Annotated in this window: 79 protein-coding genes and 1 riboswitch (2 of these 80 running past the window's edge); of the genes, 45 read left to right on the top strand and 34 right to left on the bottom strand. The window is 53.1% G+C overall.

Annotated features, from left to right (window positions below):
• The 5 genes from serA to KK062_RS04745 form a co-directional block, all read right to left on the bottom strand.
• Positions 1-1,183, bottom strand: the 5' portion of a protein-coding gene (gene serA / locus KK062_RS04725) for a phosphoglycerate dehydrogenase (RefSeq protein WP_254083098.1). The gene continues 710 nt to the left of window position 1, outside the view; 1,183 of the gene's 1,893 nt are visible here — the first part of the coding sequence; its start codon is at positions 1,181-1,183; its stop codon lies beyond the left edge, outside the window.
• A gap of 98 nt (positions 1,184-1,281) precedes the next feature.
• Positions 1,282-1,719: an arsenic resistance N-acetyltransferase ArsN2 gene (arsN2, locus tag KK062_RS04730; protein WP_254083099.1), complete on the bottom strand. Its 438-nt coding sequence runs from the start codon at positions 1,717-1,719 to the stop codon at positions 1,282-1,284.
• Between the two features lie 17 nt (positions 1,720-1,736).
• The gene (locus KK062_RS04735) at positions 1,737-2,096 is read right to left on the bottom strand and encodes an ArsR/SmtB family transcription factor (protein ID WP_254083100.1); all 360 of its coding nucleotides are present in this window, start codon (positions 2,094-2,096) and stop codon (positions 1,737-1,739) included.
• 341 nt (positions 2,097-2,437) lie between these two features.
• Positions 2,438-3,394 (bottom strand): transketolase family protein, encoded by a 957-nt coding sequence (locus tag KK062_RS04740; RefSeq protein ID WP_254083101.1) that lies wholly within the window; start codon positions 3,392-3,394, stop codon positions 2,438-2,440.
• A 139-nt stretch (positions 3,395-3,533) separates the two neighbouring features.
• Positions 3,534-4,949 (bottom strand): vWA domain-containing protein, encoded by a 1,416-nt coding sequence (locus KK062_RS04745; RefSeq protein WP_254083102.1) that lies wholly within the window; start codon positions 4,947-4,949, stop codon positions 3,534-3,536.
• Between the two features lie 87 nt (positions 4,950-5,036).
• Between KK062_RS04745 and KK062_RS04750 the strand changes: the two genes are divergently transcribed.
• On the top strand, positions 5,037-5,474 hold the full coding sequence (locus KK062_RS04750) for a CBS domain-containing protein (RefSeq protein WP_254083103.1): 438 nt from the start codon (positions 5,037-5,039) through the stop codon (positions 5,472-5,474).
• Positions 5,475-5,481: 7 nt separating this feature from the next.
• On the opposite strand, the gene KK062_RS04755 is transcribed toward KK062_RS04750, so the two are convergent.
• Genes KK062_RS04755 through KK062_RS04770 form a run of 4 tightly spaced genes read right to left on the bottom strand, consistent with a single transcriptional unit; the run spans position 5,482 to position 8,625 of the window.
• The gene (locus KK062_RS04755) at positions 5,482-6,006 is read right to left on the bottom strand and encodes a hypothetical protein (protein WP_254083104.1); all 525 of its coding nucleotides are present in this window, start codon (positions 6,004-6,006) and stop codon (positions 5,482-5,484) included.
• A gap of 7 nt (positions 6,007-6,013) precedes the next feature.
• Complete coding sequence (locus KK062_RS04760; protein ID WP_254083105.1) at positions 6,014-6,379, bottom strand: tellurite resistance TerB family protein; 366 nt, start codon at positions 6,377-6,379, stop codon at positions 6,014-6,016.
• A 52-nt stretch (positions 6,380-6,431) separates the two neighbouring features.
• On the bottom strand, positions 6,432-7,352 hold the full coding sequence (locus tag KK062_RS04765; protein WP_254083106.1) for a hypothetical protein: 921 nt from the start codon (positions 7,350-7,352) through the stop codon (positions 6,432-6,434).
• Positions 7,353-7,404: 52 nt separating this feature from the next.
• Complete coding sequence (locus tag KK062_RS04770; protein ID WP_254083107.1) at positions 7,405-8,625, bottom strand: acyl-CoA dehydrogenase family protein; 1,221 nt, start codon at positions 8,623-8,625, stop codon at positions 7,405-7,407.
• 74 nt (positions 8,626-8,699) lie between these two features.
• Here KK062_RS04770 and KK062_RS04775 point away from each other — a divergent pair, with 74 nt between their 5' ends.
• The 6 genes from KK062_RS04775 to KK062_RS04800 all read left to right on the top strand — a co-directional run bounded on the left by KK062_RS04775 (position 8,700) and on the right by KK062_RS04800 (position 15,550).
• A complete protein-coding gene (locus KK062_RS04775) occupies positions 8,700-9,662 on the top strand; it encodes a tryptophan 2,3-dioxygenase family protein (protein ID WP_254083108.1) in 963 nt (320 codons plus the stop codon).
• A 178-nt stretch (positions 9,663-9,840) separates the two neighbouring features.
• On the top strand, positions 9,841-10,338 hold the full coding sequence (locus KK062_RS04780; protein WP_254083109.1) for a DcrB/PsbP domain-containing protein: 498 nt from the start codon (positions 9,841-9,843) through the stop codon (positions 10,336-10,338).
• Positions 10,338-10,868, top strand: a complete 531-nt coding sequence (locus tag KK062_RS04785; RefSeq protein WP_254083110.1) for an STM3941 family protein — start codon at positions 10,338-10,340, stop codon at positions 10,866-10,868. The genes KK062_RS04780 and KK062_RS04785 overlap by 1 nt, the downstream gene beginning before the upstream one ends.
• Complete coding sequence (locus tag KK062_RS04790) at positions 10,865-11,674, top strand: toxin-antitoxin system YwqK family antitoxin (protein ID WP_254083111.1); 810 nt, start codon at positions 10,865-10,867, stop codon at positions 11,672-11,674. Before KK062_RS04785 ends, KK062_RS04790 begins: the two co-directional genes overlap by 4 nt.
• Positions 11,675-11,956: 282 nt before the next feature.
• Positions 11,957-13,744, top strand: coding sequence for a toxin-antitoxin system YwqK family antitoxin (locus KK062_RS04795; protein WP_254083112.1), 1,788 nt, complete (start codon positions 11,957-11,959; stop codon positions 13,742-13,744).
• 237 nt (positions 13,745-13,981) lie between these two features.
• Complete coding sequence (locus tag KK062_RS04800) at positions 13,982-15,550, top strand: NAD(P)/FAD-dependent oxidoreductase (RefSeq protein ID WP_254083113.1); 1,569 nt, start codon at positions 13,982-13,984, stop codon at positions 15,548-15,550.
• Positions 15,551-15,667: 117 nt separating this feature from the next.
• Here the strand turns inward: KK062_RS04800 and KK062_RS04805 are convergent, their stop codons facing one another.
• Positions 15,668-17,584, bottom strand: a complete 1,917-nt coding sequence (locus tag KK062_RS04805; RefSeq protein ID WP_254083114.1) for a M61 family metallopeptidase — start codon at positions 17,582-17,584, stop codon at positions 15,668-15,670.
• 64 nt (positions 17,585-17,648) lie between these two features.
• Between KK062_RS04805 and KK062_RS04810 the strand changes: the two genes are divergently transcribed.
• The 3 genes from KK062_RS04810 (at position 17,649) to ppk1 (ending at position 22,391) form a co-directional block, all read left to right on the top strand.
• Positions 17,649-18,038, top strand: a complete 390-nt coding sequence (locus KK062_RS04810) for a CoA-binding protein (RefSeq protein ID WP_254083115.1) — start codon at positions 17,649-17,651, stop codon at positions 18,036-18,038.
• 173 nt (positions 18,039-18,211) lie between these two features.
• Positions 18,212-20,170, top strand: a complete 1,959-nt coding sequence (gene gyrB, locus KK062_RS04815) for a DNA topoisomerase (ATP-hydrolyzing) subunit B (protein WP_254083116.1) — start codon at positions 18,212-18,214, stop codon at positions 20,168-20,170.
• 85 nt (positions 20,171-20,255) lie between these two features.
• Positions 20,256-22,391, top strand: a complete 2,136-nt coding sequence (ppk1, locus tag KK062_RS04820; RefSeq protein WP_254083117.1) for a polyphosphate kinase 1 — start codon at positions 20,256-20,258, stop codon at positions 22,389-22,391.
• Positions 22,392-22,460: 69 nt separating this feature from the next.
• Here ppk1 and KK062_RS04825 read toward each other — a convergent pair whose 3' ends face one another.
• The 4 genes from KK062_RS04825 to KK062_RS04840 all read right to left on the bottom strand — a co-directional run bounded on the left by KK062_RS04825 (position 22,461) and on the right by KK062_RS04840 (position 34,967).
• Positions 22,461-23,402 (bottom strand): PorP/SprF family type IX secretion system membrane protein, encoded by a 942-nt coding sequence (locus KK062_RS04825; protein WP_254083118.1) that lies wholly within the window; start codon positions 23,400-23,402, stop codon positions 22,461-22,463.
• Positions 23,403-23,413: 11 nt separating this feature from the next.
• Entirely contained in the window at positions 23,414-30,034 is a 6,621-nt protein-coding gene (locus tag KK062_RS04830) for a T9SS type B sorting domain-containing protein (protein ID WP_254083119.1), read from the bottom strand.
• A 275-nt stretch (positions 30,035-30,309) separates the two neighbouring features.
• Positions 30,310-33,633 carry an FG-GAP-like repeat-containing protein gene (locus KK062_RS04835; protein ID WP_254083120.1) on the bottom strand — a complete coding sequence of 1,108 codons (3,324 nt, stop codon included), beginning with the start codon at positions 33,631-33,633 and terminating at the stop codon, positions 30,310-30,312.
• Between the two features lie 20 nt (positions 33,634-33,653).
• A complete protein-coding gene (locus KK062_RS04840) occupies positions 33,654-34,967 on the bottom strand; it encodes a PorP/SprF family type IX secretion system membrane protein (RefSeq protein ID WP_262899148.1) in 1,314 nt (437 codons plus the stop codon).
• A 234-nt stretch (positions 34,968-35,201) separates the two neighbouring features.
• Between KK062_RS04840 and KK062_RS04845 the strand changes: the two genes are divergently transcribed.
• Positions 35,202-36,008: an outer membrane beta-barrel protein gene (locus KK062_RS04845; RefSeq protein ID WP_254083122.1), complete on the top strand. Its 807-nt coding sequence runs from the start codon at positions 35,202-35,204 to the stop codon at positions 36,006-36,008.
• On the opposite strand, the gene KK062_RS04850 is transcribed toward KK062_RS04845, so the two are convergent.
• On the bottom strand, positions 36,009-36,899 hold the full coding sequence (locus tag KK062_RS04850; protein WP_254083123.1) for a Ppx/GppA phosphatase family protein: 891 nt from the start codon (positions 36,897-36,899) through the stop codon (positions 36,009-36,011).
• Between the two features lie 59 nt (positions 36,900-36,958).
• Positions 36,959-37,090, top strand: a riboswitch (SAM riboswitch).
• A gap of 57 nt (positions 37,091-37,147) precedes the next feature.
• On the opposite strand from KK062_RS04850, the gene KK062_RS04855 reads away from it, so the two are divergent.
• From KK062_RS04855 to treY, 10 genes are all read left to right on the top strand, one after another.
• Entirely contained in the window at positions 37,148-38,152 is a 1,005-nt protein-coding gene (locus KK062_RS04855; protein WP_254083124.1) for a homocysteine S-methyltransferase family protein, read from the top strand.
• A 71-nt stretch (positions 38,153-38,223) separates the two neighbouring features.
• Positions 38,224-40,899, top strand: a complete 2,676-nt coding sequence (metH, locus tag KK062_RS04860; RefSeq protein ID WP_254083125.1) for a methionine synthase — start codon at positions 38,224-38,226, stop codon at positions 40,897-40,899.
• A gap of 50 nt (positions 40,900-40,949) precedes the next feature.
• Complete coding sequence (gene metF / locus KK062_RS04865) at positions 40,950-41,906, top strand: methylenetetrahydrofolate reductase [NAD(P)H] (protein WP_254083126.1); 957 nt, start codon at positions 40,950-40,952, stop codon at positions 41,904-41,906.
• Between the two features lie 41 nt (positions 41,907-41,947).
• Entirely contained in the window at positions 41,948-43,393 is a 1,446-nt protein-coding gene (locus tag KK062_RS04870) for a tetratricopeptide repeat protein (RefSeq protein WP_254083127.1), read from the top strand.
• 166 nt (positions 43,394-43,559) lie between these two features.
• Positions 43,560-45,962 carry an ABC transporter permease gene (locus KK062_RS04875; protein WP_254083128.1) on the top strand — a complete coding sequence of 801 codons (2,403 nt, stop codon included), beginning with the start codon at positions 43,560-43,562 and terminating at the stop codon, positions 45,960-45,962.
• Positions 45,963-46,075: 113 nt separating this feature from the next.
• Positions 46,076-46,444 carry a nuclear transport factor 2 family protein gene (locus KK062_RS04880; RefSeq protein ID WP_254083129.1) on the top strand — a complete coding sequence of 123 codons (369 nt, stop codon included), beginning with the start codon at positions 46,076-46,078 and terminating at the stop codon, positions 46,442-46,444.
• A gap of 386 nt (positions 46,445-46,830) precedes the next feature.
• Entirely contained in the window at positions 46,831-48,129 is a 1,299-nt protein-coding gene (locus KK062_RS04885) for a glycoside hydrolase family 57 protein (RefSeq protein ID WP_254083130.1), read from the top strand.
• Positions 48,119-50,299 (top strand): glycogen debranching protein GlgX, encoded by a 2,181-nt coding sequence (gene glgX / locus KK062_RS04890; protein WP_254083131.1) that lies wholly within the window; start codon positions 48,119-48,121, stop codon positions 50,297-50,299. The genes KK062_RS04885 and glgX overlap by 11 nt, the downstream gene beginning before the upstream one ends.
• Positions 50,274-52,103, top strand: coding sequence for a malto-oligosyltrehalose trehalohydrolase (treZ, locus tag KK062_RS04895; protein WP_254083132.1), 1,830 nt, complete (start codon positions 50,274-50,276; stop codon positions 52,101-52,103). The genes glgX and treZ overlap by 26 nt, the downstream gene beginning before the upstream one ends.
• A gap of 5 nt (positions 52,104-52,108) precedes the next feature.
• Complete coding sequence (gene treY, locus KK062_RS04900) at positions 52,109-56,290, top strand: malto-oligosyltrehalose synthase (protein WP_254083133.1); 4,182 nt, start codon at positions 52,109-52,111, stop codon at positions 56,288-56,290.
• Positions 56,291-56,302: 12 nt separating this feature from the next.
• Here the strand turns inward: treY and KK062_RS04905 are convergent, their stop codons facing one another.
• Genes KK062_RS04905 through KK062_RS04915 form a run of 3 tightly spaced genes read right to left on the bottom strand, consistent with a single transcriptional unit; the run spans position 56,303 to position 59,225 of the window.
• A complete protein-coding gene (locus tag KK062_RS04905; protein WP_254083134.1) occupies positions 56,303-56,884 on the bottom strand; it encodes a DUF4142 domain-containing protein in 582 nt (193 codons plus the stop codon).
• Between the two features lie 52 nt (positions 56,885-56,936).
• Positions 56,937-57,644, bottom strand: coding sequence for an endonuclease (locus KK062_RS04910; protein ID WP_254083135.1), 708 nt, complete (start codon positions 57,642-57,644; stop codon positions 56,937-56,939).
• Positions 57,645-57,686: 42 nt separating this feature from the next.
• On the bottom strand, positions 57,687-59,225 hold the full coding sequence (locus KK062_RS04915) for an FAD-dependent oxidoreductase (protein WP_254083136.1): 1,539 nt from the start codon (positions 59,223-59,225) through the stop codon (positions 57,687-57,689).
• A 152-nt stretch (positions 59,226-59,377) separates the two neighbouring features.
• Here KK062_RS04915 and KK062_RS04920 point away from each other — a divergent pair, with 152 nt between their 5' ends.
• Positions 59,378-60,214 (top strand): Cof-type HAD-IIB family hydrolase, encoded by an 837-nt coding sequence (locus KK062_RS04920; protein WP_254083137.1) that lies wholly within the window; start codon positions 59,378-59,380, stop codon positions 60,212-60,214.
• Positions 60,215-60,216: 2 nt separating this feature from the next.
• Here the strand turns inward: KK062_RS04920 and KK062_RS04925 are convergent, their stop codons facing one another.
• Together KK062_RS04925 and KK062_RS04930 are read right to left on the bottom strand one after the other, a co-directional pair.
• Complete coding sequence (locus KK062_RS04925; protein WP_254083138.1) at positions 60,217-60,627, bottom strand: response regulator; 411 nt, start codon at positions 60,625-60,627, stop codon at positions 60,217-60,219.
• Positions 60,628-60,677: 50 nt separating this feature from the next.
• Positions 60,678-61,772, bottom strand: a complete 1,095-nt coding sequence (locus KK062_RS04930; protein ID WP_254083139.1) for a family 20 glycosylhydrolase — start codon at positions 61,770-61,772, stop codon at positions 60,678-60,680.
• Between the two features lie 70 nt (positions 61,773-61,842).
• On the opposite strand from KK062_RS04930, the gene KK062_RS04935 reads away from it, so the two are divergent.
• From KK062_RS04935 to KK062_RS04975, 9 genes are all read left to right on the top strand, one after another.
• Complete coding sequence (locus KK062_RS04935; protein WP_254083140.1) at positions 61,843-62,295, top strand: GreA/GreB family elongation factor; 453 nt, start codon at positions 61,843-61,845, stop codon at positions 62,293-62,295.
• Positions 62,296-62,558: 263 nt separating this feature from the next.
• A complete protein-coding gene (locus tag KK062_RS04940; RefSeq protein WP_254083141.1) occupies positions 62,559-63,386 on the top strand; it encodes a serine O-acetyltransferase in 828 nt (275 codons plus the stop codon).
• Positions 63,387-63,403: 17 nt separating this feature from the next.
• The gene (gene cysM / locus KK062_RS04945; RefSeq protein ID WP_254083142.1) at positions 63,404-64,282 is read left to right on the top strand and encodes a cysteine synthase CysM; all 879 of its coding nucleotides are present in this window, start codon (positions 63,404-63,406) and stop codon (positions 64,280-64,282) included.
• 37 nt (positions 64,283-64,319) lie between these two features.
• Positions 64,320-64,973 carry an SGNH/GDSL hydrolase family protein gene (locus KK062_RS04950; protein ID WP_254083143.1) on the top strand — a complete coding sequence of 218 codons (654 nt, stop codon included), beginning with the start codon at positions 64,320-64,322 and terminating at the stop codon, positions 64,971-64,973.
• Positions 64,974-65,072: 99 nt separating this feature from the next.
• Positions 65,073-65,609 carry a Dps family protein gene (locus KK062_RS04955; protein WP_254083144.1) on the top strand — a complete coding sequence of 179 codons (537 nt, stop codon included), beginning with the start codon at positions 65,073-65,075 and terminating at the stop codon, positions 65,607-65,609.
• 79 nt (positions 65,610-65,688) lie between these two features.
• On the top strand, positions 65,689-68,037 hold the full coding sequence (locus tag KK062_RS04960; RefSeq protein WP_254083145.1) for a penicillin-binding protein 1A: 2,349 nt from the start codon (positions 65,689-65,691) through the stop codon (positions 68,035-68,037).
• 34 nt (positions 68,038-68,071) lie between these two features.
• Entirely contained in the window at positions 68,072-69,898 is a 1,827-nt protein-coding gene (locus tag KK062_RS04965; protein ID WP_254083146.1) for an ATP-dependent DNA helicase, read from the top strand.
• A 258-nt stretch (positions 69,899-70,156) separates the two neighbouring features.
• Positions 70,157-70,489: a PadR family transcriptional regulator gene (locus tag KK062_RS04970; protein WP_254083147.1), complete on the top strand. Its 333-nt coding sequence runs from the start codon at positions 70,157-70,159 to the stop codon at positions 70,487-70,489.
• A 2-nt stretch (positions 70,490-70,491) separates the two neighbouring features.
• Positions 70,492-73,125 (top strand): ABC transporter permease, encoded by a 2,634-nt coding sequence (locus KK062_RS04975; RefSeq protein ID WP_254083148.1) that lies wholly within the window; start codon positions 70,492-70,494, stop codon positions 73,123-73,125.
• A gap of 59 nt (positions 73,126-73,184) precedes the next feature.
• Here the strand turns inward: KK062_RS04975 and KK062_RS04980 are convergent, their stop codons facing one another.
• From KK062_RS04980 to KK062_RS05000, 5 genes are read right to left on the bottom strand one after another with little or no spacing between them, the layout of a single operon-like run.
• The gene (locus KK062_RS04980; RefSeq protein WP_254083149.1) at positions 73,185-74,540 is read right to left on the bottom strand and encodes a Calx-beta domain-containing protein; all 1,356 of its coding nucleotides are present in this window, start codon (positions 74,538-74,540) and stop codon (positions 73,185-73,187) included.
• 52 nt (positions 74,541-74,592) lie between these two features.
• Positions 74,593-75,960 (bottom strand): DUF4302 domain-containing protein, encoded by a 1,368-nt coding sequence (locus tag KK062_RS04985; RefSeq protein ID WP_254083150.1) that lies wholly within the window; start codon positions 75,958-75,960, stop codon positions 74,593-74,595.
• A 33-nt stretch (positions 75,961-75,993) separates the two neighbouring features.
• Positions 75,994-76,860: a substrate import-associated zinc metallohydrolase lipoprotein gene (locus KK062_RS04990; RefSeq protein ID WP_254083151.1), complete on the bottom strand. Its 867-nt coding sequence runs from the start codon at positions 76,858-76,860 to the stop codon at positions 75,994-75,996.
• A 33-nt stretch (positions 76,861-76,893) separates the two neighbouring features.
• A complete protein-coding gene (locus KK062_RS04995) occupies positions 76,894-78,354 on the bottom strand; it encodes a RagB/SusD family nutrient uptake outer membrane protein (RefSeq protein ID WP_254083152.1) in 1,461 nt (486 codons plus the stop codon).
• A gap of 18 nt (positions 78,355-78,372) precedes the next feature.
• Positions 78,373-81,693, bottom strand: coding sequence for a SusC/RagA family TonB-linked outer membrane protein (locus KK062_RS05000; protein WP_254083153.1), 3,321 nt, complete (start codon positions 81,691-81,693; stop codon positions 78,373-78,375).
• A gap of 658 nt (positions 81,694-82,351) precedes the next feature.
• Between KK062_RS05000 and KK062_RS05005 the strand changes: the two genes are divergently transcribed.
• Both KK062_RS05005 and KK062_RS05010 read left to right on the top strand, forming a co-directional pair.
• Entirely contained in the window at positions 82,352-86,053 is a 3,702-nt protein-coding gene (locus KK062_RS05005; RefSeq protein ID WP_254083154.1) for a PKD domain-containing protein, read from the top strand.
• A 34-nt stretch (positions 86,054-86,087) separates the two neighbouring features.
• Positions 86,088-87,101, top strand: a complete 1,014-nt coding sequence (locus KK062_RS05010) for a PorP/SprF family type IX secretion system membrane protein (protein WP_254083155.1) — start codon at positions 86,088-86,090, stop codon at positions 87,099-87,101.
• Positions 87,102-87,109: 8 nt separating this feature from the next.
• Here KK062_RS05010 and KK062_RS05015 read toward each other — a convergent pair whose 3' ends face one another.
• Positions 87,110-87,562, bottom strand: a complete 453-nt coding sequence (locus KK062_RS05015) for a DUF1569 domain-containing protein (RefSeq protein ID WP_254083156.1) — start codon at positions 87,560-87,562, stop codon at positions 87,110-87,112.
• Between the two features lie 26 nt (positions 87,563-87,588).
• Positions 87,589-88,830, bottom strand: a complete 1,242-nt coding sequence (locus tag KK062_RS05020) for an MFS transporter (RefSeq protein ID WP_254083157.1) — start codon at positions 88,828-88,830, stop codon at positions 87,589-87,591.
• A gap of 113 nt (positions 88,831-88,943) precedes the next feature.
• On the opposite strand from KK062_RS05020, the gene KK062_RS05025 reads away from it, so the two are divergent.
• On the top strand, positions 88,944-89,693 hold the full coding sequence (locus KK062_RS05025) for a DeoR/GlpR family DNA-binding transcription regulator (RefSeq protein WP_254083158.1): 750 nt from the start codon (positions 88,944-88,946) through the stop codon (positions 89,691-89,693).
• A 3-nt stretch (positions 89,694-89,696) separates the two neighbouring features.
• Here the strand turns inward: KK062_RS05025 and KK062_RS05030 are convergent, their stop codons facing one another.
• A complete protein-coding gene (locus KK062_RS05030; RefSeq protein WP_254083159.1) occupies positions 89,697-89,840 on the bottom strand; it encodes a hypothetical protein in 144 nt (47 codons plus the stop codon).
• A gap of 119 nt (positions 89,841-89,959) precedes the next feature.
• Between KK062_RS05030 and KK062_RS05035 the strand changes: the two genes are divergently transcribed.
• Positions 89,960-91,426 (top strand): CCA tRNA nucleotidyltransferase, encoded by a 1,467-nt coding sequence (locus KK062_RS05035; RefSeq protein WP_254083160.1) that lies wholly within the window; start codon positions 89,960-89,962, stop codon positions 91,424-91,426.
• A gap of 48 nt (positions 91,427-91,474) precedes the next feature.
• Here KK062_RS05035 and KK062_RS05040 read toward each other — a convergent pair whose 3' ends face one another.
• Complete coding sequence (locus tag KK062_RS05040) at positions 91,475-91,879, bottom strand: response regulator (protein ID WP_254083161.1); 405 nt, start codon at positions 91,877-91,879, stop codon at positions 91,475-91,477.
• Positions 91,869-94,907: a PAS domain-containing sensor histidine kinase gene (locus KK062_RS05045; protein ID WP_254083162.1), complete on the bottom strand. Its 3,039-nt coding sequence runs from the start codon at positions 94,905-94,907 to the stop codon at positions 91,869-91,871. The genes KK062_RS05040 and KK062_RS05045 overlap by 11 nt, the downstream gene beginning before the upstream one ends.
• 203 nt (positions 94,908-95,110) lie before the next feature.
• On the opposite strand from KK062_RS05045, the gene mscL reads away from it, so the two are divergent.
• Positions 95,111-95,503, top strand: a complete 393-nt coding sequence (mscL, locus tag KK062_RS05050) for a large-conductance mechanosensitive channel protein MscL (protein ID WP_254083163.1) — start codon at positions 95,111-95,113, stop codon at positions 95,501-95,503.
• Between the two features lie 192 nt (positions 95,504-95,695).
• Here the strand turns inward: mscL and KK062_RS05055 are convergent, their stop codons facing one another.
• Positions 95,696-98,389: a CHAT domain-containing tetratricopeptide repeat protein gene (locus KK062_RS05055; RefSeq protein ID WP_254083164.1), complete on the bottom strand. Its 2,694-nt coding sequence runs from the start codon at positions 98,387-98,389 to the stop codon at positions 95,696-95,698.
• A 3-nt stretch (positions 98,390-98,392) separates the two neighbouring features.
• Entirely contained in the window at positions 98,393-99,334 is a 942-nt protein-coding gene (locus KK062_RS05060) for a hypothetical protein (protein ID WP_254083165.1), read from the bottom strand.
• A gap of 89 nt (positions 99,335-99,423) precedes the next feature.
• Here KK062_RS05060 and KK062_RS05065 point away from each other — a divergent pair, with 89 nt between their 5' ends.
• The 9 genes from KK062_RS05065 (at position 99,424) to KK062_RS05105 (ending at position 113,875) form a co-directional block, all read left to right on the top strand.
• Positions 99,424-100,116: a response regulator transcription factor gene (locus KK062_RS05065; protein WP_254083166.1), complete on the top strand. Its 693-nt coding sequence runs from the start codon at positions 99,424-99,426 to the stop codon at positions 100,114-100,116.
• On the top strand, positions 100,106-101,464 hold the full coding sequence (locus KK062_RS05070) for a HAMP domain-containing sensor histidine kinase (protein WP_254083167.1): 1,359 nt from the start codon (positions 100,106-100,108) through the stop codon (positions 101,462-101,464). Before KK062_RS05065 ends, KK062_RS05070 begins: the two co-directional genes overlap by 11 nt.
• Before the next feature lie 362 nt (positions 101,465-101,826).
• Complete coding sequence (locus KK062_RS05075) at positions 101,827-104,007, top strand: peptidase domain-containing ABC transporter (protein ID WP_254083168.1); 2,181 nt, start codon at positions 101,827-101,829, stop codon at positions 104,005-104,007.
• Between the two features lie 7 nt (positions 104,008-104,014).
• Entirely contained in the window at positions 104,015-105,307 is a 1,293-nt protein-coding gene (locus tag KK062_RS05080; protein ID WP_254083169.1) for an HlyD family secretion protein, read from the top strand.
• A gap of 10 nt (positions 105,308-105,317) precedes the next feature.
• The gene (locus KK062_RS05085) at positions 105,318-106,769 is read left to right on the top strand and encodes a TolC family protein (protein ID WP_254083170.1); all 1,452 of its coding nucleotides are present in this window, start codon (positions 105,318-105,320) and stop codon (positions 106,767-106,769) included.
• A 123-nt stretch (positions 106,770-106,892) separates the two neighbouring features.
• Positions 106,893-108,146 carry a TolC family protein gene (locus tag KK062_RS05090; RefSeq protein ID WP_254083171.1) on the top strand — a complete coding sequence of 418 codons (1,254 nt, stop codon included), beginning with the start codon at positions 106,893-106,895 and terminating at the stop codon, positions 108,144-108,146.
• A complete protein-coding gene (locus KK062_RS05095) occupies positions 108,103-109,230 on the top strand; it encodes an efflux RND transporter periplasmic adaptor subunit (RefSeq protein WP_254083172.1) in 1,128 nt (375 codons plus the stop codon). Before KK062_RS05090 ends, KK062_RS05095 begins: the two co-directional genes overlap by 44 nt.
• Before the next feature lie 9 nt (positions 109,231-109,239).
• Positions 109,240-112,335, top strand: a complete 3,096-nt coding sequence (locus KK062_RS05100; RefSeq protein ID WP_254083173.1) for an efflux RND transporter permease subunit — start codon at positions 109,240-109,242, stop codon at positions 112,333-112,335.
• A gap of 247 nt (positions 112,336-112,582) precedes the next feature.
• The gene (locus tag KK062_RS05105) at positions 112,583-113,875 is read left to right on the top strand and encodes a M20/M25/M40 family metallo-hydrolase (RefSeq protein WP_254083174.1); all 1,293 of its coding nucleotides are present in this window, start codon (positions 112,583-112,585) and stop codon (positions 113,873-113,875) included.
• 118 nt (positions 113,876-113,993) lie between these two features.
• On the opposite strand, the gene KK062_RS05110 is transcribed toward KK062_RS05105, so the two are convergent.
• Complete coding sequence (locus KK062_RS05110; protein ID WP_254083175.1) at positions 113,994-114,833, bottom strand: cyanophycinase; 840 nt, start codon at positions 114,831-114,833, stop codon at positions 113,994-113,996.
• Positions 114,834-114,895: 62 nt separating this feature from the next.
• A protein-coding gene (locus KK062_RS05115) for a PKD domain-containing protein (RefSeq protein WP_254083176.1) crosses the window boundary here: on the bottom strand, positions 114,896-115,343 show its end. 683 nt of this gene lie beyond the right edge of the window; only the last 448 of its 1,131 coding nucleotides appear in the window; its start codon lies off the right edge, out of view — the gene reads right to left on this strand; the stop codon is at positions 114,896-114,898.

Genomic DNA, 115,343 nt, shown 5'->3' on the forward strand with positions numbered 1-115,343 from the left:
CCAGCGATTCGGCAATGACCGACAGCTGTGTGCCGATGTTGCCGTAACCGATCATGCCGAGCTTTTTGCCACGCACTTCAAAGCTACCTTTAGCGGATTTGTCCCATACACCCTGGTGCATCTTTGTCGACTTGTCCACGATGCCACGCATAAGCATGATCATCTCGGCCACGGCCAACTCTACCACAGAGCGGGTGTTGCTGAAGGGCGCGTTGAAGACAGCTATGCCGCGGCGTGTCGCCTCTTTGAGGTCGATTTGGTTGGTGCCGATACAGAATGCACCAATCGTCATCAAACGGTTGGCGTGTTCAAGTACCTTCGCCGTAACCATCGTCTTGGAACGGATCCCGAGTACCGATACATCTTTGATCTTTTCGATCAGCTCATCTTCCGTCATGGCGGCGTGGTAGGTTTCCACGTTAAAGCCTTCGGCACGCAGCAGCTCGACGGCTACCGGGTGCACGTTCTCCAACAACAAGATGTTGATGCGGTTCTTCGGGTAGGATATCGCGGTATTCAATTTGTTCAGATAAAGGAATTCGTCCAGGCTCGGCGTAACATGGTCTGCCTTGCTTTTTACGTTTTCGCGGGCTACGTTTTCAGTAAATGCGAAGAACTTGTTGGCAAGTCCGGCTTGTTTGATCTCGTAGTCCGTATAACCATCACCGATAACGTAAATATCGCCTTCGAGGTTCAGTTTCTGCAGCTGGGTAACCTTGCCGCCATTGGCGGATAGCGGGTTCTCGGTGTCGAAGCCAATCACCTTACCATCGCTGTCAAAGCGAAACTCGTTGGCCAGGATGTTCTCCGGCTTGATGCCAAACTCGGTGACAATCGGCTCGATGAATTCGCGGAAACCGTTTGAAATGATGTAAATATTGTCGGCGTAGTTCTGAAAGAACTCTTTGTTGCGCTTAAACGATTCAGACACGCTGCCTTTCAACCGTGTAATCAATGCAGGCAGGTGGTGCTGGCTGGGCGCCAGCAAGTACAGTCGTTGCTCCAATGACTCGCGAAACGATATCGAACCATCCATACCCTGGTTGGTAATGGCGACAATCTTGTTCTTGCGATCTTCGCGTTCAGGATGATCTTGCAGCGAGATGTCGGCCAATACATCGAATGCTTCTACTTTTGTAAAGGTGCTATCAAAGTCGATGACAAAATACTTGTTCAGCTTCATGGGTAGGAAATGAAGCGCAAATGTAATTTATCCTGTACGATGTACGATGTGATGGACGCTATTTTAATTGTCCTAACGGTTGTCCGTTGGTGCCGTGCTTATAGCGCCAAATGCATGACCACTGCCGAAGGACCACACACATGCGAGAACTCCGACGATGCCTTGATAGCGTCAGGCACTGCTTCACGCGCGACGTCCGTAAAGCCTTTCTTCAGAAAGAAACCCCGTGCGCGCTCGGTGAGTAAATATATACCTTTCAGTCCGCGACCACGCGCTTCGGCTAACAGATATTCGGTAATGTTTGTGCCAACGGCCTGCCCACGTATACCGAGCTTCACGGACAGGGAGCGAAGCAGTGCGTACGTGTCATATACTTCGAGCGCGCCCGTGCCGACGAGTTGGTCGCCTTCATAGTAGCCCACGAGTAGATCGCGTGTATAGTCGAGATCGTCGGCGGGCAAACCCGAGGCACGCAGCAACGTGCGAAAAGATTCAAAACGTTCTACAGTGTCGATGAGTCGATAGGTCAGTTCCATGCGGCTAATGTAAGGGATCAATCCGGCGAATGCATAACAACGGCAGAAGTTTCGTGCGTTTCCATCGGCGTACAATGCAGGAAGAGGTTGCCCAACGCCATGCGTGCGCGGTTCCAGATCTTTTCGTCAATCGAGTAGTGTACGCTGGGGCCATCGTTATGGCCTTTGATCAACCCCGCTTGCCGCAGGGCCTTCAGGTGCTGCGAAATCGTGGCTTGCGACAGGGGCAGACCGTCGACGATATCGCCGCACAGGCAACGCCGGCGTTGCGCCAGGAACTGTAAAATGGCAATGCGGGCCGGATGCCCAAGTGCATGCGCATATTCGGCCAGATGTAGCTGCGCCGGCGTAAAACCGTCGATTTTACTTGCCCCCATAGATTTCGGTTAGATCGTAATAATACGATTTATCTGGCGTTTCGTCAACCCCCCATTTTTGAGGTCTCCAGGTATTGCCGGGGGAAAAGGCTACCGGAAGAGCGGGCAACCTGGTCAGGGAGAGTGCCTGAAAAAGGTGGTCATTAACGTAAGCTTACAGGAAATGACATGGCATTGATATAGTCCATAAAGGGCTATGTCGATGCTATTACAATGCTATTACATATCTATATCAATACTATTATATATCCGCTTAAGCCTGCTGATTCGGGCCCTAAAAAGCCGAAAGGCTGCCTGAATGGGCAGCCTTTCGTGTAATCTTATTCGTAATTTGCGAGTGTCTACTTCTTCTTACGTTGAATCGCCTTTTCCGCTGCGGCGACGATGTTTTTGGGAGTCAACCCGTATTTCTCCAGCAGCTGCGTAGGCGTGCCACTCTCTCCAAAAGAGTCATTTACAGCGACCATTTCGATCGGCAGCGGGTTGTGACGTGCCAATACCTGGGCTACGGCGTCGCCCAGACCACCGTTGATCTGGTGCTCTTCGGCGGTTACCACGCAGCCGGTCTTGCTCGCAGAGGTCAGGATGGCTTCCACGTCCAGCGGTTTGATGGTGTGGATGTTGATCAGCTCCACGCTGATGCCCTTCTCCGCCAGGATGGCTTCGGCCTCAACGGCTTGCCATACCATGTGGCCGCAAGCAAAGATCGTTACGTCTTTGCCGTCCAGCATCTTGTCGGCTTTGCCGATGGTGAAGGGGCGGTCGGCAGTAAAGATCGGCCAGTTGGGACGGCCAAAGCGCAGGTAGGCGGGGCCATGATGTGAGCCCAACGCGATCGTAGCGGCCTTGGTTTGGGCAAAGTCGCAGGGTACGATCACCGTCATGCCCGGCAGCATCTTCATCATGCCGATATCTTCCAGGATCTGGTGCGTGGCACCGTCTTCACCCAGGGTGAGGCCGGCGTGTGACGCGCAGATCTTAACGTTTTTATCTGAATAAGCAACCGACTGGCGGATTTGGTCATACACACGGCCGGTCGAGAAGTTTGCAAAAGTACCGGTAAACGGGATCTTGTCGCCAATGGCCATGCCCGCCGCCATGCCGATCATGTTTGCTTCGGCAATACCAATCTGGAAAAAGCGTTCGGGGAATTCCTTCTTGAAGGCATCCATCTTTAACGATCCGGTCAGGTCGGCGCAAAGCGCTACCACGTTCGGATTCTGTTTGCCCAGTTCGTGCAGCCCGACGCCAAAGCCCGAGCGTGTGTCTTTCTTTTCAGTGAAGGTGAATTTGGTCATGGAGATAGTAGCGTTGTTTCGTCTGTCCCGTCTACCGACAGGCAGGCCCGCACGGTTGGCACCGGCAAAGCGTTGCGAAAGTCGTAAATAAATTTCGTATCTGCCAGTGCCCCGGCTGCACTATTTGCCGCGGCCCCGGTCAATTAAAGACGTTCACCGTGGCCGTCTCGCCCGCTTTCAGGGTGAGGGTGCGCGACCCGGTAAATTTGCTTCCGCCGGCATTCTTCACGCGAAATACGATCTTGTATTTGCCCGGTAGCAGCGTCAGCGGGAAGCGAGGCCGCCGGTTGTCCAGGTCGCAGACCCATTCCTGGGTGCCGTCGGCCAGGATTTCATATAAGCTGCCAAAGCCGGTGGCAATGGTGTTGAGGTTGAGAATGCCCGGCGCCGGCAGATAGACGTTTTGGATTTTGCCGCCCTGTATATCCACGCTAAACTTGCGTCGGGGTAGCGTCAGCGTTTCCACTTCATACGCACCCGCCAGGTAGCGGATATTCTCGGTACTGCGTTGGACGTTTAGCACCTCTGTTTTTCCTTTCTGTCGTACAATGGCCTCCAGGTTGCTGTCGGTGCGTCCTTCCTGCTGAATGACCAGGTTGCCCTGGGGCACATCGATGCGTACGATGTTATGCTTCCCGTTCTCGAGCGTTACGTTGCGCTTGATGGTAGGCGGCAACGTATAGACTATCAGGTCGTAATCTACCACCGGATCTACCTGCACCGAGTCCGGGCGCCCCTGGGCATCGCGGTAGTGCACAAAGTCGTACAGGCCCAATCCTGTCAGCGTGTTGACAAAGCTTACGTTTACATTCGTTTCCGTCGGTTGCCGCTTGGCGTCCAGGAGCTCTACGCTTACCGTGGTACGGGCAAATGTCGACTCGATGGCTTTGTTCAGCTCGCGGTAAAACTCCTGGGGTGTTTCGGCGCTGATATACCGGCCGGCGCAGTCCAGCGTCTTTTCGGCCCGCAGGCCCAACCCGATGATATAGGGTTTTAGAAATATCCCCGATTTCTGCAATGCGCGCGAGGTGGCGCACACATCGCCCCCGCAAGACTCAATGCCGTCGGTAATGAGGATCACAATATTGCGATAACCCACACTGTTGCCCGGAAAGTCTTTGGCTGCTTGTTCCAACGAGTAGGTAATGGGGGTAACGCCTTTGGGTTTGATCTCGTCGATCTTGGCCATGATCTGCGCATGGTTCCTGGGCTTGAAGGGTACCTCCAGCTTGGTGTCCTTGCAGTTGTTGACCTCTTTCATGAACTGGTGCCCGTACACACGCAGCGCCAATTCCAGTTTGTCGTTTTGTTTCAGGGAGTCGACCACCTTGGTGAGAATGTTGCGCGCAATGCTCATCTTGGTCTGGTTGCGCCCCCAGGGCTCCAGCATGCTGCCCGAGCCATCAAACAGAAACAGGATGCGCGTCTTTTCAGGTAGTTTTTGTTGCAGCTTCGTTTGCGCCACGGAAACCGACCATCCCATCATCCCCGCTACCAAACACACCAGCCATTTGACTCGTAACGCCCTGCTCATGATATCCCTGAAATTGGTCATGGACGCAAGGTCGTGTGGATTTCCCGAAATCACATTGTTTCCAGGCACGAAAATGATTAACTTCTCCTCAAGACAACGCAAACTGGTATGGGAAAAGTCAGAAACATTCTGCAGGCGAAAGGGAACCAGGTTTTCTCAGTCGAGCCTACAACGACGGTCTACAAGGCCATCGAGCTTATGTCAGAAAAGAACATCGGCGGGTTGCTCATCACCGACGCTGATGGAAAGATGCTGGGCATCTTCACGGAACGCGACTACGCCCGGCGCGTGATCTTACAGGGACGCTCCTCCAAAGACACCGACATCGGCGAGATCATGACGGCGGATCCGGTAACGGTGTCGCCAGACAACAGCATCGAAGATTGTATGAAGCTGATGACCGATCGTTTTGTTCGCCACTTGCCGGTGCTCGACAACGGCTGCCTCTGCGGCATGATCTCCATCGGCGACGTCGTACGCTTTATCATAGACGAGCAGCGCGGCATCATCGAAGAGCTGGAAGTTTACATCACCGGCCACCGGTAAAGAAAAGTCAGGCACTAAATTCCACCCGGTGCAATACGTTACGCGTTGCACGGCTGATCAGCAATGTATGCCGTATTGGTCCGCGCACGCACTCATATACTTCAAACGCTGTTATGTCGGCTTCCCAAAAGAACGCTCCCGCTGCCAGCTCGGTGGCATGCAGCGGCTGCGCGAGCATGGTCAATGCACGAGGGTCAATGCGCCGGCAGACAGTATCGGCTACCGCCACATGCTTTGAAAAAGCAGTATGTACCACGGCGCGCAATACGGCGTCAGGGTCAGCGACATAAGCAAAGTAGTGCGCCTCCTGCCCCGAGAGATACTTCACATTCAATCCTTCTACTTTCTCCAGTCGCAGCGCTTGTAAAAACGCCGGTGACAAGGTGTCTTGCAACGATGCGTGCAGCACAATCGGGCCAACGGCCTCGTCCACAGCGGCTGCAACGTCGGGCGTCTGCTGACGTTTGTCACATGCTGCTGATAAGAAGAGCAACAGCAGGGGTATAACGGCAAGAAGTCCTCGTCGGGTCATGCAAATGTTATTTCGATAGTGCAATCAGCTGCGTAAGCGCCTCTAAGGCTTTGGTTTCCGCCGGCGCTACCTGGCCGTCGGCGCGAATGATCTCCTGCATGGTGGTCAGGATCGCTTCGTGGTCGGCGCCATGGCCGGGGCCGAATTGGCGGACCGAAGTCTCCAATAGCTCGGGCAGCCGGGCTTTATCCATGGCGTTGTATTCGCGAATGGTGGTATAAAGTTTCTTCTCCAGGTCCGTGCCGGCGGGGTAGAGGGACGCCATCTTGCTTTTGATCGCGGCGATCTCGGCCGGGTCGTATTGGTTGTCGGCTTGCGACAAGTGCACGTAGAGGAAAACGATAAAGTCGGGAAAGGAAGAGAGTTTTGCCATGATGAAGATATGGAGAAAGGTTCTGTTTGATGTTTCTTTAGTGAATACGATTTTATTGTACTCGGAAAATGGTCGTCTCGATAACATTGCTCACGTGCAATGCGCGGTCTTTCAGCGAAATGCGTAGCTTCAGGTTTTTACCGGTGAAAAGATCCCGAAAGCCGGAGCTTGCCATGGCGTAGGTAATTTCACCTTCGTTCTGTGAGATGATGTTAACGTCAAAGACTAAATCCCTGTGGTGGCCAGGCGTGAACGAAGAGAGGAGCGGGAGCCGGGTGTCAAAGCCTTGTGCGCAGGTCTTGGTCGGCAGGTCCCGCGAGAAGTCGAATTCGGTAAACGCGCCGTCATTTCCTTCTACCAAAAAATCGATATATAGGTTCAGCGCATTTTCATTTCGTTCGGAGTAGAAAGTGTTATCCGTCGAATGAAGTAAATAGAATTTCTCACCCTCCATCGTGAGTGAATCGGTAATGACGTGCGAGTCGTCCAGGATGCTCTTGTCTTTGGCTGCTACGAGAATGCCTCCAGCCCGGTAGTGCAGGCATGAGTACGGGTATAGCAATGGCGGAAGGTTGTTGAACGCCGGCTTTTCGCGCGTCTCGATTGTTGCGAGCTTTCCGGTGGCCGCGCCGGGCGTTACCATGACAAAGGGCATGATGGTCAAATCGTAGGGCACATCGACTCGCCTGCCAGGTATCGATGTTAGCGTATTTTCATTTTCGAGGAAGAAGTTATAGGACTGGTAGGGAACATCCTGGTCTTCTATGGTCAGGCCGATATCCCCGTCGCCATCCCGGTACCGAAAGGTTACGGCAATGGTATCGATCGACGATGACGCGCTGGCGCTGCGCGTAAACTTTGTCGATACAAAATCAAGTTGCGGCTCGATGGCATACTGTACATCGTTGTTACCGTCATCACTATCACAGCCGGCCAACAGGGCCAGCATTCCCACATAAATAATACGTCTCACGTTCTAAGAGCAAAAAGGATCCACTATAATTTTTTACAAACTGCTGCCAGGGTTATACAAATGCGGGTATGCCGGTGATCTCGTTTCCTAAAATCAACAGGTGTATATCGTGCGTACCTTCATAGGTCACGACCGACTCCAGGTTCATCATATGACGCATCAGCGGATATTCGCCGGTGATACCCATGCCACCGTGAATCTGCCGGGCTTCCCGGGCGATTTCCAGCGCTACGTGTACATTGTTACGTTTTGCGAGCGAGATCTGTGGCGTCGTAGCTTTTCCTTCGTTCATCAAATTTCCCAAACGCCAGTTGAGCAGTTGGGCTTTGGTAATTTCGGTCAGCATCTCCGACAGTTTTTTCTGTACCAGCTGGAACGACGCAATAGGCTTGCCGAACTGAATGCGCTCCACGGCATACCGCCGGGCAGATTCATAACAATCCATCGCTGCGCCGATCGCTCCCCAGGCAATGCCATAGCGGGCCGAGTCGAGGCACATCATGGGTGCACCCAATCCGCTCTTCCCCGGCAGCAGGTTTTCTTTTGGCACTTTTACGTTGTCAAACACAAGCTCGCCTGTGGCGCTCGCGCGCAACGACCACTTGCCATGTGTTTCGGGTGTGGTAAAACCTTCCATGCCACGTTCTACGATCAGGCCGTGGATGCGGCCGGTTTCGTTCTTTGCCCAGACCACCGCCACGTCTGCGCGGGGGGAGTTGGAGATCCACATCTTGGCGCCGTTCAACAGGTAATGGTCGCCCATATCTTTGAAGTTGGTGACCATACCGGAAGGGTTGGAACCGTGGTCGGGTTCTGTTAAACCAAAGCATCCCAGCCACTCGCCGGAGGCCAGCTTGGGAAGGTATTTTTTACGTTGTGCTTCGCTGCCGAATTTGTAAATGGGATACATGACCAGCGAGCCTTGTACGGATGCCGTCGAGCGCATGCCCGAGTCGCCGCGCTCGATCTCCTGCATGATAAGTCCATAGGAAATATAGTCTAATCCACCGCAACCATACTCTTGCGGAAGGGTAGGCCCGAAGGCGCCGATCTCACCAAACTTTTTAACGATTTCGTACGGGAAGTGCGCGCGTTGCGCCCAGTCTTCGATATAGGGCGAGATCTCACGTTTCACAAAGTCGCGGATCGAGCTGCGAATGAGCTTATGCTCTTCGGTAAAAAGATCGTCCAGCTGGTAAAAGTCGGGGTGCTCGAAGGTATCCTGTTTCAGGGATTTCTTGCCAAGGCCAGGGGTCGCGGTTTGTGCAGACATAATTTGAAATGGGATTAGGACATAATAACTTGCGCACCAATTTACGCAACTAATTTACATTCCGATACGCCCCTATGACGGATAATACACCCGTAGACCCCGTGCTGTTAGAGCAGCTCAAAAAACTGCAAGCCAAGTACAATGCCATGGGCCAGGACCTGTCGTCGTACCTGGATGGCCTGTTGTACGCCGACTACCTCACATACTGGGACTACATCCACCTGGATACGCTGCTGAGCCTGCAAAACCCCAAAACGCAGTTCCCGGATGAAAAGATCTTCATTCTCTATCACCAGATCACAGAGCTGTATTTCAAGCTGATTTTACACGAGCTGGAACAGATCACCGCAAACCCGCAACCCGGCGAAGCATTCTTTATCGATCGCCTGGATCGCGTCATCCGCTATTTCCGTCACCTGGAGAATTCCTTCGACGTGATGGTGCAGGGTATGGAAAAAGAGCAATTCCTCAAATTCCGGATGGCGCTGCTCCCGGCCAGTGGTTTCCAATCGGCGCAGTATCGCATGATCGAGCTGTATTCCACCGACATGATCAACCTGGTGAGCCTGAACGACCGGCCAGGTCTGCAAGGAGCACCGATCCCGGCATTGCTTGAAAAGCTATATTGGCGTAGCGGTGCGACAGAGCTTGCTTCCGGTACAAAAACGCTCACACTGCGGCAATTCGAGCAGAAGTATACCACTGAATTCCAGGAAGCAGGCGAGCGCCTGAAATCAACCAACCTTCTGCAGCTGTACCAGACGCATTTCTCCGCATCACCACAACGCGAAGCCATTGTAGCACGCCTGCGCGAATTTGATACACTGGCGAACGTGCTCTGGCCATTGGCGCACATGCGTTCAGCGGGTCATTACCTGCACAAATCTCCCGAGGACATCAAGGCCACCGGCGGCACCAACTGGCAGAAATATTTACCCCCCCGTTTTCAAAAAATCTCATTCTTCCCGGCGCTTTGGTCCGAACAAGAGTTGCAAGAGTGGGGCAAGGCAGCGTTTATGGAAACAGCTGCGAAATAGTATACCTGGTTCAAGTCTTCCGACCGAAGGGAGGCGACTTGGACCTCCCCTGATGCCAGTCTTCAGACTGGCGAGGAACCTCAACAGAGTCACAATCCCATGTAAGATTAACCCTTACAACGATTTTTTCCTTGCACCGTAACCCGGTACATTTGATAAGCGTCAACCTTATTCTGTTATGATAAATTTGTTTGTAAGCTTTCTCTTAGCCTTCACCCCACAAACCAAATTCCTAACCTACACCAACTCGCTGAACAAATTTAACGTGCGCTACCCAGAGCGTTGGCAGAACCAGGCCGGCTTAAACGCCGTAGCCTTCCTCAGTCCAAAGGAGAGCGAGCAGGACGCTTTCCAGGAGAATGTAAACCTCATGCTGCAAGACCTGGCGCAACAACCGATGAGCCTCGATCAATACACTGAGCTCACCCGCCAGCAAGTCACCCAGTTCGCGGGTACTGACGCGATCGTATCCCTGAAGGATGCCACTATCGGCGGACAGCCCTGCAAGGAATTTATCTTCACCATGGCCTACAACGGCCGTGATCTGAAGCTGAAACAATACTGGTTTATTAAAGGCCAAACCGCCTACCTGTTTACCTATACCGCAGAGACGACACAGTATGCCAGCTATGAAAATGTAGCGACTGACCTGATGAAAAGCTTCTCTTTCTTTTAATGGAAATCAAACTTTATAAGTCTCACTGGAAGGCGCTCATACTGCTGGTGCCGTGCCTGATATTTATAGCCATCGGTATATGGATGCTGCAGGATCCTGAAGCCTCGCGTTTTGGCGCATGGGGTTGTATTTGTTTCTTCGGATTGGGCATACCCGTCTCGTTGTTTAACATGTTCGACCGCCGTCCGCAGATCATTCTCAATGAGATCGACATCTTCGACCGCACGGCGTATACAGACTTCATTAACTGGGAAGTTATTCAGGATGCCTACCTGTTGAACATCAACCAGCAGAAGTTTATTTGCCTCATCGTTGATAAGCAATACGAGCCTTCGCGTAAGAAGGGACGTTTTAGGCGGGCCGCTGCCGGACTCAACAAGAGCGTTGGAGCACAGGAATTGAACATTCATCTGGGCGCTGTGTCTGTAGACGAAGTGAAGCTGGGTCAATTCATTTTGGAAATGGCACGACTGGCGCCGGACGCACGGAAAGAACGTGTACAGAGGGGGTTGCTGACGGCGAAGTCATGAGGACAATTACCATCAACGCGTTAAGTAGAGGATTATTTTTGACGAATATGGTTGTTTATTTCATGATTTTGTTGGCGCTTTTCTCATGTCAAAATGAGGGTGAAGTTAAAATTGAAAGATATTCAAATGGGAATTTAAAGTATGAGATTTTTTACCTAAGTGATAGTGTTAAGCACGGGCTTGCAAAGACTTACTATTATGAAGGCGTGATTAAAGAAGAAATAGAATTTACCAATGGAAAGCGTGAAGGAAAATACATAAACTACCATAAAAATGGTAGCATAAAAGGCGAGGCTGAATATAGTAATGATAAGGTTGAAGGATATTCATATTACTATAATGAGCAAGGAGCGTTGATGACAAAGAGTTTTTGGTACAATGGTAAGAAATTCGGGCCTACTTCTTTTTATAGGGAAAATGGCTTGATTCGAAAATTTGTAATTTGTGATTTTGATGAAAAAATCATCTATATCATTAATTGGAATGAAGATGGGAAAAAGATAAAAGAAGAGGGACTTGTTTTTGGTCCGACTATTTATAAACAGAATAGCACTAATGGAGATTCCATATGTTTGGTGATAGCCGTTTCTCAACCTCCAGGTTATAAATCGATAATTCGAGTAAAAGAGTTACGTGAAGACAAAGTCATAAAGGAATCTGCGATAAAGGTTGTGAATTCATTGGCAACATATTGCGTTCCTCGAGGTGGCAATATTGGATATTCAATTAAATTCTTGGGTGAGATTAGGGAGATAGAAACGGATTATCTGGTAATGCAGGATAGCATTATGCAAAGGATGGATTAAATTGAATAGTCAGAACTTAGTGTTGCAGAGGATGCAGAAGAAATACTTATCCGGGTATTGACGTAGCAGCACTGTAGATCTAGTTACGTTCGTAGCGACCAATGGCTTTCCCCGCGAGATCGGCCTGCTATGAGGTGTCGGGAAGTGGCTTCCAATAGGAACACCACGATGGTGAATATGTTTGTTTCTCCCATCCAATCCTTCGCCATTAGCAGTTGTATCAATGGCCCCTTTTATGCCATTTCCCAATAAACCGTATCTTTGGAACTGGTTTATTCCAGAATGCCCTCAAAATCTCCCTTTTGGCTGATAATCATTGTCTTAACCGGCGCCTTTGGCGTCGCGTCCGGCCAGGGCTTCACCCGCAAAACCTACCACGATCCCGAAAAGAAAAAGATCAAGGAAGTCTATCAGGTTAAGGATACGGTCCGCAACGTGGCCCACGGCCGCTACACGTCCTACTTTGTAAACGGTGGAGTCGAGTCCAAAGGCCAATTCGAAAACAACGAGACGACCGGTGTCTGGGAGTTCTTCTACGAAACCGGCAAGCTCAAAATGCGCGGCATCCTCTTCAAAAGTGCTAACTACGGCATGTGGGAGTACTTCTACGAAGGCAGCGGCCAGAAGAGCATGGAAGGCATCATCAACGGCAAGAACCGCGAGGGCGAGTGGAAGTCCTATTACGAGAACGGGCACGTGAAGGAAGTGGGCGGATATAAAGAAAATCGCCACGTAGGCCTCTGGAAAAGCTACTTCGAAGACGGCGCCTTAAAAGGGGAGATCGTCTATACGGATGACGCCGGCTACTACACAGAATATTACCACTCGGGCAAGCCTCAGAGCGAGGGGACGCGCACGGGCACGCGCAACACCGGTCACTGGAAGTTTTACCGCGAAGATGGATCCCTGGAGAGCGAAGGCGACTACGTCAGCGGCAAGAAACACGGTCCCTGGAAGCGTTACTTCTCCAATAAGGTGGTCTCCGCAAAAGGCAATTATGCCAACGACGAGCCTGTCGGGCCGTGGGAGTATTTTTACGAGAGTGGTGGCCTGCAATCGTCCGGTGAATACGTGGCGGGTAAAAAGGACGGGTACTGGAAGACGCTGAACAGCAACGGAACGCTTAAGAGCGAAGTGGCTTTCACCAAAGGCTCGGGCGAGTACCGCGAATATCACCCCAATGGCTCGCTAAAAGTAAAGGGGCCCATCCGCGACGGCAAGCGCCAGAGCAAATGGGAGTTCTTCCTGCCCGATGGCACCCGCGAAGGGGAGTGCGACTACAACTACGACAAGGGAACATTCTACGGTTATTACCCCACCGGCGAGCTGCAAACCAAAGGCACACTGGAAGGTGAGCTCAAGACCGGCACGTGGGAGATCTACGAAAAAGACGGCAAGCTCTCCGGCTATTATAAACCCTTCTACGACGACCGCAAGCTAGGGAAGGAGATCGTCGCGCTGGCAACCACCAGCAGCGCGCGCAAGGGCCGCAGCAGGTCTCAAGGCTTTACATACTTGCGTGAAAAAGGAAACGAATTTCACGGCGTGATCATGAGCACGAACCCCGTGTGGACGGCCGTAGGCCGCATTCCGCTCGGCGTCGAATTCTACGTAGCGGAGCGCCTCGGCCACGAGTTCGAGTTCCTGGGCATCCGCGATCCATTTTTTATGGCGGACGCGGAGATCACGCCCGGCAAGCTCTTCGAGCGCGGCTATAGCATTAGCATCAAACAGAAGTTTTACAACGGCATGAAAGTGGGCATGTGGTACTTCGGCCACGAGATCCGTTTCACGAACCTCGGCCATTTTGTAAACGACCCCACGAACAGATTCACCTTCAATGCCGTTGAGCAACGCATCGAGTGGGGGCCTATGTTGGGCTACCGCATCATGCGGCGCAACAATGCCAGCGGCTTCACCGTCGATACCTTTGCTTCCTTCGACATCGGTTACCGCGGCTTTGATATTGACCCCATGTTTGCCTCGTATTTCGAGCCCCTCGACCGCAACAAGTTCTCCAGGACCTTCCACATCGGCCTCAACTTCGGCAACGTATTTTCCTATCGCTAACAGCCCGATGCCTGTCAAAAGGTCACAAAGTCGGAGGCCGCGCGGAATACTGCAGGATAAGCCGTACTAAAGCCGTACGTAAGCCCTACTAAAGTCCAGTCAAAGCCGTATCAGCTCAAATAGCAAAACCTCGTTTTTCGCGTGTTTTGAATGGAGCACGCAGAAACGCCCATGTCACAATGTCAGTGAAAACGTTATCTTTGCCTCCGGATTGAAGGATAAAAACCTTCCGACGACATGAAGACAGCAGAAGTAGTCCTGACGCCCGAAGAGGCGTTTGAGGAAGAGCAATTTACCACCCACCTCTACCAAAAGCTGGGCTTGAAGAACGACGGCAGCGTCTACGTCCGTCCCACCAAACGCTCCATCGATGCACGTTCCCGCCAGGTAGTGGTGCGCATTCAGTGCGAGATCCTTTCGCCTGCAGAAGCCACCCCGGAAGCACCCCGCGTGGAATACCCTAACGTCACGAATGCACCACGCGTTGTTATCGTGGGCAGTGGCCCCGCCGGATTGTTTGCCGCGCTGCGATTGATCGAGCTGGGCATCAAGCCCATCGTACTGGAACGCGGCGCCGACGTACAGGCCCGCCGTCGCGACCTTGCAGCGATCAACAAAGATCACATCGTCAACCCCGAGTCCAACTATTGCTTTGGTGAAGGTGGCGCCGGCACCTACTCGGATGGCAAACTATATACCCGCTCTAAAAAGCGCGGCGATGTAAACCGCATCCTGGAGATAATGGTAGCCCATGGCGCCAAAGAAGATATTCTGTTCGATGCGCACCCGCACATCGGCACCAACAAGTTGCCGCGCCTGGTGGCAGCGCTGCGCGAAAGCATTCTGCAAGCGGGCGGTGAAGTACACTTCAACACCACGGTTACAGATCTGTTGATAACAAACAGCAGCATCCACGGTGTAAAGACACACCACGGCGATGCCATCGAAGGTGAGGCCGTCATTCTGGCTACCGGCCACTCCGCGCGCGACATCTTCCGGCTGCTGCACGAAAAGCAAGTACTGATTGAAGAGAAGCCGTTCGCATTCGGTGTGCGGGTAGAACATTCGCAAGAGCTGATCGACCGCATCCAATACCATTGTCCGACAGACCGCGGGCCATACCTCCCGGCATCGTCGTATGCGCTGGTGCACCAGGCCAGCGTGGGTGGGAAGGAGACAGGTGTCTTTTCATTCTGCATGTGTCCGGGTGGCTTTATCGTGCCCGCGGCCACGGCGCCGGGCGAGGTCGTGGTGAACGGCATGAGCCCCTCGCGCCGCGATTCTAAGTATGCCAATTCAGGGATCGTCGTCGCCGTCGACAGTGAAGACTTCAAGGCATACCGCCAGTACGGACCACTCGCAGGCATGTACTTCCAGGCGGCCATCGAGCAGCAGGCTTGCCGTATGGCGGGCAACACGCAGACGGCGCCCGCGCAACGCCTGGTAGACTTTGTCGACAAACGTGTATCGACGTCTTTGCTGGAGTCCTCTTACCAGCCCGGTCTGGCTGCCGTAGCCATGCAGGAAGTCCTGCCGTCGCGTATAACACAAGCGTTGCAGCAAGGGTTTAAAAACTTCGGCAGCAAGATGAAAGGATACTTCACCAACGACGCCCAGATTGTGGGCGTGGAAAGCCGTACCTCGTCGCCCGTGAAGATCCCCCGTGATAAAGAGACGCTTGAGCACCCGCAGATTCAAAACCTGTTCCCTTGTGGCGAAGGTGCAGGGTATGCGGGGGGGATCGTCTCGGCGGCTATGGATGGTGAGCGTTGTGCGGAGGAGGCGGTGCGGCGCATTAAAAAATAGGCAGCCTACGGGCCGCCTATTTTATGCCAGTCTGAAGACTGACATCAGGATAGGCACAAGTCTCCGCCCGGGACGGGCTAAGACTTGCGCCAGCAATCATTCGCAGAATTCAGAAAGCTATTTCTTCAGCCAGGCGTTCCGTAACGCAATTTGTTCGGGTGTAGCGTCCGGATCGAACGCCAGCAGATGTTTCTGCGAGACCTTCACCTTTCGCATGGGCGCCGAAAGCTCGACTGGCTGTTGCGCGCCCGAGGCATCTTTCCGCAATACCGTAAACGCCATGGTCTTCAACGTAGGGAGCGCGTCGCGCTGGTGTTGCAGGAACGCGCCCAGCTCGGGACCCAGGTCCGGCAGGGTTTCTCCGTTGATCTTCTGCAGTACGTCGCCGTTCTGAAAGCCCAGCGCTACGCCCATCTCGTTCATGTTGGCCGTCGTGGAAATCTCCAGCATAGGCTTGCCGTTCACCTGCGTAATGCCGATGTTGTTTTGGCTCAGGCCCATGGAATAATCCTCTACCTGTATTTCATCTTTATAGAGCACGCCCGCCGTGCCCAGCACTTCTGCCAGCGGCAGCGGCGCTGTGCCTTTTACATGCTTGGCAAAGAACTCGCCGATCTCCGGATAGGTCATCGCCGTGATCTCATCGAACAGTACGTCGTCGCGGAAGGATTTTTCCTTGCCATATTTCTTGGACAGTTCCATCAACAGATCGGGCAGACCAGACTTACCACCCGACAGCTTCCGAAGCTTCAGGTCCAGGCACAGGCCGATCAGCGCGCCTTTCATATAGACGTTGCCGTATTGATCGTGGTATTTATCCAGTGTAAAGCGGCTGATGTCGGTAAAGGGTACGTCGTTGGCGAACTGATCCGCCGTGACCATCTTCTCGCGTACTACGTCCAGGTATTCTTCCGGCGTGATCAACCCATAGCGTACCTGCACGCTGCCGGCAAAGTATTCCGTTACGCCTTCGTACATCCACAGATGCTGCGACATCTTGGGGTCGTTAAAATCGAAGTGGCCGATCTCCTCGGAGTGGATGGTCAGCGGGGTAACGATGTGGAAGAACTCATGCGCGGCAAAGTCGCGCAGCTGTTGGTTCATTTCCTCTATGGTCTGCTCGGGCATGTAATAGAACGACGAGTATGAGTGCTCCAATGCGCCGTAGCTCGTGACCGGCTGGTCGGTGAAATAGAAAATGAAGGCATATTTATTCACCGGCAGTTTGCCACCCAGGAATTCCTTCTGGGCCATCAGCACCTCGCGAATGCTGGCGGCAATCTGCTTGGCCGTCACGCGGTTGTTAGGCGAGTAGGAGCCGATCAATACTTCCGTGTTGGAGACTTTGATCACCGCCGTGTCGGGCTTGGCATACATCAGGGGCGAATCGATCAGCTCGTCATAGTTAGTCGCCTGAAAGGTGTCTACACGCTTGGCTTTATCTGCGGTGCCGGCTTCTTTGCGCACGGTGCTCACGGGCTTTCCCGTTTGCAGGGGGATGAGGCCGGACGATCCGTAAAAGGCCTCGGGGCGAATGACCGAGAACTGGAAGGGAGTATCTTTCACCCCGTCCAGGTATCCAAAAAAGCCGCTGGTGTTGAGTACGAAGTTTTTGCCGTCTTCAATGTTGGTACCGGCGGGCTGAAAGATGTCCGGGCCGGGCAGTTGTGTGTCGTAGCTGTCTTCCACCCAGTAGCTGATCTTGGCCAGCTTTTTTGCGCCTTTGATCTTCCAGGCATTGTCGTTCAGCTTCTCCGTTACGAGCTTGTTGCCTTTCTTATCGGCGGCCGTAAAGTCGGACACAAAACGTCCGTAGTCTTCGATGGAGTATGTACCCGGCACCATCTTGGGCAGGTAGAAAGTTATTTCGTTCTGGCTGGTAGGAGGGGGTAGAAGCTCTACATATAGCTTGTCGTTGACGACGTTGGTAAGGTCTATCGTATACTGGTAGCCTTTTCCCTTTTTACCCTGGGGGTATGCGGTCAACACACACGCTAACAGCAACAAGCCCAGGAATGATCTTTTTATAAACATATTGAAATGGAATTTTGAACGAAGATAATTTTATTTTGTTTTTATAATAGATAATCCAGGACAGGTGGCAACAAATACAACAAATAATACCAAAAAGACGGTGATCATTGGGGCCACGCCCGACCCCTCACGTTATGCCTATCTCGCCGCGCAAATGCTGACGAGCTACGGGCATGAGATCGTACCTCTGAGCATTAAGACGGGGACGGTGTCAGGTGTGGAGATACTCGACCTCCGCCAGCGGCCAGCGGTTGAAGGGGTGGACACCGTTACGTTGTACATTGGCCCGCAACGCCAGCCTGAGTGGTACGACTACATTTTGAGCCTCAAGCCAAAGCGCATCATCTTCAACCCCGGCACGGAAAACGAGGAGTTTGAAAAGATGGCTGAAGCGCAGGCTGTCGAAGCCACGGAAGCATGCACGCTAGTGCTGCTGCGCAGCCGTCAATATTGATCTTTCGCGACGCCCTTTCGCGGCCTTTACGGCGTGAAAAAAAGCTTGACAAAGCGGACGACGGAGCGCTACTTTGCGGCCCCAAAACCAGGAAACTTTAACGCTAAAAATGTTGATCCGACCTGCGTTTGTAAGGCCAAAAAGATTATTTTTGACGGTTCTAAAAATCACAGATGAGCGAAGATAAAGGAAAAGTGCCTGCCCAGTATTCAGCGAGTAACATACAGGTTTTAGAGGGGTTGGAAGCGGTGCGAAAGCGCCCCGCCATGTACATCGGCGACGTAGGCGTCAAAGGCCTGCACCACCTGGTGTGGGAAGTAGTGGATAACTCCATTGATGAGGCGCTCGCCGGATATTGCGACGAAATCTTTGTCACCGTACACGAAGACAATTCCATTTCGGTGGATGACAATGGTCGGGGGATTCCAACCGACATGCACGAAAAAGAAAAACGCTCGGCATTGGAAGTCGTACTGACTGTACTGCATGCCGGCGGTAAATTCGATAAAGACACCTACAAGGTTTCCGGCGGTTTGCACGGTGTGGGTGTATCCTGCGTAAACGCCCTATCACAAATGCTCCACGTTACCGTGCAGAAAGATGGAAAGATCTTCGAGCAGGAGTATTCGCGTGGTAATCCCCAATATCCGGTGCGGGTCATTGGCGAAACGGAGAAGCACGGCACCAAAGTACACTTCCTGCCGGACAAAGAGATTTTTGCCAACTGGGAATACAATTACGAAACCATTGCCACCCGCCTACGCGAGCTGTCGTTCTTAAACCCGGGCATCCGCATCAACCTGTCGGATCTGCGGGAGAAAGACGAAAATGGCGAGAACGTACGCGGCGACGTATTCCTGTCCGTCGGTGGCCTTCGCGAGTTTGTAGAATACATCGACTCTACCCGCGAGAAGCTTATTTCGGCGCCGATCTATATTGAAAGCGACAAAGGCACCATTCCCATTCAGGTGGCGATGAGCTACAACACCTCGTTTAGCGAAAACCTGGTGTCGTATGTAAACAACATCAACACCCACGAGGGGGGAACCCACGTGGCCGGTTTCCGCCGCGCCCTGACCCGTACGCTGAAAAGCTACGCCGACAAGTCAGGCATGCTGGATAAAGTAAAAATAGATATCAACGGCGACGACTTTCGCGAAGGCCTGACGGCCGTTATTTCTGTGAAAGTGGCTGAGCCTCAATTTGAAGGACAGACGAAAACCAAGCTCGGTAACTCCGACGCCATGGGTATAGTAGACGGCGCCGTAGGCGAAGTGCTGCAGCATTACCTGGAGGAGCACCCACGCGAAGCCAGGCTGATTGTCAATAAAGTGATCCTGGCCGCACAGGCGCGTTATGCCGCCCGTAAAGCCCGGGAGATGGTGCAACGCAAAAACGTATTAAGCGGCACTGGCCTGCCCGGTAAACTGGCCGACTGTTCCAGCTCCGACGCCACCATTTGCGAGCTCTACCTCGTGGAAGGTGACTCCGCGGGTGGTTCGGCAAAACAAGGCCGCGACCGCAACTTCCAGGCTATCCTGCCGCTGCGCGGTAAGATCCTGAACGTAGAAAAAGCGCAAGAGCACAAAATCTACGAAAACGAAGAAATCAAGAATATGATCACCGCCCTCGGCGTAACCTTTGGTACGCCGGACGACGAGAAGGGACTGAACATGACCAAGCTGCGTTACCACAAGGTCATCATCATGACCGATGCTGACGTGGACGGGAGTCACATTCGTACACTTATTCTGACCTTCTTCTTCCGCTACATGCGTGACCTGATCGAGAGCGGCTATGTATACATTGCCCTGCCGCCACTCTACCTGGTCAAAAAAGGAAAAGACGAACGCTACTGCTGGACCGAAGAAGAACGGATAGCCCTGGTAGCGGAACTGGGTGGAGGCAAAGAAGACTCCGTGGGCGTGCAACGCTACAAAGGTCTGGGGGAAATGAACCCCGAGCAGTTGTGGACCACCACCATGGATCCTTCCAAGCGCTCGCTCAAACAAGTAAGCATTGAATCTGCTGCCGAAGCCGATCACCTATTCTCCATGTTGATGGGAGATGAGGTAGCGCCACGTCGGGAGTTTATTGAGAAGAACGCGAAATACGCGCGCATCGATATTTAAATAAAGCACTTTAAACAGGCTTGCGGTTCACAGCACACGGTCGACAACGTGCGCTGTGAACCGTGACATTTTACCCCTTGTTGCCATGGAAGAATTGCAAGTAACCCTGGACAGTAAATTAGCACAACAGAAGATAGACGAAAGTAACTATATCAGCCGCGACCTAAGCTGGCTGAAGTTCAATTACCGCGTGCTGGATCAGGCACGACACGTCGAGCGCAGCATCTTCGACCGGCTCAAGTTCCTGGCGATCACCGCCTCCAACCTTGACGAGTTCTGCACCATTCGCCTCGGGAGCTTGTACAACTACCTCGACTACGGCAAAGAACGTTTTGACTATAACGGCCTGCGCGAAGAACCTTTCCGCAAACTGCTGTTGAATGAAACGAAGAAGTTCTACCACGATCAGAACGAGTATTATATCCGCAAACTCAAGCCTCATTTTGAGGAAAACGGATTCGCCATCGTGTCGTACAACGATCTGTCGGTGGAAGATACGCAGCGCGTGGCCGACTATTTCAACCGGACCATCTTCCCCATGCTGACGCCGATGGTTTTTGATAACTATCACACCTTCCCGGTGCTCATGAACAACCGTCTCCTGTTTGGAGTGGTGACCAAAGGCACGAACGAAGGACCGACCAATCAACGGGTGTCGTTTATTCAGGTACCGCAAAACCTGCCCCGCTTTTACGAGATCGATCACGACGATGATAAAATTCTCTTTGTGCCGATTGAAGAGATCATCCGGCACAAAATTCATAACCTTTTCCGCAACGTCGAGATCGAGGCTGTCAACTTGTTCCGCATCAACCGGAACGGTGACTTCACCCTGGAAGAAAGCGAAGATATTGAGTCCAATTTCCTCGAAGACCTCAAACGCAAGCTGAAGACCCGCCGCTCGGGGCGGGTTGTACGCCTGGAAATTGAAGAGAACCCCGATCCCTGGCTGATGCGCGTGCTTAAGATCCAATGGGATCTGGACGAATTCAACATCTTCTTCATTCCACAGGGTGGCTTGCCCGAGCTGTCTGGTTTAAACCAGGTTGTCAGTCACAAAGAATTTAAAAGCAAGCGCGCCCAGACCCCGGCACCGATCAAACCGCTGAACTTCCCCGAGGAGGGCAGCCGCGATCTGTTTGAAGTGTTGAAAGAGCGGGACATTTTGCTGCATCATCCGTACAACTCCATGGAGCCGGTACTGGAGCTGTTGGAAAAAGCCGCCGACGACCCCTATGTGCTGTCGATCAAGATCACCATCTATCGTGTTGCCAGAGAATCGCGGGTGACCAATGCGCTGCTGCGGGCCGCCGAAAACGGTAAGCACGTGTCGGTGTTGTTTGAGGTAAAGGCCCGGTTTGACGAGGAGAACAACCTGCGCGAGGCGCAGCGCCTGCAAAAAGCAGGATGTTATGTGATCTATGGCGTCAGCAGCTTAAAGACCCACACCAAATTGCTGCTCATCGTCCGGAAGGAAGGCGACGACAAAGTGTATCGGTATGTACACCTGTCCAGCGGCAACTACAATGAATCCACCTCCCGGTTATATGTTGACATTGGTTTGTTAACAACAAAAGAGGTCTATGGCAACGACGTGTCCGAATTCTTCAATGTCATTACCGGCCACTCACAACCGTCGACCTATCGCAACCTGATTACGTCGCCGCGCGACATGCGCATACAACTGTGTAACCTCGTAAAACGCGAGGCGGAAAATGCCCGCAACGGCGTCCCGGCTGGCATCGTCATCAAGCTTAACTCGTTACAAGATAAAGAGCTGATCGACGAATTATACGCGGCCTCGCAAGCCGGCGTCACCATCAAACTGATCGTCCGCGGCATGTGCAGCCTGCGCCCGCGACGCAAAGGGCTCAGCGAGAACATTGAAGTGATCTCGGTGGTAGGCGAATACCTGGAGCACTCGCGCATCTACTATTTCCGGAACGACGACAATCCGAAGGTCTACATCGGCAGTGCCGACGCCATGGTGCGCAGCTTCGACCGGCGCATCGAGTCGCTCTTCCTGCTCGACGACGATTTCCTGAAGAAACAAGCCATCAACAACCTGCGGTATAATCTAAAAGATAACGTCAATTCCTACATCATGCAGGAAGATGGCACCTACCGTATCAAAGAGCTGAATGGCGAGCCAACCTTCAATATTCACAAAGAGTTCTACAAAGTGACCCGCGAGATCGTCATGGACGCCCGGCTTTTCTGAGTAGGAGAGGTCTGAAAATAGAAAAAGGCTCGCCAAATTGGTGAGCCTTTTTTATGATGGTATCTGCGATTAACGATAGCTGTAATACTGCGGACACTCGGGGTTCTTGTGCACGCCCCGGATGATGGAGCGGAAGTTCAGGATAAACTCGTGCGAGCCGTTCGAGAACTTGTTCAACGCCGAAGTAGTCCAGTCGTAAGAGTATGCAAAGTGGATCTTGTCGGTCAGCTTCAGATCGAGGAAGCCGATAAACGAGTCACCGCTTCGCCACGCCGCGCCAATGCTGAAGATGTCATAGAAGATAAAGGAGTTGTTGATGTCGATGCTCAACGGCTGGCCCTCTTGTGAGCGCAGCAGGAACGACGGATTCATCTTGATTTTCCCGGCACGGTCCAGTGGGACGTATACCCCGGAACGCAGCATGTAGTAGCGCTTTTCGATCACCTCGGTGATGGCGCCTTCAAAGCTCCCGTTCTTATTCGACTTACTGTTAATAATAAACGGTACGGACAGGCCTACAAAGAAATTCTTCTTGTTGAAGAACAACCCGGCACCGAAGTTAGGTTTAAAGGTATTCATCGACAGGAAAGATCCCGGGTCGTCGTGCTGCAAGCTGAGCTTGCTGTAATCGGCACCCAGGAAGGTAAACCCTGCCTGCAGGCCCATGGATAGGGTCGCCTGGCCCATGTGGATCTTATAGGCATAGCTGCCGTATACGTGATCGTTTCCATAGCTGCCGATCTCATCGTGGTTCACCATCAGGCCCACACCGATCTTGTTTTTCATCAGTGCCGTATGGCCTGAGAAAGAGAACGTGCGCGGCGCCCCGGGAAAGTTCACCCACTGATTGCGGTACAACGCCGTAGCACTGAACTGCACATGTGCACCGGCATACGCCGGGTTGATCGCCATCTCGTTAAAAAAGTACTGCGTAAACACCGGGTACTGCTGGGCACGGCCGACTCCCGTAACGAAAAGCAGCAGACAACTGAGGTAAAAAAGTCGCATCATGTCGTTGTAGTTTAATTGACGATCTCCAGATAACCGGCAAGAGGCTTCGACCCGTTGCGCTTATCAATCACATAGAAATAAGTACCGTCCGGCAGGTTGTTGCCCATCGGGCTGATCCCGCGGTTGGACAGACCATCAAACAATACTGTATTGTTATCGTACCCGTCAGCCTGGTACACCAATGTACCGGCGCGGTTGTAGATCCGTACCACGTTACTTCCAAACTCTTCGATACAATCGATGTGGAAGTAGCTGTTCCGATCGTCGCCGTTGCGCGAGATCCCGTTGAACGGATGGATCTCGGTGCCGATGGCGAAGTGAGCAGTATCTTGGCAACCCAGTTGCGTGATCACCGTCACGATGTAGTTCTTACCGGCTTGCAGCCCTTCCTGGATAGGCTCGTTCGTAGGCGTGCCACCTTCAATTTCCCAGATGATCTCGGCGATGTCCACGTTGTTCTTGAGAACGAGGGAAACCGTCCCGTCCGGATGACCGCACGAAGCAGGTGTCACTTGCAGATCGAATTCCGGGTAGGTCGGTGTGAACTGCAGCGTTTCATATACCAGGTTGGACTCGCACTTCGTAGCACGATCGACAGCAATCACGCCATACGGAATCTGGGCGGCGAGCGTGTCGCGGAGGTCACCATAAGCATCGGGTGAAACGAGATCAGTATCCGGCTTCGTGACAGTGTCATCGTACCAGCGGAAGATATAATCCTGGATGTTGCCACCGACGGAGGCTGCCAGGGCACCGTTGTTCTCAATACAGCTTGTAACCTGCGAGAGGATCTCGATCGTCGGGATCGGTACCGGCAGGGGCTCGTACGGGATCGTCAACGTTGTGCTGTCCATACAGCCGGAGATGAGGTCGATCGCCAGTATGGTGTACGTAAAGTCAGCCCGTTGCAGGTTCTCAGCCATGAAGTCTGTGCGGAAGGCCGTTACAGGATTCAGCGGATGTGTCGCCGGATCTTCAAACCAGCTGAACTGGTAGTTCACAATGTCGCCGTTCACACTGGCAGAAGCCATACCGTTCGGAATCGTCTCATCGCAATTCGATACAGCGGCCAGTATTTGCGTAGTAATAGGAAGTGTAGGCAATACTTTTTCCAGACGCACAATCGCCGTATCGCTCTTACACGCCGGGCGCGTATCGTTTAGATCGAAGGCCACGACTTTTAGGTCACGGTTGGCATATTCGGACGTCAGGTTTTCAAGCGAGCGGCCTGCGTTAACCGGGGTAATCGGGTCGCCGTGCTCGTCGTACCATTCATACCGGTAGTTGGTTTCAATGATCGGACGGGGCGTGCCTGCCAGCGGATCAGAAGGCGGCAATACGCCTGCCGAGGAGATGCGGGCAAAGACAGAACCATTCTCGTGGATATTCGGCGTCAGGAATACGTTCACACAGTTGGTGATCGGCAGCGACGACGCGCTTACGAAGAACTTGATCGTATCCATGGGCACCGTATAGGTATCTTCCATCCAGCAGTTGTTATTCGGGTTCAGCACCCGCACCGTGAAGTCATTCACAGAAAGCTGGTTTGCCAGGGTATTGCTGGTGCCAAGAACCGGACCCTGTACCGGGACGGGGTTCCGTACGCCGCTATTATTATAGCCAAACCAGGTGAACTCGTAGTTCTGGCCCGTTTCCGGGAGGGCCTTGACCTCCAGGAAGCCCGTGACAGGATCGACGCACATGATTTCAGTGCGGAAGCTTTCCAGGACGACATCCACCGTACCGAGGGTACTGTCCTGAATCACAAAGTCAAAGCTCACGTTGCAACCCGTATCGGTATATTTCGCCATGGCCGTATACTTTCCGGAATCCAGGTTGACAATAGGGTTAGTGACCGAAGGCAACAAGGTGTTGGTGGCACGGTTCAGCCACGAGAACGTAAAGCCTGTAAACGGGGCGGCTACCGGCACGTTGTCTTTCTGAAGCGCAACAAACTCAGCCGAGCCGTTGGTCATGATAGCGGAAGTCGGGCTACCCGGAACACACTGAGTAATAGCCTGTGTCTTGAAGTCGCCGTCGGCAACACGAAGATCTTGCTCGATCGATGGGATCTCGAATATGGCGCTGTTCGAGCAACCCTCGTTAAGTGGAGTTATCGTGGTAAAGACCACCTTGTAGCCTTCCTCATTGTCCACCATAAAACGTAGATCTTTATTATTGATGCCAAACCTTTTAGCGGCGTCCACCTCATTGTTATTAGGAGGGGAAATATCCTCATTCGTCCAGGCAAACGAGTAGTTGGCCGGGTCAGCAGCAGCTTCATTGTGCTTCACGGCGATTGATATACCACCGGTACCATCGGTGAGGGAAGCATCGCAGTTCATGTTAGCCGTAATACCGCTTAATGTAGCGTCAATTACAGGCTTAACGCCTGTACGTCTAATGGTAATGACCTGTGCATAGCGACAACCTTGTAAAGGCAGCGTCTTGTTCACCGCGACTACTGTATAGTTAGTTCCAACTGTAGTTGCCTCCAAATCGAATTTGTCAAACTTGCCGGCAACGGGAGGTACAGCACTCGGTATTAAGCCTGTGAAAAACGGAGGAGAATGTGTCAGATAGGAATTTTTGGCATCTGGATCTTTGTTAGTTCTGTATAGGAGTATATCATAATCGACATCATCATACCCAAGAGTGTGATTTAGAGTCACGTGAATGGCACCACCCGGGTGCGGGGCACATTTCGCGACGTTTTCATAGGTAACATCGATGGTGTGGCCTTGCTCAAACGGAATAGTAGCATAGGCAGTGGTGTCGCAGCCGTTCTCAGGGTTCGTAATCTTGACAGAGTAAAGACCCGTGCTATTGATGATAGAGTCACGCAGCACGCCAAGCCGTTCGTGTAAACTGATGCCATCATTATTGTACCAGGCAAAGTTAAATTTGCTGGGTGTCGTGGGCGCGATAACTTCCACAGTAAAGATACCATCGTTACTGTTCTGACAGGTTGACGCAGCTTTCAGGTTAGGGTTGGTCAGTACCATTTTTGGTGTATTGTTCGCAACCTTCACAGTGACCGGCAGCGACCGGCAAGTGTACTCCGTATGGACAGCAACTACCTGGTAGCTACCGGGCTCCAGTCCTTCCACTGTACCATCTGTGTCGGGCAGCGTAGTCTCAGGATCATCACTGATATTTGTCCAGATAAAGGTGTAGTCGCTCAGGGCGCCCGAGTTCACCGAGGTTATTTCAATTTTGCCATTGGCAGGCGCGCAGCTGCTCTTTGGAGTAGGAGTAGGCACTACCACTACAGTTTTACGGCTGTCCAGCACGCGGATGGTGTCGGACTTGGAACAACCCGTAGTGGATTCTACCACATTGATTGTATAAAGTCCGGCCTTCAAACCTGTAACCGTGGCACTGGTCGCGCCCGTGATTTTGTTGACGTCGGCCGTGCTATTCCCCGTATACCATTGGTAGACAACAGGCGTGGTCGCCGCCGTTGCGGTAACAGTAGCCTCACCGGTCGGATGATCTTTATCGCACGATAGCTGATCGTCCTTCACCAGGCTGGTAATCTTCGGCGGCGTGGTTTGAGTTAACGTCACCGTCAGTTTCGATTCGCATTCGCTCGTATTGTTGATGGCCCTCACGGTATACTTCTGCGCCTTCAGGTTATTGTAGAACGGCGAGTTGGCCTTGTCCGGCGTTGGTTTCACCGTCGAACCATTGTACCAGTGGAAGGTATAGCCTGTGGTTTTGCCGTCGGCCAGGGCGTCGATCCTGCCCGAATTTGCGTTAGAGCATTTGATAGTATCAATTTTAGTGGTAATCACCGGCAGAGGGGCGATCTTCTCGATCTTCGCCGTCGACAAGCTGACACAGCCCGTTGTTTTGTCTTGAACCCATACCGTATAGCTACCTTCGCTCAGGCCGGTCAGGTCCGGGCTGAAGCCCAGGGTATCACTCAGGGAGAAAGGGAACCACGTAATGTCATACTTGGTGGGGTCGCTCAGCACGGCACGCAGGTGACCGTTCGGATTTTTACAGTTCGTCAGCTGGCTGATAGGGTCGATGGTTACAGTAATCTTGGGAGCGTCTTGCTGGCCAATAATTACATGCGCCGTGTCAGAACCACACTTCGCAGTTTTGTGGACAGCATATACCGTATATTCTCCGGCAGCAAGCCCACTATAGGCAAAGCCGACGTGGTCCGCTGTGCCAGGCGCGCCTGCATCGTGGCCGTCAAACCAGTAGAATGTATAATTCAGTGAGTCTTTGCCGGGACCATAAGCCTTGGCAATCCCTTTATCCGGGATGATGACACCTCCGGGAGTCGTCAGACATTTTAAGTTGTCTATGGCTGTCGTGGTAAGCGCCGCCAGGCCGGGATTGACCGGAGCAAACAACACGTTGTCGCCGTAGTCACATTCCCGAATCCGGCCGGGTTGTTTTTCAATGTCCAACGGGATCGTGGTACCGTCGTCGTTCAGCACGACGTACAGCGTGAACGGCGATCCATTTCCGGCAATCGTAACCTTTTGTGTGATCGTGTCACCCGGGGCCATCTCCGACAACGTAATCGTGGTGGTAGACATCTTCACCGCGGAGTTGGTACGAGGGTCGCCATTGTAGAAAGTGATTTTCAGTCCGCCCGAGACCAAAACATCGCCTTTATTTCTGAATTTAAATGTAACACCAATGTTCTTGTCCGGGCAGGTAGGCGCATCAATCTTAAGTTGCGGTGCCGTTGGATCGCTCGGATCAAACGGAACTACCGAGAGATTCGGTGCTGCATACGACGGACATCCGTAGGAATTCAGAAAGGGAGCCTGGTTCAGGAAGTTGTTCAGCGGCCGGCTCTTCTTGTCGACAAAACACTCTGCATTGTCGGAATATACCAGGTGGTGCTGTTGGATCTGTTTCGGAATGGTCAAATCGTCATTGACGTTCACAACAAAATAGCCGTGTTGGTTCCAGACTTTACGGGCAGGTACCCACGGTACGTTGGCGGATTCATATACGCGAACTTCTGCGTTCGAATAAAGGTCCATGTCCGCACCGGGCTGGCTATCGTCAGACGCGCAGACAACGCAGATTTCGGTCGAGCCATCGCCGTTCATGTCCGCCACAATCGGGTATTCATTCGATGTGCGCGATGCGCAACGTATCGGTGTACTGCGGGTAACATTGGCGGTACTTCCTACAAGGGTCGTTGTGAAAATATAGAGATAATCTTCATCGCGGTATACAATTTCCGACTTGCCATCGGCATTAAAGTCGAACATCGTACAGCCGGTAATGCCGGAGGTTTGTTCCGTTACGTTTTCTCTCCACAGAACTTCCATATTGCCGGCACCTTCTTTCAGTGCATAGAGATATCTTCCGGAGACATACACGGCATTCATTTTGCCATCGCCGTCAATGTCGGCGATGTTGATCCGGCCAGCGCCATTTTGCCAGCCGAATTTATACTTGTTATCACCTGCTACGGCGTTGTTATCCGTAAAGGTTTTAATGACGTTATGTTCGACATCCCAGAAATAAGCCGTCGTAGTCTGTTTGCTGTTGTCACTGTCATCGATAGTGGAGCCAATGGCCAGAACGTCTAGAAAACCGTCCAGGTTGAAGTCGGCGATACTGGTACCACTGCCTGAGGTACGGCCTCTACGAACGAAATAGTTCGATACGCTTTTGGTCAGCGTGAGCGTAGAACCTTTCACGGGAGGGGTAACGGCCGTCGGTAACGTGGCGCCTGGAGCGGCCGGCCGGTTGATATTTACTGTATAAATGCGACATCCGGCAATAAGCTCCTGGCCAGGAGAGGCCGTCAAAATATTGGCAGCGATCGGCGCGTTGCTGCTTTGACCAAAAGCATTGTTGAAAAGGTTTTCCCCCATCAATGTACCGGTGTGCGCATCGTAAATTTGCGAACGAAGGTAAAGCTCTACGGCGCCGTCGCCGTCGAAGTCGGTCAGGCCGATGGTTCCCGGATACTCAGGAAAGTCGATGGACTTGTTATTCCAAATCAACTTACCGGTACAGTCGTATCCAACGAGCTTATAGCCGTTGCCGTCTGAATTAGTGTGTAAGATGAAGTATTCTGAGCAACCATCTTTATTGATGTCCGCCATGGCAATATCTTCGAACGACGGTTGGAAGCCGTCTGCTTTCATGTCAATTTGTTTGTCAATATTCAGCGCCATACCTGCGGTGGGCGCTTGCATTACATTGACGACGGCCGTGCCGGCATTCGAGCTGGAAGTACGGAAAGTCGTCACGAGTTCCGGGATGCCGTCGTTGTCGACGTCGCCGACGATAAGCCGGTTCACGTGATTGGCCGTACCGGGCTGAGACTTGTATTTAAGCTTCATCTCAAAAGGAGGGAAGATCTCAGGTTTAACGTTACAGCTATCAGTTTTGCCGATGAAGAAGTCCTTACAGACGTTGCTCAGGACACACTCCTTGTCGTAGCAATCGATGAAACGATCGCCATCATCATCGATGCCGTTGTCGCAAATTTCGCACGTCTTGGTGGGACACTCGGCCGGGTCAAGACAGTCAACAAGACCGTTTTCGTCGTTGTCCAGGTTGTCGTTGCAAATCTCCTGTGCATGGGAATAACCAGCACTGAGGCAGAACAGGGTGATCAGGAAGAAAAGCTTCTTCATAGGCGAAAAGAAATTATGTACAAATCTAAAACACATGCCCCGAAATATGACTGCTCTGAAATTCATATTTTGGTAACTGGTCATGTAAGGTATCCTACCCGTAGTGACACTTTATGTAGATATAATGTTGTCAGTACAAGTATTACCTCAACACTTTTATAGTGTGATAAGGGGGATTGTAACCATGCTATGTAAGTTTTGCGCTCGATTTGACTATTCCGCCAGGGGGGTAATCGACGGCCTGTAAAAAACCACCGCCAGACGGTGGGTATACCCTAGCGCAGCAATGTAATACTGCCCGCGCGCGGAGTGCTTTCTTCGCCGTCGCAACGGATAATATAGAAGTAAACACCGTCGGGCAGTTGCTTGCCGTTAAAGGTGCCGTTCCAGTCGTTGTGGTAAGGTTTGGCCTCAAATACCTTTACACCTTTGTCGTCATAAACAGTGACCCCGCACTGCGCATAGGTAAGAATTTCATCGACCTGCCACTGTTCATTAGGGCCATCGTTGTTAGGCGAGAAGAAGTTATGGGGATTCAGCTTGTTGACAATGGCTTCGCCGACTACTTGCACGATAAAGGTCCCTGACCCCGGACATTCATTGGCGCCAACCCCTGTTACAGTGTATTCGGTGGTTGCAACCGGCTGTGCAACAGGATTGGGGACCGCTGCGTTTGAAAGCGACTCGGCGGGCGTCCATTGATACGTGTCAAGACCGGAAGCAGTCAGCTGTGCTGACTCACCTTCGTTGATCCGTTCGGGTGTACCCGTTATAATTACCTCCGGGGCCGGGAGCTGTGTAACCTGTTTACTTTTGGTGATGACACATGACCCCGTGGAAAAGGCAATGTCTACGGTATAAGTGCCTCCATCTGGAACGTTGATGGACGCTGTAGTTTCTCCCGTTGACCAAAGGTAGCTTTTGATTGCGGCCGGGCTCGATGCCTCCAGCAAGAGTGTTTCCCCCTCGCAGAACGCGTCAAGGCCATCGGGATTTTCAATCACGACCTCACCGGGTGGAAGGGTCACGGTAATGGGCTGTTCGGACTTTGTCAGGCAGGCATTACTGCCGTAATGGATTGAGAGCCGTACGGTCTTTGGTCCAGTGTTGGAGTAGCTGGTTTCGGCAGTGGGTGCATTGGGGCCTTGGGTACCCGCACCGCTGACGTCGAAATTCCACTGATAGACAGGCGTGGCAGTCGTGGTAGACGTGCTGGTAAACGTTATGCGCTGATCTTTACAGACAGTGCCGTCGGAAGAAGAGGTCGTAAAGCTTACCACGGGCTTTGTGGTAATGGTTACTTTTACACGATCAGTATCGACAGGCAGGCCACATCCGGGGCTGCTGGCTTTTACGTAGTAGTCGCCGCTGGCAGCTGCGTTTGTCGGGACGATTGCCGGTGACACGGGGCCGCTACCAATGGAGGTAGCATTCCCTTCTTTGTACCAGGCGTAGGTAAAGGCCGCGGGAGCTTCGTCCAGTTGCAGCGTAATGTCGGCATCACCGGGACAGGCCACGATCGTTGTCGGACCCCTAATCTTAAAGCTCGTAGCGGGCATTTCGATTACTTCTACAACGATGGTGCCACGGCCTGCGACGCAGCCACCCCGCGTAGCTTCAACCGTATATTCACCGGCTTGTGCAGCACCTGTAGCCGGGAATGGTGGTGCATCTTCACTCGTGGTGGTGTGGCTATAGCCAGGACCTGTCCAGGAATACGTCACACTACCGTCATCCGGCCCGCCGGAATGAAGTATAATGTCGGTGTCTTTACAAACCTTTCCGTCAAGAGATCCGCTGACAGAGGGCGTGAGTGTTAAGCCGCCTGCGCCGAGAATAGTAACAGTAACGCTTTCAGATGTCAGCGCGCAACTGCCCGCAGTACACGAGGCGCCGCCTTCTGTGCGAATCGTTACGGTGTAAACCGCGTTCGTCACAGGGGGATTGATCGTATAGCTGTAGAGTTCCTTGCCGCACGCCACGGTTACACCGTCTTTCTTCCAGTCGTAGTACGCGCCGGGAGCCTGTGTAGCGGTGAGTATATGTGTGCCTGCACAGAGGGTGATGTCCTCCTCCGGTTCAATTTTGGGAAGCACACAATGTTTGTTCCGCAGAATCGAGACTAATGGCGCAGTAGCATCGGCGCCGGGAAAAACGATATCCGGTTTGCCGTCGCCGTCCATATCGCCTACACGTACATAGGTCGTTAATAAGGGGGTAGAAATGACCGTAGGGGAAAAGAATAGCGCCCCGGGCGCACTATTATTGTCCAGAATGGTGAGTGTCTTATTAAACTGATGAGCAATGACAATATCGGTCTTTCCGTCACCATCGATGTCACCAAAGTCGATGCCGGCCATTTGCGCCACAAGTCCAATCTGAAGACGTGAAGCAAAGCTGAAAGAAGAGCCGGTGCTGGTGTTTCGAAGAACGAATGTCCCGCCAATCAAGCTGTTGAAAGCAACGTCGGATTTTCCATCGCCATCGAGGTCGCCGACCCGCATGCTTTGCACGGTAACACCTTCCAGCGAATGCTTGACAACGGTGCTGAAGCTGACAACCCCCGAGTGACTTTGATTAGGAAAAATCCACAGGTTGTTGTGGTTCGGTTCCTGGATCAGGCTGATCAGGATCTCAGGGAGACCATCGCCGTTCAAATCCTGAAGGGCAAGAGCATTTGTACCTTTGAAAACGGGCGGACCTCCCACGACGTCGGGCGTCGCGGTGAGTACGACCGGTGCATCGTTAAATGAAATCGCAGTTCCCACACTTGTGTTGCGCAGAATTCCTAACGTATAGTTGGCCGTTTGGTTGGAGATGACAAGGTCGGGGCGTCCATCCATGTCGATATCATTGATTTCAACGTCTGCCATGGCCCAGCCGGAGATGGTGATCGGAATCACGCTAAAAGAGGAACCACCCGAACTTTGGAGAACAAAAATCTTTTCAGCGGCGCTGGCATTCCCGGTGCCGGTGACAACCAGGTCTGGCCAGCCATCACCATTTAGATCACCGCATTTCACACGAAGGGAAAGCGTGCTGAAGCCGGGGGCAGGCAAGACAATTCGGCTCATGGCAAGTGTGCCGGGCGTGCTGGTATTCCGATGTATAGAAAGTGTGTTCACGCCGTTGTGCGTCGTAATGACTTCCGGAAGGCCGTCGTTGTTGAGATCACACAGGCAGATATCTTCAATCCCCTTGTCGGCGGAAAAGTCTTGCCGGTTGTCGAGGGAAGCGGCTGTAAAAGGATGCTCACCGCTAAAGCTTAATAAAAAAGGATTCGGGGAAAATGCCGTGAGATGAGACGTTAAATTGGTTACCGACAAGTGCCGGTACGTAGTTCCCGCCGGAACGCGCACTTTTATTGTTTGGTCGGTAGCAGACTCTATCATTCCTGGCGTAGCACCGAAACGGACCTGCAGTTTAGTCTTATCACCGCCAAAGGAAGTACCCTTGATCAGCACGAGCTGACCAGTGCTGCCGGAGACTTGTTCAACGCCCTGGATCACAGGGCGCTGCGCCCACGCAGTGGTCACCAGCAGCAGGAAAAATCCGGCCAGGAGAGAGGTCTTTACTGTCGGTACCAATGCCTGTTTCATGTTCGGACTATAGATGCACTCTATTTCTCTCCGGTAACCACCAGAAGACGAGCGTTCTTGATTTTGGTATAGGTTTTCAGGTTCTTGATCTCCTCGTGTGCTTCCGACGCTTTCGTCGTTTCCAGTACGTGTACATAGTACTTCCGGTCCTGCGGGTTGTAGAATATGTCGCCGTTGAACTGCTCATTCTGCAGCCGGCGCTTATAGGTGTCTGCCTGGTTAAAATCAACGAAAACCTTGACCACAACGAAGTAACGCTTATTGGCGGACTCTGTCTTGTTGATCTCGTTCGGATCCGCTGTACCTTCCTGGAAGCGTGCTGTATGTTTCTCTGCCGGATTTTTCGTCAGCGTAGAGCGCAGCACCGGCGCAACACGTTTAAACTTCTTTTTCTGCCCCAGGCGCAGTCCCAGCATAAACTCGTGCGTGCCCTGTGAAAAGCCTTCTTCCGGTTGATTCACCGGCTCGTAGGAATAGGCCAGTATAAGCCGGTTTATCTTGAATCCGGTATTGCCCGTTAAGCCATACGGCAAGCGGTAGGAACCTCCCAGCCAGAAATGCTCTGACAGGTTTAGCTTTCCGAGCAGCTCAAACTGGCTCGTACCAAACTTCGAATATTTATAATTGAAGTAAAACTCCAACGGTGCAATAGTCTCCTTGGTCTTCACCTTTCGCTTGACATTGCCACTGCGTCTGCTGACAATCTTACTCTCAACCTTGCGCTTGTAATAAACCGTGACAAAAACATTGTCGGCTGGCGACACCGTAGTATTCGTAAAGCTCCCGGGATTGTTGAATTTCGGTGGAAACAGTTGCGGCAACGAGAAGCCCAGGTTGAAGCCTGAACCCGATCGGTACAACATACCAAAGCTGGAGACCGGCTGCATGTTGTTGGCTGCGTATTCCAACAACACGGGATCGTTTGGATCGCTTACTTTGGCCATGTCAATCGTATTAGAGATAGCACCTCCGGAGAGCCCAAACATCAGCCAGTTTTTTTGCCCCACGGGCATGGCATACGCATAGGATAATGTAATATCATTTGTCGTGAGCAACCCTCTTTTGTACTGAGAGATCTTGCCGCCAAAACCCGCCCGGCTTTCGTTCAACATCGTGTTAAACGTCAATGTCGAAACCGTGGGCGCACCTTCAATGGCCGTCCACTGCTGACGATGCAACGCGTACACGTAAGTGTAGTCCGTTACAGCCTCAGCGGGATTATAGAGGTAAGGGTTGATAAAGAAATTATTATAAACAGGGAAATTCTGGGCATGGACAGACGTCATGCAAAAAAGCAAAGAGAAGGCAACACAGAAGTTAAAAAAATAAATCATCTACGTCCATTCATATGGGCAATAGTTCGAAGGTCACCAAAAAATCAGGTCCTGCCGCCAGGTTAGCCACCCCGATGCCATCGCCTTCGAGTGATGCACCAGGTTTAAAGTACGTTTGCAGTAAACTCACGAATATACGGCGGTTTTCTGGTTTATTGGCAGACGCACCGCGTTAACTTGGATGAAATGAAGTATTTTTGTGTCGAATTAAACATATTTCAAATTCCACGTATAGTGAAAATAGGTTTACCCGTACTTTTTCTGCTGCTTTTGACTGTTGCCGAAGTGGCTGACGCACAAATTCTTGTAGGACCCGTGGCCGGCGCGAATTACTCCTGGATCTCGTTCGGCGAGAAAGATGAAAAAGCCGAATATAAGATCAAGGGAAAGTATGGCTACCATTTTGGCGCCCATTGCGCATTTCGCGTGCGGAAGCGGTTTTTCCTTCATTCTTCATTGATTTATTCCACCAAAGGCCGCGAAATGGAAGGCAAGAATGAGTTTCTGAAATACGATATGACCTACCGTTACATCGAGCTACCCATTGTTTACACAGCGTATTTCAAAGGCCACGCGGGCAAAAAAGAATTTAAATATTCACTCGGTGTTGGACCCAACATCAGCTATTGGCTTGGAGGCAAAGGTACGCTCGAAAGTACAGACACGCACGAGTTTCATAATAGCACAGCCGTCGTGCCCGTCAGCGTAGTGTTCAAAAAGGATCCCGGATCAGCGCAGCAGCACGAAGTAGTCGTGCAAGACCCGACACGTCTGCAGCTCGGTCTGAACTTCACGGCGGGCTTCCTGTTCGAGCCGATGCCGGACCGCGAAATCGTCCTTACGCTACGCTACGAGCTCGGCCACAGCTACCTCAGCCGCGAAAGCTATGGCGCCTTTGATCCCACATTAACGACCTTTGAAGAGCCGCTCAAAGTACGCAATCAGGGCTTCCGGGTATCACTGGCCTATCTCATCGACCTAAAGGTTGAAAATCGTAAAAAGGGAAAGAGCACCAACGACCCGAGAAAACGGAGGTATTAATCAGAACAGCTTCGGCTGTAGTTTGTTCTTCTCGTAGAGATATAGCATGATGCCATCTTTTAAGCCGACCTCGGGCACCAGAATGCTGGTGGCATGAGCCCATTCCATCACTTTGATGTAGATATTGCTGGCGGGGATAATCACATCCGCCCGGTCGGGATTCATCTGCAATTTGTAAATACGATCCTCGATCGAATAGGCATTCACCATTTCACGCGTCTCCCGGATCTTCCGCAGGGAGACCGTCGTGCCGGGCTTGGATTGCGCCAGGTCGAAAAGCTTGCTGATGTTACCCCCGGTGCCGACAGCTGTTACTTTACCATAGCTCTTTTTGACATGGTCCTTGATCCAACGCTCCATGTCCTCCCAGGCTTGGGGGGAGTCGTTCTTCTCCAGCACCCGCACCGAGCCAATTTTGAACGACCGTGTCTGGATCTTCTGCCCGGCAGCATAGAGGTTGAGCTCTGTGCTGCCGCCGCCCACATCGATGTGCAGGTACGTCTTGTCGGTCAGGTAGGAGTGGATGGCGCGATTGATCAGCTCGGCCTCGCGGTTGCCGTCGATGATATGAATCACAATGCCGAGCTCATCCAGTACCTGTTGTACAAGGTCGGCGCCGTTTTCGGCTTCACGCATGGCCGACGTAGCGCAGAACATATAATCGTCTACTTCGTAAAGCTCCAGCAACAGCTTGTAAGCGGCCATAAGCTTACGGAATTTCTCCATGCTCTTGCTACTGATCCGGCCTGTCGCAAAAACGTCATGTCCTAAGCGCAACGGGAAGCGTACGTACTCGAGCTTCTTAAAAACAACCTGCGCGGCATTATCCAACGCAGTGGAGACTTGAAAACGGATGGCGTTGGAACCAATGTCGATCGCGGCGAGCTTCATGTGTGTCAAAATTAAGCTATTGCCTTTTTATTTTAAGCGCTTATTGTCTTTCTTTGCAGAGCTTATTCAGAAAGACGGAGGGATTGGGCCCTGTGAAGTCTTAGCATCCTATCCTCCAACGTTTGCATGGAGGACGTTGTGCTAAATCCCACTCCGGGCTCCGGTTACCCCTTGCCTGGAAAAGATAGGCACCCCGTCTCAACCACGGCTCTCTGGATAGCGCGAATCTGAAAACTATAGAGGGCTTTATGAAAATCCAGGACATCCTAAAAGAACGCATCATGATCATCGATGGCGCTATGGGCACGATGATCCAGCGGCATACGCTGACAGAAGAAGATTTTCGCGGAGAACGCTTTAAGAACCATACGCATCCACTAAAAGGTAACAACGATATCCTGTCCATCACCCGGCCGGATATAATCCGCGACATACACCGTCTGTACTTTGAGGCAGGCGCCGACATCATTGAAACCAATACCTTTAGCGGGACCACGATTGCCCAGGCAGACTACCACCTGGAAGACGCCGTGTACGACATCAACTACGAGTCGGCACGTATTGCCCGTGCGGTAGCCGACGAGTTCACCGCCCGCGAGCCGCACAAACCGCGGTTCGTTGCCGGTGCGATTGGCCCGACCAACAAGACCGCTTCTTTATCTCCCGATGTAAACAATCCGGGCTTCCGCGCCATTACCTTCGACGAGCTGGTCATAGCCTTTAAAGAGCAAGCCAGAGGGTTGATTGAAGGCGGGGTAGACATGTTACTCCTCGAAACAGTCATCGATACGCTCAACGTAAAGGCTGCCTTGTTTGGTGTCCAGGAACTGTTCGACGAGATCGGCCGCGAGCTGCCCATCATGGTCTCGGGTACCATTACGGACGCCAGCGGACGCACGCTGTCCGGGCAAACGACGGAAGCATTTCTCATCTCGGTATCGCACGTACCCCTGCTAAGCATTGGCCTGAACTGCGCCCTGGGCGCGAGCGCGCTGCGCCCGTACCTACGCGTGCTGAAAGAACAGGCACCGTTCTTTGTGAGCGCATATCCCAACGCCGGCCTGCCAAACGAATTCGGTCAGTACGATCAGACGGCCGATGAGATGGGTGCGCAGGTCGAAGAATTTCTTCAGGAAGGGCTGGTCAATATACTCGGTGGCTGCTGTGGCACAACGCCCGAGCATATCCAGCGCATTGCCGAGATCGCCAAAAAGTATAAGCCCCGGCAGGTAACAGAAACCGAGCTGGTATAAATTATTAAACAGATTACACAACAGACCCCTCCCGGTTTCCCGCAAAGGAAACGGACTTTGGATAATTGACTATGAACTATCGACTGAAACTCAGCGGTCTCGAAGCCGTTGAAATTACACCTCAATCCAACTTTGTCAATATCGGCGAGCGGACCAACGTCACGGGGTCCGCCAAATTCCTGAAACTGATCAAGGAAGATAAGTTCGAAGAAGCGCTCGAAGTAGCGCTCGATCAGGTGCGGGGCGGTGCCCAGGTAATCGACGTAAACATGGACGAAGGCATGCTCGATGCCAAATCGGCCATGGTGCGATACCTCAACCTCATGGCCTCCGAGCCCGAGATCGCCCGCATACCTGTCATGGTCGACTCGTCCAAATGGGACGTGATCGAAGCCGGGTTAAAATGCTTGCAAGGCAAGGGCATTGTAAACTCCATCAGTCTCAAATCAGGCGAAGAAGATTTTATCCGTCAGGCCAAATTGGTAAAACGTTATGGCGCTGCAGTAGTTGTGATGGCATTCGACGAGCAAGGCCAGGCCGATACCTATGACCGCCGCATAACCATTTGCAAGCGCGCCTACGACATCATGGTCAACGTGGTAAAGTTTCCGCCGCAGGACATCATCTTCGACCCCAACATCTTCCCGGTAGCAACCGGTATCGACGAGCACCGGAACTATGCCATAGACTTTTTTCGCGCCACCAAATGGATCCGCGAAAACCTGCCCGGGGCGCACGTAAGCGGTGGCGTGAGTAACGTTTCGTTCAGCTTTCGCGGTAACCAGAAGGTACGCGAAGCCATGCACTCCGTCTTCCTCTACCACGCCATCCGCAACGGCATGGACATGGGCATTGTAAACCCTACCATGCTGGAGGTATATGACCAGATCGACAAAGAGCTGCTGGAACGTGTCGAAGATGTATTACTGAATCGCCGCGACGATGCAACGGAGCGCCTGTTGGAGCTTGCAGAGACGGTAAAGGGCTCGGCCAAAAAGAAAGAGCAGGACGACGAGTGGCGAAAAGGTACCGTAGAAGAACGGCTCACACATGCCCTGGTAAAAGGTATTATCGACTTCATAGACCATGATACCGAAGAAGCCCGGCAAAAATATGGCCGACCCTTGTTTGTCATCGAAGGCCCCCTCATGGCCGGCATGAACGTCGTGGGTGACCTCTTCGGTGCGGGCAAAATGTTCTTGCCACAGGTAGTGAAGAGTGCGCGCGTGATGAAAAAATCCGTAGCCTACCTCACGCCATACCTCGAAGAAGAAAAGCGACTCAATGGCACCACCCACCAGGCGGCAGCCAGAGTATTAATGGCGACGGTAAAAGGCGACGTACACGACATCGGCAAGAACATTGTCGGCGTGGTGCTGGCGTGTAACAACTACGATGTGGTAGACCTCGGCGTCATGGTGCCCCCGGAGAAAATTCTCGAGGCTGCCCGTCGTGAAAAGGTAGACGTCATCGGCCTCAGTGGCCTGATCACACCCTCCCTGGACGAAATGGTGCATGTAGCCCGCGAGATGCAACGGGAGAAAATGACCCTGCCGTTGTTGATCGGTGGCGCGACCACCTCCCGCATCCACACAGCCGTAAAGATCGATCCTGTGTACGACGGTCCCGTCGTACACGTACTCGACGCCTCCCGCTCCGTGCCGGTAGCCAGCGAGTTAATCAGCACGACAACGCGCGCATCCTTCCAGAAAAAGATGAAGGATGAATATGCTAAACTGAGGGTCGATCACGAAAGCAGAAAACAGACAAAGAATTATATCCCCCTGGTAGAGGCCCGGAAAAATCCGGTAAAGATTGATTGGAACACGACGCAATACGCCACGCCTACGTTCACCGGTAGAAAGGAGCTGATAGCCTATCCGCTGGAGGAGATCCGTCCGTATATCGACTGGACGCCATTCTTCCAGACGTGGATGCTCGCGGGCCGCTACCCCGGCATTCTCGAAGACTCCGTCGTGGGAGTAGAAGCCAGGAAGCTGTACGTTGACGCCAACAAGATGCTCGACGAGATCATCCGCGATAAAAGCTTGCAAGCCAACGGTGTGCTGGCATTCTTTCCGGCCGTCAATACGGGCGATGACGTCGATTTATTCCGGTCGCAAGGTGATGCCACGCCGTTTGCTACCTTCCATTTCCTGCGACAACAAAACAAGAAAGCGCAAGGCCTGCCCAACTTCTGCCTGTCGGACTTTGTATCGCCCCAACAGGGCAAAGATTACTTCGGCATGTTTGCCGTCACGACCGGCCTTGGATTGGAGAAACTGGTCGAGCGCCACAAAGCCGAGCAAGACGACTACTCCGAGATCATGGCAAAGGCCCTGGCCGACCGGTTGGCCGAAGCCTTTGCCGAGCTGCTGCACCAAAAGGTGCGTAAAGAGTACTGGGGCTATGCGCAAGACGAGACGCTGTCAAACGAAGACCTGATAGAAGAGAAGTATAAAGGCATCCGGCCCGCCCCGGGCTACCCGGCATGTCCCGACCATACCGAGAAGAAGCTGCTGTTTACTATACTGGATTGCGAGCCGGTGGGCATTCAGCTCACAGAATCGTATGCCATGTATCCGGCAGCCGCCGTAAGCGGTTTTTATTTTGCTCACCCCGACTCGAAATACTTCGGCCTCGGAAAAATTGAAAAAGACCAGGTAACAGACTATGCCCGACGCAAGAATATGCCGGTGGAAGAAATCGAAAAATGGCTGTCACCCAACCTGAGCTACGACTTGTAAGGACACTTCGCCGTCGCTATAACTCCAAAAACGAAAAAATAATCTGAGCTATGAAGGTCATTGACCACCTGCGAAACGCTAACGGAAAGACGTTATTTACGCTAGAGATTCTGCCGCCGCTGAAAGGCGAGAACATTAAGAACCTGTTTAGTAACATCGACCCGCTCATGGAGTTCAAGCCGCCGTTCATAGATGTTACCTATCACCGCGAAGAGTACGTATACAAAAAGAAGGACGGGGGACTGCTCGAAAAGAGCACGACCCGCAAACGCCCCGGCACTGTCGGCATTTGTGCGGCCATACAGAACCACTACAAGATCGATACAGTCCCACACATCATATGTGGCGGCTTTAGCCGTGAAGAGACCGAAAACGCGCTGATCGATCTGCACTTCCTGGGCGTTGACAACGTCCTCTTGTTGCAGGGTGATGCCATCAAAAGCGAAGCGAAATTTGTCCCCGAGCCCGACGGCCACCGCTATGCGTCTGAGCTGCTCGAACAGGTGGTAAAAATGAACCGCGGCATATACCTCGACGAAGAGCTTGAAACGGCCGCGCCGACAGGCTTCTGCATCGGTGTGGCCGGCTATCCCGAGAAGCACTTCAATGCCCCGAACCTGAAGACCGACCTCAAATACCTGAAACTTAAGGTAGACATGGGAGCACAGTATGTGGTCACGCAGATGTTTTTTGATAACCAGAAATACTTTGAGTTTGTGGACCGTTGCCGGGAGGCCGGCATCCATGTGCCGATCATTCCAGGTATCAAACCGCTCACGGGCAAAGGGCAGTTGACCATTCTGCCGAAAACATTTAACATCGATATACCAGAGGCACTTGTCGATGAAGCGGAGAAGTGTAAAGACAACGCTGCTGTAAAAGAACTGGGAATTGCCTGGTGTATCGAGCAATCGAAAGAATTGATTAAAAAGGGTGTTCCAACCCTCCATTTTTATTCGATGGGAAAATCCGATCCGATCTATCGTATAGCAAAAGAATTATTTTAACCTATATTAGCGGTTGGTTTGCCTGCTGGTATTGTGTTCTGATGAAGATTTTTGCTGTACTTGTGTTAAGTGTTTTGGGCCTGTCGGTTACCGGCTTCGCCCAGCAGAGTAAGATAGATTCACTCCTGAAATCATTGCCTGCGGTAGGCGATCCGCTTCGGCGAATCGACCAACTCAATGATATCGCCACGTATTACACCCGCACCTCCGTACAGGAAGCAGAGAAAACCGTGCGAGAATCAATTCTGCGTGCACGCGAGGCACACTATAAAAAAGGTCTTGCCGATGCACTCAAGATTGCCGGTGTAATCTATTATATCCGAAGCGAATACACCGTTGCCATCGAATATTATTACCAATCCCTCAAACTCTACGAAGAGCTGAAAGACTTCGCAGGCGAGGCGAAGATATTGCATAACCTGGCGCTCATCTTTAACCTCAACAAGGAGTACGAGCAAGCCTATAAATTCGCGCGACGGTCTATCGAGTTGAAACGAAAACTGGGCGATAGCCTGGGCGTTGCAAACTCCCTGCTGTCGGTGACGGACTACTATACCCATACAGGTAAATACTCACAAGCACTGGAAGCCGGGCAAACCGCCCTGGAACGATATAAGGGACTACACGATGAGATCGGCATCAGCCATGCGTTGCTGCAGATCGGGGAGGTATATGCACGACAAAAAGACTTTCCGACAGCAACCGCGTTCTATAAGCAAGGCCTGCAGCAGGCACAACGCATAGAAGACTACCTGCAGATTGCCGCATCATACAAAAAGTTTGGGGAGCTGTTCCTCGCGGGCGAACAATATGACTCTGCCTGTCATTATCTGCGCGCTACCATTGCCGTCGCCCATCGGCACGACATCCGGCGGGAAGAAGTCGAAGCCATGCGCTTCCTGGCGACGTGTTTTGAAAAGACAGGAAGCCTTGACTCGGCCTTGTACTATACCCGCGCGTTGGCCGCCATCGAGCAAGAGATTTTTGGCCGTCAAAGCAAAGAACAGATTGCCACCATACAGGTGATTTACGAATTTGAAAAGAAAGAGCAGGAGCTGGGATTCCAAAAGCGCATCGTGCGCCGGCAGTACATCGCCATTGCCGGTGTAAGCCTGATATTGATTCTGGCGATCATGCTAGGCTATAAATTCTATGGATTGAACAAGAGCAACGCGGACGCCAAGGAAACGTTACTGAAGCTCAACCGCGAGATAAACCAGATGAACGAAAACCTGGAGTCCATGGTGCACGAGCGGACCGAAGAGATCGCTGCTAAAAATCAACGCCTGTTGGAATATGCATTTTTCACGGCGCACGAAGTACGCGGCCCCCTGGCCAGGATATTAGGCCTGGTTGAGCTGGCGAAAATTCAGGAGCTGCGCCACGAACATGAAGAGATCATTCTCCGTTTGCAAGAGGCTGCCAACGAGTTGGACGAGGTTATCCGCATCATCAACCGCAAGCTGGAAAGCACCAAACGAATCTAGTCACCGTCCGTGGACGGACAAATAGTGTCCACTTGTGGCCCGCATCGTAACACAAAGCCGCGCATTAGATCGATTTTAGGCGCCTTGGATATGGCATCGTACTTGCCGCAATGGGGTGTAACCTTTCGGCCCAGGGCCGGTATACCTGTTAACGTCTGCTCTGCCTATGATCAAAAATTACTTCACAGCGGTGTTGCGCTACATATCACGCAACAAGGGATTTACCGCGATCAATATCCTCGGCCTGGCCATTGGCATGATGGCATGTATGCTCATCACACAATATGTGCTTCATGAGTTCAGCTACGATGATTTCCATGACAAAAAGGACCGCATATTTCGCGTACAGTTGGACCGGTATGATAAAGGTGAGCTCGCTACGCGGTGGGCATCCGGGTGCGCTGGCATCGGACCTGACGTAAAAGCCGACTTCCCCGAGGTAGAGCGTTATGTACGGCTTTCCGGCACCAACGCGCTGCTGTCTCACGGCGATGTATACTTCAAAGAAGAGAACGTATTCTTTGCATCCGAAGACTTCTTCCGCATATTTTCCATCAAGCTACTGGAAGGCCAGGATTCATCCGTATTAAAAAAGCCATTTCAGATGGTGATCTCAAAAAGCCTGGCGAAGAAATACTTTGGAGACGAAAGCCCGGTAGGAAAGGTCATGAAGAACAACGGACGGACGGAGTATGAGGTCACAGGCGTGTTTGACGATCTCCCCATCAACTCGCATATGCAGATCCAGGCACTTTTTTCTTTTGGCAGCCTGGAAAAGTTGCAAAACGATCCAATGCTCTCGTGGATGTGGGATGGATTTATGACATACATTCTGTTAGATGAGCGCGCCGATGCAAACGCATTGGAGGCCAAGTTGCCGGCGTATACTCAAAAGAAAGTAGGCGAAGAGCTGAAACGATATAATGCCGACATGAAGTTCCATCTTCAGCCCATCACCGGCATTCACCTGGATTCCAACTTCATCGGCGAGTTTAAGACCAACGGCGATCGTCAGGCTACTTATTTCCTTTCCATCGTCGCGGTGCTGATCCTGATCATCGCCTGGATCAACTATATAAACCTGTCCACAGCAAAATCAGTCGAGCGTGCGCGCGAAGTGGGCGTACGAAAAGTACTAGGCGGATTCCGCTGGCAACTGGTACAGCAGTTTTTGTTCGAATCATTGCTTCTCAATGTAGTGGCGGTATTACTCGCCATTTTATTGGCCGTCGCACTGATGCCGTCGTTCAGCACATTGACGGGCCGCGAAATTGGCTATACACTATTTCAGCAACCATCCTTCTGGGGCGGGACGGTTGCGTTGATCATCATGGGAGCCGTTATCTCCGGCTTGTATCCGGCCTTTGTGCTGTCGGCCTACCGCCCGGTGGAAGTATTAAAGGGACGATTTAAGAATACAACAAAAGGTGTGTTCTTTAGAAAGGGCATGGTCGTGGTACAATTCATGGCATCCGTCACGTTGATCGTGGGGACTTTTACCGTGTACCGGCAGATCAGCTTTATGCAAGACCAGGAACTGGGAGTTGATATACAACAGACCGTAGTCATTCGCTCCCCCAACATCGTCGACTCGACCTATAAAGACAAGTTCCAGGTGTTTAAGGAGCGCATTAACCAGTACCCGGAAGTGGTAAGCGTCTGCGCATCGACGGAAGTGCCCGGCCGGCAACCCGGCTGGAATGCCGGTGGCATCCGTACCCTTAGCCAGACCGATGAAGACGCCAAACAATACCGTGTCATCATGATGGACGGCGGCTTTATCAAGGCCTATGGACTGGAGGTAGCGGCGGGACGCGGATTCTCCGACGCCAACCAAAAGGAAGACAAAAATGTGCTGCTGAATGAATCGGCTGCACGCCTCATGGGCTTTAAGAAGATCGAAGACGCGCTCAACGACCAGATCTTTTTCTGGGGCGATACCTTCCGTATAGCGGGTGTTGTAAAAGACTATCACCAGGAGTCGCTCAAGAAGGCCTACGACCCGCTCGTCTTCCGGTATAACAGTGCCCCCGGGGGATTGTATTCCATCAAGTTCAATACTGCCAACGTCAAAGAATCGCTTGTGCGATTCGAAGAAGAGTGGAAGTCGGTGTTCCCCGGCAATCCATTCATCCATTTCTTTCTCGACGAGCATTACGAGCAGCAATACCAGTCCGATAAACAGTTCCGGAGTGTCTTTAGCGTATTCTCCGGGCTGGCCATCTTTATCGCCTGCCTGGGGTTGTTCGGCCTCTCCTCGCTCACCGCCATTCAACGAACCAAGGAGATCGGCGTACGGAAAGTACTGGGCGCCTCCGTACCGGGCATCCTGCGCCTGATGAGCAAGGACTATCTCATACTCCTGATCATCGCCATTGCCCTGGCGATACCGTTGTCCTGGAGTGTGATGAATGCCTGGCTGGAGGACTTCGCCTACCGCATTCCCTTAACCTGGTGGATTTTTGCATTGCCCAGTGTGGGGGTCGTGATCGTAGCGTTGCTGACCGTGGGCATACACACGCTGAAAGCGGCGCGCGTCAACCCCGCCAAATCGCTCCGGTATGAATAAAGCCGGGGCCGTGGACCGTGTTTAGGCAACAGTTATCGCCGGAATGGTTCATTCGTGGCAATTCCGTTGCTGGAAGAGGAGAGAAGAGGCATCTTCGGTAAATGCCTCTTCCTATGACTACGCTGCTAACCGACCGGAAGACCCTTTTGTACAAAACGTACGATTCTATTAATGCCCGCGATATCGACGCCCTCATGGAGTACATGCACCCGGACGTGAGCTGGGCGAACGGCATGGAGGGCGGGTTTGCTTCGGGTCACGAAGAGATTCGTCAATATTGGCAGAGACAATGGGAGTATATTGATCCGCACCTGCAACCGGTCCAGGTTGATGCCACGGAGTCTGGCCAGGTCGTTGTGGAAGTGCACCAGATCATCCGTGATCTTTTGGGAAATATAATATCCATAAAGAATGTTCAACACGTATTCTGGTTTGAGGATGGCTATATCCGCGCCATGCGTGTTATTCCTGTCACAGCATAAAATCTACACCTGTTGACGTGATATTCTTCCGGGGATTCCCGTAGGATTTCGCCCGTTTTCCAACTACATTTCTAATACTATTCGCAGCGTGAAAACAGCGCCTGTCCCGTGCATTCCACAGGCATAGGTTTTTATCTATTGTTTGCATTCAATCAAGCTCTTAATAACTCTTTTTATGAAAGCAACGATCTCCGGCCGGAATCCTTCCGCCCCCAGTATTTCATTGACTAAACGCCAGCAATCTCGCGCGGCAGAGAGTGCTGAGCGTACACTTTTACCTGTAAAATCCGGTAGGTACATCGGAAACCGCTATATAGAGCGGTGGGGAGTTTTTTCCTCATCAGAAGCATCAGAGAAACAATAATAATTGTGACACCATGAACGCTATGCCTAACGCACGACCCACGCAGGAATTAGTATTGTACTTTCAAGTACACCAACCACGCCGCCTCCGGCCATTCCGTTTTTTTGATATCGGTTCACAAGGTGAGTACTTTAATGATGATCTCAATCGCAGCATCGTCCAGCGCGTAGCGCGCCAAAGCTATTTGCCTACCAATGCCTTATTGCTAAAGCTTATTCAGAAACATCCCGAAATCAAGATCACATTTTCGATCTCCGGAATGGCCCTGGATCAATTTGAAGAATACGCTCCCGAAGTGTTGGATAGCTTTAGGGCCCTGGCCGCTACCGGCAGCGTAGAATTTCTGGCGGAGACCGACCAGCATTCTTTGGCCTGCATGATGCCGGGCGATGAGTTCGAAGTACAGGTGCTTGACCACGTGGCCAAGCTTCATGAGTACTTTGGCGTACGCCCCACCGTATTTCGCAACACGGAGCTCATCTATAGCGACGACATCGGTCGGCGAGTGGAAGCACTGGGCTTCACCGGCATCTTTACTGACGGTGTAGAGAAAATATTGCATGGGCGTAACCCGCATTACCTGTATCAACACCCCGATCAGACCGGCCTGAAGATTTTGCTGCGTAATTATCGGCTCAGCGACGACATCGCGTTCCGGTTCTTCCAGAACAACCAGCCGCTGTCAGTGGAAAAATACATGTCCTGGCTGAATGGCATCCCAACACACGAACAGCTGGTCGTGCTCGGCATGGACTATGAAACCTTCGGCGAGCATCAACGGCACGAAAGCATCCTCAAATTCCTCGATAAGTTTTTACTGACTGTAATCAAGCAACATCACTTTACATTGTCTACACCGTCAGAGATTATCGCACGCACACCCGCCATCGGTAGTCTTTCAGTACCTTCCTATATATCCTGGGCGGACGAAGAACGTGACCTTTCCGCCTGGCTGGGAAATGATATGCAACGCGACGCCTTTGAAACCATGCTGCGCATGGAGCAGGAAGTTAAAAGTACAGACAACGCCGAAATACTCGAGCGTTGGCGCTGGCTGCAAGCGAGCGACCACTTTTATTACATGTCGACTAAAAAGAGTAATGATGGCGAAGTGCACGCTTACTTCAGTCCGTTTTCGTCTCCGTATGAAGCTTTCATGAACTACATGAATATTCTGAACGATTTTTCGTATCAGTTGAGCAAATACGAACGCACACCCGTAACCGAACAGCAAGAAGGTGCCCTTCGCTCAGAAGCCGATAGAAGAGAGATTCACATGCCCACATGGGCGATGACCCTGCAGAACACGTATGAACATTAAGGAACCCGAAGTAATAAAAAAAGTTAAGGCAAAAGTATATCCCGGAAGTCCATATCCCCTGGGAGCCACCTGGGACGGCAAAGGCGTTAACTTCGCCCTGTATGCCGAAAATGCTACGGGCGTAGAGCTTTGTTTATTTAACGATTCAAAAGACGAGACGGAAGCTGCCAGAATACCCGTCACCGAACGCTCGGCACAGATATGGCACGTATATATCCCCGATGCGAAGCCTGGGCAGTTATATGGCTATCGTGTGCACGGGCCGTATGATCCGGCCGCCGGCCACCGTTTTAACCCAGCGAAGCTGTTAATTGACCCGTACGCAAAAGCCATTGCAGGGAAGATTGAATGGAGCGACGCGCTGTTTGGATACGAAACCGGTAACGAGGCCGAAGACCTGAGTATGTCCGAAACGGACAGTGCACCATATCTACCGAAATGTGTGGTCGTTAATCCGGAATTTAACTGGGAGGGAGATCGCGCGCCCAAGATAGCCTATCACAAAACCATCATTTACGAGGCGCATGTCCGCGGGTTTACAAAACTGTGCCCTGAGATCCCGGAGGAAATACGGGGTACCTATGCGGCCATCGGCCACCCGGCTGCAATCGGATATTTGCAGAAGCTGGGCATAACGGCCATCGAGCTCATGCCCGTGCATCACTTCATTGCCGATCGGCACCTGGTAGAAAAGGGATTGACAAACTACTGGGGCTATAATACCATTGGCTTCTTTGCACCGGAGGTTCGGTACTCCGGTAGCGGTGTATTAGGCGAGCAGGTCAACGAGTTTAAGCAAATGGTAAAAGACCTGCACAAAGCAGGCATCGAAGTAATTCTCGATGTGGTTTACAACCATACGGCTGAAGGTAACCAGCTGGGCCCAACCCTGTCGTTTAAAGGTGTCGATAATGCCAGCTACTACCGGTTGGCAGAAGACAAACGGTTCTATTTTGATTATACGGGCACAGGCAATACACTGAACGCGAATCTGCCGAACGTACTGCGCCTCATGATGGACAGCCTGCGGTATTGGATACTCGACATGCACGTAGACGGCTTCCGGTTCGACCTCGCTTCTACACTGGCACGTGAGCTTCACGAAGTAAACAAGCTAAGCGCCTTCTTTGATATAATTCACCAGGACCCCGTCATATCACAAGTAAAGCTCATTGCCGAGCCCTGGGACATTGGCGAAGGTGGTTACCAGGTCGGAAACTTTCCGCCCGGCTGGGCTGAGTGGAACGGCAAATACCGTGATTGTATTCGCGACTACTGGCGTGGCGAGGACAGTATACTCGGCGAGTTTGCACAACGGTTCACAGGCAGCTCCGACCTTTACGGCGGAGGCTATAGAAACCCCACCGCGAGCATCAACTTCATTACGGCGCACGATGGCTTTACGCTAAACGATCTTGTGTCGTACAACGAGAAACACAACGAAGCCAACGGCGAGGATAACAACGACGGTGAAAGTCACAATCGCTCCTGGAACTGCGGCGCCGAAGGCGACACCGACGATGACGTCGTGAATGCCCTACGGCAACGCCAGAAGCGAAATTTCTTAACGACGCTATTCTTGTCACAGGGTGTGCCGATGTTGGTGGCCGGAGATGAGATCAGCCGCACGCAGCGGGGCAACAACAATGCCTACTGTCAGGACAACGAAATATCGTGGACAAACTGGGAGCGTGCCGACAGAGACTTGCTGGAGTTCACCCAGGGCGTCATACAGCTCCGGAAAGAGCACCCTATGTTCTGCCGTCGCCGCTGGTTCCAGGGACAGCCCATAAAAGGTACTGGCCTCGAGGACATCGTTTGGTTTCTCCCCGATGGTGCAGAAATGAGCGAGGAGCACTGGAACAATGGCTATGCCAAAACACTCGCGATATTTCTGAACGGTAGGGGTATACATACTCCCGGACCCAAAGGGGAGCAGATCGTGGATGACAGTTTTTATGTCATCTTCAACGCCCACCACGAGCCGGTGGAATTTAAACTTCCGCCAGCAAAGTATGGAAAAGACTGGGTGCAGGTATTGAACACAGTCGATGGCAAGATTGGCGCGCGTAGCCGGCATGCCCCCGACGAGAGCATCCAGGTAGAAAGCCGATCCATCATGTTGCTCGAGCATAAGATTGTGTATGATAGCGCCGGTAAAAATTCATAAACGTTCGATTGGTGTCACGTTCGAATCCTCTGGCACGGCATCCATACGCCTTTGGGCCCCGCAGGCAAAAGCAGTAGTGCTCCTGCGGGGCGCGGACAAAGCCGTTGAGCCATTGCAACAACAGCCGTATGGCTTTTGGGAACTGTCGACGAATACATTACAGGAAGGCGATACCTACCAGTTTCAACTCGACCAAAAAACAATAGTATCCGATCCAGCTTCGCTCGATCAACCCGAGGGAGTGCATGGGCCATCACGTGTACGTAACATAGAGAAGTTTCCCTGGACTGACGCGACGTGGGTGAATCCTGCGCTGGCAGAATATATTTTTTATGAGATCCATACCGGCACATTTTCAACCGTCGGGACCTTTCAGGGCATCGAAGAAAAATTACCGTACCTGCGTGAGCTCGGGATTACGGCGATAGAGATTATGCCTGTGGCACAGTTTCCAGGCGACCGGAACTGGGGGTACGACGGTGTATTCCCATTTGCCGTGCAGTCGTCATACGGCGGCGCGGAAGGCTTGCAAAAGCTTGTTGACGCATGCCACGCACAAGGTATCGCCGTAGTCCTCGACGTGGTGTACAACCACTTCGGCCCCGAAGGCAATTACCTGCCATCCATCGGACAATATTTTACCGACAAGTACAAAACTCCGTGGGGTGATGCCGTCAATTTCGACGACGCAGGCTCCGACGCCGTACGAAGCTATTTTATTGAGAATGTTCTCATGTGGTTTCGCGACTTCCACATCGATGCCCTGCGTATGGATGCAGTACACGCCATCCGCGACTTCAGCCCGAAACATATCCTGCGTGAAATACGCGAGCATGTCGATGAGCTGATGACGCAAACCGGCCGTAAACATTACCTCATTGTAGAGCTTGACCTGAACGACACGCGGTTCATCGACCCGCTTGACCGGCAGGGATATGGCATGCACGCTCAGTGGGTAGACGAATTCCACCACGCCCTTCGCGTAACGACAGGCCAGCCCACCACCGGATATTACTCCGATTTTAAAGGCATTACCCACCTGGCAAAAGCTTATCGCGATGCGTATGTATACGACGGCATGTATTCCGAGCACCGGCGGCGATCGTTCGGCGTAAAGACAGACGGACATCCCAGCGATCGATTTGTCGTCTTCTCGCAAAATCACGATCAGGTGGGCAACCGCATGCTCGGTGAGCGTACCAGCAGCCTCGTAAGTTTCGAAATGTTGAAGGTGCTTGCCGCCAGTACATTGCTTAGCCCCTTCGTGCCGCTGCTGTTTATGGGCGAAGAGTATGCCGAGACCAACCCGTTTTTATACTTCGTGAGCCATGGCGAGAAAGAGTTGATTGACGCCGTGCGGGAAGGGCGCAAAGCTGAATTTGCCGCTTTTCATAATGAAGGAGAGGCGCCGGATCCGCAAGCCGCGGAGACGTTCCAACAATCGAAATTAGAGTGGTCGCGCGTACAGGAACCGCGACATAAGACGATGTTTGCGTTCTATCAGACTTTGATTGCCATCCGTAAAAGCTCGATAGCATTGCGGTCCACGAATAGGAGCCAACTTGCTGTCGCCGCACAGGAGGAGACCAGAACACTGCGGCTTGACCGCTGGTGTGAACAGGAACATGCGCTGTGTCTCTTCAATTTCTCAACCGCCCCGCAGTCGGTCCCCCTGGAGTCAGACGTCCCCTGGAATTGCGTGCTCAACTCCGCCGACACCCGGTGGGGTGGGCCGGGTACCCTGCCACCCGCGGGTGGTAATGTTATTCTACAGCCTGAATCGTTTATACTATACTTGCGCTAAGACTTATGTTTAATCCGGTTGCCACATACCGCATACAGTTTCATAAGAAATTCAATTTCACCGATTTTGAAAAGATTATACCGTACCTGCAAAAGCTGGGCGTAAAAACGGTATATGCATCACCTATCTTCGAAGCGGTGCCCGGAAGTATGCATGGATACGATGTGATCAATCCGCACCGCATCAATCCCGAGATCGGTACGGACAGCCAGCTACGCAACATCAGCAAAACGTTGCGTGAAGCCGGCATCTCCTGGTTGCAGGACATCGTACCCAACCACATGGCCTACCATCCCGAAAACATCTGGCTGATGGATGTACTCGAGAAAGGCCGGAACTCGGTCTACGAGTCGTTCTTCGACCAGGCCTGGTCAAGTGAGCTTTTTCACGGACGTCTCACCGTCCCCATCCTCGGGGCTTCGCTGGAAGATGTCCTGTTCAACCAGGAGCTTCAGGTGACACGAGCGGAACAGCGGCTGGTATTTAAATACTACGACAACGCCTATCCACTGCATCCGCGCTCGTATACATCGATCTTGCAGAGCGCGGATATGCCTGACGCGATAAATCTGTTCATCAGCCAGATCGATGAATTGCACACGATCGAAGAGCCTGTAGCTTATACACTGCGGTGGCATGAGCTGATCTTGCAGCTCGACGCGCTCACCCGGCGGGAAGACATGCTGGAATATATCGAGCAACGCATCCTCGCGGTCAACGACGATAAGGAGCTCTTACGAACCGTTGCCGCCGAACAGAACTATGTGTTCAATGCCTGGCACCAGACCGATGAGCGCATAACTTTCCGACGCTTCTTCACGGTAAACGAGCTGATCGGCCTGAATATGCAATATGAGAAAGTGTTCGAGCACTACCATATGCTGATAAAAACATACGTCGAAGACGGTATATTTCAGGGATTGCGGCTGGACCACATCGATGGTTTGTACGACCCTACGCAATACCTCGAACGCCTCCGCGCGCTGGTAGGAGAGGATACGTACATCGTAGCCGAAAAGATCCTGCAGCTGAACGAGGATCTTCCGGCGTGGCCCATTCAGGGAACCACAGGGTATGAATTTCTGGCCTGGGTTAACAACCTGCTGACACCCCCCGAATCGGAAAAACCACTCTCGGCATTCTATAGCACGGTCGTACCCGACGACCCGGCCATCCGTGGCCAGGTTCGCGCCAAAAAAGCCAATATTCTTTTTCGCCATATGGTGGGCGAGCTCAATAATCTCTCCGGCTTCTTACTGGAGCTGAACTTGATTCCGAAAGAACGGCGTGAACAAGTCTCGACGGAAGACCTCAAGTCGTGTCTGGCGGAACTGTTGATCCGCTTCCCGACGTACCGTGCGTATAGCAACAAGGTTCCGCTGGCCCCGGCAGACGAACATCAGCTCCGCGCATTGTTCCAGGAAATACAACAGGACTTGCCCCAACTTGCTCCGGCCGTTGGTTTGTTGGAGCAGGCGCTACTGGAAGCGACGAAAGAAGGCGACGAAGAATACAATATACGCGCCATCCGTTTCTTTCTTCGCTGCATGCAGTTTGCGGGTCCGCTCATGGCCAAAGGCGTAGAAGACACGCTCATGTATACCTATAATCGCTTCCTGGGGCACAACGATGTAGGCGACTCGCCTGAATATTTTGGCCTGCCGGTAGAAGCGTTTCACAACATCATGAGACACCGGCAGGAAGCCTGGCCGCTGGCCTTAAATGCTACTTCCACGCACGATACCAAACGGGGCGAAGACGTGCGGGCGCGCCTCAATGGATTGGCGGCCCTGGCCGGCGATTGGGTAGAGGCAGTGCGCACCTGGCAGAAACAAAACGCAGCCCTTCGCGAAAAAGGCTGCCCGGATGCAAACGACGAGTATTTTATATACCAAACCCTTATCGGGGCACAATCGTCCGACGCACAGTTCCCCGAGCGACTCGAAGCCTATTTCACAAAAGCATTCCGGGAAGCCAAACGCCGTACCGATTGGGCCGCACCTGACGAGGCCTACGAAGAAGCTGTTAAAGAATTCACCACGGGGCTACTGGCAAAGCAAGGCGCCTGGCAGAAATCCTTCCGCACGTTCTCCGCGCGCGTGGCGGAAGCGGGTATACAAAATACACTCTCCCAGGTATTGCTGAAATTCACTTGTCCCGGCGTTCCGGATGTATACCAGGGTTGTGAGCTGTGGGACCTGAGCCTGGTCGATCCGGACAACCGCCGTCCTGTAGACTATCACCACCGTCTTACGCGGTTGGAGGCGCTGGAAGAAATTGCCGCCAAAGATCCTGCCGGTATCTGGAGCCAGCTTTGGCAAGACCGCCACGACGCGGGAATAAAGCTTTGGCTAACTGCCTGCCTGTTCCGCGAACGGTCCGCATCAGCAGAAGTCTTTTCGCACGGTGAATACATACCACTGGTAGTGGAAGGTATACATCGTAACCGCGTAATTGCCTTTGCACGAAAATATAAGAAGACACAATACATCGTGATCGCGCCACTATACGCCACCGACAAACCTGTAGATTGGCAGGACACCCGTGTGCAACTGCCGCCGAATGCGCCGGAGACATGGCTGAATGTATTCACGCGCGAGAAGAAAAAGCAACCGAAATACATCGAGGTAAAGGAGGTGCTCGCCATATGCCCCGTAGGCTTATTAAGTGCCTCCGCACCGCCAAGCAGCCGGAGTGCAGGCATCATACTGCATATTACGTCGCTGCCATCCGTGTTTGGTATCGGTGACCTGGGACCGCAGGCCTATTCCTTTGCCGACTTTTTGTATCGCGCCCACCAAACAGTGTGGCAGCTTCTTCCCTTAAACCCTACCTCGCAAAGTAGTGACGAGTCACCCTACAGTGCATATTCCGCCATGGCCGGAAACCCCTGGCTCATTAGTCCCGAGCTGTTGGCAGAAGACGGCCTGCTCACGCCGGACGAGCTGGCTGCGTCGCAGGTGTCCGCCACGGCAGCCATCGACTTTGCTACGGTAAAGAAGATAAAACAGCCGTTGTATGACCGTGCCTGGACGCGCTTTAAAACAGGAGACTACCCGGCACTGCACAAGGAGCTCGACGCGTTTGTGAAAACGCAGGCTGCGTGGTTAAACGACTTTTCGGCCTACGAAGCACTTCGCGAACATCAACATGAAAAGAGCTGGGCATCCTGGCCGCAGGAATTCAGAACGCGCGACCCCCAGGCGCTGCAGCAATTCTGCCAGGCGCATACCGACCGCCTGGACAAAACGCGGTGGTTACAGTTTATAGTAGACCGTCAGTGGAAGCGGCTAAAATCCTATTGCCGTAGTTTGGATATTCGCTTTCTGGGAGATATACCATTTTACATGAGCTACGACTCCTCCGACGTTTGGGCCAACCCAACGCTGTTTGGTTTGGATGACCAGCTCCGTCCGCAATATATCGCCGGCGTACCCCCTGATTATTTCAATGATCAGGGGCAGCTGTGGGGAATGCCGGTATATTGTTGGGACAAGCTGAAAGAGTCGGGATACACGTGGTGGATTGATCGCTTACGTAAAAATATAGAGCTTTACGACCAGGTCCGCCTGGATCACTTTCGTGCGTTTGAATCCTATTGGGAAGTGCCCGCCGATGCGGAAACGGCAGTAGGGGGAAAGTGGCAAAAAGGCCCGGGGGCCGATTTTTTTCATACAATAGGGCACGCGTTGGGAAAATTGCCATTCGTAGCAGAAGACTTGGGCGAAATAACCGAGGATGTGTATGCTTTGCGCGATGCGTTTGGATTTCCTGGCATGAAAGTGCTTCAATTTGCATTTGGCGAGGAATTACCGTCGTCACCTTATGCGCCGCATAATTTCGAAAACACGAACTTCATCGTCTACACCGGCACACATGATAATGACACAACACGTGGGTGGTTTACGAACCTGGATGCGGCGGTTCGCAAGACAGTGGTGGAGTATACCGCCACCGTGACGGATGTAAACACGGTGTCTTCCGCGCTGGTCAGGCTTGCCCATGCTTCCATTGCACAAACGGCCATCATTCCCATGCAGGATATTCTCGGGTTGGCCAGCGACGCCCGCATGAACACCCCGGGATCGGTAGGAGCGAATTGGCGCTGGCGCATGGAGCCCCACGCCATAACAGCAGCGACGGAAGAGTCGCTACGTATGCTGACAAAGTATTATAACCGGGGTTAGCCTCCGGTAAAGTTAATTTGCTTTCTTCTCTTCTTTGAGGGTTTCACGGGCCAGCTTTGCCATCTCCAGATGGTGGGCCAGGATCGGCAACTTGGCGGTAGCCCAGGCCTTCAGATCGCCATCATTCCCTTTTTCAGATTCTTTTCGAAAGGTGTCGATATCCTTCTGGTGATCGTCCACCATCATGTCGGCATAAGCCTTGTCAAAATCCTTTCCCGTCTTCTGAGACAAGTCGTCTACCATACGCTGACTCTTTTCGCTTAAAGAATCAGGCAATGATATATTCTTTTGTCCGGCCAACGCCTTAAGTTCTTCATTGGCTTTACTGTGGTCCAGCTCCATAGTTTTTCCAAGTTCCTGAATCGCCGGCGCGGCGCTTTTTGTCTGCGCAAGCTTACCGAGCGTAACTTCCAGCATACCACCATCGGCCGCAGTAACGGCAAACTCGCCGTCGGCTTTGAGATCAAGCGTGTCGAGCTTTTTATCATTTTCCGCCTCGGCAACCTCGGTGCTGTCTTGCGACTTGTTACCACAAGAGGTGATGGACAGTAGGGCCGCGAAAGCGACAAGGGATAGATAGATGCGCGTATTCATAGTGAATAATGTTTCCATGGAAAAATTAAAAAAGTATGCCACTTACAAATGGCTAAACATATAACTTCTGGCATACGTCACAGTAAAACGTGCGGCGCTTCGTCTTGCCGAGATACGCTTTTTGAAGTGGTGCCCCATCGCGTGGGCAGGTTTTCTTAGTATGCGCCTGCCAGTGTTTTCGTAAGGTGAACTCCCGTTTCCAGGCCAAAAAATCGAAACTATAGCGCACCACTTCGTCGACCAGCTGTCGGCGCTTGACCGCTGGTAATTTTCCCACAAGGCTTTGCGGATGGATATGTGTCCGGAAAAGCACTTCGTTTTTGATAATGTTCCCGGAGCCCGAAAAGATAGACTGATCCAGCAATGCATCACAAACCAGCATGTCGGGATTGTCCTTGAGCTTTTGCAGTGCCTGTGCCGGGTCCCACTGGTCACTCATCACGTCCGCCGCCCAGTCGTAGAGGTCGTCCAGCGGCTCTTCCAGCATGCGCAATGCGCAAGCATAAAAATTTATCTCGCCGTGCTTGAATTGAAGGCTAAGGCGAGGAGTTTTATCCTTTCGCTCGTTGATGAGATACGATCCGAACAACAAAAAATGAATTCGAAGTGTAAAGGAGGGGAAGCAAATTAGAAAATGCTTTCCCCAACTTTTAAAGCTGCGAATAGATTTACCCTCCAGCATCGCCGGATCAAACTGCTTGGTGTTGCCAGAAGCATGCAGTATTTTTTTTCGGACAAACACATTGGCAGCTTCTTTCAATATGACGATCGACGGACCTTCAGGCATAGTAGCATGGCAGTATTACGAATTAGACTCCACCGCGCTGCGTAGCGACACAACCTCCAGGTCTGCGCTCGCAGGGCCGGTCAGCACCTTTCCGTCCGGCGAGTACCGCGCGCCATGGCAGGGGCAATCCCAGCTTTGCTCGGCAAGGTTCCAGGCGACATGGCATCCCATGTGTGTGCACGTCGGCGACACGGCATGCAACGCGCCTTCGCTGTCGCGCGACAAAGCGATCGACTTGCCTTCGTATTCTACAACCTTGCCCTCACCGGGGGCAAGATTCGCCAGATCTTGTAAGGCCTCCGAGGAAAACCAACCGCCGATCAGGTTCTTCGCCACATCCAGGTTGTTTTGCATAAAGCTTGTAAAGCCTGCCACCGGTTTAATGCGCGACGGACTAAACAGCTCCTGGTATACATTTTCTTGCTTCGTGATCAGGTCGCGCAAGATCCCTGCGGCGACAGTGCTATAGGTCATACCGTTGCCGCCATACCCCGTGGCGACATAGATATTGTTTCCATGCATGGGCAGGTTGCCGATATACGGTAATCCGTCGACGGGTTCAAAGTATTGAGACGACCACTGATACGCGATCGATTCAACCGCAAAGTATTTTCGAACATGTGCCTCCAACGTACGAAAACGCTTTTCCGTATTTTCCTCGTGCCCCGTCTTGTGATCTTCTCCACCCGCAATCAAATACGACTTGCCGTCGACAACCTGCGTGCGGTAGTAATGGTAAGGATCATACATATCATAGCAAAGACCTTCCGGGTATTTGCCATCGGCCAGGGTAACGGCCATAGCATAGCTTCTCCAGGGAGCCAGGCGCAAGTGCAGCAGGTTTATCCCCGGCGGCGTGTGCGTGGCATATACCAGGTTGTGCGCACGGATCGATTTCCCGCCGGCATCTATCAAAACAACATCTCCTTCCGTAACCTTTGTCACAGGCGCATATTGCAAGATCGCCCCGCCGAGCGCCTCGAAAGCATGGGCGAGCGCGTGCACATAGCGCAAGGGGTGAAACTTGCCTTGTCGTTCTACACGCACAGCCTTCTGCATTGGTATGGGCAGTGGAATGCTGTCGGTGTACTGTATCGCCAACCCTACCGTGCGGCTCGCGTCAAAAATATCCTGAAGCTCTTTCGACTGCTTTTCATCCTGCGAAAACAAATACGCTGCGGCTTCTTCAAAGCCACAGTCAATCCCATACGTCGATACATGCCGTTGAATGAGATCGACAGCCTCGCGTGCCGCGCGCGCTACGGACTGCGCGCCGGAGGTTCCAAAGTTCTGGATGATCGTCGTATAGGGTGTGTCGAGCAGCGTGTTTAAATGCGCCGTCGTACCCCCCGTTGTGCCAAAGCCAAGATTCTCGGCCTCTACCAAAATACATCTCTTTCCGGCCTGCTGCAGCAGGAGGGCGGTCGTTATACCTGTAATTCCCCCGCCCACAATGGCTACATCGTAGGAGGTATCTTGCTGCGCCCGGTGCAGGGAACCGTAGACCGGCATTTCCTGCCAGAGGCTTACAAATGAACCGTCACGTGCTATCATAAAAGTGTCTGTTTTTTTATAGGTACTGTAAAATCCCTGCCAGCGGTTGGAGGCCTAACAGACCCCAGAGCCGGGTGTCAATTCCACAGAATTCCAAAAAAATAGTAGACGACGCTTCTTCCAGTCGGCACACTTGAAGATATTGCGCAAACATGAGCATACCCCTGAGAGAACAGCTCCGCGCCGTTTGCGCCGACATAGACGGAACCCTGCTGGACAGCCGCCGCGAGCTGTCACCCCGCACCATCGCAACCATTGGGCGAATAAAAGCCACCATACCCGTCATCCTGGCCTCGTCGCGTATGCCGGCCGCCATGCGGCACTTACAACAGGAGTTGGGCATCACCAACCATCCGTTGATCTGTTACAACGGCGGGTACGTACTACGGCAAGATGGAGCACAACCGGAGGTATTGGACTCCGTGGTCATTCCCGTATCCATCTGCCGCGAGATCCTGCGCTTAACCACCGGCTCCACGCTGCACGTAAGCCTGTATGAGCAAGACAATTGGTATGCCCCCGGGTACGACAAATGGACAGAGCGCGAAGCGCGGATCACGAAAGTGACACCACAAATTGATGTCGCGGCAAACGTTTTGCCGCGCTGGGAACAGGTTGGTACGGGTGCGCATAAAGTCATGTGTATGGGGCCGGAAGAAGAGATCTCCACGCTGCAAGAAGCCCTCGAGCGCGGCTTTTCGACAGCCGTGCATGCCTATCGATCCAAATCCACCTACCTTGAAATAGCACCGCGCGCCATCTCCAAGGCGTCGGCTATGGAACTGGTGCTCAAGATCTGTTACGGATTGAATGCCTCGAATGCCCTGGCGTTTGGCGACAACTATAACGATATGGATATGCTCGCATCGGCCGGATGGGGGATAGCCGTGGCGAATGCCCGGGAGGAAGTAAAAGTTCTGGCAAAAGAAATAACCGAGGCAAACATTGACGACGGCGTGGCGCAGGCCATCGAAAGACATCTGCTGTAGTGCTAGCGGCGCAAGTCTGGCTGCTGACGCACGCACTCGACAATAGCCGCAATCATTTCATTAAATCCTTTCACAGTAGACGGCTTGGTAATAAACAGGTCGGCGCCCAGCTGCAGGCATTGGTCGCGCTCCTGCTGCGAAGAAGCGGTCGTGAGAATAACGACCGGCAGACTTTGCAGACGTGGCTGCGCTTTGAGACGGGTTAAGATTTCCCGCCCGTGAAGTTTGGGCAAGTTCAAATCCAGCACAACGATGTCCGGCAGCGCCGCACAATGCTCCAGGTGCGGCACCACCTTGTCACCCTGGCTGATCGTCTCCATATGATATGGCACGCCGTTGTCGTGTAGTGCCTGTATCATCAGCTCAACGTCGTCTGGATCGTCTTCAACCAGCAGAATAGAGTAGGTGTTCATGGGTGCTAAAGATACAATTTCACACACGATAATCGCACCGGGGAAACAACTTAATAGATCGTTCGAAAACAATTCCAGGGCGTGTTGCCCTTGTCCGCCGGGTCCTTTTTCTTGCCATAATATCCATCCAGAAAACTGCGCGTGTCCGACCACACCGTTTGAATGATACCCTGAAAGTTCTCCTTTATTTCCGGAGTGGCATCCCGCCGGAAGGTACGCATGTCTTCCACCTGACTTAACGCCACCGACGGATTACGCCAGGGACACGTCGCCACTTTAAAACCTTTCATAGCGAAGTATACCGGTGTCTTGTCAGGGCGCTCATAATGCCAGTCACAGATCATAACATCTTTGGGGATCATATCAACGGCCCGGTGTGTATTGTTCAGACTGGCCTCCCACATGCCCAATCCTGTCGTCTTACCATCGATCAGGCGGTCGCCCCAGATCCACAGTTGCCGGTTGCGTTGCGCCAGGTAGTCGCGCAACACCCGCACCTCACCGGCAAAAAGCTCGGCCTTGTCACGACCGCCACACCGCGGACACTTATCGTCGCCGATATAGAAGACCTCGTCCATGCCGGCATGAAATGCGTCCGACTCAAAAGCGTCACAGATCTCATCCATCAGTGAAAATACGATCGGGTGCACGTCCGGGTGCAAAGGGCAATAGCTCTTGCAATAAAGTCCGTCGGCGTTGGGCCAGCTATACTTTTCGGGCATCTTGACGTGGGGCGTCTCATCCAACTGCGGATAAACCCGCAGCAGGTTGTGAACGGTTCCTGCCCAGGACTGGTGGCCCAACAGGTTGATCTGCGGAATCACGCGAATGTTACCACGCTTACACGCCCACACCATCTTCTTAACATCCTCCTTGCTCAGGGCCACGCTGTCGCGTAGCTCCGGATGGTGAACAAACTGGTAGTTCCAGTCAATCCGTAAAATCAGGGTATTTACCTTCCGCGGGACGAGTTCCTCCGTAATAAACTTCACGAACTGATCGACGTCCGCAGGGCGCGGCGCAGCAATACAAAACCCGCGGAGTGGAAAAGTGACAATTTCTTTCTGCTGAGCAGGTAAAACACCCGGCAGCAGGAACAGCGCCACGGCCAGAAGCTGGAAAAATGATTTCGGAGGATTCATCATGATAATACTAGGAAATATGGTGTCCAAAATATCAATATTGTAGAATTTCACGAAGCGTTTTTAAACACACATGAGCACACACAAGCAAAAACTTTACGCGCTCTGCCGGGACCATGTACAGCGTCGCATCCAGGACATCAGCCAGGCCCTGCAAGAGGTAAAAGAGTCGGCCGATGAAGAGACCAAAAGCACCGCCGGCGATAAATATGAGACCGCCCGTGCCATGGCTCAAAACGAAATGGAGAAGCTGAACGCGCAGCTACAGGAAAACAGAAAGCTCCAACAGGTACTTGAGCAGATCGACCCGCTGCGGAGTGCCCCGATCATACAGCTCGGCAGCGCCGTAAGAACCACACAAGGAAACTTCTATATAGCGGTAAGCGCCGGTGCACTTGGTCAAGGCAAAGAAGCGTACTTCGCAATCTCCCCGGCATCACCGATCGGTACCCTGCTCATAGGACGGAAAGTGGGCGATGAATTTCAGTTTAACAAAAAGACATACCGCATCGAGGCCGTGGAATAACCGGCTTGACCCGATCTTGTACACTCCTGACGTAACGACCTACGCTCATATCTCGATCATTTCTGCAAGGCGGAAAATGAAAAATACCCGAATCGGCTATGCTAATAGACAAAATCCCGTCTGTCGGGTTATGAATGCGGGATAAAGATTTCCGGAATCTGGGAATTAAGATGTTAATCCCCGGAACTGATTGTTAAAAAGCGTGTGTTATTCGAAAGAATTCTCGTTTTTTGTTTCAACAAGCATCGCTGACCGACACGTGCATGGATAAAACGTTCGTACGAAAGCTCTATCAATCACACCTGGTGTGTCCTACCTGCCCGTCGCCGGCAGAGGTGCAGCACTTCTTTGTGGAATTGCTCGGAGCACTCTTTGCTGACTTCACCCAGTTGGCACATCTCTCGGAAGAGCAATTTACCGAGCTTATGGAACGGCTTCAACGCGACCTTGCCCGGCTGCTGCGGAACAATGCCGCCACCGGTACACACAGCGCGGTGCAATTAGCAGCCGATTTCTTTGATGCCCTTCCCAACGTCTTTGAAAAAATACAACAAGATGTGGCCGCCATGTATGCCGGTGACCCGGCTGCAAAAAGCGCGGGTGAAGTTGTGCGTACCTATCCTGGTTTCTATGCGATTGCCGCCTATCGCATGGCGCACCAACTATATCGCCAGAACGTGGTAGACATCCCGCGGATCATTACCGAGCATGCGCACAGCCGTACGGGTATCGATATTCATCCGGCAGCAGCCATCGGCGACTATTTCTGCATCGACCACGGCACGGGCGTGGTAATCGGCGAGACGACCATCATTGGCGATCATGTAAAGATATACCAGGGTGTTACCCTGGGCGCATTGAGTGTCAACAAAGAAGACGCCCGGCGCAAGCGCCACCCCACACTGCAAGACAACGTCGTCGTCTATGCCGGCGCGACGATACTCGGCGGCGAGACAACCATTGGTCACGACAGCGTGATCGGTGGCAACGTCTGGCTTACGCGCAGCGTACCCCCGCAGTCGAAAATCTACTACCAGGCAAAAATGTTCAACGACGATACCAATCAGACCGACATGGTCATCTTCAAATAAGGAATTTCAGACTTTATATGAACCTCGCAGACCTCATCGGTAACACGCCCCTCGTAACCCTGCAGACCATCCCGGTCAATAAGCGGGTAACCATCTACGGAAAGCTCGAAGGAAATAACCCCGGCGGAAGCGTAAAAGACCGCGCCGCCTACGGCATGATTACCGCGGCGCTTGAACGCGGACAGATCAAGCCCGGCGATAAACTGGTAGAAGCCACCAGTGGCAACACCGGCATAGCGTTGGCCATGATCGCGCGGATCATGGGACTGGAAATGACCCTCGTCATGCCCGACAACTCCACACGCGAGCGTGTCCTGGCCATGGAAGCCTACGGCGCCAGGGTGATCCTGACGCCGGCTGCCAGAACCATCGAATACTCGCGCGAGCTGGCAGAGAAAATGGCTGCCGAAGAAGGATATCACATCCTCAACCAATTTGGCAACGCCGACAACTACGGTATGCATTACCGCACCACCGGCCCCGAGATCTGGCGCGACACCGCCGGTAAGGTCACACACTTTGTGTCGGCCATGGGCACCACTGGCACCATCATGGGGGTGTCGCGCTTCTTGAAAGAACAAAATCCCGCCATACAGATCGTAGGCACGCAGCCCACCGAAGGCTCGTGCATTCCGGGCATTCGCCGGTGGTCTCCCGAATTCTTACCCAAGATCTTTGAGCCACACCGCGTAGACCGCGTCGTGGACGTACGCGAGCAAGATGCACGGACATACACGAAACGCCTGGCACGCGAAGAAGGTGTACTGGCCGGCATGAGCAGTGGTGGAGCGTTAAGCGCCGCGCTGCAGATCGCTTCCGAAATTACCGAAGGAGTGATTGTATTCATCGTCTGCGATCGCGGCGACCGCTACCTCAGCTCCGACCTGTTCGAATAACTACTAGTCGTTCTTCAACTTAATCCCTTTCCTTTTAATGCGAAACCTACTCCTCCTCGCCGGCCTGCTGTTACTGGAATTTGCAGCGGTCGCGCAAGATCCACGGCGTTTTGAAACAGAAGTAACAAACCTGGTTGCGGGCGACACCACGGTAAAGAAGAAAAATCTCATCTTGTTTACGGGTAGCTCCAGTGTTCGCCTGTGGCGACCCGACATCGCCTCGTCCTTTCCCGGCAAGAATGTGCTAAACCGGGGCTTTGGGGGCTCACACATGAGTGACCTGATCTATTATTTCGACAAGCTCATTTTACCCTATCATGCTAAACAGATCTTTATCTATGAAGGCGACAACGATCTGGCATCCGGCAAAACGCCCGAAGAAGTTATGCGCCAGGCCGATAGTTTGTTACACCTCATTCGCAAAAAAGTCTCTCGTCGGGTAAACGTAGTCTTCATTGCCGCCAAGCCGAGCCTCGCGCGTTGGAATCTTCGCGAGACCTATACCACTTTTAATGGCATGCTGAAAGCGTGGGCAGAAAAGAATAAACATGTCACCTATGCTGATGTATGGACACCCATGCTCGATCCCAGCGGTAAGGTAAAAGACGATCTGTTTATCGACGACGGTCTGCACATGAAAGCCAATGGCTATGAAATCTGGGCGCGCGTACTGGCCCCCTATGTAAAGTAGGGGGGGTGAGGAAAAATATCCTCAGAGATTTGATGCGCTTCTATCCTGGTGGCGGGAATGAAAATTGCGTACGTGCCAATGAACCAACAATGAGCACGTATGGAATCAAAAGCAGATGTGGAGAATGTAGCCAAGACGCAAATGGATAACCGTCTGGCAAAAGCGAAACCCATGAAACTGGGTTGGTCGCCAGAAGAAGTTGAGCGTATCTCGCATGCGCTGAACGAAGTGTTGGCCAATTATAGCGTTCACTATCAAAAACTTCGCAACTACCACTGGAACGTCAAAGGCTCCGATTTCTTCGACTTACACGAGCAATTCGAAGAGCTTTATACCGAAACGCTCGTGAATATCGACGAGCTCGCGGAACGCATCCGTGTATTCGGCCAGACGCCCCTGAGCACCCTGAAAGATTACCTGAAAGTCTCCACCATAAAAGAAACAGGAACAGACCTGGAGTCTAGCACCATGGTCCGCGAAGTGCTGGGTGATTTTACCATCCTGCTGCATTTTATGGCAGACGCCGTTCACGCAGCTGCCGAGCAAGGTGACTCCGGTACCGAAGAGATGATCAAGAAGTTTATTAACAAGCTTGAAAAGCACCACTGGATGTTGACTGCTTTTTTGGCGAAGTAAAAGTCAGTTAGGCTTACAATCAGGCAGGATTGAATAACATTGTATTCAATCCTGCGTTTTTTTATCCAAAGACCGTAGAATGAAGTTTGATTTTTTACCGCGCTTCCGCGAAACCTGGCGTCGAGTGTGGGTTTCGTTTCAGAGCCGCACGACATTGCGAAAAATATTTTATGTCGCCGCGGCATTTATCGGTGCATCCGTGTCCGGCGTATTGATCCTGTTTATACTTACCTGGACGGGAGCCCTCGGACATCTTCCCGATAAGGAAGAGCTGAAAGCCGTTGAAAATCCCCTGGCGACAGAAATATATAGCGCTGACAGCGTGCTGCTGGGGCGCTACTTCATACAGGAACGATCCAATGTTAACTACGCCACACTGCCGCGTCATGTGGTCGACGCTGTCGTGGCCACGGAAGACATACGTTTCTTTGAGCATGGTGGCATAGATGGCAAGAGCCTCATGCGCGTGATGATAAAAAGCATCCTGCTGCAGCAGGAGTCGTCCGGTGGCGGCAGTACGTTAACACAACAGCTTGCTAAAAATTTATATCCCCGGCGTGAATACTGGCTGTTCTCGATGCCTATCAACAAAATCCGCGAAATGATTCTGGCTTCACGGCTCGAAGCGGTATACAACAAAGAATCGCTGCTGGCATTATACCTCAACACAGTTCCATTCGGCGACAATACCTATGGCATCGAAGCCGCCGCGCAACGGTTTTATTCGGTACATGCGGCGGCACTCACCGTCGACCAGGCGGCCGTGTTAGTCGGCATGCTCAAAGCCACGTCGTATTATAATCCTCGTCTGCACCCCGAGCGAGCCACACTGCGGCGCAACGTCGTGCTGGCGCAAATGAGAAAATATAATAAGCTATCGCAGGAAGACGCGGCGACGGCACAGGCGCGGCCTGTCAGGCTTTCATATAACCAGATCAGCCATCACACCGGGTTAGCGCCGTACTTCCGCGAATATCTCCGGGAAGAGCTGCAGGAGTGGTGTGAGCAACATACAAAAGCCAACGGTAAGCCCTATAACCTGTATACCGATGGCTTAAAGATCTATACCACGATCGACTCGCGATTGCAACAATATGCCGAAGTCGCTGTGAACAATCAAATGGCGGGACTTCAGAAACGGTTCCTGGAACATTGGGGCAGTAAAGATCCCTGGTATAACAAACCGGCCGTTCTGGACAATGCCTTGCGTAAATCCGAGCGCTACCGGTCACTGGCCCGTCAGGGACTGGGCCATGAAGAGATCATCCATGCCATGCAGGAGGCGGTCCTCATGAATGTGCTCACGGAAGAAGGGGAGAAGGAACGTGTCATGAGCCCATACGATTCTGTTCGGCATTACCTCCGGTTTCTGCAGGCAGGTATGTTGGCCATCGACCCGCGTCAGGGTGCCGTCCGTGTGTGGGTAGGGGGAATCAACCACCGGTTCTTTCAATACGACCACGTGCGGGAAAACACCCGCCGACAGATCGGCTCGACCTTTAAGCCGATCGTATATGCAGCGGCCCTGGAACAGGGTGTCGATCCTTGCGATTTTGTGTCCGCTGCAAAAACGGAATATACCAATGTCGAAGGCTGGAAGCCGGAAAATACGGAAGAGAACTACGACCGTAAGTACTCACTCACCGGCGGCCTGACGTACTCGGTCAACACGGTGTCGGTACGCGTGCTGGAAAAAGCCGGCATTGACAACACCATCGCGCTGGCCCGCCGCATGGGCATCGAAAGCGACTTGCCGGCTGTGCCCGCCATCGCCCTCGGCGCAGCCAACATCTCAATGATTGAAATGGTGCGTGCCTATGCGTGCTTTGTCAACAATGGCAAGACGAGCACACCCTACTACCTTACAGCCATCCACGACCACTCCGGCAAGTCATTAGAAGTTTTCACAGCCTCGGACAAGCCCGTACAGGCCATGTCGCCCGAAACAGCGCAGATGATGGTTGAAATGCTGAAACACACCGTCAACGAAGGCACCGCCGCCGGCCTCCGGTCGCGCTACGGCATACAAAACGACATCGCCGGCAAGACCGGTACAACGCAATCCAACGCCGATGGCTGGTTCATTGCCATGACCCCGCGTCTGGTCATCGGTTCCTGGGTAGGTGCCGACGATCCGCGCATTCGGTTCCGCAAAACCTCGCTCGGTCAGGGAGCCCGCACAGCCCTGCCCATCGTCGGCGATTTCCTGCATCAGGTCAATGCCGATAACCGGTTCGTCAGCATCAGCCAGGCCCGCTTCCCCGCGCTCTATCCATCCCTGGCCGACAAGCTTGCCTGCGATCTATACCGATCGGACAGTAACATGTTCCAGCGCCTGTTCGGTAAAAAAGACAAAGAGGAAAAACGAGCCTTCGGCGAACCCGGGAAAAAGAAAAAGGGCTTTCTCAAGCGCTTGTTCGGACGCTGACGGCCATCGCGTCTTTTTCGTTATCTTTGGGGCCATGCTTTCCGCCCCCGTTGATATCGAACGAAATATACTCTTTGACATGGCGGAGGAATTCATTCATCAAACCTCCCGCCCTGTATTCCTTACAGGCAAGGCCGGCACCGGTAAGACCACCTTCCTGCGGCACATCAAGAATACCACAAAAAAGAACACGGTTATCGTGGCGCCTACCGGCGTGGCCGCGATTCACTGCGGCGGCACCACCATCCATTCCTTTTTTCAGCTGCCGTTCACGCCCTTTGTGCCCGACGTAAAGCCTGGCTTCGAACATGCCGACGACATGAGCGATAAATATTCGTTGCTGCAGGATCTCAAGCTCGATTCCGAGAAGCGCGCCGTCATTCGCGCGCTGGAGCTGCTTATCATCGACGAAGTCTCGATGGTGCGTAGCGATACTCTCGACGCCATCGACACCGTACTGCGATACATTCGGCGGAAACCATACCGCCCCTTTGGGGGCGTGCAGGTGTTGTTCATCGGCGACCTGTTTCAACTGCCCCCCGTCATCCCCGACGACCAGTGGCGCATCCTGCGCGAATATTACGATGGACCATTCTTTTTCCAGGCGCGTGTCCTGCAACAGGTAAAGCCCCTGTACCTCGAGCTAAAGAAGATTTACCGCCAGCGCGATCCCGACTTCATTCGCATTTTGAACAATGTGCGCAACAATACCATGGAAGAGGAAGACTACCTCCGGTTGCACGAACGGTATCAACCTGGCTTCCGCCCATCCGCGCACGAACAATACATCACGCTGACCACGCACAACCACAAAGCCGACGCGATCAACGCCGGAGAGCTCGAAAAGCTGCCGGGGCCTACCTCGCGCTTCGAAGGAGAGGTACGTGGCGACTTTCCCGAACGCAACTTCCCGACCGACCGCGTACTGCACTTGCGCGTCGGCGCACAGGTGATGTTTATCAAGAACGACATGGAGCGCGTGCGCCGTTACTACAACGGCAAGATCGGACGCATCACCCACATGACGTCCGATCGCATCGTCGTTATTTTTCCTGGTGAAGGACCCGAGCTGGAGGTGCAGAAAGACACGTGGAAAAATATCCGTTATACATTCAATCCCCGCACGCGACAGGTCGAGGAAGAGATCCTCGGAGAGTTTACCCAGTACGCCATTCGGTTGGCCTGGGCCGTGACCATTCACAAAAGCCAGGGCCTGACTTTCGAACGCGCCATCGTCGATGCCGGCAGCTCCTTCGCGGCAGGACAAGTATACGTAGCGCTAAGTCGGTGCACGTCGCTACAGGGCATCGTGCTGCAATCCCGTATAGTTGCCAGCAGTATCATGACCGATGAACGCATCATTCGGTTTGCCCAGGAAGAAGCATCCCTCGAATCGCTGGGCCCCATATTGCGACAAGAGCGGCGACAGATGGCATTGGAAGCGGTAGCCGCCCTATTCGACCTGGCTGGTGTTCAAGATGAGCTCATCCGCTTCCGTGACGAGTTGTCCCAACGCATGTTCCGCGACAAGGCCGATGCGGAAGCCATGACCGACGACATGGTCATGAAAATGAACGTCCTGCAAAATGTAGCACAGCGGTTCCAGGAACAGCTCCGGCGCATCGTACAAGAGGCATCCGTCCAGAACGATTTCCAGCCGGCATACACTCGCCTCGAAAACGCGCGCGAATATTTCTGCACCCGCCTGCGGGACGACTTTCAGGGCCTGCTCGAAGAACATTACGAGATCATGAAAGACCGCCCCCGCGTAAAAAAATACCTGGGGGACCTACAGACCCTACGCGAAGCCATCGAACAGACCTACACCGACATCCAACGCTCCGCCGACGTAACCTTTTAATCCCAACACCCAGCGTGCCAAAACATAAATGACCGTGTCATGTGCCCGTCCCTTAGCACGGACTCAACTCGGGCTATACTCGGATTATACTCGGACTCAACACGGAGACATCCTCCCTTTATCACTTCAGCTCACAGCCACTCTTTCCAATTGGATCAGCTGTTAAATTGCTGATATACAGTGCGATATTAAAAATATTGCCATTTGTCTAACAAAACATATACAAATCCCGTTATTTGTTTTACAAAACATATACAAATGAGCAAAGAATACCTCGGCGAGTTTGAAGAATTGGTATTAACCATGGTAGGGGTATTAGGCGAAGAAGCCTATGGAAATGCCATTGTAACAGCCATTAAAGACCGCCTCGACCGCGAATCCAACCTCAGCGCCGTACACGTCACGTTGTACCGTCTCGAAGATAAAGGCCTGGTCAAGTCGACCATGGGCGGTGTCACAAACGCCCGCGGCGGCCGGCGGAAGCGAATCTTCAACATCACCAACGCCGGCCTCTCCATGTTGCGCACGATGAAAGAAGCCCGCATGGACCTTTGGAAACTGATCCCGCAGCTTAACATAACCGCGGCATAGCCATGCACCAGCAATCCGGACAACCGCCCGCGATGGCCCTGCGCTTCCTGCGTTGGTTCTGCCCACCGGCCCTATGCGAAAGTATTGAGGGCGATTTGCTCGAGCAATTTGAAATAGATCATGCTGCTGTCGGCCATCGCATAGCCCGTCGCCGGTTTACCTGGCAGGTGCTGCGCTTCTTCCGCCCCGGCATACTGCTGCGAAACAAATTCTCGTACCCCCTAACCCCTGCATCGATGATACAAAACTACGGCAAGGTCATGCTGCGCGTCCTGTGGAAGCAAAAGACCCACGCGGCCATTCACATCCTCGGCCTCACCATGGGGTTGGCCTTCGCATTGATGACCGGCATCTTTGTCGACCAGGAGCTTCGTGTAAACAATTCGTTGCGCGATGTCGATCGCCTATACATGGCGGAAACGGCCACGACCGACGGTGCTTTCTGGCATCCCTTCCTATCACCCGCTCCATTGGCAGCAGCAGCCACCGAGCAGTATCCGTCGTTGTTCGAAGGATACTATCGCTACTGGGACAAGATGATTACCGTGTCCAGAGAAGACCAGCACTTCCGTATTCAGAGCCTGATCGGCGACTCGACCCTGGTCTCGTTCCTGGGGCTGCCCATATTGCATGGTGACGCCGTGAAGCCCTTCCGCGATACACGCTCCATGGTAGTCACGCGGACTACCGCGCTGCGATTCTTTAATCGTACGAACGTAATAGGCGAAGTACTCACACTGTCGGGTGAGTCGGGCGATAGCAAGCGCTATGACTATACAATAACCGCCGTGCTCGACGACCTGCCCCGAAACTCCATCACCGACCTGCTGGACATGAATGCGCAGATTTTCCTGTGTCTGCAAAAAAACGATGTATATAATTTGAACGACCCCGCGAAATGGGAGAGTGGCGTCATGGTCAGCTACCTCAAGCTCCGCGCAGGCGCCATGCGTGCGGATGCCGAACAGGCCATCGCTAAAATCATGCAGACACAAACGCCCGAGGGCCTGCGCAAGCTTATCGTATCGCTCACCCCGTTGCGTACCTACTACCTGGAGGCAAATGACGGCCGCGTCAGGAAACTGGTCTATACCGTATCCGCCATAGCCGCCTTTATTCTGGTGCTTGCCGTGATTAATTTTATTAACATCACCATTGGCAGCGCCTTGGGACGCCTCCGCGAGATTGGCGTGCGCAAGGCCATCGGCAGTCGTCGGGGGCAGCTCATCACCCAGTTCCTGTCGGAGTCGTTGGCCCTGAGCATCGGAGCGTTTCTGCTGGCATTGGGTGTATACATGCTGGCGCGTCCTTATGCCAGTGATGTGTTGGGCATCGCCCTGCCTGCGCTCGGTGATCTGAGTAGTAAGTTTACCGGCGTGATGCTTCTGCTTACGCTCACCGTGGGACTGCTTGCCGGTGCCTATCCTGCTTTCCTGCTTTCATCCTACAATGCCGTCGAATCACTTCGTAACAAGGCCTCATCGCTCAAGGCAGGCGGTGGCCTTTCGCGGTCTCTCGTCGCCCTGCAATTTATACTGGCCATGGGTGTCTTCGCATTTTCCATCGTCATCACACGCCAGGTAGCATTCTTCTTACAAAAAGACCTGGGGTATAACAAAGACTATGTGTTGACGATCTCCTCCGTTCCGCGTCGCTGGTCCGAAGAAGGTGTACGCTCGATGGAAGCCGCACGATTGGAATTCCTGGCCTTGCCGATGGTAAAGAATGTAAGCCTGTCCTGGGAAATCCCCGCCGGTAACTATGGCAATCAGCTGCAGTTCTATCGCCAGGGAGTGGAGGAAGACAAAGCTCTCGACATGCCCATGCTGATGACCGACGAGCATTTTGCCGATACCTATGGTATCCCCATCAAAGAAGGTGTATTTCTGGCAGACGAACAACATGCCTGGCACCTGGGCGACCTCGTCGTCAATGAATCCGCCGGCAAGGCACTCGGCATAGGAGTAGGAGATAAGGTGCGAATAAAAGGCGACACGGTCGTGTTCACCGTCGCCGGTATCATCAAAGACTTTCACTTCTTCTCCCTGCACGAAAATGTGAAGCCTATGGCCTTCCTACATACCCGTGGCACCAAAGCCTTCCGGCACTTCTCCATCAAGCTGGAGGCGGGCGATATGGCCGGCGCTGTAGCCGCCGTAGAAACGAAATGGCGCCGGGTATTTCCCGACGACCCGTTCGTATATGCCTTCATGGACCAGGAGCTGGCAAAACTGTATAAGAATGAAATTCGATTGAAAAAAGCCTCCAACCTGGCTACAGGGCTGATGCTGGTTATTGTCTTCACCGGCGTGTTTGGCATGGTCTCACTCGCGGTGTCGAAGCGTACCAAAGAAATGGGCATCCGCAAAGTACTGGGTGCATCCGTCGACAGTATCATTCTGCTCATGTCGAAGCCCTACCTGATCTTGATTGGCCTGTCCTGTGCGGTGGCGACACCGTTGGCCTACTACTTCAGCATCCAGTGGTTACAGGCATTCGTGTATCGCGTGCCGCCGGCCTGGTGGTGTTTTGTGTTGCCCGTCGTGGCCATTCTCGGCCTGACGTTGCTGTTGATAGCCGCCCGGTCGCTACGGACAGCATTGGCGAATCCCACCCGCGCCTTGCGGTATGAATAAAAAAAGAGGTCCAGCAAACTGAGCATTGCTGGACCTCTTGCTATAATTACTATTGTCTATTAACGGTTGAAGCTCCGCACGGTGTTTTGCAGACGAGCCGAACGATGGCGAACGTCTGCAGGCGCGGGTTTCGTCGACGTGCGGCGGCTGCCTTCACCGGCCACGGTGATCCCGGAAATGTTCCCGTAAACGCCGTCCCGTTTGGTAAACGTCTGGGCAACAAGAGGAATCTGGCCGCCAGTTTGTTGATCCCAGGTGTTGTTGATGTTGTTCAGGGTATACTTGGCTTCTTTGACCGTTACATCATCCAGGAAGTCGCCGTCAGCAAACGTCGCATGCGCCACCAGGAAGTTGAGCTCGTTGTCGGTACCACTGAAGTAGATAGGGCTGACACCAAAGTCAGCATCCGGAAGTTCAAGTACGTCTGGAATAATAATGGTCTCGGGCCGGTCAGTGAACCCAAATGCAGAGGAGAAGAACCTTTTAAGATCCTCTCCAGGGTCGGCGGCCCACAATAAAAGGTCCATATCAGCGCCGGAATCTTCCCATTCTAATTGGATAACTCTTCCATCTTGCTGATTGACTTGAATCTCCACCGGCTCCTGGTCTACTGCTGCTGCGACGGAATTTGAGGTTAGTGAGATTTCAATGGTCTCATCATCTTCCAGGAAGATGTCGGTGTAAATGAAGAGGTCGATTGTGGCAGTGGTGGCGCCTTTTTCAATTACGATTTCACCGCCTTCACCATTGACAACATAATAGTCGGCAAGGAATGACGCATCGTTTTCAAATGCGAACAAAGAATCGAGGGCACTGCCGTCCAGGGTATAGTTTAAGACTAGCCTTTCAGGAGCCGGTTTGCTCAGATTTAATACCACCGAAAGCTCGGTAACATCTTCGCTGGTAACAATGCTCGTTTCGTCGAACGAGATCTGTACAACGTCGCCTTCGTCCTCATCGTCCAGGATCGTTACTTTGGTCGTATTGTTCTCGGCAATATCTACATTGTCGACATCGACGTCGTCCAGGGTGATGTCGATGGTTTCATTACCCTCATATGCCCCGTCGGAAACAATTTGGATCTCGATCGCGCCGCTGGTTTCTCCTTTCTTGATGTCAACCTCGCCATGATCGCCGATGATTTCATAGTCCGCCGCCGCGCCCGCCGCTGTCAATTTATCGACGGCCGTTCCGGCCAGTGTATACGACACTGTCATATCTTCCGCTGCGCCGCGATCCAGCACAATGTTTACAGTAACGACACCGCTGCCTTCGCCGGCGGATACCGTACTTTTTTCAAAGGAAAGAGTGGCGCGGGGCGTTGGCTCACTATCGTCGTCTTTACACGCCGACAGGCTTACACCAACAATGGCCAGCGCAAGCAAAGATTTGGTAATTGGATAAGGGTTTCGCATGATTATTAAGATTTAGGTTTTGTAACGGATTAGGGTTGTGTTATCATATGGGTTATTCACTTTGTCCGATCAAAAGTACGCTCCAATCAGTACAGGGATTGCTGAACTCATAGACACCTTCGCTGTATTGGAATACAAAAGTATTGCCGCCGTTCGTCAGGTATTCAACATACTTTGTAACAGCGGCGAGGTTTTCCTCCGAAGTAGTCCCGGTACCTAACTGGCTAATCTCGGGCGCAAAATTGAATTTCACGTTGTTGCCATCGAAGATCGGTTCAAATTCCCATAACGCGTACGTAACCGTGTTGTTAGGGTTTTGTATGCGGAAGCCAATGCCGGTCAATACAGAACCGTCCGAGAGGACGGTATTATAGTAAAGCTGAAAGTGCGTCGCCGTCGGCAGATCGGCAATGACCTGACCATATGCAGATTCGCCCAGGTAGGCAACGTTACCCACGGGCGCAGAATAAAGGTCTGTAGCCACAAAGGTAGGGCCACTGGCATCCGCCAGGGTCGTTTCCAACAGTATGTCGTCACCTGCAGACGTCACACCTTTATAGCCATGCACCGGTATCGGATCCCCACACAGGGTCAGCGTGCTGCCTTGATCGCTGTCTAGCTGTACACCTTTGATCGATGTAGTCACGCCCGCAAAAATCCCGGCCAACGGCGACTGGAGAACAATGGAATCATTCCGCAGGTAATATCCCGTCGTAAAATTTATCTGCTGGGTTTGATCCGTATTACTCTTCCGCGAAGCCGAGGTAAAGGTCAATCTGCGATAGGGTTCATCCAGTGATAGGTAAAAAATCAGATCCTTGTCGTCGTAGGTCATACGCAGTGAAGTGGTGATCTTTTGCAGGTCCTCCGACATGGCGGTTACCTTCTGCGCCACGTCCACGCCGAGGTCGTACAGATCGCTTTCGCTGGCCTCTGCAAACAACAACTGTGTAGCGTTGTCAGAGACATCGGTTTTGCTACTGAACAACAACGCGCCATTGTCATTTTGACGCTGGTAAAGAAACTCAAATTCGGCGCCAAACGTCGCCCGGTCGAATTCAAAAAGATAGGCAAAGAACGAATAGTTCTCGATGATGAGCTCCAGCCCCAGCGAGCTGTCGATACGATACCCTACCGTTTGCTCATAAAACTTATTGCTCCCTACCCACAGATCGGTCTTGATCGTCACCATGTCGTTATCCTGGAACTCCAGCAGCACGAGAAATGAGCCATAGCCGTCTTCCGGGGTATAAAGCAATTTCCAGCCGTTCGCCGGCGCTGTCAACTTGCTCTTCAGATCAGCGATCGCCTCGGCTACACGTTCGTCCGCCGACTTGTCGAATTTGTTGATGTCGTCATCCTTACACCCTGCTAAAAAAAGCAGGAAGCAGAGCCACGTCAAGGATGTCAATTTTTTCATCGGTAAATACATAATGATCGCGTGGTAAAAGGATTAATCATTTAACTTTTCTTGAATAATATCGCGGACCGCCAACAAGTCCACACCGGTATATTGCTTATAGTGCGCCAGGATTGCATCATACTTCTGCCGTATCAGCGCACGCCCTTCATTGCGGGCTATACAGGCCACCGTCGCGCAGTTCTCCTCTTCGGTATAATAACGCTCATAGAAGTCCGGGTAATAGAGAATGAACGCCACCGTCTCTGCAAAGTCTTCATTGAAAGAGCTGGTAGCATATGGCGAAACAAAGCCGCGTTCCAATGCTTCCTCCTCGGTCAGCACAAACCACGATCCGGACGAAGTATAACCATCCGGTGAAATAGTCTGATAGTTCGGGGGAAGCTTAAAGTTCTGGTGCATTACGTGCGCAAACTCATGGTAGATCGTACCCAGCTGCAAGAATAGCCACTCCTGGTCGTCCATGTCGATAAAATTGACACGCGACAATGTGATACGCGCGCCGGCATCAGCCGTGCCCAGGATTTCCGTGCCATCGGCATTATAAATCGTCGAACCAATAAACACTACCTCCGAAGGTACATACCGCTTAAAGAAACTGTTACCGTTTGGTACGCTTCGAAAGGGATCGATCCAATAGTCTTGCAAGAAGGTCAGCATCGGGATCACGTTCTCACGATCTGCCGGCGTGACGCGCTTGCTTTGGTCTACATAACGATCCACATAGTTATACCGGATCGCCATGTTATACGGTTCGACAAAATGCTCCTGGATATAAACGTCCAACTCGTCGGTCGACGGAACTGTCTCTTTTTGCTTGATGTTTACGTCGTCGTTCTCATAACAGGCAGATGTCATCAGCAATGTGCCAGTGAAGAGTAACGAGGTTATTTTGGTCATGCTAGGTTTCATACAGGTGTTCAGCTAGAGTGATTAACGTTCATTGGGAGTAAGTCCGCCGACATCGATGGCTGCCTGGGGTATCTGCAATACCTTGCGCTTGTCGTCAGCTTCCAGGGTGATGATGCCGCCGTCCTGTAAGAGGTGCTGCACGCGGTACCTGTAGCGCTTAATATCGAACCAGCGCAAGCCCTCGTGGATGAACTCTTTTTGCCGCTCCTCCAGGGCATACGTCAACGTTATCAACTGGTTGTTTGAGCTGCCGTAATAGTCGCGCAGCGTGGTCGTGTTCAGCGTTACGTTTGGTGCATACCGCTTACGCGCGAGGATTTGCAGATCGGCCAGCGCGGGGTTTATCTGGTTCAATTGCGCGTAGGCCTCGGCCCGGTTCAAGAGTACCTCTTCGCCATGAAACGCCGTGGCGATAGTATAGTACGTGCCCACATTCGACGTAATGCTGGTACGCTCAAACAAAAACTCGTACTTGTTCACGCAGATCCCGTTGTCGCCGCGCTGGTACACCGGATACCCCTCTGAGCTGATCCGGGCATCGTCGTCACTGTTAAAAGGGTTGATGTAGAACAGGTATTCATAAATGTTGAAGTCAGGCCAAAAGCCGACATTTACCGGGAAGTTTGTTACCTGGCGGATCATCAGCAGATTGCTTCGCTCGGTCGGCGCCGTATACTTGCGGATAAAGTCATCATCGTTGCTGCTCTCCTTCAGCATGCCATAAATGTCTTTTACAAAAACATCCGGATTGTCACCCAGCATCTGCGTACTGTAGTCAACGCATTTTTGCCAGTCGCCTTTGTACAGATAAAAACGGGACGCAAAGGCCAACGCCGCATCGCGCGTGAAATGGTATTTCCCCGAATTAGCATAGAACGTAGCATCGACCAGTTTCAGACCAGCCAGCAAATCGTCTTCTACTATGTCGTAAACCTCCTGGACCGACAAGCGCTCGTACTGTACTAAAAAGTCCCGCTCCGGCGCAGTAGGGTAGGGAATACCCGGGTCGTCATCGGCTGTAGTGGCATTGTAGTGTTTGGCAAACAGGTTCACCAGCATAAAATGTCCATAGGCTCGTGTCAACAGCGCTTCACCCTTTACCGCGTCGCGCTGGGCCTTTTCGCCGGGCAGATCATTGATCACCGCCAGTACCTCGTTCGCGTGCGCGATGGCATCGTATGTGGTCTCCCAGAAGTTCGTAGGAGTATCCTGGCTTACCGGAAAAATGACGTTCCATTCGTAGGCCTGCACGTGCTCCGGCAACTTGGTCGTGCCGTTAGTATAGGTTACGTTGTCTGTCATCCATTCCGTAAACGCATAGCCGCCCGAGCTATAGGCGTTGGTCAGCAACTGCGCCGCCTTTTCGGTCGTATTCAAATCGACCCGGTTGTCCGGATTTTCCTCCAGGTATTTGTCACACCCCGTCAGCAACGTTACCCCCAGGATCAGCGACGCGCCATAGTAGATAATATATCGTTTCATGTGAATGCCTGTGTTAAATTAAAAACCGATGTTGATTGCCGTGGTAAATAAGCGTGGTTGCGGCAAGGCCACTCCCCCCGAGGAAAAGAACTCAGGATCTTGACCGTTGAGCTTTTTGTCCGAGTAGAGGAGGGCCAGGTTCTGACCTTCCACCGAGATCGACGCCGTGTTGGCGCCGATACGCCGTATCCATTGTCCGGGTATGGTGTAGCTCAACCGCACCGTCTTGAGCCGTACATAGCCGCCATCGGCGACGCGTACCGTGCTTTTGTTATAAAGATCATACGCGCTCTGGTAGTCCGGATTTTCCACCGCCAGCACGCGCTGATCCAAAATCGACGGAACGTCGGTAATCAGCTCGTCGCCCGAAACAACCCAGCGGTTTACAAAATTTCGTGACAGTGAGTTGAAGTCGGTATAGCGCGGGCTGTATGCATCGTCCAGGCGAATCTTGTAATCAAACTTAAACGACAGCAGCGCGTTCAGCGTAAACCCTTTATAGCTAATGATGTTGGTCAAACCGCCGGCGCCACGCGGCTCCCCAGGTCCGTCGTAGTGTAAGATATTCCAGATATTCTCCCGGTCCTGCAGATCATAGTTGTAAACAATCTCGCCGCTGCCATCATAGAAGGTGGGAATACCGCGTTGATCGAGGCCGGCAAAACGCGTGGAGTACAATCCACGCCGCGGACCTCCCTGCACGGCGGCACCACCCTGCACAATGGCATCGCCCAGGCGCGGGTTGAAGTTCAACCGCGTGATTTTGTCTTGGGTATACCCCACGTTAAAGCCAGTGGCCCACGAAAAATTGCCAATCCGCAGGTTCTGTGTATTGATGGTAAACTCGATACCGTGCGATTGCATATCGGCATAGTTGCCATACTTATACGGATTGCCACCCACACCGCTCGTTTGGATCAGACCGATCAGATCGTACGAGTTACGCTTAAAGAAATCCACGGTACCCGACACGCGGTTGTTCAACACCGCATAGTCGAAGCCCACGTTAAACTCTTTCAGCTTCTCCCAGGTCAGGTCGCGGTTTTCCAAAGCATCGATGTATAAGTAGGTCTCGACATCCGACGGGCGAAGGGTCACACCGGATTGCAGGTTCAGCAATGCGCTCGTATTCGGCCCCAGGTTAGCCGAAAGACCGTACGTCGCCCGAACCTTCAGGCTGTTCAGCCAGGGAATGTTCACGAAGTCCTCTTCGGTAACATTCCAGGCGCCGCTCACATTCCACGTGGGCAGGTAACGCGAGCTCTTCGCTTTGCCCAGACGGTTGGAGCCATCATACCGCACCGTACCGTTAAAAATATACTTGCCCTTGTACGAGTATGCCCCGTTTACAAACAATCCGGCAAACCGCTCTCTGTCCACCGCCAATGCATACGTACGAATACCCTGGCGGCTCAGGAACTCAATCATCTTAGGATCCAGGTTCACAATGCCACCGTTGTCATACACAACCCCGATGCCGTCCGTGCGAAGACTCGTGCGGTTGGTATACTTGATCTCCTGGCCCGTCAATACATTGATGTGGTGGATCTCGTTAATCGTATGCGACCAGTCTAAGCTATTTCGAACATAGAAGTTTCGGAGCTCATCCTCCGTCACGTTGTTAAAGCCGCCCTCGGGCAACACCACCATCGGCAACCCGCTGGGATCATCCGGATCTTTATAAAGCAGTTGGTTGGCATCGGCAATGTATTGCGTGCCGTCGGCGCGATAAGCTTCTGCCTGGTTCGAACGCTCATGAATGACGTGCTCGCGCTTCGTGGTGGCGTGCCGCCCCATCAGTGTGCTGCGGAAGGTCAGGTTGTCCAGGATGTGGTAGGTAATATCGGCCTGCGTCGAGATATCAGCCACCGAAATATTGATAAAGTTCAGGCGCAGCTCTTCCAGAATATTGAAGGGTGCATAATTGCGGCGAAAATATTCCAGCGTGCCATCACTGGTATAGGGCCGGATAGACCGGCTGGTATTCAACGCATAGCTCAGCGGATTGATGTCAAAGTCGCGACGGAAGCGCCCCGAGATCGGGTCGAAGTCGCGGTTCTGCGTACCCGGTACCTTTTGCTCGCGATAGTTGCCCGTGAGCTTCAGATCCACCATCAGCTTCGGTGAGAATACAAACGTGTTTTTGGCCGTACCCGAATAACGTTTTACGTTGTCGGCAATCGTCTGACCGTTGTCATGCAGGTAGCTCAGGGAGTAATAGCTGCTGTGCTTGTCGGTGCCGGTCGTAAGGCTTAACGAATGTTGCTGCTGCAGCGAGAAGTCACGGAACAACACGTCAAACCAGTCGGTATTAGCGGTTTCATATTGGTGCAGATAATCTTCATTCAGACTGCCCTCGCCGCCGGGCCCCCAGTTGATATTCTTGGCGTTGATCTCATTGAACATCTTACCCAGCGCGCCAAAGTTCTGCGCCTTTACAGACGTGGTAATGTCGATCAGGCCTTTGTCATACATCTCGCGGTATACCGACATCTCGTCGCCCGAGTTCAGAATGTCGAATTGCTTATAGGTAGGCCGCAGGTTCATCGAAAAGTTACCCGAATAGCTTACCCGTGTCTGGCCGCTCTTACCTTTTTTGGTGGTAATAACGATTACACCGTTCTTGGCGCGTGTGCCGTACAACGCTGTTGCCGAAGCATCTTTCAGCACCTGGAACGACTCGATGTCGTCGGGGTTGATGCCGGCAATAGAAGAAGCCGTCAGCGTGTTGGCATTACCGGTAATGATATCGTCGGCCGCGACGTTGTTGAGGTCTTCCAGGATAACGCCGTCCACCACCCACAGCGGCTGGGTGTCGCCATTGATGGAGGTGTTACCGCGAATACGGATCTTCGGGCTCGTACCAAAGGTACCCGACACATTGTCGACGGTCACCCCGGCCACCTGGCCCTCCAGCATGCGGCTCGCGTCGTTCATACCCGTACTCTTAATATTCGCCATCTTCACCGTGGCCGTCGAACCGGTAAACAACTTTCGGTCTACTTCCTGGAACCCCGTGATCACGACTTCATCCAGTTCGGTGGTCTCTGCATCCAGCGGTATATTTACAGTAGTCTGTTGACCGATGACAACTTCGCGTGGCTGAAAGCCGATAAACGAAAAGACAAGGGTGTCACGCGAGGAGCGCGCCATCAATTCATAGACACCGTCGCCATCAGTAATGGTACCACGATTGGTATTTTTAATACGGATGTTTACACCCGGTAGGGAGGAACCATCTTTTGCCGCTGTCACCTTTCCTGAAACCTTAAATTCCTGGGCATGTGCCTGCAGCAGAGTCCATAGGAGGAGTACTCCAAGGAGTAGAGATGTCTTCATGCTGTTAGGTATGGTAATGAGTAAATTGGTAAAAAAACGTAGGGATAATTACGGAGTATCGTCCGTAAGAAGGGATGGGAACAGTTGGGCGTTTATCCAACGGTACGACGCGGTTATCCGCCGGCATCGGAGTTTTATCCATTTGTAAACCCCTGGAAACGCTGTTTTTATAGAAAGTCGTGAGAGGTCGTGCTTGATGATGTAAAAATCTTCCCATAGGCCCATCCGCTAGTTTCTAAAATTAGCCAATTACCTCACAAATTCAAGTGAAATTGTGACGGTGTCGCAACTTTATATGCCTGGATAAAGACATTTCCCAATAAAATCCGGACGACATCCCTTCTTTCCGAGACGAGAATTTTGAGTTAAGTGTCTGTTTTGGTATCGATTTAGGCCCAATTTTTTAAACCATCCGACTTACATTCTTGCACTTTAACACCGGATTAGTCGGGTTCGGCGATCAGGTAATATTTCGAACCTTTTGTAAAGGTTTCTTTTGCGCCGGTACTTCGATTAACGGCGTCTTTCATGTTCTATAGGCTGGCCTTTGATCGGTAGATAAGTGTGCAACCGGTATAATGGGATGGGTCTAAAAAAAGCTTTACTCTCTATTTTTTTAATTTGTGGGGCAGTCTACTATGCGCATGCGCAGTGTAACATGCTACGCCCGACAATTTCCGTTGATTTCGATACGGATCAGGACTGCGCGCCCGTGTCAGTCACACAATTCCAGGTGACATACTCGTTCTCCACGCCGCAAGTTCCCGGATCCATCGCCATCCTCTATGAATGGAATGACCCCGCGAACTCCACAACACTCGTTACGGGCGCAGGTTTAATTGTCGGTGGTGGTGGTACCGAATTTACCGCCGACGCGAGCTTCACCTATAACACCAACAACGATTGTAGCATTATACCCACAGCCTACATCGTCATTAATGGCGCAGTTTGCCCAACATCCATCCAGCGTCAGAGCGCTTTCTTTTGGAGCACCGATGATGAGGGCAACGGCCAGGTCGAAATGGCGCCAGAGACCTGGGATGTGTGTTATAACAACCCCGTCACAAATGCTATCTTCCGTGATGCCTCAGAGTTTAATTGTAATATTATCGTTGAACCCGACGTGCCCAACCGCGGGGCGCGGCACGTACAGTTTGTGTACGGCACAAATCACAACGCGGCGGCTACTATTCGTAACCTGACATTGACCGATGGTGGCCCGCAGGCGTTGACGAATGCCACCGGCAACCTGGTCAGTCCGCAGACCCGAGGGGCGGTGCTACCCGTAACAGCGGCATACTTCGGCCCCGTCGAGATAGTACCCGTACCGGCAGATGGGCCCATCTCAGCGTCATTCCCCATGAATGCACCCGCTGACGCAGCCAACGCCGTCGGCAATCGCTTTGAAGTCACCATGTTTAATTGGAACGTGTGTAATCCCTGGAATGGCAACAACGCCAATCCCAACTACGAAGATGCCATCGTCACGCGCGGATATGTGGAGATCGTAGCCGCGCCCGTACCGGACTTCTTCACACGCAACGGCGCCGGCACGACCACCACCAACTTCTGTATCGACGAAGATATCTTCTTTCGCAATCAAACCACCGGCGCCGGAAACATCGGTTATACATGGGAGTTTTACAATGATGCCGCCGGTACCGTACTGTTAGAAACCAGTAACGATGCGAACCCGGTCTTTTCGTATCCCACGGGTGGCGTTAAGCTCATCCGCTTGCGTGTCCGCAATGCATCAGCTCAGGGCACTTGTGACGCCGAGATCACACACACGGTAAACATCACACCCTCCCTGGTAGCCGCCATTGGCCTAACCGATCCACTTACCAACGTGCCGTTGACCAACCGGGACTTCTGCCAGGAAACCGCAGCGCCGTTCACCAACTTCGGGGTGCGCTTCACCGACGTCTCCACAGGCACCGCCACCCCTACGACGGGCCGGCGATGGGAATTCTTTGATGCGTCGAACAACTTGATCCTGGAGGAACCCTCTGGCGGCGGGTTTTCAACGACATTACTGGGACCGTTCGATCGCCCCTTTATCGCACCGGGTCTTTACCGCATACGACTCACAGTACGCGACAACCTAACCCTTTGTACAACGACAGACACGGACACGATACGCGTATACGAAAAGCCGGAACCCAACTTTACCTTCAATCGGGTCTGCGTCGGTACCGCCACGCATTTCATAGATGCCACTACGCTCGATCCCATTCTTGCCGAAGGCATCACCCTGCGTGAGTGGGACATGGACTATGACGGCAGCTTCGACAAAGACCCAGCGCTCGACGATGAGATAGAGTTTGACTATACCTACGCCACCGCCGGCACGCGTCGGGTCGCCCTCCGTGTCGTAACCGGTGGCGGCTGTGAAGTGATTATCGTAAAGCCCAATGTTATTGTAGACCCCAAACCGCTCTCCACCTTCACGGCCGATCGCCTCTCGGGCTGTAGCGTGTTGACGGTCAACTTTACCAACACGGCCGCCGGTCAGACGGCCACCATCCAGGAATATCGTTGGGAGATTGATAACGGCAGCGGAGCAGGCTTCCAGGTAGACTCCGTACAACGGCCTACCGATCCGGGCTTTAACGGTCAGTATACACGCGATTTCGTCAATACAACACTCATTAACGTGGACTACCGGGTGCGGCTGCGTGCCGTCACCACCCGCGGCTGCGATTCCGTTTCTGCACCCATTACAATCACCGTATTCCCGGGGCCTGCCGCCGGCTTCGTGTCGCTCAACTATTCGCCCTTCAACGACAACTGCTCCCCGGTAGAAGTAGACTTTGCCGTGGACACCGAAACGCAGTCCATGAATCCGTCAGAATATATCTGGACCATCGCCGACATTTCCGGTCAGCTGGATCAGATTAGCACCGGCGCCACGCCCGCGTTTAACTACGAGTTTCAAAACACGACCCAGGCCATTCGTGACTTCACCGTCACGCTTCGCGCCGTACTGCCCAGCATGTGTTATGGCGACTCGACAGTCTCGATTCGTATCAATCCCGTACCATCATCAGCGTTTACCTACGACACGGTATCCTATACATGCGACAGCGTCGTGCTTCATCTCGACGCTACGCAAAAAGGTCTGCAGGCATACAACTGGCGCATTACCATCAATGGCGTGGTCATGGCCACACCCACCGGCGACAATCTCGATTATACCATTCCGCGATCGACAACGGTAGACCAGAACGTCGTCATCCGACTCATCACCACCAACTTTGCCAATTGCCCCAGCCCACCGACGACGCACAACGTTCTCATTCCGCGAAACCCGGGCATCAGTGCCTCCTTTACAGCGTTGCCAACGGATCAAACGCTGCCCAATTCCACCGTCACCATAACCAACACCAGTACACCCGGCCCGTGGGATTATCTATGGAACTTCGGCGACAGTACAACCTCTACCGACCGCGACGCCCCCCCGCATACATATACTACTTTTGGCACCTATACCATCACGTTGACGGTACGCGACAATGATTGTATCGACGAACACGTTGAGACGGTTACCATTCGCCCCATCCCCCCGATACTTGACTTTACCTACGACCCCGCCTTTGGCTGCGCACCGCTTACGGTGCAGTTCACCAACACCTCCCAATACGCCGACCCCGGCAGTTATGTCTGGGATTTTGGCGACGGGGGCACCGCGATGTCCGTCAATCCGGTTCATACATATTTCGAACCAGGCATATACTCCGTTACACTCAGGGCTACAAACGTGCTGGGGCAGATCGTACAAATCACCAAGCCGGAAATTATTGAAGTCTACGACGCACCCACGGCGCAGTTTGCCACCTTCCCCAAGGTACTCAACGTACCCAACGAGCTGCTGTATACCAACAACCGCAGCTTTGGCGCGACCAGCTTCCTTTGGAATTTTGGTGACGGACAAACCTCGACGGAAATGGAGCCGCAGCATAAGTATACCGAAGAGGGTGTCTTTACCATTTCCCTCATAGCCTATAACCCCAGTGGTTGCTCTGACACTATGTCGATCACCAATGCTGTGCAGACCATCAAACGCGGACAGTTGCTTGTGCCCAATGCATTCAGACCCAACGGCACCGGTCCGGGCAGCACCAACGTGTCGAACAACGAAGTGTTCCTGCCGCTCATGCGCAACGTCACCAAGTTCCAGATGTTCGTCTTCAACCGGTGGGGACAATTATTATTTGAAAGCGCTAACCCCGAGTCGGGGTGGGATGGCTACTACAAGGGCCAGCTTTGCCAGCAAGATGTATACATCTATAAGATCACCGTCGAATACGACGATGGTAAACAGTTTACGCGTACAGGCGACATCAATTTATTACGGTAGGATAGGGTAGAAGAGGAACGATAACAGGCACCGCATGAAAAGATTTTTTACAATTCTGGCTATAGTGTATACACTCGCGGCGAAGGCGCAAGACCCCGAGTTCTCACAATACTACGCCGCACCGCTCTACCTGAATCCCGCCTTTGCGGGCACGTCCGAAGACCATCGCTTCATGGCCAACTACCGCAACCAGTGGCCCAACATTACTACAGCCTTCGAGACCTATGCCTTTTCATACGACTACAACTTATCCAGCCTCAACAGCGGCCTGGGTGTTTTGATTCTGGCCGACAAAGCCGGGTCTGCCAATTTAAAGTCCACGCAGTTCAACCTCCAGTATGCCTACAAGGTCCGCCTCTCAGACAAGTGGGTACTATCCGCGGGGTTGAACTTTGGCGTGGGCTTCCGCACCGTAGACTATAACCGCCTGGTGTTTTATGAACAGCTCGAATTCGACCAGGATGGTATCAATCTGCCGCCGCCCACGGACCTGGGCCTCAAAAATACCACCTACTTCGACTTTGGCGGTGGTATCCTGGCCTACAACCGAAAGTTCTGGATCGGCATGTCTACTTCCCATATCAATCGGCCCAACCGCTCCATGCTCAACAGCGAAGCGCAGATCCCCATCAAAACCACCATACACGGCGGTGTACGCATTCCGTTGTATCACGGCTTGTTCAAGAAAGATCGTGTCGCAGCCCTTGCGCCATCCTTCGTATATAAAGCACAAGGCACCTTCGACCAACTCGATATCGGCACCTATTTCCTCTATGAGCCGCTCGTATTGGGCCTCTGGTACCGCGGCATACCCATTAAACAAAACGTCCGCGACAACATCAGCCAGGACGCTGTCGTAGTCATCCTCGGTTTCCAGCTACAGAAGGTAGAGCTTACTTATAGCTATGACGTCACCGTCTCCGACCTGGGCCCCATCTCCGGCGGCGCCCACGAGATCGCCCTGAAGTTCAAAGTCGATCTAGGCACCCGCGTCAAAACCCGCAAAAAAGAACGCTTCATTCCCTGCCCGACGTTTAATAAGGACTAGCAGCGGGGTTAACAACTAAACTGCCGCAGGTGGTGATCAGCATGTTTATACGCAAAGATCCCGATCTCCTCCTGCGTCATCTTGCCAAAGAAGTCGTGTACGAAAGCCGGGTTTGAATAGTGCGCATAGGCCGAGACGAGTTCTGTCCACTTCTTTTTCTGAAGGCAGAGGTCACCGCTTTTCTCGTGTATAACCAAATCGCGCGACGTGGGAATATTCCGCTGCATCGGCGTGTCATCTTTCACCGAGTTCTTCAACGCCCACTTCCCAAAGATCCGCCCAAGAAAAGACCGGATATAGATCGGGTTATTCCGGCCGTGCACCCATTCATCCCACAGGTTGCAGTGCTTTGCCATCTGGTATACATTCATCTTTCCCCACTGCGCTTCTTTATTCTCTTGTAAAGAATTGATCCGCCGGATCAGCTCGCTCCGGGTAGCTTCATCAAAAACAGTTTTCATAGGATATGGAATTGAGGTTGGTTTAATTACTCAGCGCCGGAAGCAGACCGTGCCCTAACAGAAGAAAGAACCACAACAGACACCGACAACACCAGCAGCGCCAGAAAAGACATCCGCAGACTGGTAGCCTCTGCGATAAAGCCGATGATCGGCGGGCCGATCAACATGCCCATGAACCCAAGCGACGACACCGCCGCAATTGCAACCCCGGGCGAAAGCGTCTTCGACTTGCCCGCCGCGCTAAAGACCAGCGGCACAACCGACGATACACCCATGCCAATCAAAAAGAAACCCGCCAGCGAGGGTAGGAGCGAAGGAAACAATACAACAATCAATAAACCTACCGTTGTCAGCAGACCGCTAACCTGCAAAATACGTGTTAACCCAAACCGGGCGGAAAACCTGTCAGCCACAAACCGCATACCCGCCATGGCGATCATAAACGTTGTGTAGCCTAAGCCGGTATAGGACGCGTCTACATGCACTACATTACTAAAATATACACCACTCCAGTCAAACATCGCACCTTCCGCAATCATCGAGCAAAACGCAATCAAGCCCAGGCTGATCAGCGCCCGGTCTGGCAAGGCAAAGAGCGGCAGCTTCTCGCCGGCGACATCGTCCTGCGATACCAGGTAAAACGCGCACGTGCCGATCACGAGCAGAAAGATGACGCAGATCAGAATATAATGGTGAGCCGGCGGCACCGCGTGCGCCATCATCCAGGTACCCATTGCTGCGCCGGTAAAGCCCGCCAGGCTCCACAAGCCATGGAATGTCGCCATCAGCTTTTGCTGGTATAATCGCTCCACCACAACAGCCTGCGTGTTGATCGAAATGTTGAGCAGGTTGGCAAAGAACCCAAAACAAAATAGGCAGCACACCAGCGCCAGCACCGTCGACGATGCTCCTACACAGACCAACGCCAGGCTATACAACACGGCCGCCACGATCACCACCCGTTTGCTGCCGAGCCGCCCGACCAGCCATCCGGCAAACGGCAGCGATATAAAAAATCCCGCCGGCAAGGCAAACAGCACAGCCCCTAAGGCTGACGAAGTAAGATGAAGGTTCGCCTGGATCGTCGGGATCCGCGAAGCCCAACTGGCAAAACATAATCCATGCAGGAAAAACACCAGCCCCACTGCCGCTCGGTTTCTGCGTAACGACGATTGTAGAGACTCTTTTGCCGGGGCTTCCGCGCGAGTGGCAACCGGTTCCGGGACAATAAATAGCTTCTCTCTCTTGATTTCTGCGATTGTGCTCATATTGCAATATTTTGCAATAAATGTAGCTATATTGCTCAATATTGCAAGATGTAGCATCAAAATAATTCAATATCCTGCTCTTTACATGCTACAAAATGCATAATATTGCAAGTATGCTAAAAGAAGAGCGGTTTCAATTGATCTTAAAACAGCTTTCGGAAGATCAGAAAGTCACCTTGAAAGCCCTGAGTGAGCAATTAGAAGTTTCCGAATACACCGTGCGCCGGGATCTCAAGGAACTTACAGATCAGGGATTGTTGAAGGCAGTGCGCGGTGGCGCCGTGCCGCACTCGCCCACGCCGCATCATTTTTCAGACCGGCTGCATTATAAGAGCGAAGTAAAAAAGATCATTGCCGAGAAAGCCGTAAGCCTGGTGCAGCCCGGGCAGGTAGTAGCCTTCGACAGCGGTACAACCGCCATGGCCATCGCCAGTATTTTACCACAAGACATGGAAATAACCGTTGTCACCAACAGCTTCCCCGTGGTGAACGTGCTCGAGTCGCATCCTAAAATTGAAGTACTGTTTGCCGGGGGGAGACTATACAAAAGTGCCTACACAACGGTGGGCCACGACACCCTTCGGTTCTTCCGAAACATTCGCGCCGATATATACTTCATGGGTATCTGCAGCATTCATCCCACGATCGGTGTCACCACCATCAACTACGAAGAAAGCGAAGTAAAAAAAGCGATCGTCGATGTCTCCAAACAAGTGATCGCGTTAAGCACGCATGAACGTATCAACACCGCCGAGGCGTTCTTTATCTGCCCGGCGTCATCCGTCAACGTCGTCATTACGGACGAAGAAGGAATATCCCTGGCCGAGCAGACCTTTAAAGACTCGGGTATTTCGATCCTATAGGCATCAATCCAATGCATGCACCGTAACCCAATACCGCCAGGCCACCACGGCCTTGTCGATTTTGGATAAGTGGTTGATATCCCGCTTGCTGTAGCGGGGCAGGATCAGTTTGTTGAATTTGGCGAGAACTTTAAAAAAAGCTTTCATAAAGCGAAACACGTACAATATCGTGCCCGCAAAGCTAACAATCCCCTCAGAAACTTTGTTCTTGCATGCCCTACATCCTGTCGGATTGCCTTACCTTTGGCGGCTGAATTAAGTTTTTCATGAACCTGGCCTCGTCCCTCGAACACCCCGTATTTCAAGCCATCGGCGCCGCCGGCGACCAGCTCGGCGTCGACACCTACGTAGTCGGGGGATACGTCCGGGACCTGATACTTCAACGGCCCTCCAAAGACATCGACTTCGTGTGCGTCGGTAGCGGCATTGCGTTGGCCCAGGCCGTCGCCCGCCAGCTCGGCCCGGATGTGCACGTAAACGTATTTAAAAACTTCGGCACCGCGCAGATCGTATACAACGACCTCGAGCTGGAGTTTGTCGGCGCCCGCCGTGAGTCCTACCGCAGCGACTCGCGCAAGCCGATTGTCGAAGACGGCACCTTGCAAGACGATCAGCAGCGCCGTGACTTCACCATGAATGCCCTGGCCATCAGCCTGAATAAAAGCACCTTCGGCAACCTGGTCGATCCCTTCGACGGCATTGCCGACATGAAGCGAAAAACCATCCGCACGCCGCTCGATCCCATCACCACGTTCTCGGACGATCCGCTGCGCATGATGCGGGCCATACGGTTTGCCGCGCAGCTCAGCTATGACATCGAACCCGATACCTATGCGGCCATCGTCAGCCAGGCCAACCGTATCAAGATCGTATCGCAGGAGCGTATCACCGACGAGCTCAACAAGATCATCCTCAGCCCCGTGCCTTCGTACGGCTTTAAGCTGCTCTACAACACAGGCCTGCTCAAGATCTTTTTCCCCGAGCTGGTCGCGCTGTACGGTGTCGAATCCGTGGGCAATAAATCGCACAAAGACAACTTCTACCATACCCTGCAGGTACTCGACAACGTGTCCGTTGTATCGTACGACCTGTGGCTGCGGTGGGCAGCCATTCTGCACGACATCGCCAAGCCTGCTACCAAGCGCTTTGACAAAACCCACGGCTGGACCTTTCATGGTCACGAAGACAAAGGTGCCCGCATGGTGCCCAACATCTTCCGGCGTCTCAAGCTGCCCCTCAATGAAAAGATGCTCTTCGTGCAAAAGCTGGTACGCTTGCACCTGCGGCCTATACCCCTGGTAAAAGAAGTGACCGACTCGGCGCTGCGCCGGTTGCTCTTTGATGCCGGCGATGAGATCGACGCGTTGATGATGCTTTGCCGTGCCGACATCACGTCCAAGAACAACGAGAAGGTAAACCGCTTTCTCAAGAACTTCGACGTCGTCGAGCAGAAAATGGCGGAAGTAGAACAGAAGGATCAGATCCGGAACTTTCAGCCACCCGTTACCGGCGACGAGATCATGGACATGTTTCAGATCCCGCCCAGCCGCATCATCGGCGACGTCAAAGAGCAGATCAAAGAAGCGATACTGGAAGGGGAAATACGCAACGACCGCCAGGAAGCCCTGACGTTGTTAATGAAGATCGCCGCCGAAAAAGGGCTGACCCTGGTCAAGGCGCCGCAAGACCTTACCTCCCAGACGCCGGTCTCCGGCCCCCGGACGGCAGAGTAATTTTCAGAGACACCTGCCCTGCCGGTAGGCACAAGGGCAACGTGGTCGCTAGGCTGCGGCGTTCAGAAGCTCGATAAACTTTTCGCGGGTCACGGGCTTAATGATATACTCCCGTACGTTGACATTCTGCCGGGCGCGATCCATGTCGCGTGGATCGATGGAAGAGCTTACCATAAAGATCTCGATCGGCTTCGAGAGATTGGTCTTTAAATCCGCATAATCATCCAGAAACATCCAGCCGTCTACAAACGGCATGTTGATATCCAGGAAGATGTAGTCGGGCAGCGTCTCGGATTCGCGCGCATGGTCGCGAAGAAAGTCCAGGGCCTCTTCGCCGTTGTCGAATTGCAGGATCTTGTCCGATAGCTGGGCAGCCTTGAGGGTGCGCGACGCCGTAATTTGAAACACCTTGTCGTCGTCTACAAGGGCAATGATGGGAGCTTTAGTTTCCATCCGTCAGGTTCTTAGTGAAGTTGATATAGAAGGTAGTGCCCTCGTGCTGTTTACTCGAGAGGGTAATTTCACCTCCCATGGCCTCAATTTGATTTTTTATCATGAATAATCCAATACCCCTGCTTTCAGGATGGCGGTGAAAAGTCTTCCGCAGCTTGAACACATGGTGACCATGCCGCTCCAGATTAATACCCAGTCCGTTGTCACTCACTTCCAGAACCAGGTCCTTGTGGTAATAATACGTTTTAAAATGGATGATGGGTGTCCTTTCCGGTGAATTATATTTTAAGGCATTGCTAAGCAGGTTTAGCAGGATGCTCTCCAGGTATATCTTCGGATAATGTACGTGCGGCGCCTCTGAAAAATCACAGACCAACTGTGCCTCCGTCTCGGCAATACGCGCGGTCAGCATCGCCCGGGTTAGATGAAAACAGTCTTCAAAACGTAAAAGCTGCTTTTCGATGTTTTTGTTCTGCTTGATCTTAAGCACCTCGTTCAGCTCGTGCAACGTGGTGAGCGTAATGTCGCCCGATTCTTTCAGCAGCTTGAGGTATTCCGCACGCTCCTCATCCGTTTCGGCCGTTTCAAAGAAGCTTAGCAACGTTAGAATGTTGCCGACCGGCGAGCGGAGATTGTGCGATACAATCTGTGTAAACTCCTCCAACTGCTCGTTCTTGCGTTTCAGGTCTTCCGTCAGCGCTACCAGCTTACTGTTTTGCTCAATAATTTGCTCTTCCGCGCGCTTTCTGTCTGAAATGTCGCGGAACTCCGTTACACGGATTGTCTTACCCTGGTACGGGATCATCTTCGCCTGGATTTCCAGCGCATACCGCGAGCCATCCTTGCGTACACCCGTCACGTCGTACGTCTTTTCGTATCCCGCGTGAATCTTTTCCAGCACCTCGTCGCGCGACTCGGGCGCTACTAAATCGAGACCGTTCATGCTTTTTAATTCCTCTTCGCCATAGCCGGTCATATCCGACAACCCCTGGTTGCAGTCCAGAATACGGCCCTGGTCGTGCAACCCGATCCCGCCAAACGACGCCTGCTGCAAGGTCCGGAAGCGCTGCTCGCTTTCGCGGAGCGCGATGTCCGCCTTGCGACTTTCCGTAATGTCGTGCGCCGAGGCAATCACCACCTCCTGCCCAAAATAAGTGCCTTTCTGTTGGATGACCTCCACGACACGCACCCGCTGATCCTTTGTTAAGCCATACCAGATAAACATACTCGGTATACCCTGCCAGGCACGTTCGGTGGAATGCTTCAACGCTTCCAGGTCGTTCTTACCCGGCACAGCCAGGTCGATTGGATGTTTACCGATCAACTCTTCCTTCGTATAGCCGTACATTTCGTAGCCGCGCTGGTTGATGTCCAGAAACAATCCCTGTCGGTTCTGGATGTAAATTGGTTCGACCGTGTTAAACAAGTCCCGAAAGCTGGCCTCGCTTTCGCGTAACGCATTGACCATGGCGTTTTGTTGGGTGATGTCCCAGGCCGTGGCGATCAGCATATCCTGACCAAAGTAAGTGCCCTTTTTCAAACGAACCTCTTTCAGAAAGATCTCGCCATTGGCCTTTCTGCCCCACCACTCAAAGATCTGCGGAATCCCCTTCAGCGCGGCCACCGTCATTTGCGCGAGCGCCTCAAAATCATTACACCCTTCGGCGGAAAGAAACGCCGGTGTACGCCCGATAAAAGCTTCCTTCGGATAACCATACATAATGCTGGCCCCGCGGTTTACATCGGCAAAGGTGCCGTCGGGATGTTGGATATAGATCGCCTCGCCCACCGTGTCAAACAGCTCGCGATAGCTTTGTTCGCTGCGGCGCAACGCCTCTTCAGCCGTTTTCTGTTCGGTGATATCCTGGGCAATGCCAATGATCTGCGTAACGGTGCCTTGCTCGTCTTTTTTGAAGACAGTATTACGTGTCAGCAACCAGCGCCACTCGCCGTCGCGGGTGCGAATGCGTAGCTGCGCTTCCTGCGTGAAGCCCAGGGCCTCGTTCGTCCAGCGGGGTATGCGGTTCAGATCCTCTGGGTGAATAACGGAGGGAATAAACAGGTCGCCCATGGCCTCGACTTCCTGGTGGTTAAAGCCTGTCAGCGATACGCCGTTCGTATAGACGTATTTATACCGCTGTACGTCCAATACATAAAGCATGGCGGGCATCGAGCTTTCCAGGCTCTTGCGAAAAAGCTCGTTCTCGCGAAAGGCCTCTTCATAGCGTGTCTGGCGCGAGTAATCCTGCATCGACCCGAGCATATGCACCGCGTGGTCGCTGCCCAGGGTCATAAAAAAACCTTTGTCGTGGATCGAAATATAGTCGCCATCCTTTTTGCGGAAGCGATATACCTGATCGTAGGGCTGCAGGGTGCGTGTAGCCATATCGATCTCGCGGGCGACCGCGGCGCGGTCGTCGGGGTGGATCAGTGACTCCCACGTGTCGATATTACCCATCTCGTCGGCCGTATAGCCCAGCACCTCGCGCATCACACCGTTCCAACGAATACTGCCCGACTTCAGCTCATAATCGTATACCACCTGGCCCGTGGCGGCTGCGATCAGCTCATAGCGTGCCTGCCAGGCATCGCGGTCCAGGTCCGCCTGCTTGTTGGCCGTAATGTCATGAACCGATCCCACCAGTGTCACCGGCACACCCTGGTCGTTGCTGACCACCGTACCCCAGGCCTCTATCCAGCGGAGGTTGCCCAATGCCGGGTTGGTACGATGCTGCATAAAGTAGCTCGTCTTGTGTTCCAGGCTGCTGTGTATGGCCTGGATGACCTTATTCCGGTCGTCGGGGTGGATCAGGTTGCTATAGCCGGCAAATGTACCCGGCGGCGTCAAAGGCGAAAGCCCAAAGATGGTATACACCTTATCCGACCAGGTAATCGTGTCGTGGGGAATATTCCATTGCCAGATCCCGATCTGCGCCGCCTCCAGCGCCTGTAGCAGAAGAAGCTTATTGCCATGCAAATCTTCGGTGTGTCCTGGCGTTGCCTGGCCATCGGTGTTCATTTTTTTCATGATTGTACTCTTTGCCGTTTAGCAGCTAGCGGTTTCTGGGAAGGGCGTGTAACGTAATTTGTATAAAAGATACATCTTTTTACCACATCTATAAAAACCCGGTGTTGCAAATAGTCACCAAATACAAAGAACCTTTCGCCGTTCTGTTTGTTGTTTCCGACAGGGCATGGTAATTTTCAGTCTAAACCAAAGACCCTACTCGTATGTTAAAAGAATTCAAGGAATTTGCCCTCCGGGGTAACGTCATCGACCTGGCCATTGGTGTGGTCATCGGCGCCGCCTTTAATGCCATCGTCAGCTCACTGGTAGCCGACGTCTTTATGCCCATCATCGGGATCCTCACCGGGGGACTCGACTTTTCCAAGCTGGGCTATAAATTCGGCGAAGCCGTCATCGCCTATGGCAAATTCATTCAGGCCATTTTCATCTTTATCATCACCGCCTTCGCCCTCTTCCTCTTCGTAAAAGGCATCAACGCGCTCAGACGTAAAGAAGAAAAGAAACCCGCTGATGCTCCCGCGCCCCCGCCCGCCGACATCCAGCTCCTCACCGAGATTCGCGACTTATTGAAGAGTCAAAACATAACAAAACCATAAACAAAATATAAAAGCCGCCCGAAGTGCGGCATAGTAAGACACTGGCGCAAGTCTTAGCCCCACCCGGGGGCGGAGACTTGTGCCTGCTCCCATGACAGTCTTCAGACTGTCGAGGCTACGGTACAGTCGTACCCAACCCGTCAATAGCAGACACGTGTGCCGGCGTCGCCTCTCCTCACACCCACACCGCCCCTAAAACCCAATCAAAACAAACGGAGCCCAATAATAAGGCGCCGCATACTTCCCATCCTTAATCATCCCCAACTTCGTCTCCCGCAGCGTTTCAGCAAACACCCCGGTCGGTGCCTCCAGCAGTCGCCCATAAAACTGTTCCATCAGCACCGCCGTCGACACATCCGCTACGCTCCAATACGACACCAGTATATTCTTCGCGCCCGCATACACCAATGCCCGCGACAACCCAATCACACCTTCACCCTTTGAAAGCTTACCCAACCCCGTCTGGCACGCCGACAGCGTCACCAGGCTGGCCCGGAGGTTTAGCGTATATACTTCACCGGCAAAGAGATGCCCGTCTTCGCCCGCCCCCGGCTGCAAGAAGATCCGCGACAGCTCCGGGCTGGCTTCGTCGACTATCCCGTGGGTTGCAAAGTGCAGGTACGTATATGTGTCGAGGCTTCCGCTCTTCACGCGTCCCTCGCCCGCTTGCTCGTGCAGGTAAACCTGGTTTCCGAGGTTGCGGGCTTGAAAGCGTTGGGCAATGGCGCTCACTTCCGCCTCCGTGCCCGGCAGGTCGTTCAGGTTGTCGGCAACCGGGAAAGCCACCGGCGCACACAAAAAGATCGATGGCGAAGCCGACGGCGGCTGCGGTGCCGGCCGCTGGAGGATAACACCCGCCGAAAACTCGTAACGAATGCTATACCGCTTGAGCAGGTAAGGATAGGCCGGATAGCCGCCTTGCCCCGTTACCGCCGTCTTGCCGGGCGTTAACAGTGTTTCAAACGGCACGCTACTCAGTCGCCCGGTAGGGAGAATGACCAGGTGTTTAATACCCGCCAGTTGATGATCGGGTATCAGCAACTCCGATAGGTGACTGGCCGTCAGCCGGTACGTTTCCTCGTTGTTAAATAGCAGGCTGTTACGCAGCCCCGTGATATACCGGTCAAAATCTTTCGTGAGCGTATGGTCGGTAATGCGAAACTTCTTCTGCGTCAGGGTAAAGACATACAGGTGGCTGTTCTTTTCGTCAATGAAATAACTTAACAATGCCGTATGCGCATCCAGTCGTGCCTGTAGCTGCCGCGTGGCGGGCGCCGTGCTATTAAAGCGCAGGTTGAAGTAGTCGGGAAACTGTTGCTCCAGCCGGCGTGTATAGGCGGCATAGTTACGGTTCAGGGTAAAGAGCTTCTCCCGCAGGCGTTTCTCCTCGGTGGCGTCGGGTTTCTGGGCCAGCTTCTGCGCACACTGGGCAATTGCAGCTTTCAGGTCTTTCTCTTCTTCCAGGAGCGTCGCCGGTATACCGGCAAAGGCTTTGGCGTTTGCGTCCGTAATCGCCTCTTGCAACACGGCCGACTTGCTCTTCTCGGCAAAATAAAACGCCAGCTCGCGATAGGTATGTTTGTGAAGCGCGACGTCGGTCGCTTCAAATGCAATACGCACGCCGTCGGCATATACTTCGTTGGCCGTGGCCCCCAGGCTGATCTTGTCGGTCTCGCTGGCCGTTTGTTGCCGCAGCTTGTCGATGAGGGTATCGCATCGCTGTAATGTTTGCAAGGCTGCCGTCAGGTCCGGGAATTTCAGCGTGCGACCGTAATACCGGGCTTCCAGCGCCTGAGCTTTAGAGAGCAGCGAATACAGCAAAACGTTACCGTCGTAGAAGTCACGCAGGGGCGGATCACGATAGACGTCCGTATAGTGAAAGCTCGCGGTGTTCGCTTGCAGAGCCTGCTGGCAATACGCCAATGCGCCGTGATAGTCGCGTGCGGCAAGCGACAGGTTTCCGAGCGCATTCAGCACGCGTGCCAGCTCGGGGTGGCGCGGGCCATAGCTTTCGGTGTACATCGCGCGCGCGCGTTGGTAAAACGCCAGGGCCGCCTTGGTGTCGCCAATCCTCCTGTATGTTTCACCCAGGTTGAAAAGCACAAAGGCCTTGGCAGGATGAGGCCCCGGATATACTTTCTCGTTGATCTTGAGCGCCGCCTCGAAGTTGTTCACGGCATCGCCGTACAATTCTAAACGGCGGTATAAAAAGCCCGTATTGGTGCGGGCAATAGCGATCTTCGGGTGCTCGGCGCCGTGCAGGTTCTGGTAAATGGCCAGGGCCTTCTCATAATAGTCCAACGCTTTGTCGGCATCGGTGTTACTGAACACCAGGCCGAGGTCGTTGTACGAGGCGGCGATCAGCTCGTGGTTGGCCGGCAACAATTTCTGACGATACGCGAGGGCCACCGTCAGCTGCTCTTCGGCCTGGGTATACTTACCGGTAGCGCGGTATAGATTGCCGAGGTGTGACAGCGCCTGCGCGGCTTCCAGGCTATTGGCGCGCCCGGCTTCTTCCAGGCGCGTGATGGCGAGCTGCAGCGCCTCCAGCGCCTGGTCGTTCCGGCCCTGGTTCAGGTACAATAATCCGGATTGCGTTTGCACCACGCCGGCCAGGGTGGGTGTGGTTGCCGCGGGTATAACCGCGGTCAGCAGGGCAGAGGCTTCGTCAAACCGCCCCAGGCGAATAAGCGCTTCCGCTTTGCGGGCCTGTAGCAATACGCGTGTAGGCGCGTCGGTCGTGCGCGCCAGCGTCGCGTCTGCGAGCGTCAGCGCGCCGGTATAATCCGCATTCTGGATATACTGGTCGATCGACGCCGGCAGGGTTTGTGCAGTAAGCTTACCGGCAACAGCCAGCAGCAGCGTTAACAGGCAGGAGAATTTCATGGATCAGAACCGGTAATAATAACTTAACGTCGATACAAACTCACGCTTCAGGCCGTCCGTGTTCGGATCCCGGTTCACGATCTTGTTGCCCAACAGCATCTTGATACCTGACTGTACATTAAAACTATATCCGGTGGTAAGCAACGCCGTCAGCGCGAGCCCCGTGCTGCCTTCCTGCGCCACGCGTTCGCCCGTACCCAACGTGATATAGTCGTGTGTAATGCGGTAGATGGGCAGGAGGCCCAGCGTAAAATTGAGTCGCGAGAACCGTATGTTCCGTTCCACACGGAACATTACATCCGTACCGCGGCGCAGTTCGTTGGCCACCGAATACCGGTGTATGTAATTCATGTCTTCGCCGCTGCCTTCCCACCGGCTCCACAAAAACTGGTTCTTGTTCCGGTTAAAGGGATGTTGAATACCCGTGGCGAACAACCACTTTTTGCTGATCACCGAAATACCCATCACACCATCATAAGTACCCAGGCTGGTTTGGTAATACATGGGCAGCGGACGCCCGTTCTCGTCCAGGTCCGAATGGTTCATGGGAATCTTGCCACCCACCGATACGTTAATATCATAGATGCCGTTGCTAAACACACTCCGTGTCACACAAAGCGAGACGTCGCCCAGGCTGGACGTATTGCCCAGGCGCCCCGACACCGCCTGGTACGGTAGCTTTACCTGGAAAGAAGTTTTTTGATTGAGACTAAAGTTCATGTCCGCCGTGGCCACATACACGATCGGCGTCAGCGTTGTCTTGCCACGGTAAAAGGTCAGCTCCATGGAGCGAAGACGAAACTCGATTTTTTTGTTGAAAGGCTGGTCGGGCTTGAGCGCGCCCATGGTACAGAAGCCGGCGTCGCTGCAGCCCTGGGCCCGGAGGGCGAGGGGAGAAGCGGCCAGCACCACACCCAGTGCCAGGGGTAAGAACGTTTTGAACATAATGGGCATCCCCGGCAAACACCGCACAGGGGAACAGTTTTGGATTTCGGGGCTAAAATTACTTCTTTTAAACATTGCCAGACGACGCTTTGAAAAAAATACTCCTCGTTGAAGACGACCATCGGCTTTCGCAGTCGGTCGCTGCCGCCCTCGAAAAAGACGGCTATACCTGCGTGCCTGCCTACGACGGACAGATGGCACTGAAAGCTTTTCAGCAGGATACCTATCACCTGGTGCTGTTGGATCTCAACCTGCCCAAAATGAACGGCATCGACCTCTGCGACCGCTTCCGGCACATGAATCCCGGGATCCCCATTCTGGTAATCACCGCCTTTGGCGATATCGACAGTAAAATGGAAGCATTCGAGACCGGCGCCGACGATTACCTGGTCAAACCTTTCCACCTCAAAGAGCTGCAGGCCAAAGTAAAAGTGTTTCTCAAACGTGCCGAGCAGCCTGCCGCCGCCGAGCCCATCTTACAACTGGCCGACATCCGCCTCGATCCCAATAAAAAGGTGGCCATCCGCGAAGGCAAAGAAATACACCTGACCCCCAAAGAATACAGCCTGCTGGAATACATGCTGCGGCACAAAAAACGCATCATCTCCAAAGACGAGCTGGCCATGAACCTCTGGGATGCCAACTACGGTGTCACCCACAATACCATCGAGGTATATATCAACTTTCTGCGCAACAAGATCGACAAGGACTTCGAGAAGAAGCTCATCCTCACCAAGCCGGGGTTCGGGTACTACCTAAACGATCAGCGCGATGAACTTTAAGACGCGTCTCACGCTGCTTTTCGTAGGCCTGTTTGTTGTCGTGCTCACCGCCATCCTCAGCTTCATCTATATCCTCTACGCCGAGTTCCGCCGCGAAGAATTCTTCGAGCGCCTGCGCGAAAAAAGCTTCACCACGGCCAAGCTGCTCACGGAAGTAAAAGGCATGGATCTGGAAGTGCTCAAAATCATCGACCAGAACTCCATCAACAAACTATACGACGAAAAGATCCTCATCTTCGACTCGACCAACCGCCTCATCTACAGCAGCCTCGACGACGAAAAGATACCCTACTCACCCTCGCTCATCGACCAGATCCGGACGCGCGCCGACAAGTATTACGTCGACGATGACGGCGACGAGGTGGTGGGTGTGCACTACAAAGACCAGGGCCACGACTACGTCATCCTGGCCTCCGCCTACGACACCTACGGCATCAGCAAGGTAGAAAACCTCAAGACCCTGGTGGTCATCGCCCTGGTGTTGGGCGCTGCGCTCATTGCCGTGGCAGCCTATTTCTACATCCGCCAGGTATTCCGTCCCATCGACGACTTGAACAAGTCCATCCAGACCATCACCGAAAACAACCTGCACGAGTTCATTCGTGTTCACAAAAACCGTGACGAGCTCGACAAGCTTGCCGTCAACTACAACCAGATGCTCGCGCGCCTGTTCAAAGCCTTCGAGTCGCAGCGCTCCTTCGTGCGGCATGCTGCGCACGAGCTCAAGACACCGCTGGCCATCATCCGCACAAAGCTCGAGCGTCTCGAAGACCTCACCGCCGGCCGGGCCGAAGTCGGTACCATATTGACCAGTCTATCCGACGATGTCGATGGCCAGGCTGCCCTGGTCGAGTCGTTGCTCTTGATGCAGCGGCTACAATCACAAGTCCCCATCAACACCGGCCCTGTCCGCATCGACGAGCTCCTGGACGAAAGCGCCCGCGAGCTGCACGCAGTATATCCCCAACAAGTCGTACAAATAGACATCGACGCGTCCGTCGAAGCCGAAGAGCAATTAACCGTCATCGGCAACGCGCTGCTGCTAAAAATCTGTTTCCGCAACCTCATCGCCAATGCGGCCCTCTACGCATCCATTCCCACACTCACCATCGACCTCGCCAAAATCCCCGAAGGCCTGCGCCTGCGCTTCTCCAACCCCGGCGAAGAGGCCATCCCCGAAGGCCTCATCTTCGAGCCCTTCTACCGCCAACCCCACGAACAAGAAAAACCCGGCCACGGCCTCGGCCTCTCCATCGTCCGCCAAATCACCGACCTTACCCATGGTGCGATCGCATATCAATATGTCAACGGCCAACATATCTTCACGTTGATATTCACCCATATATAGTCATGCAAAGAGTATAGAATATGGCGCAGCTGTTAAGCGCGAGGGCGGAGCATGGGTGCGCCACCGATGCCCGGTATGGCGGGCGTACGGCTTCAGGGGTGTGGGGACGGCATTAGCCGCCGTTTTTGGCCCGCTCCGCCGTTCAAACGTTTGAGGTATCTCTAATACATTTCTAAGAATTTTCTTATGGATTTCTAAGATCGGTCGGCAATTTTTGCGCGCGTGGATATCCCTGGCATAAAATTTTCAGCCCGGCGGATTGACGCCGATTTAGAATATAACAGACAGGGACCGATAGCCCCAGCAGACCGGCTGGCCGACTGCCGGAGCATAGGGGCTGACTGGCAGAATTTTCCAAAAGCATGATGACGAACAATTCAATCATACGGATACTCCGTGAGGGAGGTCTGTTGCTGAAGCATGACTTCGATCCTACGGCACTGCGCTTCGTGGAGACCAACAACCGATCCTACACCCGCGATCAGTTCCTGGAATTCCGGAACGACCTGATCGAGGCCGGTAGCAAAATCCGCATCCTGTTCCTGGAACAACCGCAGCCTGCCGTAGCGCTGCCGGGGTTTGTAAAGGAAAACCGGTTGCCGACATTGGTGTTTATCGAGCAGCCTCAGGGCCTGGTGCCTATGCTGATGTACTATGAAAAAAAGCGCCTGCGTTATGCGGTGTTACCGACGGACGAAAAACCTCCCATTATCGGAGAGGTTCCGGACCTGCAACAGTTGTACGGCGACGCGCAGGGTCGGGCCGTTGCGTTCGTGCTCTACTCGTATCGCAGTCTGGTGAGCGAATATGCCTACGACGCCGACGCCGTGCCCAGACCGATGCACCCGCTGCGTCGGTTTATACGACTGTTGTCGACCGAACGGACGAGCATCCTGTATATATTATTTTATTCCGTTGTCATCGGGCTGACCAGCCTGATCCTGCCGGTGGGCATTCAGAATACCGTCCAGCTGGTGTCGGGCGGCGTATTCTTCAGCTCTATCTATGTGCTGATCGGAGCCGTGATCCTCGGCATTTTGTTCACAGGCATCCTTCAGGTTGTTCAGATCACGCTGGTGGAATACCTGCAGCGGCGCGTATTCACAAAAGCCGCGCTGGAGTTTGCCTTTCGCATTCCGCGCCTGCGGCTGGAATCGATCATGAGCAGCTATGCACCGGAGCTCGTGAACCGGTTCTTCGATGTGATCACGCTGCAAAAAGGCCTGCCCAAGCTGCTCATTGATCTGACATCCGCCGTTGTACAGATCGTGTTCGGATTAATATTGCTGTCGTTGTACCACCCATTTTTTGTGTTTTTCAGCTTCGTCCTGGTGTTGATATTATTTCTCATTTTCCGGCTTACGGGGCCCAGCGCCCTGCGGTCGTCGATCGACGAATCGAAGTATAAGTATAAAGTGGCGCAATGGCTGGAAGAGCTGGCACGTGCCTTGAACTCGTTTAAGCTGGCGGGCAATACAGATATGCCGATGCGTAAGACGGACACCAACGTCAGTGCGTACCTCAAATATCGCAAGGCGCACTTCCAGGTGTTGATCACGCAGTTTTCATTTGTCGTGGTCTTCAAGACCGCGATCACGGCTGCGTTGCTGATTATGGGCACGCTGTTGGTGGTCGATCGCCAGATCACACTCGGACAGTTTGTAGCGTCAGAAGTGATCATCATTATGCTCCTCAACTCGGTAGAGAAAGTAATCACCTATATGGATGTAGTCTATGATTTGCTCACCGCCGTGGACAAAGTCGCACAGATCACCGACTTGCCGCTTGAGAAAGTAGGCGGGATAGATTTCCCCCGTCTGACGAACGAAGGGTATGCCGTAGAGATTAAAGGCCTGAAGTATAAATACCCAGGCGCCTCCGTTTACGCTTTGCAGGGCGTGGATCTGGCGATCCGCCCGGGAGAACGCATCTGTATCGCCGGTCCCGGCAATGCAGGCAAAACAACACTTACCAACCTCGTGGCGGGCATCCACTCCGACTACGAAGGCATCATCACCATCAATCACTACTCGCTGCGCGACCTCGATATCCGCCATCTCCGCGACAGCATTGCCAAGAATATTTCACCGGAAGATATCTTTGATGGCACGCTCCTCGACAACATCACGTTAGGGAATCCTACACGTACCGTTGAAGACGCCATCACAGCGATTCGCGCGGTGCATCTGGAAGACGAGATTAACCGGCTGCCCGAAGGCCTGAGTACACACATTGTAAGCGGCGGCAAAGGTTTCTCGAGTTCGTTCATTCATAAGCTCATCCTGGCGCGCTGCCTTGCCAAGAAACCGTCGCTCATCATCCTGAACGACTTCTTTTCCAGCCTCAAGCGGCAGCACAAGCTGGAGGTGTTGCAATCTGTGATGGACGAACGTTCGCCGTGGACACTCATTGCCGTGTCGAACGATCCGCTGGTGATGGCCGCATGCGACCGCGTCGTTTTGCTCTACGATGGCCGCATCTCCGACGCGGGATCTTTCAGCGAGCTGCAAAAAAGAGGCACGATCAATCAATACATCGAATAACAGCGTTATGATGAAATTATCCGATCAGGACGTAGGTCCGCTCATCCAGGCCGAGAACCGATACGCGCTGCGCGCGCTGGAAACACCGCGCGCCGGAGCCATACTGGCCCGTTGTCTGCTGGCGGTAGCCGCCATCCTGGTGCTGTTCATGTTTCTGCCGTGGCGGCAGAACATCCGCGGTACCGGCAAGGTAACCGCGCTCAGCCCGGCACACCGGCCCCAGACGGTACAGGCTGTCATTGCCGGCCAGATACAACGGTGGCACATACAGGAAGGCCAGTACGTGCACGCCGGTGATACGATCGTCACCATTCGCGAGGTCAAGGAAAAATACTTTGACCCACAGCTCCTCGAGCGCCTGCAGGAGCAGCTTGCAGCCAAAAAGAGCGGCCTGGTGGCGAAGCGGGAAAAGGCCGATGCCCTGCGCCGGCAAATCTTGGCCCTGCAACAAAGCCGCGACCGCAAAATCGAGCAATCGAAGGCGAAGCTGGAAGCCGAGCGTGTGAAGTTCCGGAACGCCGAGAACCAATATCAGCGAAACAAAAAGCTTTACGAGGCCGGCAACATTCCGCTCACCAAGTTCCAGGAGATCACTTATAAATACGAAGGCAGTGTGGCCGATTACCAAACCGCCCAGGTAGAGATCGAACGCCTGCGTGCCGAATATGAGGAGAAGATCAACAAGTCGCATGCAGACCTCAACGCCACCGAAGCGGATATCTTCGACAGTGAAGGGGAAATTTCGAAGCTCACCAACGAATACGCCAACACCCGCATCCGCAATGAGCAATACCAGATCACTACGGCGCAGTCCGGCTACGTAGTGCGCGCCATGAAAGCAGGCATTGGTGAAACCATCAAAGAAGGCGATGCCGTTTGTACCGTGATGCCCGAGGCCAGCGACCTGGCCGTGGAAATGTATGTCAAAGCCATGGACATCCCGCTGATCAGCAAGGACCGCCAGGTGCGCATCGAGTTCGACGGCTGGCCCGCGCTGCAATTTTCCGGATGGCCCAGTGTATCCGTCGGTACCTTTGGTGGTACGGTCAGGGTAATAGACTACTTCAGTGCCGAGCCCGGTACGTTCCGCATTCTGGTCGTTCCCGACAACCGCGACGAAGCCTGGCCGCAGCAGCTGCGCATGGGCTCCGGCGCACGCGGTTGGGTGATGCTGGACAATGTCCCTGTGTGGTATGAAATCTGGCGTCAACTGAACGGCTTCCCGCCGAGTTTATATGAGGCGCCGTTGGATCAGGCCCTGCCGGCCAGGAGCGGCACCGGCACCAAAGAAAAAAAATAACAGCCATACTATGCGAAGCATCTGCTCCTTGGTTCTGTTCTTCGTCGTATACCTGGCTACCGCGCAGGCACCCAGCGACTCGCTCTTTCACTTGCCCGACAGTGCCCGGCCGTTCACGCTGGAGAACTTTTACGAAGTTATTCTCCGCCATCATCCGGTCGCGCGTCAGGCGAACCTGCTCCCCGAGATGGCACGCCAGGAAATCCGCCTTGCCCGCGGTCACTTCGATCCCAAGCTGGAAGCAAGTTATTTGTTGAAGCAATACAATGGCACGGAATATTACCGTCTCTTTGATGCCACGCTGAAGGCGCCTACCCGCTCGCCTGTCACCCCCTTCGTCGGCCTCGAGCGCAACACCGGGGAGCAACTCAATCCGGAGCACTATATCTCAAGCGAGTACGACTATAAACAACTCTACGCAGGCATCACGCTGCCATTGGGGCAGGGTTTGCTTACAGATGACCGCCGCACGGCACTGCGGCAGGCGGAGTTGTTCCGTACCCTGATGGAAGCGGAGCAGGTCAAGATAATCAACAAGCTTTTGCTCGATGCGGCCAAAACGTATTGGAGCTGGTACCACAGCTACTACAACTACCGGCTCGCAACCAATACTCTTTCCGTTGCTGAGGAAATCTTCCGACGCACCAGGAGCAACTTTGAAGGTGGCGAAGTCGCCCCCGTCGACACCGTCCAGGCGAAGATCACCTACCTGGAGCGCGCCGTCAGCCGTCAGGAGGCCTACACCCACTATCTCAATAATGGACTGGCTGTATCAGCCTTCCTTTGGGACAGCCTTCGAAACCCCGTCGAGCTTCTGCCGCACCATGTGCCCGTGCAGGAGACCGCCGTCTTTATACTGACCCCCGCGGCATTGCAGGAGCTACTGGATCAGGCAAAAACCAATCACCCCGAGCTTCGCAAGCTCAACGTAAAATTGCAGCAGCTCACCTATGACCAGCAACTGGCAAAGGAGTTTCTCAAGCCAAAACTGACTGTATCCTACTATATGCTCAATCAGCCGTTCAATCCGGAGGGTGCTTCGAACGCCTTTACATTCAACGACAATTTCAAGCTCGGCGTCGACTTTTCATTCCCCATCTTCCTGCGCAAGGAGCGGTCCAAGGTTGCGCAGTTCAGGCTGAAGATAGGCAATACAGAATACGACCGTGAGCTCACGTCGCGGCAAATCGTGAACGACCTGATGGCAGCGTACAACCAGCTTGCCAATAACGGCATCGTGTTACAACAGCAACAACAGATGGTCGAACATTACCATCGGCTCATGGGCGCCGAATTGACAAACCTGGAAAATGGCGAAAGCGATCTGTTCAAGATCAACGTTCAGCAGGAAAAACTGTTCCAGGCCGAGTCAAAACTCATCAAGACAATGGCCGAATACGAAAAACAAAAAGCAGTTCTCTATTGGTCCGCTGGCGTTCGGCCGCTGCAGAAACCAGAATGAGTGTGCGTACGCAGAGATAAAAACCGCATTAAAAAAGATCGTTTAAGCTTCTTTTAAGCCCGCCTTTAAGGCCCCCTAAAGTTCACGCCCGTTCTTTTGTATGAAAAACAACAAAAGAAAAAGATGCGTGTATTGCTGGTGTCCTTCATCTGTTTGCTAACCGTTACGAATCTTCACGGCCAGGACACCCTGCGAATTTCCTTGCAACAGGCCGACAGCCTGCTGATGGTCCGTAACCTGTCGCTCATAGCCTCTAAATATGAAGTGGACATGGCCGACGCCCGCAAGGTACAGGAAAAGCTCTTTACCAATCCCGAGCTATCCACCGAATGGAGCCTCTATAATCCGTCATTAGGAAAATGGCTTGATGTGGGCTCCAACGGCCAGAAGATTATCCAGCTTGAAAAAGTGTTTCGCATCGCCGGCCAGCGCAAGGCGTCCATTCGCCTGGCCGAAGAAGAAAAGAACCTGACGCAGTGGCAGTATTACGAGCTGGCCCGCAGCCTCAAATACGAGCTGCACGTCACTTACTACCGCTTTTACTTTCTGAACAACGCAATCACCAATATTATCTCGCGCCTCACACTGCTCAAAAACCTCATTTCGATCTACGAAGAGCAATACGCCAAAGGCAACATCTCGCTGCAGGAATTGACCCGCCTCAAGTCGGTATACTTCGAGATCAACAACCAGGTAAACGAAACCCGTACTGAGCTGGTCCGCCTCGAACAAACGCTGCAGCTGCTCCTGGCTGACGACCGTCCCGTCGTGCCGGTGCCGGCGGTAACGGAAAGTATACTGGGCGTATTGCCTGTCGCCACATTGCCGGAGCTGATGAGCCGCTCGTTGGAAAATCGCCCCGAGATTCAGGCGGCCAAAAGCGTAGAGAACCAGCGGGCGTTACAATATTCACTCGAACGTAAGAACGGCATACCCAACCTGACGGCCGGCGGTGTCTACGATCAGGCGGGCAGCTATGTAAACAACTATACCGCCTTGCAGCTCGGGTTGCAGATTCCGCTCTTTAACCGTAACCAGGGCCGCATACAAGAAGCCAGGCTGGGCGTGGCCCAGTCCAAAGTACTGCTGCAATCCAAACAACAGGAAGTCACACGCGAGGTAGAGTCAGCGTGGAAAATCTTCCAGTTGCTCGACGCCCAATATAAAGCTGTGGGCACCGACTTTGAAGGACAGCTGGACTTGCTCAGCAAGGGACTGGTCAGCAACTACAGCAAAAACAACCTTTCGCTGTTGGAGTTTACCGACATGTTTGAGTCCTATAACTCCAGCATCATCGAGCTGAATCAATTAAAGGCAGATTTAACCAAATCGTATGAAGAACTTAACTATGCTGTCGGTGAAGACCTGCAACGGTAAGCGCAGCACAGCCCTGGCGTCGCTGACGCTGATGGCCGTGCTGGTAGCAGGCTGCCACAAGGAAAGTGTGCAAGATCCCGAAAGCAAGACCTTCGTGCTGAGCGAGACCATGCTCAAGACCATTACGCTCGACACCGTGCAACAACGACCGGTAAACGGTGCGTTGAACCTCAACGGTAAGATCGTGGCCGACGAAAACCGCCTGGTAGAGATCTTTCCGATCGTAGGAGGGAACGTCATCGAGGTCGATGCAGAGCTGGGCGACCAGGTGAAGAAGGGACAGGTGCTGGCCACCATCAAAAGTAGTGAAGTGGCCGAATACGATCGTCAGCTCATCGACGCCCAGTCCGACGTGCTGGTGGCACAAAAGAACCTCGCCGTAAAACAAGACCTGTATAACTCCAAGCTCTCGTCCGACCGTGAGCTGATCTCCGCGCAAAAGGAACTGGAGAAAGCCGAAGCCGGGTTGAAGCGCATCACCGAGACATTCTCGATCTACAACTTCAACAAACAATCGGAGTACCGTCTCAAAGCGCCGATCAATGGCTTTATTACCAGTAAAAATATTACCCGCGACATGACGTTGCCCTCGGGCCACAGCGAGAGTGTCTTCGCCGTTGCCGAGCTGGACGAAGTATGGGCGATTGCCAATGTATACGAAAGCGACATCGCCCGCATTCGCGACGGTATGGATGTGGTGGTAACAACCATCAGCTATCCCGGCGACCCGATCCGGGGCAAGATCGATAAGATCTTCAGCGTGCTGGATCCCGAGACCAGGACCATGCGCGTCCGCGTCCGCATACCCAACAAAGACTTCCGTCTGAAGCCCGAAATGCTCGCCTCGGTAAAAGCCATTTACCACGAAAACAAAGCACTGCCCGCCGTACCGGCGTCGGCCATCATCTTCGACAACAGCCGTCAGTTCGTCATGATCTTTAAAGACCGCTATAACATCGAGACCCGCGAGGTAGAAGTATATAAAACAACCGACGACACGGCCTGGCTCAGCGCCGGCGTGCAGCCGGGTGAAGTCGTCATCAGCCACGACCAGCTGTTTATCTACGATGCGCTTAACGACTAGGAGGGAAGCATGAACAAGCTCATCAAGAACATCGTTGCGTTTTCGCTCAAGAACCGGTTCTTCACCTTCTTCTGGGTGGGGATCATGATCGTGGCCGGCATCGTGAGCTACCGCAACACCCCGATCGAGGCCTTCCCCGACGTCACCAACACGCAGATCATCATTGTAACCGAGTGGCAGGGACGCAGCGCGCAGGAGATCGAACGCTTTGTGTCCATCCCCATCGAGGTCGCCATGAATTCCGTGCAGCGTAAAACCAACGTGCGGTCTATCTCCATGTTCGGCCTGTCGGTCATTAAGATCATCTTCGACGACGACGTGGAAGACTTCTTTGCCCGCCAGCAGGTCAACAACCAGCTTGTCAACGTCAGCCTGCCCGACGGCGTCGAGCCCGAGGTACAACCACCCTATGGCCCTACCGGCGAGATCTTCCGCTACGTGCTGACATCCAAAGTAAAAGACACGCGCGAGCTGCTCACCATCCAGAACTGGACCATCGACCGCCAGCTGCGCGCCGTACCCGGCGTGGCGGACGTCGTAGCCTTTGGTGGCCGCGAGAAGATCTACGAGATCCAGGTAAACCCCGCCTTGCTGCAGCGCTACGACATCACACCGCTGGACGTATACGAGGCCGTCAATAAAAGCAACATCAACGTCGGCGGCGACGTGATTGAAAAGAATGGGCAGGCATACGTCGTGCGCGGCATGGGCTTGCTCAACTCCGGCGAAGACATCGAGAACATCATCATCGAAGCTCGCGCCGGTGTCCCCGTGCTCGTCAAGAACGTCGCCACCGTACTGCAGTCGGACTTGCCGCGCGTAGGCCAGGTAGGCCTGAACGGCAACGACGACGTCGTAGAAGGGATTGTGGTGATGCGCAAAGGTGAAAACCCGAGCGAAGTATTGAGCCGCGTCAAAGCCAGGATCGAAGACCTGAACACGCACATTCTGCCCGGCGACGTGCGCATGCAAACCTTCTACGACCGCGACGTGCTCATGACCTATACCACGCACACCGTCATGCACAACCTGATAGAAGGTATCATCTTTGTCACCGCCATTGTATTGCTCTTCATGGCCGACTGGCGCACGACGGTCATTGTATCGATCATCATCCCGCTGTCACTGCTGTTTGCCTTCTTCTGCTTGCGCATGAAAGGCATGAGCGCCAACCTGCTGTCGTTGGGGGCGATCGACTTCGGCATCATCATCGACGGCGCCGTCGTCATGGTCGAAGGGCTCTTTGTGGCCCTGGATCACACCGCGCAGCACTACGGCATGGAACGCTTTAACAAGATCAGCAAACTGGGGCTGATTAAGAGGACCGCCGCCAAGACCGGTAAAGCCGTATTCTTCTCCAAGCTGATCATCATCACGGCCCTGCTGCCCATCTTCTCCTTCGAGAAAGTAGAAGGCAAGATGTTCTCGCCCCTGGCCTATACGCTTGGCTTCGCCCTGCTGGGCGCGTTGATCTTCACGCTCACGCTGGTACCCGTGCTCAGTTCGGTGCTGCTGAAAAAGAATGTAAAAGAAAAACATACCTTCATCGTCACCTTCTTTGACCGCATCGTGTCGAAAGGATTCCGATGGACATTCTCCCATAAAAAAATCAGTCTCGGCGTAGCGGCCCTGATAGTGGGCCTCACACTCTTCTCGACCAAATGGATGGGAACCGAGTTTCTTCCCCAGCTCAACGAAGGTGCCTTGTGGGTAGAAGCTAAAATGCCCATGAGCATGTCGCTGAATGAAACCGTCAAAATGGTACACACGCTACGCAACGAGCTGAACACCTTCCCGGAAGTAAACGGCGTGTTGTCGCAGACGGGGCGCTCCAACGACGGTACCGACCCTAGCGGATTCTACTACGTGCAGATGCAGGTAAACCTGAAGCACAAAGACGAATGGGCGCGTAAGATCACCATGGACCAGCTCATCGAAGAAATGGACCTAAAGCTTAAGAAACACCAGGGCATCAACTACAACTACTCACAACCCATCATCGACAACGTGGCCGAGGCGGTAGCCGGTATGAACGCCAACAACGCGGTCAAGATCTTTGGTCCCGACCTCGACAAGCTCGACGAGCTGGCCAGTCAGGTATTGGAGCAGATCGAAGATGTACCGGGCATAAAAGACGCGGGTATATTACGAAACGTCGGCCAGCCCGAAATCCAGATTCGCTTACACGATCACAAGATGGCGCTCTACGGCGTCACCACAGCCGATGCCCAGGCCGTCATCGAGATGGCGATCGGAGGCAAGACAGCGTCTGTCATGTATGAAGGCGAGCGCAAGTTCGACATCCGCCTGCGCTTCCCATACGAATACCGTCGCTCCGAAGACGAGATCCGGGACATCCTCGTGCCGACACTCAGCGGCAACAAAGTCGCGCTGAGCGAGATCGCCTCGATCACCTCCATCACCGGTCCGGCCTTCATCTACCGCGACAACAACAGCCGCTTCATCGGTGTGAAGTTCACCGTGCGCGAACGCGACCTGGGGAGCACCATTGCCGAAGCACAAAAGAAAGTGATCGACAAAGTAAAAATACCCCAGGGCTACACAGTCCAGTGGACGGGTGAGTTCGAAAACCAGGTACGCGCCACGGCCCGCCTGGGGCAAGTGGTGCCCATCAGCCTCATCGGCATCTTCATCCTGCTGTTCATCATGTTTGGCAACGCCCGCGATGCCGGCCTGGTATTGATCAACGTGCCCTTTGCCCTGATCGGTGGTATCCTGGCGCTGCACGTCACGGGCATGAACTTCGGCATCTCCGCCGGGGTAGGCTTTATCGCACTCTTTGGAATTTGTGTTCAGAACGGCGTGATCCTCATCACCGAGTTCAATGAAAATATGCAACGCAACATGCGTTTACCGGAGGCCATCGCACTCGGCGTCAGAAACCGTACCCGTCCCGTGGTCATGACCGCGCTGATGGCGTCCATCGGTCTGATGCCCGCCGCCCTGTCCACCGGTATAGGATCTGAGAGTCAGAAACCGTTGGCCATTGTGATAATCGGGGGGTTATTTACAGCCACGGTTCTGATTCTCTTAGTATTCCCGATCATCTACGAGCGCGTCTACCGCCACAAGGAAACAGTGTGAGTGTGAGCGCCGGAGCGAACATGGTTTAGGTTAAGTGAAGTTTCAGTTTAGAGGGGTTGGTTGCCGCGGGTACTCCGGTACTTGCGGCAACTTTGTTTTATAGCGCATCTGGCGCAAGTGTTTCACCAAGCGTTAGCGCAGGTGTGTCACTTGTGCCTACTTTGATGACAGTCTTCAGACTGGCGAAGAAGCGGTAACGTCGTACAGAGACATTGCAAATTGCCACCCCCACGCGTATCTTCCCGTCATGAAACTTCTATTCCTTACCCTCGCCCTCACGTTCACGCTGTCTTTTTCCCTTGCCCAACTCTCCTCGGTCGAAAAGAAAATCACCACCAACGTCGACAAACACCAGCCCGAGGCGATCGCCCTCTGGAAAGAAGTCGTAAACATCAACAGCGGCACCATGAACTTCGAAGGTGTCAGGAAAGTAGCCAACGTCTTTCAAGCCAAGCTAGACGCCCTCGGCCTCACCACACGCTGGATCGACGGCGCACCCTTCCAACGCGCCGGCCATCTCGTCGCCGAGCACAAAGGCAAAGCCGGTAAAAAAACAATCCTCCTGATCGGTCACATGGACACGGTGTTCGAACCTTCCAGCCCATTCCAGGAATTTAAACAACTGAACGATTCGACCATCAGCGGCCCCGGTGTCGCCGACATGAAGGGAGGCGACGTCATCATCATACAAGCACTACAAGCGCTAAAAGACGCCGGCGTATTAAAAGACCTGAACATCATCGTCTACCTCTGCGGCGACGAAGAGAACTCCGGCGAGCCGCTCGCCCTGGCACGACGCGACCTCATCGAAGCCGCGAAGACCGCCGACATCGCCCTGGGCTTTGAAGACGGCGACGGCCGTTTCGAAACCGCCACCATCGCCCGCCGCAGCTCCACCGACTGGCAACTAAACGTAAAAGGCATCCCGTCACATTCCTCGCAGATCTTCACCGAAAAGATCGGCGCCGGCGCGATCTACGAAGCCAGCCGCATAGTATATACCTTCTACGAGACCCTGGCCAAAGAACCCAACCTTACCTTCAACCCCGGCATGATCCTCGGCGGCACCGACATAAAACATACCCCCGACCAAAACCTCGGCACGGCCTTTGGCAAAAGCAACGTGGTGGCACAAGACGCCATCGTCACCGGCGACATCCGCGCCATGTCCCCCGAGCAACTTAAAAAAGCGCAGGAAACCATGCACGCCATTGTCGCCAAACACCTGCCACAAACACAAGCCACCCTCGTATTCGGCGAAGGCTATCCACCACTAGCACCCACGCCGGGAAACTACCAGCTCTTAGAAATCTTCAATAAAGTAAGCCTCGACCTGAACCTCGGCCCCGTCCGTGCCGTCAACCCCCGCGATGCAGGCGCCGCCGACATCTCCTTCACCTCCGGCTACGTCGACATGGCCATGGACGGCATCAAAGTCCGCAGCGCCGGCGGCCACACCATCCACGAAACCGCCGACCCACGCACAATGCCACTGCAAACCAAACGCGCCGCGGTATTATTATATAGATTAGGCAAATGACAGACAGCGGCTGGCGCAAGTATAAGCACCGAGCGTTAGCGTAGGTGCGGTACTTGTGCCTAAAACTGTTGCCAGTCTTGGACTGGCGTTTCGGCCGGCACGGCCGCCAGATGGTCGCTCATTTCAACCGATACGCGTCCCCTGGCAACAAAATCGTCAACCTCAAATCCTTCGCTCCCAACTTCCCATTTCTTACACTCTTCGACTTCTTCGGATTCTCCAACACAATCACTTGCGACTCGCCAACAACCTCGATCTTATCACCATCCACCAAAATAGCCGTAGCCTCATCAATCCCAATCCCCGTCAACGACGGAAACTCAATCACAGCACTAATCAATCGATTATACCGACTACGCCTAACAAAATGCTGATCCACAATCGCCTGTTGCATAAGTCCCAGCCCAGGCTTCGTTTCGATATTCTCTGCCTCGATATTCTTAAACGTCGACGCATAGTCGGGATGCTTCAGCTCATTACCCGTAATCATCACCCGGCTCATCACCGCCGCCCCGGCGCTCGTACCACTAACCATCGCTCCGTGACTGCGTGCCTCGAGTATAGCTTTTTCAATTTCCGTACCCCGAACAACATCCATAAACCGATTCTGGTCACCTCCTGATATATAGATTAGCTTCGCACCACGCACCGAATCCAGCCGGGCAGCCCCGGGCGTTTCGCCCTTCACGAAGTTTAGACCATAAACCTGCGATACCCCCAGCTTGACTAACTGAGTCTTTACATAATAAACAGCCGAGTCCGGCTCAGCACTCGACATCGGCAGCACAACAGCATAACCACCCTGCCGAAGTCCGGTCTCGGTAATCATGCGTTCCACCAGCGCATCTGGCCGCGCACCGCCGCCGATAATAAAAAGCTTCCCGGCACGGCCAGATTGCGCCCACGCGTAACCCGCTGTGACTACTAAAATAAACAGTGTCGTATTGTAACGTTTCATATAAATGAATAAATAAAACGTTCACGCCCGCCAGGCAGACGTGAACGTTTTGATGATGTATATTATTTGTTCTTTCCAATGGCAAGGCCCTTAGCGGCCATGCCGGTATACCAGGGCTCGGGTTCAGTTCCGTCTAAATTTGCCCGCATGATCCGGTCACTGCCCCGATCCGCCCAATATAACTTGTTCGTCTCACCGTCATAGGCAATGCCGTAGATTCGATTGCCCATCCCCGAGGTGATCACCGTGCGCCCGGTTCCGTCCATTTTCGTAGACACCAGTTGCGAGATGCCCTGGGCGACATTGCGGGTATCGAAGAAAATCCGATCACCGACCACCAGCATACTGCCGCCGCCTTCACCCGCCGTGGCCACCGTGGCCGTGGTACCGTTAAGATCCTGGCGCCAAACGCTACCCGAATAAGTATTCCAATAAAGGCGCTTGGTGACCGGGTCAACCGACACTCCTTCCGGATCACTCTGGCCGGTAGCAAATTCGTCGAAGGCCGAA

The organism is Dawidia cretensis, assembly GCF_018598175.1.
GTDB classification, from domain to species: Bacteria; Bacteroidota; Bacteroidia; order Cytophagales; family Cyclobacteriaceae; genus Ohtaekwangia; species Ohtaekwangia cretensis.

Bases quoted from the DNA above. Each gene is read 5' to 3' on its own strand.
- KK062_RS05095 (WP_254083172.1), top strand. From the start codon at position 108,103: ATGAAGAACTTAACTATGCTGTCGGTGAAGACCTGCAACGGTAAGCGC.
- KK062_RS04835 (WP_254083120.1), bottom strand. From the start codon at position 33,633: ATGAAACAGGCATTGGTACCGACAGTAAAGACCTCTCTCCTGGCCGGA.
- KK062_RS05025 (WP_254083158.1), top strand. From the start codon at position 88,944: ATGCTAAAAGAAGAGCGGTTTCAATTGATCTTAAAACAGCTTTCGGAA.
- KK062_RS05100 (WP_254083173.1), top strand. From the start codon at position 109,240: ATGAACAAGCTCATCAAGAACATCGTTGCGTTTTCGCTCAAGAACCGG.
- KK062_RS04775 (WP_254083108.1), top strand. From the start codon at position 8,700: ATGACGGATAATACACCCGTAGACCCCGTGCTGTTAGAGCAGCTCAAA.
- KK062_RS04790 (WP_254083111.1), top strand. From the start codon at position 10,865: ATGAGGACAATTACCATCAACGCGTTAAGTAGAGGATTATTTTTGACG.
- KK062_RS04990 (WP_254083151.1), bottom strand. From the start codon at position 76,860: ATGACCAAAATAACCTCGTTACTCTTCACTGGCACATTGCTGATGACA.
- KK062_RS05000 (WP_254083153.1), bottom strand. From the start codon at position 81,693: ATGAAGACATCTCTACTCCTTGGAGTACTCCTCCTATGGACTCTGCTG.
- KK062_RS05085 (WP_254083170.1), top strand. From the start codon at position 105,318: ATGCGAAGCATCTGCTCCTTGGTTCTGTTCTTCGTCGTATACCTGGCT.
- KK062_RS04770 (WP_254083107.1), bottom strand. From the start codon at position 8,625: ATGTCTGCACAAACCGCGACCCCTGGCCTTGGCAAGAAATCCCTGAAA.
- KK062_RS04840 (WP_262899148.1), bottom strand. From the start codon at position 34,967: ATGATTTATTTTTTTAACTTCTGTGTTGCCTTCTCTTTGCTTTTTTGC.
- KK062_RS04780 (WP_254083109.1), top strand. From the start codon at position 9,841: ATGATAAATTTGTTTGTAAGCTTTCTCTTAGCCTTCACCCCACAAACC.
- KK062_RS04785 (WP_254083110.1), top strand. From the start codon at position 10,338: ATGGAAATCAAACTTTATAAGTCTCACTGGAAGGCGCTCATACTGCTG.
- KK062_RS05020 (WP_254083157.1), bottom strand. From the start codon at position 88,830: ATGAGCACAATCGCAGAAATCAAGAGAGAGAAGCTATTTATTGTCCCG.
- KK062_RS04920 (WP_254083137.1), top strand. From the start codon at position 59,378: ATGAGCATACCCCTGAGAGAACAGCTCCGCGCCGTTTGCGCCGACATA.
- KK062_RS04995 (WP_254083152.1), bottom strand. From the start codon at position 78,354: ATGAAACGATATATTATCTACTATGGCGCGTCGCTGATCCTGGGGGTA.
- KK062_RS04905 (WP_254083134.1), bottom strand. From the start codon at position 56,884: ATGAATACGCGCATCTATCTATCCCTTGTCGCTTTCGCGGCCCTACTG.
- KK062_RS05015 (WP_254083156.1), bottom strand. From the start codon at position 87,562: ATGAAAACTGTTTTTGATGAAGCTACCCGGAGCGAGCTGATCCGGCGG.
- KK062_RS05060 (WP_254083165.1), bottom strand. From the start codon at position 99,334: ATGTTCAAAACGTTCTTACCCCTGGCACTGGGTGTGGTGCTGGCCGCT.
- KK062_RS04950 (WP_254083143.1), top strand. From the start codon at position 64,320: ATGCGAAACCTACTCCTCCTCGCCGGCCTGCTGTTACTGGAATTTGCA.
- KK062_RS04760 (WP_254083105.1), bottom strand. From the start codon at position 6,379: ATGGCAAAACTCTCTTCCTTTCCCGACTTTATCGTTTTCCTCTACGTG.
- treY (WP_254083133.1), top strand. From the start codon at position 52,109: ATGTTTAATCCGGTTGCCACATACCGCATACAGTTTCATAAGAAATTC.
- KK062_RS05005 (WP_254083154.1), top strand. From the start codon at position 82,352: ATGCTACGCCCGACAATTTCCGTTGATTTCGATACGGATCAGGACTGC.
- KK062_RS04870 (WP_254083127.1), top strand. From the start codon at position 41,948: ATGAAGATTTTTGCTGTACTTGTGTTAAGTGTTTTGGGCCTGTCGGTT.
- KK062_RS05010 (WP_254083155.1), top strand. From the start codon at position 86,088: ATGAAAAGATTTTTTACAATTCTGGCTATAGTGTATACACTCGCGGCG.
- KK062_RS04880 (WP_254083129.1), top strand. From the start codon at position 46,076: ATGACTACGCTGCTAACCGACCGGAAGACCCTTTTGTACAAAACGTAC.
- KK062_RS04935 (WP_254083140.1), top strand. From the start codon at position 61,843: ATGAGCACACACAAGCAAAAACTTTACGCGCTCTGCCGGGACCATGTA.
- KK062_RS04755 (WP_254083104.1), bottom strand. From the start codon at position 6,006: ATGACCCGACGAGGACTTCTTGCCGTTATACCCCTGCTGTTGCTCTTC.
- KK062_RS04805 (WP_254083114.1), bottom strand. From the start codon at position 17,584: ATGTTTATAAAAAGATCATTCCTGGGCTTGTTGCTGTTAGCGTGTGTG.
- cysM (WP_254083142.1), top strand. From the start codon at position 63,404: ATGAACCTCGCAGACCTCATCGGTAACACGCCCCTCGTAACCCTGCAG.
- KK062_RS04925 (WP_254083138.1), bottom strand. From the start codon at position 60,627: ATGAACACCTACTCTATTCTGCTGGTTGAAGACGATCCAGACGACGTT.
- arsN2 (WP_254083099.1), bottom strand. From the start codon at position 1,719: ATGGAACTGACCTATCGACTCATCGACACTGTAGAACGTTTTGAATCT.
- KK062_RS04735 (WP_254083100.1), bottom strand. From the start codon at position 2,096: ATGGGGGCAAGTAAAATCGACGGTTTTACGCCGGCGCAGCTACATCTG.
- treZ (WP_254083132.1), top strand. From the start codon at position 50,274: ATGATAGCGCCGGTAAAAATTCATAAACGTTCGATTGGTGTCACGTTC.
- KK062_RS04940 (WP_254083141.1), top strand. From the start codon at position 62,559: ATGGATAAAACGTTCGTACGAAAGCTCTATCAATCACACCTGGTGTGT.
- KK062_RS04750 (WP_254083103.1), top strand. From the start codon at position 5,037: ATGGGAAAAGTCAGAAACATTCTGCAGGCGAAAGGGAACCAGGTTTTC.
- KK062_RS04875 (WP_254083128.1), top strand. From the start codon at position 43,560: ATGATCAAAAATTACTTCACAGCGGTGTTGCGCTACATATCACGCAAC.
- mscL (WP_254083163.1), top strand. From the start codon at position 95,111: ATGTTAAAAGAATTCAAGGAATTTGCCCTCCGGGGTAACGTCATCGAC.
- KK062_RS04955 (WP_254083144.1), top strand. From the start codon at position 65,073: ATGGAATCAAAAGCAGATGTGGAGAATGTAGCCAAGACGCAAATGGAT.
- KK062_RS04960 (WP_254083145.1), top strand. From the start codon at position 65,689: ATGAAGTTTGATTTTTTACCGCGCTTCCGCGAAACCTGGCGTCGAGTG.
- KK062_RS05090 (WP_254083171.1), top strand. From the start codon at position 106,893: ATGCGTGTATTGCTGGTGTCCTTCATCTGTTTGCTAACCGTTACGAAT.
- KK062_RS04915 (WP_254083136.1), bottom strand. From the start codon at position 59,225: ATGATAGCACGTGACGGTTCATTTGTAAGCCTCTGGCAGGAAATGCCG.
- KK062_RS05035 (WP_254083160.1), top strand. From the start codon at position 89,960: ATGAACCTGGCCTCGTCCCTCGAACACCCCGTATTTCAAGCCATCGGC.
- KK062_RS05080 (WP_254083169.1), top strand. From the start codon at position 104,015: ATGATGAAATTATCCGATCAGGACGTAGGTCCGCTCATCCAGGCCGAG.
- KK062_RS05040 (WP_254083161.1), bottom strand. From the start codon at position 91,879: ATGGAAACTAAAGCTCCCATCATTGCCCTTGTAGACGACGACAAGGTG.
- KK062_RS05045 (WP_254083162.1), bottom strand. From the start codon at position 94,907: ATGAAAAAAATGAACACCGATGGCCAGGCAACGCCAGGACACACCGAA.
- KK062_RS04795 (WP_254083112.1), top strand. From the start codon at position 11,957: ATGCCCTCAAAATCTCCCTTTTGGCTGATAATCATTGTCTTAACCGGC.
- KK062_RS04930 (WP_254083139.1), bottom strand. From the start codon at position 61,772: ATGATGAATCCTCCGAAATCATTTTTCCAGCTTCTGGCCGTGGCGCTG.
- KK062_RS04970 (WP_254083147.1), top strand. From the start codon at position 70,157: ATGAGCAAAGAATACCTCGGCGAGTTTGAAGAATTGGTATTAACCATG.
- KK062_RS05110 (WP_254083175.1), bottom strand. From the start codon at position 114,833: ATGAAACGTTACAATACGACACTGTTTATTTTAGTAGTCACAGCGGGT.
- KK062_RS05030 (WP_254083159.1), bottom strand. From the start codon at position 89,840: ATGAAAGCTTTTTTTAAAGTTCTCGCCAAATTCAACAAACTGATCCTG.
- metH (WP_254083125.1), top strand. From the start codon at position 38,224: ATGAACTATCGACTGAAACTCAGCGGTCTCGAAGCCGTTGAAATTACA.
- KK062_RS05055 (WP_254083164.1), bottom strand. From the start codon at position 98,389: ATGAAATTCTCCTGCCTGTTAACGCTGCTGCTGGCTGTTGCCGGTAAG.
- KK062_RS04825 (WP_254083118.1), bottom strand. From the start codon at position 23,402: ATGATGCGACTTTTTTACCTCAGTTGTCTGCTGCTTTTCGTTACGGGA.
- KK062_RS04975 (WP_254083148.1), top strand. From the start codon at position 70,492: ATGCACCAGCAATCCGGACAACCGCCCGCGATGGCCCTGCGCTTCCTG.
- KK062_RS04850 (WP_254083123.1), bottom strand. From the start codon at position 36,899: ATGAAGCTCGCCGCGATCGACATTGGTTCCAACGCCATCCGTTTTCAA.
- KK062_RS04980 (WP_254083149.1), bottom strand. From the start codon at position 74,540: ATGCGAAACCCTTATCCAATTACCAAATCTTTGCTTGCGCTGGCCATT.
- KK062_RS05075 (WP_254083168.1), top strand. From the start codon at position 101,827: ATGATGACGAACAATTCAATCATACGGATACTCCGTGAGGGAGGTCTG.
- KK062_RS04830 (WP_254083119.1), bottom strand. From the start codon at position 30,034: ATGAAGAAGCTTTTCTTCCTGATCACCCTGTTCTGCCTCAGTGCTGGT.
- KK062_RS04745 (WP_254083102.1), bottom strand. From the start codon at position 4,949: ATGACCAATTTCAGGGATATCATGAGCAGGGCGTTACGAGTCAAATGG.
- KK062_RS04855 (WP_254083124.1), top strand. From the start codon at position 37,148: ATGAAAATCCAGGACATCCTAAAAGAACGCATCATGATCATCGATGGC.
- KK062_RS05105 (WP_254083174.1), top strand. From the start codon at position 112,583: ATGAAACTTCTATTCCTTACCCTCGCCCTCACGTTCACGCTGTCTTTT.
- KK062_RS04885 (WP_254083130.1), top strand. From the start codon at position 46,831: ATGCCTAACGCACGACCCACGCAGGAATTAGTATTGTACTTTCAAGTA.
- glgX (WP_254083131.1), top strand. From the start codon at position 48,119: ATGAACATTAAGGAACCCGAAGTAATAAAAAAAGTTAAGGCAAAAGTA.
- KK062_RS05070 (WP_254083167.1), top strand. From the start codon at position 100,106: ATGAACTTTAAGACGCGTCTCACGCTGCTTTTCGTAGGCCTGTTTGTT.
- KK062_RS04740 (WP_254083101.1), bottom strand. From the start codon at position 3,394: ATGACCAAATTCACCTTCACTGAAAAGAAAGACACACGCTCGGGCTTT.
- metF (WP_254083126.1), top strand. From the start codon at position 40,950: ATGAAGGTCATTGACCACCTGCGAAACGCTAACGGAAAGACGTTATTT.
- KK062_RS04965 (WP_254083146.1), top strand. From the start codon at position 68,072: ATGCTTTCCGCCCCCGTTGATATCGAACGAAATATACTCTTTGACATG.
- KK062_RS04985 (WP_254083150.1), bottom strand. From the start codon at position 75,960: ATGAAAAAATTGACATCCTTGACGTGGCTCTGCTTCCTGCTTTTTTTA.
- ppk1 (WP_254083117.1), top strand. From the start codon at position 20,256: ATGGAAGAATTGCAAGTAACCCTGGACAGTAAATTAGCACAACAGAAG.
- gyrB (WP_254083116.1), top strand. From the start codon at position 18,212: ATGAGCGAAGATAAAGGAAAAGTGCCTGCCCAGTATTCAGCGAGTAAC.
- KK062_RS04800 (WP_254083113.1), top strand. From the start codon at position 13,982: ATGAAGACAGCAGAAGTAGTCCTGACGCCCGAAGAGGCGTTTGAGGAA.